Origin of the sequence: Nocardia sp. GP40, from assembly GCF_050434125.1 — a bacterium.
GTDB classification, from domain to species: domain Bacteria; phylum Actinomycetota; class Actinomycetes; order Mycobacteriales; family Mycobacteriaceae; genus Nocardia; species Nocardia albiluteola.
In genome coordinates, this window is record NZ_JBNPVW010000015.1 from 115,343 (window position 1) to 230,685 (window position 115,343).

The 115,343-nt window shown below is 67.9% G+C and carries 105 protein-coding genes and 1 pseudogene (2 of these 106 running past the window's edge); 36 read left to right on the top strand and 70 right to left on the bottom strand.

Features of this window, described 5'->3' with window-relative positions; genetic code table 11:
• The 7 genes from ABH933_RS35545 to ABH933_RS35575 all read right to left on the bottom strand — a co-directional run.
• On the bottom strand, positions 1–184 hold the 5' portion of the coding sequence (locus ABH933_RS35545) for a hypothetical protein (protein ID WP_429424300.1). Its footprint begins 158 nt before the window's first position; 184 of the gene's 342 nt are visible here — the first part of the coding sequence; the start codon lies at positions 182–184; its stop codon lies off the left edge, out of view.
• Positions 181–873, bottom strand: a complete 693-nt coding sequence (locus ABH933_RS35550; protein ID WP_429424298.1) for a hypothetical protein — start codon at positions 871–873, stop codon at positions 181–183. Before ABH933_RS35550 ends, ABH933_RS35545 begins: the two co-directional genes overlap by 4 nt.
• A complete protein-coding gene (locus ABH933_RS35555; RefSeq protein ID WP_429424296.1) occupies positions 870–1,232 on the bottom strand; it encodes a hypothetical protein in 363 nt (120 codons plus the stop codon). Before ABH933_RS35555 ends, ABH933_RS35550 begins: the two co-directional genes overlap by 4 nt.
• Complete coding sequence (locus tag ABH933_RS35560; protein WP_429424294.1) at positions 1,229–2,863, bottom strand: hypothetical protein; 1,635 nt, start codon at positions 2,861–2,863, stop codon at positions 1,229–1,231. The genes ABH933_RS35555 and ABH933_RS35560 overlap by 4 nt, the downstream gene beginning before the upstream one ends.
• A gap of 107 nt (positions 2,864–2,970) precedes the next feature.
• Positions 2,971–4,854: a hypothetical protein gene (locus ABH933_RS35565; RefSeq protein ID WP_429424292.1), complete on the bottom strand. Its 1,884-nt coding sequence runs from the start codon at positions 4,852–4,854 to the stop codon at positions 2,971–2,973.
• A gap of 241 nt (positions 4,855–5,095) precedes the next feature.
• The gene (locus tag ABH933_RS35570) at positions 5,096–6,427 is read right to left on the bottom strand and encodes a hypothetical protein (RefSeq protein WP_429424290.1); all 1,332 of its coding nucleotides are present in this window, start codon (positions 6,425–6,427) and stop codon (positions 5,096–5,098) included.
• A gap of 403 nt (positions 6,428–6,830) precedes the next feature.
• Complete coding sequence (locus ABH933_RS35575) at positions 6,831–7,289, bottom strand: hypothetical protein (protein WP_429455215.1); 459 nt, start codon at positions 7,287–7,289, stop codon at positions 6,831–6,833.
• Positions 7,290–7,845: 556 nt separating this feature from the next.
• Between ABH933_RS35575 and ABH933_RS35580 the strand changes: the two genes are divergently transcribed.
• Positions 7,846–8,745, top strand: coding sequence for a transglycosylase SLT domain-containing protein (locus tag ABH933_RS35580; RefSeq protein WP_429424286.1), 900 nt, complete (start codon positions 7,846–7,848; stop codon positions 8,743–8,745).
• A 236-nt stretch (positions 8,746–8,981) separates the two neighbouring features.
• On the top strand, positions 8,982–10,478 hold the full coding sequence (locus ABH933_RS35585; protein ID WP_429424284.1) for an MFS transporter: 1,497 nt from the start codon (positions 8,982–8,984) through the stop codon (positions 10,476–10,478).
• A gap of 66 nt (positions 10,479–10,544) precedes the next feature.
• On the opposite strand, the gene ABH933_RS35590 is transcribed toward ABH933_RS35585, so the two are convergent.
• The 12 genes from ABH933_RS35590 to ABH933_RS35645 all read right to left on the bottom strand — a co-directional run bounded on the left by ABH933_RS35590 (position 10,545) and on the right by ABH933_RS35645 (position 27,145).
• Positions 10,545–11,585, bottom strand: a complete 1,041-nt coding sequence (locus ABH933_RS35590; RefSeq protein WP_429424282.1) for a C40 family peptidase — start codon at positions 11,583–11,585, stop codon at positions 10,545–10,547.
• 93 nt (positions 11,586–11,678) lie between these two features.
• Complete coding sequence (locus ABH933_RS35595; protein ID WP_429424280.1) at positions 11,679–12,767, bottom strand: C40 family peptidase; 1,089 nt, start codon at positions 12,765–12,767, stop codon at positions 11,679–11,681.
• Between the two features lie 574 nt (positions 12,768–13,341).
• Positions 13,342–14,301, bottom strand: a complete 960-nt coding sequence (locus ABH933_RS35600; protein ID WP_429424278.1) for a hypothetical protein — start codon at positions 14,299–14,301, stop codon at positions 13,342–13,344.
• A gap of 162 nt (positions 14,302–14,463) precedes the next feature.
• Positions 14,464–16,896: a hypothetical protein gene (locus tag ABH933_RS35605; protein WP_429424276.1), complete on the bottom strand. Its 2,433-nt coding sequence runs from the start codon at positions 16,894–16,896 to the stop codon at positions 14,464–14,466.
• Positions 16,897–17,066: 170 nt separating this feature from the next.
• Positions 17,067–19,586 (bottom strand): ATP-binding protein, encoded by a 2,520-nt coding sequence (locus ABH933_RS35610; RefSeq protein WP_429424274.1) that lies wholly within the window; start codon positions 19,584–19,586, stop codon positions 17,067–17,069.
• On the bottom strand, positions 19,586–20,089 hold the full coding sequence (locus ABH933_RS35615; RefSeq protein WP_429424272.1) for a hypothetical protein: 504 nt from the start codon (positions 20,087–20,089) through the stop codon (positions 19,586–19,588). Before ABH933_RS35615 ends, ABH933_RS35610 begins: the two co-directional genes overlap by 1 nt.
• Complete coding sequence (locus ABH933_RS35620) at positions 20,089–20,352, bottom strand: hypothetical protein (protein ID WP_429424270.1); 264 nt, start codon at positions 20,350–20,352, stop codon at positions 20,089–20,091. Before ABH933_RS35620 ends, ABH933_RS35615 begins: the two co-directional genes overlap by 1 nt.
• Before the next feature lie 16 nt (positions 20,353–20,368).
• The gene (locus ABH933_RS35625; RefSeq protein ID WP_429424268.1) at positions 20,369–21,313 is read right to left on the bottom strand and encodes a conjugal transfer protein; all 945 of its coding nucleotides are present in this window, start codon (positions 21,311–21,313) and stop codon (positions 20,369–20,371) included.
• Positions 21,314–21,387: 74 nt separating this feature from the next.
• A complete protein-coding gene (locus ABH933_RS35630; RefSeq protein WP_429424266.1) occupies positions 21,388–22,593 on the bottom strand; it encodes a GAF domain-containing protein in 1,206 nt (401 codons plus the stop codon).
• Between the two features lie 92 nt (positions 22,594–22,685).
• Positions 22,686–23,588 carry an ROK family protein gene (locus ABH933_RS35635; protein ID WP_429424264.1) on the bottom strand — a complete coding sequence of 301 codons (903 nt, stop codon included), beginning with the start codon at positions 23,586–23,588 and terminating at the stop codon, positions 22,686–22,688.
• 45 nt (positions 23,589–23,633) lie between these two features.
• Positions 23,634–24,131 carry a hypothetical protein gene (locus ABH933_RS35640; protein WP_429424262.1) on the bottom strand — a complete coding sequence of 166 codons (498 nt, stop codon included), beginning with the start codon at positions 24,129–24,131 and terminating at the stop codon, positions 23,634–23,636.
• Positions 24,132–24,343: 212 nt separating this feature from the next.
• Positions 24,344–27,145, bottom strand: coding sequence for an AAA family ATPase (locus ABH933_RS35645; protein ID WP_429424260.1), 2,802 nt, complete (start codon positions 27,143–27,145; stop codon positions 24,344–24,346).
• Positions 27,146–27,422: 277 nt separating this feature from the next.
• Between ABH933_RS35645 and ABH933_RS35650 the strand changes: the two genes are divergently transcribed.
• The 3 genes from ABH933_RS35650 to ABH933_RS35660 all read left to right on the top strand — a co-directional run bounded on the left by ABH933_RS35650 (position 27,423) and on the right by ABH933_RS35660 (position 30,616).
• Positions 27,423–27,968, top strand: a complete 546-nt coding sequence (locus ABH933_RS35650) for a TerD family protein (RefSeq protein ID WP_429424258.1) — start codon at positions 27,423–27,425, stop codon at positions 27,966–27,968.
• Between the two features lie 184 nt (positions 27,969–28,152).
• Complete coding sequence (locus tag ABH933_RS35655; RefSeq protein ID WP_429424256.1) at positions 28,153–28,725, top strand: hypothetical protein; 573 nt, start codon at positions 28,153–28,155, stop codon at positions 28,723–28,725.
• A gap of 277 nt (positions 28,726–29,002) precedes the next feature.
• On the top strand, positions 29,003–30,616 hold the full coding sequence (locus tag ABH933_RS35660) for a DUF885 domain-containing protein (protein WP_429424254.1): 1,614 nt from the start codon (positions 29,003–29,005) through the stop codon (positions 30,614–30,616).
• 86 nt (positions 30,617–30,702) lie between these two features.
• Here the strand turns inward: ABH933_RS35660 and ABH933_RS35665 are convergent, their stop codons facing one another.
• A complete protein-coding gene (locus ABH933_RS35665) occupies positions 30,703–31,350 on the bottom strand; it encodes a nitroreductase/quinone reductase family protein (RefSeq protein ID WP_429424252.1) in 648 nt (215 codons plus the stop codon).
• 38 nt (positions 31,351–31,388) lie between these two features.
• Here ABH933_RS35665 and ABH933_RS35670 point away from each other — a divergent pair, with 38 nt between their 5' ends.
• The 3 genes from ABH933_RS35670 to ABH933_RS35680 all read left to right on the top strand — a co-directional run bounded on the left by ABH933_RS35670 (position 31,389) and on the right by ABH933_RS35680 (position 34,616).
• A complete protein-coding gene (locus ABH933_RS35670; protein ID WP_429424250.1) occupies positions 31,389–31,967 on the top strand; it encodes a TetR/AcrR family transcriptional regulator in 579 nt (192 codons plus the stop codon).
• Between the two features lie 244 nt (positions 31,968–32,211).
• On the top strand, positions 32,212–33,477 hold the full coding sequence (locus ABH933_RS35675; protein WP_429424248.1) for a DUF475 domain-containing protein: 1,266 nt from the start codon (positions 32,212–32,214) through the stop codon (positions 33,475–33,477).
• A gap of 56 nt (positions 33,478–33,533) precedes the next feature.
• Positions 33,534–34,616: a DUF1152 domain-containing protein gene (locus ABH933_RS35680; protein WP_429455218.1), complete on the top strand. Its 1,083-nt coding sequence runs from the start codon at positions 33,534–33,536 to the stop codon at positions 34,614–34,616.
• 227 nt (positions 34,617–34,843) lie between these two features.
• Here ABH933_RS35680 and ABH933_RS35685 read toward each other — a convergent pair whose 3' ends face one another.
• From ABH933_RS35685 to ABH933_RS35700, 4 genes and pseudogenes are all read right to left on the bottom strand, one after another.
• Positions 34,844–35,614, bottom strand: a complete 771-nt coding sequence (locus ABH933_RS35685; protein ID WP_429424244.1) for a transposase — start codon at positions 35,612–35,614, stop codon at positions 34,844–34,846.
• A gap of 481 nt (positions 35,615–36,095) precedes the next feature.
• Positions 36,096–36,287, bottom strand: a pseudogene (locus ABH933_RS35690) (transposase); the annotation flags it as partial.
• A 184-nt stretch (positions 36,288–36,471) separates the two neighbouring features.
• Positions 36,472–37,863, bottom strand: coding sequence for a pyridoxal phosphate-dependent decarboxylase family protein (locus ABH933_RS35695; RefSeq protein WP_429424242.1), 1,392 nt, complete (start codon positions 37,861–37,863; stop codon positions 36,472–36,474).
• A 373-nt stretch (positions 37,864–38,236) separates the two neighbouring features.
• Positions 38,237–38,746: a mycothiol transferase gene (locus tag ABH933_RS35700; protein ID WP_429424240.1), complete on the bottom strand. Its 510-nt coding sequence runs from the start codon at positions 38,744–38,746 to the stop codon at positions 38,237–38,239.
• A gap of 361 nt (positions 38,747–39,107) precedes the next feature.
• On the opposite strand from ABH933_RS35700, the gene ABH933_RS35705 reads away from it, so the two are divergent.
• Both ABH933_RS35705 and lipB read left to right on the top strand, forming a co-directional pair.
• Positions 39,108–39,455, top strand: a complete 348-nt coding sequence (locus tag ABH933_RS35705) for a DoxX family protein (protein WP_429424238.1) — start codon at positions 39,108–39,110, stop codon at positions 39,453–39,455.
• A gap of 236 nt (positions 39,456–39,691) precedes the next feature.
• Positions 39,692–40,330: a lipoyl(octanoyl) transferase LipB gene (lipB, locus tag ABH933_RS35710; protein WP_429424236.1), complete on the top strand. Its 639-nt coding sequence runs from the start codon at positions 39,692–39,694 to the stop codon at positions 40,328–40,330.
• Between the two features lies 1 nt (position 40,331).
• Here the strand turns inward: lipB and ABH933_RS35715 are convergent, their stop codons facing one another.
• The 4 genes from ABH933_RS35715 to ABH933_RS35730 all read right to left on the bottom strand — a co-directional run bounded on the left by ABH933_RS35715 (position 40,332) and on the right by ABH933_RS35730 (position 44,417).
• Positions 40,332–41,180: an SAM-dependent methyltransferase gene (locus ABH933_RS35715; protein ID WP_429424234.1), complete on the bottom strand. Its 849-nt coding sequence runs from the start codon at positions 41,178–41,180 to the stop codon at positions 40,332–40,334.
• 315 nt (positions 41,181–41,495) lie between these two features.
• Positions 41,496–41,777, bottom strand: coding sequence for a hypothetical protein (locus ABH933_RS35720; RefSeq protein ID WP_215922846.1), 282 nt, complete (start codon positions 41,775–41,777; stop codon positions 41,496–41,498).
• A 188-nt stretch (positions 41,778–41,965) separates the two neighbouring features.
• Complete coding sequence (locus ABH933_RS35725; RefSeq protein ID WP_429424232.1) at positions 41,966–43,642, bottom strand: hypothetical protein; 1,677 nt, start codon at positions 43,640–43,642, stop codon at positions 41,966–41,968.
• A 166-nt stretch (positions 43,643–43,808) separates the two neighbouring features.
• Positions 43,809–44,417: a TetR/AcrR family transcriptional regulator gene (locus tag ABH933_RS35730; protein WP_215922844.1), complete on the bottom strand. Its 609-nt coding sequence runs from the start codon at positions 44,415–44,417 to the stop codon at positions 43,809–43,811.
• 82 nt (positions 44,418–44,499) lie between these two features.
• On the opposite strand from ABH933_RS35730, the gene ABH933_RS35735 reads away from it, so the two are divergent.
• Entirely contained in the window at positions 44,500–44,835 is a 336-nt protein-coding gene (locus ABH933_RS35735) for a hypothetical protein (RefSeq protein WP_429424230.1), read from the top strand.
• 70 nt (positions 44,836–44,905) lie between these two features.
• Here the strand turns inward: ABH933_RS35735 and ABH933_RS35740 are convergent, their stop codons facing one another.
• From ABH933_RS35740 to ABH933_RS35770, 7 genes are all read right to left on the bottom strand, one after another.
• Positions 44,906–45,727, bottom strand: a complete 822-nt coding sequence (locus ABH933_RS35740; RefSeq protein ID WP_429424228.1) for a YceI family protein — start codon at positions 45,725–45,727, stop codon at positions 44,906–44,908.
• On the bottom strand, positions 45,724–48,312 hold the full coding sequence (locus ABH933_RS35745) for an MFS transporter (RefSeq protein ID WP_429424226.1): 2,589 nt from the start codon (positions 48,310–48,312) through the stop codon (positions 45,724–45,726). Before ABH933_RS35745 ends, ABH933_RS35740 begins: the two co-directional genes overlap by 4 nt.
• Positions 48,313–48,325: 13 nt before the next feature.
• A complete protein-coding gene (locus ABH933_RS35750) occupies positions 48,326–48,826 on the bottom strand; it encodes a MarR family winged helix-turn-helix transcriptional regulator (RefSeq protein ID WP_429424224.1) in 501 nt (166 codons plus the stop codon).
• Positions 48,827–49,182: 356 nt separating this feature from the next.
• Positions 49,183–49,461, bottom strand: a complete 279-nt coding sequence (locus ABH933_RS35755) for a hypothetical protein (protein WP_215922839.1) — start codon at positions 49,459–49,461, stop codon at positions 49,183–49,185.
• A 1-nt stretch (position 49,462) separates the two neighbouring features.
• Complete coding sequence (locus ABH933_RS35760; RefSeq protein ID WP_429424222.1) at positions 49,463–50,986, bottom strand: hypothetical protein; 1,524 nt, start codon at positions 50,984–50,986, stop codon at positions 49,463–49,465.
• Positions 50,987–51,304: 318 nt separating this feature from the next.
• On the bottom strand, positions 51,305–53,176 hold the full coding sequence (gene fadD32 / locus ABH933_RS35765; RefSeq protein ID WP_429424220.1) for a long-chain-fatty-acid--AMP ligase FadD32: 1,872 nt from the start codon (positions 53,174–53,176) through the stop codon (positions 51,305–51,307).
• Between the two features lie 100 nt (positions 53,177–53,276).
• Positions 53,277–54,521 (bottom strand): KasA/KasB family beta-ketoacyl-ACP synthase, encoded by a 1,245-nt coding sequence (locus ABH933_RS35770; RefSeq protein ID WP_429424218.1) that lies wholly within the window; start codon positions 54,519–54,521, stop codon positions 53,277–53,279.
• Between the two features lie 321 nt (positions 54,522–54,842).
• On the opposite strand from ABH933_RS35770, the gene ABH933_RS35775 reads away from it, so the two are divergent.
• Positions 54,843–55,838: an acyl-ACP desaturase gene (locus ABH933_RS35775; RefSeq protein ID WP_429424216.1), complete on the top strand. Its 996-nt coding sequence runs from the start codon at positions 54,843–54,845 to the stop codon at positions 55,836–55,838.
• 9 nt (positions 55,839–55,847) lie between these two features.
• On the opposite strand, the gene ABH933_RS35780 is transcribed toward ABH933_RS35775, so the two are convergent.
• The 5 genes from ABH933_RS35780 to ABH933_RS35800 form a co-directional block, all read right to left on the bottom strand.
• Positions 55,848–56,588 carry a VIT1/CCC1 transporter family protein gene (locus ABH933_RS35780; protein ID WP_429424441.1) on the bottom strand — a complete coding sequence of 247 codons (741 nt, stop codon included), beginning with the start codon at positions 56,586–56,588 and terminating at the stop codon, positions 55,848–55,850.
• A gap of 285 nt (positions 56,589–56,873) precedes the next feature.
• On the bottom strand, positions 56,874–57,503 hold the full coding sequence (locus tag ABH933_RS35785; RefSeq protein ID WP_429424214.1) for a DUF3159 domain-containing protein: 630 nt from the start codon (positions 57,501–57,503) through the stop codon (positions 56,874–56,876).
• Between the two features lie 84 nt (positions 57,504–57,587).
• The gene (locus ABH933_RS35790) at positions 57,588–58,916 is read right to left on the bottom strand and encodes a DUF1254 domain-containing protein (RefSeq protein WP_429424212.1); all 1,329 of its coding nucleotides are present in this window, start codon (positions 58,914–58,916) and stop codon (positions 57,588–57,590) included.
• A gap of 189 nt (positions 58,917–59,105) precedes the next feature.
• Positions 59,106–59,600 carry a methylated-DNA--[protein]-cysteine S-methyltransferase gene (locus ABH933_RS35795; protein WP_429424210.1) on the bottom strand — a complete coding sequence of 165 codons (495 nt, stop codon included), beginning with the start codon at positions 59,598–59,600 and terminating at the stop codon, positions 59,106–59,108.
• Between the two features lie 139 nt (positions 59,601–59,739).
• Positions 59,740–61,200, bottom strand: coding sequence for a flavin-containing monooxygenase (locus tag ABH933_RS35800; RefSeq protein WP_429424439.1), 1,461 nt, complete (start codon positions 61,198–61,200; stop codon positions 59,740–59,742).
• On the opposite strand from ABH933_RS35800, the gene ABH933_RS35805 reads away from it, so the two are divergent.
• Positions 61,192–62,286, top strand: a complete 1,095-nt coding sequence (locus ABH933_RS35805; RefSeq protein ID WP_429424208.1) for an AraC family transcriptional regulator — start codon at positions 61,192–61,194, stop codon at positions 62,284–62,286. The genes ABH933_RS35800 and ABH933_RS35805 overlap by 9 nt on opposite strands.
• Before the next feature lie 19 nt (positions 62,287–62,305).
• Here ABH933_RS35805 and ABH933_RS35810 read toward each other — a convergent pair whose 3' ends face one another.
• Together ABH933_RS35810 and ABH933_RS35815 are read right to left on the bottom strand one after the other, a co-directional pair.
• Positions 62,306–62,779: a nuclear transport factor 2 family protein gene (locus tag ABH933_RS35810; protein WP_429424206.1), complete on the bottom strand. Its 474-nt coding sequence runs from the start codon at positions 62,777–62,779 to the stop codon at positions 62,306–62,308.
• 176 nt (positions 62,780–62,955) lie between these two features.
• Positions 62,956–63,726, bottom strand: a complete 771-nt coding sequence (locus ABH933_RS35815; protein ID WP_429424204.1) for an SDR family NAD(P)-dependent oxidoreductase — start codon at positions 63,724–63,726, stop codon at positions 62,956–62,958.
• A 115-nt stretch (positions 63,727–63,841) separates the two neighbouring features.
• On the opposite strand from ABH933_RS35815, the gene ABH933_RS35820 reads away from it, so the two are divergent.
• From ABH933_RS35820 to ABH933_RS35830, 3 genes are all read left to right on the top strand, one after another.
• The gene (locus ABH933_RS35820) at positions 63,842–64,456 is read left to right on the top strand and encodes a TetR/AcrR family transcriptional regulator (RefSeq protein ID WP_429424202.1); all 615 of its coding nucleotides are present in this window, start codon (positions 63,842–63,844) and stop codon (positions 64,454–64,456) included.
• Between the two features lie 125 nt (positions 64,457–64,581).
• Positions 64,582–66,291, top strand: a complete 1,710-nt coding sequence (ctaD, locus tag ABH933_RS35825; RefSeq protein WP_429424437.1) for an aa3-type cytochrome oxidase subunit I — start codon at positions 64,582–64,584, stop codon at positions 66,289–66,291.
• A gap of 340 nt (positions 66,292–66,631) precedes the next feature.
• On the top strand, positions 66,632–67,153 hold the full coding sequence (locus ABH933_RS35830) for a hypothetical protein (RefSeq protein ID WP_429424200.1): 522 nt from the start codon (positions 66,632–66,634) through the stop codon (positions 67,151–67,153).
• A gap of 38 nt (positions 67,154–67,191) precedes the next feature.
• Here ABH933_RS35830 and yidC read toward each other — a convergent pair whose 3' ends face one another.
• The 3 genes from yidC to ABH933_RS35845 form a co-directional block, all read right to left on the bottom strand.
• On the bottom strand, positions 67,192–68,082 hold the full coding sequence (gene yidC, locus ABH933_RS35835) for a membrane protein insertase YidC (RefSeq protein ID WP_429424198.1): 891 nt from the start codon (positions 68,080–68,082) through the stop codon (positions 67,192–67,194).
• A gap of 125 nt (positions 68,083–68,207) precedes the next feature.
• Complete coding sequence (locus ABH933_RS35840) at positions 68,208–68,546, bottom strand: DUF6247 family protein (RefSeq protein WP_429424197.1); 339 nt, start codon at positions 68,544–68,546, stop codon at positions 68,208–68,210.
• Between the two features lie 58 nt (positions 68,547–68,604).
• Positions 68,605–69,039, bottom strand: coding sequence for a MarR family transcriptional regulator (locus ABH933_RS35845; RefSeq protein ID WP_429424195.1), 435 nt, complete (start codon positions 69,037–69,039; stop codon positions 68,605–68,607).
• A gap of 67 nt (positions 69,040–69,106) precedes the next feature.
• Between ABH933_RS35845 and ABH933_RS35850 the strand changes: the two genes are divergently transcribed.
• The gene (locus ABH933_RS35850) at positions 69,107–69,991 is read left to right on the top strand and encodes an alpha/beta hydrolase family esterase (protein WP_429424193.1); all 885 of its coding nucleotides are present in this window, start codon (positions 69,107–69,109) and stop codon (positions 69,989–69,991) included.
• A gap of 28 nt (positions 69,992–70,019) precedes the next feature.
• Positions 70,020–70,586, top strand: coding sequence for a YbhB/YbcL family Raf kinase inhibitor-like protein (locus ABH933_RS35855; RefSeq protein ID WP_215922829.1), 567 nt, complete (start codon positions 70,020–70,022; stop codon positions 70,584–70,586).
• A gap of 113 nt (positions 70,587–70,699) precedes the next feature.
• Here the strand turns inward: ABH933_RS35855 and ABH933_RS35860 are convergent, their stop codons facing one another.
• Positions 70,700–71,293 carry a TetR/AcrR family transcriptional regulator gene (locus ABH933_RS35860; protein ID WP_429424191.1) on the bottom strand — a complete coding sequence of 198 codons (594 nt, stop codon included), beginning with the start codon at positions 71,291–71,293 and terminating at the stop codon, positions 70,700–70,702.
• A gap of 84 nt (positions 71,294–71,377) precedes the next feature.
• On the opposite strand from ABH933_RS35860, the gene ABH933_RS35865 reads away from it, so the two are divergent.
• Positions 71,378–72,496 carry a Gfo/Idh/MocA family protein gene (locus tag ABH933_RS35865; protein WP_429424189.1) on the top strand — a complete coding sequence of 373 codons (1,119 nt, stop codon included), beginning with the start codon at positions 71,378–71,380 and terminating at the stop codon, positions 72,494–72,496.
• 210 nt (positions 72,497–72,706) lie between these two features.
• Positions 72,707–73,771, top strand: coding sequence for a threonine aldolase family protein (locus ABH933_RS35870; RefSeq protein WP_429424435.1), 1,065 nt, complete (start codon positions 72,707–72,709; stop codon positions 73,769–73,771).
• Positions 73,772–73,906: 135 nt separating this feature from the next.
• On the opposite strand, the gene ABH933_RS35875 is transcribed toward ABH933_RS35870, so the two are convergent.
• Positions 73,907–74,521 carry a class I SAM-dependent methyltransferase gene (locus ABH933_RS35875; protein WP_429424433.1) on the bottom strand — a complete coding sequence of 205 codons (615 nt, stop codon included), beginning with the start codon at positions 74,519–74,521 and terminating at the stop codon, positions 73,907–73,909.
• Between the two features lie 277 nt (positions 74,522–74,798).
• Between ABH933_RS35875 and ABH933_RS35880 the strand changes: the two genes are divergently transcribed.
• A complete protein-coding gene (locus ABH933_RS35880; protein ID WP_429424431.1) occupies positions 74,799–75,470 on the top strand; it encodes a VIT1/CCC1 transporter family protein in 672 nt (223 codons plus the stop codon).
• Positions 75,471–75,512: 42 nt separating this feature from the next.
• Here ABH933_RS35880 and trpS read toward each other — a convergent pair whose 3' ends face one another.
• Positions 75,513–76,490, bottom strand: coding sequence for a tryptophan--tRNA ligase (gene trpS, locus ABH933_RS35885; protein ID WP_429424188.1), 978 nt, complete (start codon positions 76,488–76,490; stop codon positions 75,513–75,515).
• Positions 76,491–76,782: 292 nt separating this feature from the next.
• Here trpS and ABH933_RS35890 point away from each other — a divergent pair, with 292 nt between their 5' ends.
• The gene (locus ABH933_RS35890) at positions 76,783–77,409 is read left to right on the top strand and encodes a YczE/YyaS/YitT family protein (protein ID WP_429424186.1); all 627 of its coding nucleotides are present in this window, start codon (positions 76,783–76,785) and stop codon (positions 77,407–77,409) included.
• 55 nt (positions 77,410–77,464) lie between these two features.
• On the opposite strand, the gene ABH933_RS35895 is transcribed toward ABH933_RS35890, so the two are convergent.
• Together ABH933_RS35895 and ABH933_RS35900 are read right to left on the bottom strand one after the other, a co-directional pair.
• Entirely contained in the window at positions 77,465–78,106 is a 642-nt protein-coding gene (locus ABH933_RS35895; RefSeq protein WP_429424184.1) for a response regulator, read from the bottom strand.
• The gene (locus tag ABH933_RS35900) at positions 78,103–79,254 is read right to left on the bottom strand and encodes a sensor histidine kinase (RefSeq protein ID WP_429424429.1); all 1,152 of its coding nucleotides are present in this window, start codon (positions 79,252–79,254) and stop codon (positions 78,103–78,105) included. Before ABH933_RS35900 ends, ABH933_RS35895 begins: the two co-directional genes overlap by 4 nt.
• Positions 79,255–79,383: 129 nt before the next feature.
• Between ABH933_RS35900 and ABH933_RS35905 the strand changes: the two genes are divergently transcribed.
• Positions 79,384–80,322, top strand: a complete 939-nt coding sequence (locus ABH933_RS35905) for an SDR family NAD(P)-dependent oxidoreductase (protein WP_429424182.1) — start codon at positions 79,384–79,386, stop codon at positions 80,320–80,322.
• A 5-nt stretch (positions 80,323–80,327) separates the two neighbouring features.
• Here ABH933_RS35905 and ABH933_RS35910 read toward each other — a convergent pair whose 3' ends face one another.
• The 4 genes from ABH933_RS35910 to ABH933_RS35925 form a co-directional block, all read right to left on the bottom strand.
• Positions 80,328–80,975 carry a pentapeptide repeat-containing protein gene (locus ABH933_RS35910; RefSeq protein WP_429424180.1) on the bottom strand — a complete coding sequence of 216 codons (648 nt, stop codon included), beginning with the start codon at positions 80,973–80,975 and terminating at the stop codon, positions 80,328–80,330.
• Positions 80,976–81,227: 252 nt separating this feature from the next.
• Complete coding sequence (locus ABH933_RS35915) at positions 81,228–81,911, bottom strand: hypothetical protein (protein WP_429424178.1); 684 nt, start codon at positions 81,909–81,911, stop codon at positions 81,228–81,230.
• 129 nt (positions 81,912–82,040) lie between these two features.
• Complete coding sequence (locus tag ABH933_RS35920; protein ID WP_429424176.1) at positions 82,041–82,430, bottom strand: nitroreductase/quinone reductase family protein; 390 nt, start codon at positions 82,428–82,430, stop codon at positions 82,041–82,043.
• Between the two features lie 40 nt (positions 82,431–82,470).
• Positions 82,471–82,995 carry a hypothetical protein gene (locus ABH933_RS35925; protein WP_245401974.1) on the bottom strand — a complete coding sequence of 175 codons (525 nt, stop codon included), beginning with the start codon at positions 82,993–82,995 and terminating at the stop codon, positions 82,471–82,473.
• On the opposite strand from ABH933_RS35925, the gene ABH933_RS35930 reads away from it, so the two are divergent.
• Complete coding sequence (locus ABH933_RS35930; protein WP_429424173.1) at positions 82,994–83,788, top strand: helix-turn-helix domain-containing protein; 795 nt, start codon at positions 82,994–82,996, stop codon at positions 83,786–83,788. The two genes, ABH933_RS35925 and ABH933_RS35930, sit on opposite strands and share 2 nt — an antisense overlap.
• 20 nt (positions 83,789–83,808) lie before the next feature.
• Here ABH933_RS35930 and ABH933_RS35935 read toward each other — a convergent pair whose 3' ends face one another.
• Positions 83,809–84,726, bottom strand: a complete 918-nt coding sequence (locus ABH933_RS35935) for a LysR family transcriptional regulator (RefSeq protein WP_429424171.1) — start codon at positions 84,724–84,726, stop codon at positions 83,809–83,811.
• Between the two features lie 159 nt (positions 84,727–84,885).
• Between ABH933_RS35935 and ABH933_RS35940 the strand changes: the two genes are divergently transcribed.
• Complete coding sequence (locus ABH933_RS35940; protein ID WP_429424169.1) at positions 84,886–85,539, top strand: PadR family transcriptional regulator; 654 nt, start codon at positions 84,886–84,888, stop codon at positions 85,537–85,539.
• A gap of 191 nt (positions 85,540–85,730) precedes the next feature.
• Positions 85,731–86,936: an FAD-dependent oxidoreductase gene (locus tag ABH933_RS35945; RefSeq protein WP_429424167.1), complete on the top strand. Its 1,206-nt coding sequence runs from the start codon at positions 85,731–85,733 to the stop codon at positions 86,934–86,936.
• A 69-nt stretch (positions 86,937–87,005) separates the two neighbouring features.
• Here ABH933_RS35945 and ABH933_RS35950 read toward each other — a convergent pair whose 3' ends face one another.
• Positions 87,006–89,003: an MDR family MFS transporter gene (locus tag ABH933_RS35950; RefSeq protein ID WP_429424165.1), complete on the bottom strand. Its 1,998-nt coding sequence runs from the start codon at positions 89,001–89,003 to the stop codon at positions 87,006–87,008.
• A 240-nt stretch (positions 89,004–89,243) separates the two neighbouring features.
• Between ABH933_RS35950 and ABH933_RS35955 the strand changes: the two genes are divergently transcribed.
• The 3 genes from ABH933_RS35955 (at position 89,244) to ABH933_RS35965 (ending at position 91,050) form a co-directional block, all read left to right on the top strand.
• Positions 89,244–90,119 (top strand): oxidoreductase, encoded by an 876-nt coding sequence (locus tag ABH933_RS35955; RefSeq protein WP_429424163.1) that lies wholly within the window; start codon positions 89,244–89,246, stop codon positions 90,117–90,119.
• 50 nt (positions 90,120–90,169) lie between these two features.
• On the top strand, positions 90,170–90,598 hold the full coding sequence (locus ABH933_RS35960; protein ID WP_215922816.1) for a transcriptional regulator: 429 nt from the start codon (positions 90,170–90,172) through the stop codon (positions 90,596–90,598).
• A gap of 137 nt (positions 90,599–90,735) precedes the next feature.
• The gene (locus ABH933_RS35965) at positions 90,736–91,050 is read left to right on the top strand and encodes a DUF3817 domain-containing protein (protein ID WP_215922918.1); all 315 of its coding nucleotides are present in this window, start codon (positions 90,736–90,738) and stop codon (positions 91,048–91,050) included.
• 34 nt (positions 91,051–91,084) lie between these two features.
• On the opposite strand, the gene ABH933_RS35970 is transcribed toward ABH933_RS35965, so the two are convergent.
• The 10 genes from ABH933_RS35970 to clpS form a co-directional block, all read right to left on the bottom strand.
• Positions 91,085–91,843, bottom strand: a complete 759-nt coding sequence (locus ABH933_RS35970) for a DUF4184 family protein (RefSeq protein ID WP_429424161.1) — start codon at positions 91,841–91,843, stop codon at positions 91,085–91,087.
• Positions 91,844–92,280: 437 nt separating this feature from the next.
• On the bottom strand, positions 92,281–92,886 hold the full coding sequence (locus tag ABH933_RS35975) for a non-canonical purine NTP pyrophosphatase (protein WP_429424160.1): 606 nt from the start codon (positions 92,884–92,886) through the stop codon (positions 92,281–92,283).
• Positions 92,886–93,650 (bottom strand): ribonuclease PH, encoded by a 765-nt coding sequence (gene rph, locus ABH933_RS35980; RefSeq protein ID WP_429424158.1) that lies wholly within the window; start codon positions 93,648–93,650, stop codon positions 92,886–92,888. Before rph ends, ABH933_RS35975 begins: the two co-directional genes overlap by 1 nt.
• A 192-nt stretch (positions 93,651–93,842) precedes the next feature.
• A complete protein-coding gene (locus tag ABH933_RS35985; RefSeq protein WP_429424156.1) occupies positions 93,843–94,607 on the bottom strand; it encodes a cyclic nucleotide-degrading phosphodiesterase in 765 nt (254 codons plus the stop codon).
• A 71-nt stretch (positions 94,608–94,678) separates the two neighbouring features.
• Complete coding sequence (locus ABH933_RS35990) at positions 94,679–95,374, bottom strand: rhomboid family intramembrane serine protease (protein ID WP_429424154.1); 696 nt, start codon at positions 95,372–95,374, stop codon at positions 94,679–94,681.
• A gap of 100 nt (positions 95,375–95,474) precedes the next feature.
• Complete coding sequence (locus ABH933_RS35995; RefSeq protein ID WP_429424152.1) at positions 95,475–96,437, bottom strand: PLP-dependent cysteine synthase family protein; 963 nt, start codon at positions 96,435–96,437, stop codon at positions 95,475–95,477.
• A gap of 3 nt (positions 96,438–96,440) precedes the next feature.
• Positions 96,441–96,719, bottom strand: a complete 279-nt coding sequence (locus tag ABH933_RS36000) for a MoaD/ThiS family protein (RefSeq protein ID WP_215922810.1) — start codon at positions 96,717–96,719, stop codon at positions 96,441–96,443.
• Positions 96,720–96,749: 30 nt separating this feature from the next.
• Positions 96,750–97,172 (bottom strand): M67 family metallopeptidase, encoded by a 423-nt coding sequence (locus ABH933_RS36005; protein ID WP_308166896.1) that lies wholly within the window; start codon positions 97,170–97,172, stop codon positions 96,750–96,752.
• 208 nt (positions 97,173–97,380) lie between these two features.
• Positions 97,381–97,950: a DUF2017 domain-containing protein gene (locus ABH933_RS36010; protein WP_429424427.1), complete on the bottom strand. Its 570-nt coding sequence runs from the start codon at positions 97,948–97,950 to the stop codon at positions 97,381–97,383.
• 22 nt (positions 97,951–97,972) lie between these two features.
• The gene (gene clpS / locus ABH933_RS36015) at positions 97,973–98,263 is read right to left on the bottom strand and encodes an ATP-dependent Clp protease adapter ClpS (protein ID WP_429424425.1); all 291 of its coding nucleotides are present in this window, start codon (positions 98,261–98,263) and stop codon (positions 97,973–97,975) included.
• A gap of 213 nt (positions 98,264–98,476) precedes the next feature.
• Between clpS and ABH933_RS36020 the strand changes: the two genes are divergently transcribed.
• From ABH933_RS36020 to ABH933_RS36035, 4 genes are all read left to right on the top strand, one after another.
• The gene (locus ABH933_RS36020; RefSeq protein WP_429424150.1) at positions 98,477–99,790 is read left to right on the top strand and encodes a nicotinate phosphoribosyltransferase; all 1,314 of its coding nucleotides are present in this window, start codon (positions 98,477–98,479) and stop codon (positions 99,788–99,790) included.
• 76 nt (positions 99,791–99,866) lie between these two features.
• A complete protein-coding gene (locus tag ABH933_RS36025; RefSeq protein WP_429424148.1) occupies positions 99,867–100,433 on the top strand; it encodes an isochorismatase family protein in 567 nt (188 codons plus the stop codon).
• Between the two features lie 93 nt (positions 100,434–100,526).
• Complete coding sequence (locus tag ABH933_RS36030; protein ID WP_429424146.1) at positions 100,527–102,470, top strand: neutral/alkaline non-lysosomal ceramidase N-terminal domain-containing protein; 1,944 nt, start codon at positions 100,527–100,529, stop codon at positions 102,468–102,470.
• An 80-nt stretch (positions 102,471–102,550) separates the two neighbouring features.
• Positions 102,551–104,611 carry an ATP-dependent DNA helicase gene (locus ABH933_RS36035; RefSeq protein WP_429424144.1) on the top strand — a complete coding sequence of 687 codons (2,061 nt, stop codon included), beginning with the start codon at positions 102,551–102,553 and terminating at the stop codon, positions 104,609–104,611.
• Here the strand turns inward: ABH933_RS36035 and ABH933_RS36040 are convergent.
• Both ABH933_RS36040 and ABH933_RS36045 read right to left on the bottom strand, forming a co-directional pair.
• Entirely contained in the window at positions 104,592–105,125 is a 534-nt protein-coding gene (locus ABH933_RS36040; protein WP_215922804.1) for a DoxX family protein, read from the bottom strand. The two genes, ABH933_RS36035 and ABH933_RS36040, sit on opposite strands and share 20 nt — an antisense overlap.
• A 116-nt stretch (positions 105,126–105,241) precedes the next feature.
• Positions 105,242–106,606, bottom strand: a complete 1,365-nt coding sequence (locus ABH933_RS36045; RefSeq protein WP_429424142.1) for an NCS2 family permease — start codon at positions 106,604–106,606, stop codon at positions 105,242–105,244.
• Positions 106,607–107,337: 731 nt separating this feature from the next.
• On the opposite strand from ABH933_RS36045, the gene ABH933_RS36050 reads away from it, so the two are divergent.
• Complete coding sequence (locus tag ABH933_RS36050) at positions 107,338–109,389, top strand: AMP-binding protein (protein ID WP_429424140.1); 2,052 nt, start codon at positions 107,338–107,340, stop codon at positions 109,387–109,389.
• 84 nt (positions 109,390–109,473) lie between these two features.
• Here the strand turns inward: ABH933_RS36050 and glgP are convergent, their stop codons facing one another.
• Complete coding sequence (gene glgP, locus ABH933_RS36055; protein ID WP_429424138.1) at positions 109,474–112,047, bottom strand: alpha-glucan family phosphorylase; 2,574 nt, start codon at positions 112,045–112,047, stop codon at positions 109,474–109,476.
• Positions 112,048–112,203: 156 nt separating this feature from the next.
• Positions 112,204–112,974, bottom strand: a complete 771-nt coding sequence (locus ABH933_RS36060; protein ID WP_429424136.1) for a dienelactone hydrolase family protein — start codon at positions 112,972–112,974, stop codon at positions 112,204–112,206.
• A gap of 164 nt (positions 112,975–113,138) precedes the next feature.
• Here ABH933_RS36060 and ABH933_RS36065 point away from each other — a divergent pair, with 164 nt between their 5' ends.
• The gene (locus tag ABH933_RS36065; protein WP_429424134.1) at positions 113,139–115,148 is read left to right on the top strand and encodes an alpha-1,4-glucan--maltose-1-phosphate maltosyltransferase; all 2,010 of its coding nucleotides are present in this window, start codon (positions 113,139–113,141) and stop codon (positions 115,146–115,148) included.
• Between the two features lie 142 nt (positions 115,149–115,290).
• Positions 115,291–115,343, top strand: partial view of a 1,4-alpha-glucan branching protein GlgB gene (glgB, locus tag ABH933_RS36070; RefSeq protein ID WP_429424132.1) — the 5' end (the start) only. It continues 2,146 nt past the right edge of the window; only the first 53 of its 2,199 coding nucleotides appear in the window; the start codon lies at positions 115,291–115,293; the stop codon falls past the right edge of the window.

Below are 115,343 nucleotides of genomic sequence, written 5' to 3' on the forward strand. Positions count from 1 at the left end.
CCGCGGCCAGCCAGGTGTCGCCCTCCTCGCGGGCATCGTCGGTGAGGTGCAGCCCGACGATCTCGCCGTCCCGGTTGCAGCCGACGCCCACGGTGCCCTCGGGGTTGAAGACCTCGTAGATCTTGCTCTGCCAGTCCGGCTGCGCCGCTGCGTCTTCGGAATCCGCGTCGTACAGTTGGGTCACAGGTTGTTCTCCGTCTCGGTGGGGGCCGGGGCATCCGGCATGGCCAGGCGGGCGGCGAGTTCCGCCCAGGCGCCGTCGTCGATCTGCATCACCTGCCGCAGGGCCCAGAAGCGCGAGCCCAGATACAGTTCGGCCGAACCGTCGTCGGCGATGTCCAGGTGATCCGGGCGCTCGTCGGAAGCGTTCAGGGTGACGGTGCTGATCGGGGGGTGCTTGTCATCGATGTTCAGAATCGTCGCTCCGGCACCGGGAATGAACCCGTGGCGGCAGCGCGGGCTGTCGGCGATCGCCAGCTCGATGCTGTTGGTGGTGATGGTGATCTCGCTGTTGAGCAGCAGCTGCATCGTCCAGGAGCGGGCCGCGGCCTCCGGGCGCTCACCGTTGATCGTGATCCGATCCGCCACCGCGAGATCCAGCACGAGAACCGCGTCGGCCGTGGTGATTCCGGCGACCAACAGCCGACGCGTGGTGCCGTCGGGGCCTGGCAGATCGTCGGCGGCCACGGTTACCGTATCTGTGCCCTTGCCGGGGCTCGTCGCCGGATGCGCTGTCACGGTGCCGGTTCCGATGTCTACCGCATAGGCCACGACCGGATTCGGCATGCGCGCACCGACCGTGGCCAGGCGTGCCAGGCCCTCGTCGTGCAACCACCGCACCGCGTCGGCGGCAGTGACCTCCGCGGAAGTCATGACACCTCCGCGGGGGTGGTTGTCCCGTCGGCGGATTCGGGCTCCGCGGCCTCCGGTTCGGCCCATGGATCGGCGTCCATGAGGGTGCGATACTGGCGCGCCGCGTCGGCGGTGCTCTCCCGGATGGCGGCCATGATCTCCGCCGTCAGCTCGGCGTTGTCGAAGCGCGCGGCGGTGCCGGGCGCGAGATACAGGGTGGTGAGCCGTCCCATCGCGTCCACCTCCGGCACCACCAGGCCGCTGGGCGAGGGGCGGCGTGCCTTGATCGCGTCCATCCGCTCACGCAGATCGGCAATGCGATTGCGCAAGTCGCGGGCGGCGTCCAGGGCCGCCTGCACGTCGGGATGGATGTCGTTCACGTCGAACCTCCTTGGGGGGGAACCTGATTGACCGGTGTTGCCGGGGTGACCGTGGGGGCGATCTTGGGCTTCTCGCCGATGACCTGCTCGGTGTGGGGAGTGTCGTCGACGTACATGAGCCGGTCGGGATGCCAGGCCACCACCCGGTTACGCTCGCCGCCCGTGCCGCCGGTCTGGTTGCCCATGCCGGGCATCATCGGCATGTACGGCATGCCGCCGGCACCGCCCGCGCCCCCGGACGCGATGCCCTCGGCAGCGGTGATTGCGGAGGTCATCGGCTCGGTGACCGCGGCCGCGGGCAGCGCGAAGGAGTCCATCGCGGACGCCGCGCCGACCATCGGCAGGCCGCCCAGGGCGATGTTCTCCGCCCCGGCGGTGGCGTCACCGATCGAACCCCCGCCACCGCCGAGTGCCGCCGGGTCGCCCAGGTTGCTCAGGTCGGGGATAGTCGGACTGCTCGCGGTCATCGGATCGAAGCCGTCGAGGGAATCTGCGCCGGAGTTCTTTTGTGTCGCTTGCTGTATAGCAGATTGTCCCATGCTCAACAGCGAGGGCAGCATGGTGACCAGCGAGCTCAGCAGGCTCGAGTCGCCCGAGGAGGCCGCGGCGTTCGCGCCCGACCCGGAGGGCGTTCCGGCGCCGGAGGTTGCTCCGGCACCCGATCCGGACCCCGCGGTTGTGCCGCTGCCCGCACCGGAGCCGCCGGATGCGCCTGTCCCGCTGCCACCTCCGGCTCCGCCACTACCCGAACCCGAACCACAGTCGGAGCCGGCCGCGCCGGCCGCGGCCGTGGTAGTGCCGAGTTCCACGCCGACGGCCGCGGCGTAGTTGCCGAGCACGTCGGCGGACAGGGCGTTCTGCTCTTGGAATTTCGCCATCGCCTCGGCGAGCGCGGCTGGATTCTTCGACCGCATCGCGGTGAGCAGTTTCTCGCGCGTCGCTTTGACCTCCTTGGGTGTGGGGTGCGCGGACCTGGCCGTGGTGAAGGCATTTCTGTACGTGTCGATTCCGTCGATCAGCGACTGCAGGCCGCCGCCCAGCTGGTCCAGCGAATCGGCATGTCCGATAAGGGATCTGGCCACCTGCTCGCCCACCGGCTGCCAGCCCTGAACCGTCTGCGCGGCGGCGGTGACGTGGGAGTGCGCGGCGGCGTGCGCGCCGCCGAGGTAGCTGCGAACTTCGTCGGCGACGGTACCGGCCTGGCTGACGCCGGGGCCGGAGTGGAGATGCTCGGCCAGGGTCAAGGGGTCGACCGGTTCGGGATCGGAAGTCGTCGGCGCGGGCGGAACGTGCCGAACGTAACTGCCCTGGACCGTCACGGGATTGGCCACCGTGCCGCCGCCCGAGCCGCCGAGCCTGCTACCACCCTCGGCATCGGTCGTCGAGTAATCCGCCGCCGACGCACCGATATTCGCCGCGGTGCCGTGCACCCCGTGCTGCAGCACGTGTGTGACCTTGTTGGCCAACTCCGCCTTCGCCAGGTTCAGCGCCGGAACGGCCTTGACGGACACCGGATCCGCGCCTCCCGGCGTGACCCAACCGCGAGGTATCGCCGCGGCCGTCCCGGTGGCCGTGTTCGCGAGCCCGGAGGCCACCGAAGCCAGCTCCGCGGGATCGACATTCAGCACCATCGCTTCCTCCTCACCACCGCCCGCTCAGCTCGACGGCACAGCGAGGAGCCCGCCATCTCGATGCCGTGCGGATGCTCGAATCCAGCCGCATGTGTCAAGGCGTCCGCTCAGTCCCGCGCCGGTACGACGCCGGGCGCCGTCACCTGGGGGACCGGTCCGACGGCACCCCGCGGCGGCCCGGCGCTCACCGCCGGAGCTACGACGGCGCCGGTCGCCGGGCGGGCGACCCGCTCCGGCGCGGGCGCGGACACCGCGGCGGGGGCTTCGACGAACTGCGGGTGCTCCGCGATCTGCCCGTGCGCATAGGCAGCGTCGCGCAGGGGCTGCGGGGTGGCGTCCTCGGCTGCGAGCAGCAGCACCAACTCGTTGCAACGGCGCTCGAAAACGATGGCGCGCAACTGTCCTGCCTCGTCGGCGACGCGCAGCGCGCCGAGTTCGACCCGGCTCGGGTCGACGCGGCGGGTTATCAGGGCGGCCGTGAGGAGATCGTCCGCGGCGCGCAACTCGTCCCACTGCACGCGCGGAACCGGAATGCCTGCCCGCACCGCGGCGAGGATTTTCTCGCGCAGGCGGCGCGCCGCGGCCAGCTCGGGTGTGGAGGGGACGGACCGGATCACCCGGGTGTGCGCATCCGCGGCCAGCTCGATGCTGCGCCTACGGACCGACGAATCATCGACCGCAGCAATGCGTTCCAGTGCCGCGGGCGAACCTGCGAGGGCGAGCCGATCGGCGGTGTCGGGAGTGGGCACCCGCAGGTCCGCGTCGTAGGCGGGGCCGACGAGCCCCTGCATCGGCACGTCGTTCATGCGCGCGCGCAGCTCGGGATCGATGGGCCCCGAGGAGACCAGTGCCGAGAGCTGAGCGCCGGCCTTCGGCCCCCAGGCCAGGCCGAATTCGACGAGCACCCGGGCCGGGTCGGAGACACCTTCCCACGACGATCCCGCACCGTCGAGCACGTGGTCCCACAGCCACGGCGTGGAGACCTCGCGCGGCAGGAACAGCCCGGCGGGCAGCCAGCCGCGGCCCTCGTTGGAGGTGATGAACACGCCGGCGCCGGCGGGACCCCGCATCACCGATACCGCCCATGTCGTGCCCTCGACCGAATCCTCCACTACCGCGAGCACCGCGGCCAGCAGCGTTCGAGCGATCATGAGGTCGTTGTCGGCCGCGCCGCTGACCACATTCCCGGTCGCCTCCGCGCGTTCCTTGGCCGCCGCCACCGCGGCGGCGAACGGGGTCGGCATGATCGGCGCGGTCGCGTCCGCGGCACTCGGTCCAGCCGGCGGCGGAGTGGGGCCGCCGCCCGGCGGCGTCAGCCCGCCGCCGCTGTCCGAACCGAACCCGACACCCGCGGGGTTGTACACCGAATCCGGCCCCATGCCGCCGACACCGACGAGGCCCAGCGGATTGGGGCCGTCGTGCTGGGCCGGGGCGAAGGCATCGGGGAGAGCCGTCGGGAGACCGTCAGGGCGCTGTCCGGTCGGCGAACCCGGGCCGCTAGCCAGTTGGGCACCCGGATCCTGGTACTGGGCGGTGTCCCGATGGACCCCCGGTGCGGTGAGGTGATCCGGATTCATATGCGGCAGAACCGGATGCGAGGGGCCCATCGGGCCTATCGGTCCCGTCGGGCCCATCGGGCCCATCGGGCCCATCGGGCCGGTACCAGTATGCCCCGCGCCCAGGTGTCCGAAAGCATCACCGGCCTTGCCGATATGGGAACCGCCCTGCCCGTCCGCCTGGTCGATGGAGTCCGCCGAATCGCGCAGCATCTGCGCCGTCGTGTGGTGCGCATCGCCCAGTGCCTTCCAGGCATTCTCGCGGGCCGCATAGTACTGCCCGAGTTTCGTGTGGACCGAAGACGCAATGATGCCATACGTTTCGATAAATTTGCCGAGCCACGGACTCGGCACCGGGGCGCCCTCGTGTAACAAGGAGCCAGCTTGATCGTGCAGGTCGGCTTGATGCCGTAGCAGGCCCGTTTCGATCTCCATGCCGAATCAAGTCCTTTCCTGCCGCGGCGCTTCCATACATCATTCTGTTTTCTTCCCATCGACGGGAAGACCTGTGGGCGGGCGAGCGGCACCGCGCCACCCCAACGCCAGCTGACTACGGGCGAAGACGGCGTCGCGGAGCACCCCGCGTCCCTCGCTCGAGGTCACGGAGGCGCTCACCCCCACCCTGACAACGCAGCCTGGGAGGCCATCGCGCTGCCCACCACCGCCCGTCGCCCGATCAGCTCGACGGCACAGCCGACGACGGATCCGGAGTCCCCGAGGACGAGTCGGCCCCGACGGGCACGACGCCGCCCCCAGCTGCATTGGGGTCCGAGGAGCCCGACATCTCGATGCCGTGCGGATGCTCGAATCCGGCAAACTCGCCGAAATCGCCCGACTTGTCGGACATCTGGGCACTGAACGGCTGCAGCTTGCCCTCCACGATGACCTCCAGCGTGCCGGTGCCGCCGCCCTGCCCCGGCGGGAAGACCACCACGATCGCATTGTGGTTGTCCCACGTGGCGACGTCGCCCGTCATCAGCTGGGACGGATCGATCGCGTCGCCGATCTTCTTGTCGTCCGACCACTTCGCCGTCGTCTTGGCGTACGCGTCCTTGGCACTGGTGCCGTCCTTGTTCGCCCGCGCGGCGTCGAGCGCCTGCGCGACCACCACCGAAACCTTCTGCGTGCGACCGTCGTCGAAGGTGTAGAGCACGCTGCCGTCCCCACCGGGGGTGCGCCCCTGTGGGGGGAGCTGCGGCTGCGACGAGGACGAGCCGTTCGGTGCGGTCGCGGGCTGCCCGCTGCCCGGCTGGGCCGGAGCCTGGCTGGGCGGGGCCTGCGGGGCCACCTGCTGTGGTGCCTGCGGCTGCATGTTCTGCGGGTTGTTCTGGTTGTTGAGGTCTCGGTTGGGGTTCGAGAGCTGACTCATCATCATCATGGGCAGGATGTTGCCCAGCAGCGAGGACATGTCCATACCGCCGGACCCACCCGCACCGGCACCGGCACCGGCGCCCCCCGACCCGTTACCGGGATAGCCGGTCCCCCCGTACGAACCCGACCCGGAGCCTCCTCCGGAGCCGATGCCCGCCCCCGAGGCGCCCACGTCGCCGGGCCCCGAGGCGCCCACGTCGCCGGGCCCGGAGGCACCCACGCTGATCTGGTACGGACCGGAGGCACCCAGACCGGGGTCGAACGGGCCGGAGGCTGCCGGCGTCCCCGGGGGCGTCCCCGGGGGCGTCCCCGGCGTGACCGGGGGCGGGGTGCTGGCCAGCTTGTCCTGCAGGGCCTTGTAGTTGGAGTTGAGGGTGTCGTAATTCTTCTGCAGCGCGTCGTTCTTCGAGGTGATGGCGTCGAGCTGGGCCTGGAGCTTCTGCATGGCATCGGTCGAGGGGCTCGGATCGGTGCTGGGGCCACCCAGGTCGTTCCCCGCAGTCTTGACCGTTTGCCCAATGTTGCCCAGCGTCGTGGCCAGGTTTTCCTGGATGAATTGGGCCTGACTCTTACTGGGATCCGGAGAAACTGTCGGGGCCGCAGCGTTGAGTACCGCTATTTCACCGTTGATACTCAATTGACACTGCATACTGATATCGCCAGAAGCCTGGATCTTCTTGTATACCTTCGCATCCTCGGCGCGAAGTGCAATGTACGCTTTCGCAAGCGTACCGGCCAGGTAAGAATACGTTTGAAGAGTCGAGGAGTCTGGCGTATCGGCCACAGAAAGGGTCGGCACCTGAGCTATGTCGGCAACACTGGGCGGATCCGTCTTCGCGCCGTTACCACAGGTGTCGAAAATTTTGCGGATCTTCATCGGAAAATCGAGATAAGCCTGCTCGAGCGCCGGTGGAAACTTACACTGCTCCGGATAGCCAGACGCATGCTGATAGGGCATAAACACATCACTCATCTGGACAGCATCAGATGCCATCTATACCCCAATTGACTCGATTATTAACCAAGCAGCCCATATGAAATCATTTTATCAAAGTTGCTTCTACTTTCCCGTTACCGATGTCAATTATCGGAAGAGGGCCGATCTTCTGCGACTCATGATTGGATATGCCCTCAGCGATGACACCACCGACCTTGGCGGCTACCCGCATCGCACCGCGCTCGCCGAGGCCGCCGACTTGTACAGCGAGGGTCCCCAGCCGCTGTCCGACATTGGACGCAACGGCGTCGGCTACCCGACCTACCGCTCTCGCAACCAGCGCGCCGGCCCCTTCGCCCAAGTAGCCTGCAGCAGTGTTTATGCCTGCCGATTCGATCCCCTTCAGCCAATTGCCCGTTGTAGCACCGTCGACGGCACCGCCGACCACTCCGCCTATGACAGGCGCAAGGGCAAGACCCAACCCCCCGGTTGACGCGGCGACAATACCGGTGACCGCCATCGAAGCAATGGTGCCCCACGACATACCGAAAAGCCCGCTCATGAGATCACCTCCCGGATCGAATCATCGAATTCGAAACACGGGCAACGGCCGGAATCCCCGTTCCCGGCGGCAGTGATCCGACCATCGCGCAAGCCTTCCTTTCGACTCGTTTCATTCTCCGAGATCCCCACCAATGGGAAGCGCGCCGGGAGACTGGCCGGTCACGATGGTGAACAACACGCACGCCCCACACACCGCCGACGAGACGCTTCGGTGCAGGTCATCGGACCGGGAGGAAGTACACGATGAGCGTGCACCGCCTGCGATCACACACTGCGCACGCAGTTGTCGCGCGCGCGTTGCCGCCGGGGCATTGATGTCCCCCCCGCGGCAAACTCCGGAACCCGGGCTCCAGGACGTACAGCCCGAGGTCACCATCGCGCCCTCACCCTCGCACGCCCCCCGGAAACAGCCGCGTATCACCCCCCTGCGGACGACATCCAAAATAACTGCCGCACAGGATAATCCACCGGCGATCGAAGTCCGCACCGGAAAGGTCGCTCCAGCGCCGATATCCGCTCCGGCCGCTGTCGGCGGCCTGCCGACCGCGCCGCCGATGGCGACGGCGGCACTGGGTGCGCTGGGCTCCATCGCGGCCAGCTACGGGAGTGGTAACCCGCTACCCTCCGCCGGCCAGTCGTTCATCCCCCCGAATCTCGCTGCCACACAAATGCCTTCCGGACCCATCGTCTGGGACGGGCATATGAATTCGGGATACTCCACCGCGGCCGGCACCGCATCGCGGGCGGCGGATGCGATGGGCGATCTGAATGCCGAACTGGAAGGACTGCTTTCGGAGGCCGCGGGCACCACCGTCCGAGGGCGGGCAGAGCTGGCGGCGATTATCGCCGATGCGGATGCCACCGTGACGGCGCTCGGCAAAGTCCCGGACTCTGCCGCAGGGCATCAGCTGTTGATCGGCGCGTTGGATGCGGCGCTGCAACGAGCGGGAGTCGTTGTGGGACACGGGCGATCGGCCTCGAGACTGACCGCGGCGCGTATTTCCGCATTGGCCGATCGATACCTGCGCGAGTCCCGATATCAGCCCCCGGTCGGCCCTTCCGGATTCGGGTCGGGTCCGCCGTTGGCGCGCCCCAGCGGAACCGAGGCGCAGTGGATCGGCTCGGCGCTGGGGCTGTTGGCACAGAACGGATACGACATCAGCCACATCGATCCCGCCGACATCGCGGCGATCGTGCAGCACGAGTCGGGCGGCAATCCCAACGCGATCAACGGATGGGACAGCAATGCCGCGGCGGGACATCCGTCCAAGGGGCTGATGCAGACCATCGACTCGACCTTCTACGCGCATGCGCTGCCGGGGCACACCAACATCTGGAATCCGGTGGACAACATCGTCGCCGGGGTCCGGTACGCCATCGCCCGGTACGGGTCGCTCGACAATGTTCCGGGCATCATCCGATTGCACGAGGGTCGTTCCTACATCGGGTACTGATCTTCGGGTACCGTTGGCCCCCAGCGACATTCGAGCATACATCGCGGACCCACCCGAGCAGACACGTTCAATGAACCGTTATATAGCGGGACGCCGAATAATGTTAGGCTCCTCACCGAGGGCGTTCGTCACCCGAGGCTCCACAGGGGCGAGCCTCGGGTCTCGGCCGCGTCACACAGTACGTCGAGCCCGGACTCCGGTCGAGACCACTGCACAACACAAAAAGGTGAGTACATATGTCGATTGCCCCACCACAGGTGATCCGAAGTTTGGTCCCGGCACGAATGGACAGGCTCCCCTGGACCAGCTTTCACTGGTTGATCGTCGTCGGCCTCGGGGTCTCGTGGATTCTGGACGGCCTAGAGATCCAAATCGTCAGCAGCATGGGCGGATTGCTGCAGAGCCCGCACACCCTGCACATGACCAGCGGCCAGGTCGGCGCGACGGCATCGTGGTATCTCGCCGGGCAGGTCGTCGGCGCGCTCGTGTTCGGCCGCATCACCGACAAGCTCGGCCGCAAGAAGCTGTTCATCCTGACCCTGGCCATCTATCTGATCGGCAGCGGCCTGGCCGGGCTTTCCTGGGGTGCGTTCTCGCTCTACTTCTTCCGCTTCATCGCCGGCCTCGGCATCGGGGGCGAATACACCGCGATCAACTCGGCGATCGACGAGATCATGCCCTCGCGATACCGCGGCCGGGTGGATATCGCGGTCAACGGAACCTACTGGTGCGGTGCGGCTTTGGGCGCGGCGGCGAGCCTGCTCCTGTTCAACGAGCACTACGTGCCGATCCAATGGGGTTGGCGCATCGGCTTCTTCATCGGCCCGGTGCTCGGTTTCATCATCATCTTCCTGCGCAAGGCCATTCCCGAGAGCCCGCGCTGGCTGCTGACCCACGGCCGCGCGGACGAGGCCGAGCGGACCGTCGACGAGATCGAGGAGCGAGTCCGCCAGGGCGGGGTGGAGCTGCCGCCGGTCGACCCGAGCAAGGCGCTGGACATCGTCGACACCGACCAGTTGTCGTACCTGCAGATGGCACGAATCTTCTTCGGCCGCTATCCCTCTCGGTCGTTCCTCGGCTTCACGATGATGGTCACGCAGGCCTTCCTCTACAACGCAATCTTCTTCACCGAGGGCCTGGTCCTGATCCACTTCTATCACGTGCCGGCCGACCACACCGGGTACTACTTCTTCCCCTTCGCGGTCGGTAACCTGATCGGCCCGCTCCTGCTCGGCCCGCTGTTCGACAGCATCGGCCGCCGGGTAATGATCTGTTCGACCTACGTGATATCCGGTGCGCTGCTGCTGGCTTCGGCGTGGGCTTTCCACGCGGGCATCCTCAACGCCACCACTCAGACGATCTTCTGGTGCGTCATCTTCTTCTTCGCCTCGGCGGGCGCCTCCTCGGCCTATCTCACGGTCAGCGAGATCTTCCCGCTGGAGCTTCGCGGACAGGCGATTTCGTTCTTCTTCGCCATCTCGCAGGGCGCGGGCGGTGTCGTGGCGCCGTGGCTGTTCGGCCACCTGATCGGCGGCTCGGACAACCCGAATCCGGACCGGTTCCCGCTCACCATCGGCTATGTGATCGGAGCGGCCGCGATGATCGCGGGTGGGTTGGTCGCATGGTTCTTCGGTGTCAACGCCGAAGGGCAGTCACTCGAGGACATCGCCGACCCGCTGTCCAAGGCACCGTCCGATGCGGTTGCCGCGGCGCCGGGCAACGCGAATTCCTGACCGGCTCAGCGTCCATTCGATTCGCCGAGAATCGTGGCGGCACGTCCGCCACGATTCTCGGCGAAATCATATGCGGGTGGCTTCGATGTGACCGGTGAGCTGCGAGACCGGGTAAAGTTTGACGACGTCACCCGTGTGCGGCGCCTCCACTACGTTGCCATCCCCGGCATAGATCATCACGTGACCGGGTCCACCGGCGCCGAATTCCGAGAAGACAAGATCACCCGGCTGCAGATTGTTCAGGCTGACGGGATGTTTAATCGTCGCAGCGTACTGCTCCTGCGAGGTGCGCGGCATGCCCTTGATCCCGGCCTGTTCGGCGGAAAACTGCACCAGCCCTGAACAGTCGAAGGCATTCGGGCCCTCGGCGCCCCAGACGTACGGATCACCGATCTTGTGCAAGGCCGCCGAGAGAAAACTCTGCTTCGTCGTGTCGGTTGCACCGCTGACCATGGCCTGCAACGCGGACGGGGACAGCGGCGCGCCGTAGGTCACCGGCCCGTAGCTCGGGACGGACCGGGTGACCGTGCCACCGGCCGGAACCACGGGAAGCGCCTGATTCGCGATAAAATCGGCGGGCCGCTGGATTGCGGAATTCGCATCCTGCAGGTCGGAGTCGACATTGCCGACCGCTGTGAAGCAGGCGTCGATCATCGCCCCCTCCGCCGAATAGTCGTGGCGAGGCGGGGCCGGAAGCTGCGGATTGTCCAGGGCGCTCTGCAATGTCGAGATTCGTCCCTCGATTGTCTGCGATGTGCTCTGGGCGATGGCGGCAACGTCGGAGACCCGTCCGCCGACGTGGTGCTGCCGGTCGACCAATTGCTGGGCGACATCCGCGACATGCGCGACGTTCTTGTTGTACGCGATGGCGAGCGTGGATTTATCGCTCGTATCGGTCAGCGCCTTGTAGTTCTTTCCGCCCTCTGTCGCGCTGATCAATGCGGAGAAGTTCGGAGCATCCTGCGGTCGACCACTCCCCAGTAGCTCCACACAGTAGACGAGGTATTCCCGCACGTCCGCAACCAGACCCTTCAGGCCGTTCGACGCATTCTCCTGCGCGTGGAGATTCCGGGCCGCGGATTCGGCGTCACTGACATAGTCGGTCATGGAGCCTTCCTCCCTCACCTTCCCTGCTATCGATGAATATGAGGTATTCCCGCCCATGGAGACCGTGGCGGCCGGCCCCCGGCGGTACCGTCGCTAGGCCCACCGGCTGGCCGCATAACTGCTGGGCAGCGGGACGACCCTGACGTACGCGCCCGTATGAGGCGCCTCGACGCATTCACCGTTTCCGATGTACATGATCACGTGATCGGGACTGCCACCGTTGAATTCGGCGGCCGGGAAGATCAGGTCGCCCGGCTTGATGTCCGAGGGGTTTACATGCGGGAGGTTCTGGTACTGCTCGGCCGCGGTGCGGGGGATGCCCACGCCCGCCGCCGCGGCCGAGTATTGCGTCAGGCCGGAGCAGTCGAAGGAATCCGGCCCCTCGGCGCCGTAGACGTACGGCTTACCGACCTCGGACAGCGCAGTCGATATTGCCCACTGAACTGCTGCGGATTCACCCGAGGCAGCTCTCGCAGCAGCGGCCATGGCACTGCGCGCGGTGCTCGGTATGACGGGCGCGGGGCCCTGCCCGGAGAGGACTACCAGATATTCGTTCGCGAGCATGTCGACGACCTGAGCGGTGGCCTGAGCGCCGAGACTGGTTTTCCCAGCGAGCTTTTCGGCGTAGGCCACGGCCTGATCGATGACATTGGTGACCTGCTGCTGGCCCGCCGCGCCGATGAGAGCGTTCGGCCCCACCTGGGCCAGAGCGGTATCCAGCGCCGTCATGAGGGCGTCCATCCTGGCCTTGTCGACAGAGTGCGAACCCGCGAAGCGTTGAATCTCGGTGGCGAGAGTGTTGTCCAATGCGCTGAACGCGCTCGCGGCATGGGCCTGATAGATCCGGGTGGCCTCGATCGCGGCGGCGGTTTTCCCTGAGCCGCCACTACTTCCGGAACCGTTGCCGGAGCCTTGCGAACCCGTACTCCCCGATCCGTTGCCGGCGCCCTGCAAACCCGTACTCCCCGATCCGGTGCCGCCGCCGTTGCCCGATCCATACGCATTCCGCAGCGAACCGAGCGCATCGCGCGCCTGCTGGGCCGGACTCGAACCCGAAGCGCCGGAACCACTTCCCGATCCGCCACCGCTCCCCAGGAGGGAAGATGCGAGCAGCGGCAGCATCATCAGCATGGGCGTCGCCGCCGACATCAGTGCCGGCACGGCCTCGGCAAGCTTGCCCATATCCACGTGCGGCCCAGCCGAACCCGCACCGGTAGCCCCCGACCACGGGGAACCTGTCGCGCCCGGCTGCGGCGCGCCCTGGGCAACGGCGGTGGAGGGCGAGAGACTCTGATCGCTGCCCGACGCGGATGTCGATCCGACAGATGGACCGCTTGCACCCGCGGCAGTTCCGGGAGCTACACCGGTGCCCGCCGTTGCCGGGCCGCTCGGCCCGGCCGGGGGCGGGGCCGCCGACGCCGCCCCGCCCGCAGTCGCCGCGCCGACCGAATCCTGCGTGGCGCCATTCGATCCCGCGGCGCTCGGCCCACCCGGCCCCGCGGACCAGGGATTATCCGCGCCATGTGCGGTTCGCTGCCGGCGTTGCTGCGGTACTGCCTGTCCCGACCACGGCGTGGCGGACGCAGACGCCGGATCCCCGTTCGTCCCAGGCGCCTCCGCGTGACCATCGACCGATCCTCCGGCCCCGTCGACCGCGACAGTATCTCCGGGCGGACTCGTCACCGTCCACCGCCGCGCGCGAAAACCTCACGCCGACCGGTCATCCCCCACACCGCCCGTCGTCCACACCCACCACTCACGAGGAACCCGCCAGCACCCGCTTGACCCGCACGTCCCGCCCGTTCGGCATGGCCTGCTCGACCACCCGCCCGCTGGCCGGATCCGAGGTGACGATCTGCGAGGGTGACACCGCGACGCCGACATGGGTGGGCGCGTTGTTGCTGTAGGCCCAGAACACCAGATCGCCGGGCGAGATCGCGGCCGCGGCAACACGCTGGCCGCACAACCCCTGTGAGGCAAGGGTTCCGGGCAGCAGGATGGTGGCGGATCTCGATTTGGGACAGGCACTGGTGACCACGGGCGGCGGCGGCAGGGTGACCACGGGCGGCGCGGGCGGCCCACTCATCGGGTACGCCGCTGCCGGAAGCTGGCATCGTCCGGTCGAATTGATCTGCGACGCTTGATTTATCATCCCCTGGGTCAGCCCGGCTGGGTCCACAGACGGCGTGCCCAGAGCGGCCAGCGCCACCTGACGGATGCAGTCGACATCGATCCCCGATGCAATGGTCTGCAGCGGGGGCAGCTGATAGGGGGCCGACGCCATTGCGTTGGCACAGGCCAGATCCCACGAGGAGGGATTGTCACCGGGCGAGAAAGTGAGCCCGGCATAGGGGTTGGTGGTCGGAATATCCAACGGTGCCAGGGATTCGGATGCGGGAGCGTTTGTTTCGGGCGTGTCCGTCGAGGTCGCCGCAGTATCGGGCCCGATTGCGCTGTCGCACTGGTAGAACCAATCCTGCGCCACCGACGAGGATTGACTGTCCAGCACAAGCACCGTCATCAGGAGCACCACGCCGAGGAGGACCACCACGATGACGACGGCCACGACCAACCACCCGGCCGGACCGATCTCCGGAAGCGCCCGGCCGACCCAGTAGATCACCCGGCGGGCTCGCGCGGCCGTAACAATATGCCTCGATCTGTGGTACCGGGGCTGCTCGTTCTCGGCCTCGCCCTGTCTACCAGGTGTGGTCATGACCTCAGCTCCCGCCGATTCCCGAGCAATGCGGCGCCTTTCAGTTACTCATATCCGGTCGATGTTCCCGAGTTTGCCTTTCGCATCCATCGCTGTGTCGACCTGCAAGGTTGACCGGTACTCGGAGCACCGTCATCAATCGCAATCCAAATACTACGAACATCAACCGATATCGACTGACGCTAGATCGGCGGATCTAGCAAGCTCGCGGCGCACGGACTCCATCACATTATTATAATTTCTCGGCCCACGCGCATTCCCTTCCGATGGCGGAGCCACCTGCAGGCCACTCCCCACCTGGGTTCCGGACGCATTCTGCTCGTTGGTCTGAAGCCTTTCTCCCGCCGACCTCAAAGTTCTCTGATTTCCATAACTCGGATCCAACCAATACCTATGCGCCGCTTCGTCGACAGATTTAGCAAATTCGTTGTTCGACCACTCCACGATTCGCTTAGAACCTAGCCCGGTGAGCGTTCCCCAATCGGCCGCAGTAGCATCGTCAACACCGAAAACACGTGAAATCTCATCAGAATCTACCCAAGTGGCGTCGACACCCCTGGAGGCCAGAGCCTGGAAAGTTTTCATCTTTTCCAGTGTGGGGTTATTGAAATAATTCATGGCAATAGCATGCTCGAAACCGGGCACGGCATCATGGTGGTTAGGATCACCGGTGAGCCGGACCCCACCAGGGTGAATCTCACGATAGTAGCGCACCACAGCCCGCATCGTTGCAATATCGGCTGCTGCTCTCTCGGGAGTCATACTTGCCTCCCCCTTGGCCAACTGACGCGTTGACTTAGTGGCTTGCCTTATTGATGCGGCTACTCTGGCGGCATTCCCCTCGAGCCCAATGTAAGATTCGGCCTGCCTTTCCATAGCTCCCCAAGACTTAACTGCATTGAGCTTTATCGACCCACCCCTACCCCTGTCCTTGAGGCCAAGGGCCGTCAGAGTCCCCCACCCATCCGCGAGGCTGCCGCCACCCTCCAGGATCATACCAGCCAACCCCTCCGCCGCACCTAGGGCAGTATTGACCCCCCCATGTTTCCCGGCTCTTTCCTTGGCTATCTTCGAAAACTGCAGTCGATTCATCATTCCCTGCGCCCCAGCGCCCTTCTTACCCGCAAATTTCGGATCGGCGTTCACCTCGGCACTCAACTTGGTCATCTTCTTGTTCAACCGAGAAAAGGGGCTGATCGGATTCGGCGTTCCGAGCATTGCCCACTCCACCAACGGATTACCATTCAAGGCGCTAATATTCCCGAGTGCGCCCATCGCGGTCATCGAATGAGCCGCGCCCCCCATGCCGAACGCCGTCCCCCCGCCGCCGCCGCCCCCGCCCCCGGCTCCCTGGATCGCCATTCCCAGCCGATTCGTCGTCCATTGCCGCGCCCGCTGCATACTCGCCCCGATGTGCCGCAATTGAGATATCGCGACGACCTCCACGATCGCCCCGATCATGAACACCGCCATCACCTGCCCGCCCGCCGCGTCGAACAAATCACCCATGAACAGCACGTACATCCCGGTGAAGATCACATACAGCGCCATCTCCCCCGCCGCGATGAATCCGTCCACGATATTGCGCACCAGGAAGATCTGCGGTGGCCCATAGATGAATCCGCTCCCGGCGAAGCCGACGATCGCCATGAATCCGCACCAGATGACGCCCACCGTCGACTTGATCACCTTGACGGCCAGATACACACCGAACAGCAGCAGGATTGCCCCGGAGAGTAACAGGATGATTCCCGCGCCGATCTGGCCGATGGTCGGATTGTTGGCAGAGCTGTATGCGGCGTTGTCACCGCATGACTGCAAGGCGGCCTTGACCGTGCCGTCGTTCCCGGTGGCCATTGCGGATGACCACGCGTCCTTACACACCGGGTTGGCATCGATCACGTGCCCGTAATTCCACACCTGCAGCGGATGCCGCACGAAATTATCGGCCAGGTCGGTTTGCAATGTCGATACCAGGCTGGTCGGGTCGGTGGTGTCCGTGCCGTTCAACCCTGCCGCCACCGTAATTCCCAGATCCCTCCCCTGCGCCAGCAGCCCGTCCGACGCCATGACATCGGACAGCGGATGCGCCAGATACAGCGGGCCGATTACCGCGACCAGCAGCATGGTTGCCACCTGCATGGTGGCCTTGGCATGAAATCCGCGCACGACGAAATATGCCACGAAGAAGCTGCCGGTCGTGGCGAACACGACCACGATGATCGTCGTCGTGAGCTGCCCGGACAGCTTATCGGACACCCTGATCAGCACGATGCCGACGACATTGAGCCACCGGAAACTCAATCCGTAACCGATCACCCAGATGCCCGTGATCACGATGACGATCCAGCCCTCGAATACCAGGACCAGCACGAACGTCATCGATGTCCGGATCGGATGGAAGATGCTCTCGCCGGCCCCGACATAGACATAGCTCGAAAGCGGCACCCTGGAGGTATCGATGACCCCCGTCCAGCCCAGCGCGACGTTGATACTCGACACGGAACCGTTCGTGGTGATGGTCGTCTGCGCGGTCGCCGCACCTACCCCCATGGGCAATACCAGCAACAGCAGCACCGCCACCAGCAGCCCCACCGCCCACCGCCGCCGACGCGTGGCGGTGGCCCAGCTTCGGCACCGCCGCACCACCGCACGCGGTCGCCACCGTCCGGAATCGAACAGCTCCCCCTCCCACCGCAGGAAATCGGCATCGGATACCGTCAGCGGTCGCAGGTAATTCAGAATCCATCCGACGACACCGGTTTTCACGGCAGTGCCCGTCGCTCGGTCAATCCGCGAAGCTGTTCCGGCGATGTCGGCGTGCTGCCGATCGCCGCCGCACGATCCTGGCGCGCCGGACCCAGCACCTTGCCGCGCCCGATCCGGTTGAGCGCATCCCGCATGAACATCTCCCCGCGCCTTTCCTCGGGTACCTGACGCCCCTGCCCGACCGGCGGCGAGGTCTCCTCCCGCAGAACTTGCAGCAGGAACGGCGCCTCCTCCAGATCCACACCCAGCCACTCCAGGCTGTTCCGAGCCAGGGTCTCGTCGCGCTGACGGAACACGAATCGGTTCGGAATCAGATTGTGGGCCGCGCCCTGAAAGTCGGTGGCCGGGTCGTGTGACGCCAAACCTATTGCGGCCAAATGTTTTCGGCCGTCGCGACTGAAATCGGAGGTGACCGCCGCACCCACCTGCGTCTGGGTGAAGTGATGAGCCTCGTCGCCGATCAGCAGGCCGAAGCGCCCGTTGTCGGTCAGGAAGGCCTCACGCGCGGTCACCCCCACCAGCTCGTACAGGGCGGTACCCAGACGCTTGGTCAGCGGCAGCCGGTTGTACAGGTGCGGGGTGGTGAGCTCCTCGGCCGTGGGCAGCGACAGGCCGTGGCTGCGGATTACGGTCGCGGCCGCGTCCAGTCGCAACGTGGGCAGATCGGGATCGAACAGCACCGGTACCCGGTCCACGATGGTGCCCAACCTCGCTGCCAGATCCGAGTATTCGTCCCCGGTCCCCTCTTCGCGCAGCCGCAGCACCACCTGAAGCAGATCGAACATCGACCGGATGTTGTGCTGGGAAACGCTTTTCGGCGTCAGCAAATTACCGAACGCCGCGCCCGCACCACTGGTGGGCGACAGATCCAACAGCGGCAGTATGGAATCCATTGCCCGCTCCCCTGCAATGCGAGGATTGAACAGCCGCAAGGGATCCAGCGACACGGTCGGATTGCTCAGATCGATGACGACAGCGTCATCGATCGAATCCGCAAAGTACGCCCACTCCCCCACCTGACTGCGGTCGATGGCGAGAAACTGCCCTCCCATATCGTGCACCAGCACCGCGATCAGCTTCAGCAGATACGACTTGCCGGACCCGAGTTCTCCGGTCACCGCGAACGAGGCCGAGAGATCGTGCAGTGCGGCCTCCATGATGCTGAAATGGATCGGCTCGAAATTGCCCGACATCAGATTGACACCGAGCACGGGGCCACTGTCGTCCCCGATCTGACTGGAGGTGAACGGCACGAAACCGGCCCACATGTCCGAGGGCACGATGTGCGCGAAATCGTCGTACGCGCGCCGCGGCGAGCTGCCCGGAATCAGCATCGACCACAGATCCACCTGCGCGCCCACCGGTGCGGTCATATCCACCTGGAACCGTTTGTATCGGCGCTTCAGCGCGTTGACCGCATCCAGGGTCTCTTCCCGGGTGTGACCGCCTACCGCGATAACCGTGGTGAAGCTAACCTCCGATTCGCCGCTGTTGGCCTCGAAGTGGTTCTGGTATTCCCCCAGCATCTGCGCCTTGGACATCAGCGTGTTCTGGGCGAAGGAGATCTCCTGATCGCGCTGATCCATCTGCTCGCCCAGTCGCCGCAGATTCAGCTCGTTGTCCTTGAGCACCTGCTCGGCCGGTTTGGTGGAAATCCGGATGCCCCAGTCGATCGTCACATCCGACATACCCTCGAGCACTGCGAGGAATTCGCTGCCGCCGGGAAAGCTCATGCCCGAGTATGGAAATGAGCGCGGGGTGAGCATCGTCTGATAGGAGGGCCAGGCGAAGTCCGACTGGACCACCTTCACCACCGGAACGAACGAGGGCCGGATGCGGCGGCCGTTATCGGTCTGCGCTCCCTCGTCCAGGGCTGCGGAACGGAATACCGCCGCCGTGACGTCATCGAGCACTCCCGCCCGGGTCGGCGCGTCGGGATCGCCGATGGCCCCCCGCGACAGATAGTGCTCCCACAGCCATTGGAACAACGCCGCGGGCACAGGAACCGGTTCGAAATCGTCGCCGATGCGCGACAGGATCTCGGTGGCCTTGTCGTCGTACTGCTGCAGATCCGTGGCCGACAACGCAGTCGCGTCGATCGTGGTGGTGCTGCCGCGCCACATCCGCGAGAGCGCCGATGTCGCCTGATTGCCGGACCCGACCGGAATGGACAGCAGGTGCATCCGGGTGTGCGGGGAGATCGCCCGAATACGTTCGTACGAGGCGACCACCTCGAGCGCGTAATCCTCGCACTCGTCCAGATCCACTCCCTCGACCATCTTGCTCAGCACGTCGAGGGTGTTGAGCCTGGCCTGAATGCCCAGCAGCAGAGAGCCGTTCGGAAGATTGGTGACCAGTGAGTGATGCGCGGCCTTGACGTCGTACTTATCGCTCGCCTTGCGCAATCCGTAGCCGAGCGGGTTGACGAAGTAGGTCGCGGTGACCAGCCCACTGTGCGTGAATTGCAAATTCCCGCGAATGGCGGCGGTGGGCTGCAGATCGCGCTCGAATGCCATCAGTATCCCCCTTGCGGAAGCGCGGTGCCGCCCTGAATCGCCGTTTCGACCCACGTCTCGGGCAGCACGATCAGCGGTGTTCTGGCCGGACCGCGTTGCGCGGGACGGACATCCGGGAAAATCACCACGACACTCTCCTCAACGAACACCGCATCCCGGGCCGAATCCCCCGTGATCGGCATTCCCGACGCCGAAATCGGTTTGCGCACCAGGATCAACCGAGCAATCCACAGGATCCGCGAGGTCATCCGAACCCCGGTATAGGGCACCAGCCCGATCGCGAACACCACACCGATGGTCAGCACCAGCCCGCCGATGAATGTGATCGCCGGGTTGACCGGCAGGGACATGGCCAGCACGGAGGTGATCAGGATCATGCCGATCGCGGCGACGACCTGCGGGAGCGTATAGGGACCAAAGGGAAGTTTCTGCCCGTTCTGGGCCTTGCCGATCATGGTCGGCACCCGTTTGATCGGTGTGAAGACCTTGATCGCCTGGGGCATCAGTAACCGCCGATGGGATGATCGGGCAGCACCGTCGCCCCATCGATCCGGGCGTAATTGATCAGTGTCGGCAGAATATAGAAGAGCACCGCCGCGAGCAGCGCCGATCCGACGATTGAGATGGTCTTGCCGGGCGAGAGCTTGTTCTTGGTGCCCTCGCTGATCAGCAGGCCCATGCTGACGATGGAGATGATGATCAATCCGCCCCAGCGCAATGCATAGAGCACACGCTCGAGGAGATTAGCCAGTTCGGTACTGAGCATGAGGCTGCCTTTCCGGTCAGTTCTGTGTCGCCGGCGGGATCTGTGCCGTCGGTGCCGAGGATGTGGTGGTTGCGGCGGTCGTCGGAGCCGTTCCCGGGCCGGAGCCTGGCTGCTGCGCGCCGATCACGGCCACGGGTGTGCGCAATTGCGGCAGCGGATCAATCGTCTGCACCTGCCATTGCCCCGCGGTGAGCACCATGCTCAGCGAATACGCGAGCGTCGGCGCCGCGCCGGCGGCCGATTTGGGATTCACCAGAATCTGCACCCGTGCGGCAGATCCGCCCGTCCCGCAACCACGGTCATCGGATTGCACCGAGACCGTATCCAGCGACGAAAATGGTGCGGGCTGTAATGCCGCAATCCCGGAATTCAGGCTGACATAACGGGTGATATCCCCGGCGCCGGTCAGGAATGCGGTGAGAAATTCGGAGGAGACCTTGGCGAGCGGTGTGTCGGTGGTGCAGGATCCGGTATATCCGAGTGCCAGGTCCGAGCCTTTCGCGGGCGGCTGGACCACTGCGGGCAGCGACAATGCCCGCAGCGAACCCTCGGATTCGGACACCGCGACGCGGTAGTACTGCCGATCGCCCGACGCCGTCGGGGTGGCGGCGCCGACGGTCGCGGCGCCGACGCGCACCGACACCGTCACGGCCCAGATATCCAGGTTCCCAACGGATCTGTCCCGCGCGATATGCACAACCGCGGGATCGGTCACCCGCAGCCCGGCGGACGGGAGCGTGATCTGCTGGCCGGTGCTGACGTACCGATCCAACTGCCCCTGCTGCCCCGACGACGCGCCCACGTAGGCCACCACGAAATCCCGGGCGAACGACCCGGCCAGTTGGGCGTGCCCGATGAGCAGCGTGGTGGAGTCGTCCGACGGCCCCTTCGGCGGCGTGGAGAAAAAGCCGGCGACGGCATTTACCCCACCCAGCACGGCAAGGACCGCGAGCACGGCCATGAGAGCATTATCCCGACGTCGTCGTACAACCATTCGGCGAAGTAATTCATCGCCGGAATCAGTCGTCCGAGTCGTCAGAGTCCGCACTCTATAAATGGTAAGGAGAATGACGTGTCGTCCATTACTCCACTGTTCCCATTATTGGGGAGATCGGCGAGCCGACCGGCGGCGCGACTCAGCCGGCACCGCAGTTGATCGTCGTATCCGACGGGTGCCGACGGCCCGCTCCGGCGCGCTTCCAGCATCGGCTGGCCGTCGGCCACGCGCACCAGTTGCGCAATGGCCAGCTGCCGCGCGGAATATCCGGGATAGGGATACAGCAGCACCGAGGTCGGGGTGTATCCACCGCTGTAATTGAGGACACGAAGCGTCATACCGGCGGTGCCGCCGGTGCGCAGCTGATCGCCGAGCCCGGCAAGAGCACCGCGGTCGTCCGAGTGGAACACGTCGACCGCGCGGAACAGGTAATCCCAGCGGATCCAGGGCGCGGGATCGGTCAGCCAGTGCGAGATGCTGGTGTATTCGAGCTGCAGGACGGCCAGATGGTTGCCGGCCCGGCGATGCGCCTCGCGCAGGCCGACATTCTCCAGCGTCGGCCAGCGCACGGCGGGCCTGCCCGCGGACACGTCCTCGATCAACCACCAGGCGCCCCGGGTGGACCGGTCGTCGCGCGCGCGGATGGTGACCCGCCAGCGTCCGGTGGGCCCCGACCTGGCGGGAACGGTGACATCGAACTGCATCTTGTCGCCGGGCTTCGGCTCGTAGAGCAGATCGAGCACCTCGGCGTGCAGATCGAAGGCACTCATGCGGTGGAAGATCTCCGCAATCGACATGCCCGGAACGTATTCCTGCGGCGACATGCCGGGCAGCGCCGCGGCACCGCTGGGCAGCCGCACGGTCTGCGCGTCCAGATCCCACACCGCGCCCACCGCGACAGGCGGCTCGGGCGCGGACCCAGTGTCGGGCCCCAACCACAGCTGAATCGCATGCACATCACCGGCCGGGCCGAACACCGGTCGCAGCCGCAGCAGGTAGGGCCCCGAGTTGGTGCGAATCCGGCGATCGAGGGCGTGCGCGCGATCGCGCACCGCCCCGATCGCCTCGGCGATCTGCTGGGTGGACATGCCGTCGTATACCGCGGGCATCTTCCCGAGCAGCCGCTGCACCACCCGCTCCCAGGCGGCGAATTCGCGTGGCGCCTCCCCGACCGAGGCGACCGAGAGGGTATTCGGTGCCAGGGTCTCGAGGGTCACCCAGGGGGTCACTGCGCCGCTACGCATCGCACTCTCAGCCGTCCGGTCGGATCCGACGATCCGACGAGATTCACATGACCCATTCAATGTACCGTTAAACAACGGCACATTCAATTCGGTCATTTGCTGACGGCCGACGACCCGGCCAGGGCTAGCACGCCAGCACCCGCGAGCACACCGAGCTCACCCAACGGCGAGGGCACCACCCGCAGCCCGGGAAGATAGCTCAGGCGGGCATGTTCGGCGACAGCTTCACCCAGCGGCTTCCACAGTGCCGGACCGCATTCGGCCACGGCGCCGCCCAGCACAACCAGATCGATGTCCAGCAGCGCGGCCACCGACGCTATGGCTCGCCCCAGCGCGACACCCGCACGGCCGGCCGCAGCGGCCGCGGCCTCCTCGCCGAGGTCCGCGGCCGCGATCAGCTCGGTCAACGTGGTTCCACCCCAACCGTGCGCCCGCGCCCAGCCGAGCATGGCGGACCCGCTCGCGACCGCCTCGAGGCAGCCGTGGCCCCCACACGCGCAGCGTTCATCGAAGCCCGGGACGAGCAGATGGCCTATGTGCCCGCCGTTTCCGGTGCGCCCCACGGCCACGTACCCGCCCATCATGACGCCGCCGGCGATATGTCCCGACACCGAGAGCGACACCGCATCCATCACACCACGTGTCGCACCGAAGGCCCGCTCCGCCTGCGCCACACAGACACCGTCCACCGCCAGGTTCACCTCGGCGCCCGGAAATGCCTTGCGAGCCGCATCGACGATGCCGAATCCCGCACGCCACTGCGCAATTCCGGACGGCGCGACCACTCCCGCGGCCATATCCACCGGCCCCACGGAGCCGATACCCACGGCGGAGACATCGGCGCCCTGGGCAACCTCGTACAGCAGGTCCCGGCATGTCTCCCAAGAGGTTCGGTCCGTTACGGGGACGCGCCGGATGTCGTCGTCGTCGACACCGTCCTCCACCCGGCTCGCCACCAGCCCCGCAGGACCGATCTCCAACGCCAGCACTGTCATCGAATATCCACCGTCACAACAATTTTCGAATTCAACCGACGCGACTCAGACCGCAGCCGCCGTCGGCCGCACGCGCCGCCCGAGCACCAGCCGCCGCCGCGGCACCGCCGGCGCGGACTCCGAGGTCTGCGGGCGCTCCCCATTGCGGATGATCCGCAACGGGCGCTTGTGATCGAGAGCGGCGACGCGGTGCCGATCGAGGTTCTCCACGACCCGGCCGGCGCCGTCGTAGGCCACCCCGGCCCAGATCATCGCGCGCGGGCCCAGACCACGCTCGATCAGGCCCTTCGCCATGTCCTCGCACTGCGCGAACAGGGGGCAGCGCTGGCAGGTCATCACGGCCGTGCGCCACGAGTCGGGGGTGCCCACATCGAGGTCCCAGTCGTTGGGCACCTCGGCGCACGGCGGACGCCGGTGCGCAGAGGTGGGCGTGGCCGAATGATGGGCCGGTACATGCGATCCCGCGATCGATGCGGGGGTGGTGAAGATGTTCATAGCCGTCTCCGGGAATGCCGAGGCCACGCCGAACATGTGCGTGCCCATTGGTCGGACGTCATCAGGGCTGCTCAACAGTCCCCGGAATGCAGCGAATTCGCTGTACTCGAACGCTAGCTCAGGATCCCGTAAGGATCAAGGGGTTGTGCCGCCATGTAACGGCACGTTGATCTAAGAGTCGACATATGAGTCATAAAGTATCGTCCCGTTACCTAACGTTCCATCAACATTGACGCGATGTCAGGCTCATCGCCCGGCCATCACGATCGCTGCGCATAGGCCACCGCCACGTGCACGCGCGAATGCAGGCCCAGTTTCGACAGGATGCTCGATACGTGGGTCTGCACCGTCCGCCGCGACAGGAACATCTGCTCGGCGATCTCGGCATTGCTGCATCCCTCCGCCACCTGAACAGCCACCCGCTGCTCGGTGACGGTCAGCGCCTCCCAGCCGCTCTTGGGCCGCCGACGCGGCCCGCGGCGACCGGGCCGCAGCCCACTGGCGCGCATCCGCGCCTGCGCCCGGGCGACCGACCATTGGGCGCCCACGGCCGCGAAGCGCTCGAGGGCCGCACTCCCGGCCGCCTTCGCCTCGTCCTTGCGGTCGGCACCGATCAGCATGACCGCGAGGCATTCCTGCGCCTCGGCGGCATACGCCGGGCGGCCCGCCGCGGTGAAGGCTTCGACCGACTGCTCCACCAGATCGGCGCAGCCCTCCGCCAGCCCCCGGCACAGCCAGGCTACAGCCTGCCTGCCGGTCGTGGGCTGGATGGCGACCATCTTCTCCGCCCGGGCGGCAATCGTCGCGGCGGCCTGCGCATCGCCGGTCTGCATGGCCAACCGCGCCACGCTGGGATACAGGTCGGACAGCGTCACGGACGTGGGGTCGGCGGCGGCCGTGTCGAGAGCGTCCATCAGCACGCGCAGCGCCTCGTGCAGATCTCCGCGGGACTCGTGTTCGAAGGCGATCGCCCAGGCTCGATACTGCTGATATCCTCGGACTCCCGTCTTCTCGCTAATCTCGTCCGTGACGACATCGGCCGGGGCCGCACCGCGCATGATCGCGATGACGGCGATCAGGCCACGCGCGGACACGTCCAGACCGCGAGAATCCGGGACCTTCAGACATTCCTGAGCGGTATCCAATGCGGCGTCCCAGCGTCCCGCGAGGAAGTGCACGCGAGCCTGCGTCAGCAGACTGATCGCCTGGTACACGCCGTAGCTTCGCCCGGCACGCAGCACGACATTCTCGAACGCCGCGTCGGCCTCGGCCAGCCGATCCGCGTCGACCAGGCTGAAGGCCCGCAGGAGTTGCGCGTCGACGTGCATATCCCACTGCTCCGGAACCGCAAAGCCGCTGTCGGCCGCCTCGATGAGCTGCTCGCTCTCCCGAAGCGCCAGATCGACCTGCCCTTCGGCGTAGTACAGCATGCCCAGCACCAGCTTGCCGCTGCGCACGGTCAGGTAATCCTGTGCTGCCGCACCGAGTTCCATGACGCGCTCGGCCTCTCGGCGGGCATCGTCGTACCGCCCCAGATAGAACAGCGCGGCAGCGGCCAGGCAGCGATACCCGCGCATGACCTCGGGCGGCAACTCGTTGCGCGCCAGGGCCTCTCGGATATCTTCGAGCACCAGGTCCCACCGGCCCCGCACACAGTTGAGCTGGATCGCGAGCGTCTGCAACTCGTCGTCGACCGCGCGACTTCCCGCCTCCGCCTGTGCCGTTGCGAGCATGAGCGCCGCCGCGTCCGATCGCCCGCTTCGCATTAGTGCTCGAATCAGGTGCGGCCGCAGCCGATCTCGATCCGCCATCGCAACGCTGGGCGCGGTGACGGACCGGCCGATCAGGTCCGCCGCCAGGGCGGGCTCGAGAGCGATCAGGGCCGAGGCCGAGGACACGAGCCAGTCGATCATCCACTGACTCGGCGGCCCGAGATCGGCGTACACATACCGCGCGATCCGGACGACCGACGCACTGCGCGCGATGAGCTGGGTCGCCGTGTGGCGCAGCAATGCGGTCCGGACCGAGGACGACACGGTTCTGCCGAACACCCGGCGCACGATGCCGTACCGGAAGGTCAGCTCACCGTCCTGGTGTGTCAGCAGCCCGGCTTGCTGCGCGGCGCGCACCGCGGTCAGCACCTCGGCGGGCGAGGTGCCGAGAACCAGGGCCAGGTCGGCGGTTTCGACCTGCGGAATCAGCGCCGCCGCGACCGCGAGCACGTGCGCGGCCGATTCCGGCAGCCCGTCCAGCCGCTGGGTCACCGTCTCGATCAGGCGCGCCGGCAATTCGGTCGCACCGGCGGCACTGAGCCGCGCCGATGCCGCCCGATCGTCGGCGCGGTCGACGGTGAGCGCGCCGGACGCCAGCAATCCGGTCACCAACTCGATGACGTACAGCGGATTACCACCGGCCTCGGCCGCCACCGCCGCCAGCTCCGCCGGGGGCGGCGCTCCGATCGAGCGCTCGATCAGCAACCCCACCTCGGCATCCGTCAAGCGGTCCAGGACGAATCGCTGCGCGCCCCGGGCCTCGAATTCCTCCAGCAGCCGGGGCAACCCCTCGCGGACCGGGAACGGCCGCACCGTCACCATGACCATGAGCGGCAACGCATCGACGAGTTCCCCGAGGCGGCGCAGGACGGACAGACTCGCGTCGTCGGCCCACTGAATATCGTCCAGCAGCAACACGACCGGTCCATCGGCGCACCATCGGCTCAGCATCTCGACGACGGCGTGGACGGCCGCCGGTTCGGCCTCGGGCGGTTCGGCGCTCCCCGGTGGCGGCTTCCCGAGGCAGGAAGTCATGGCGGCGAAGGGAATTCGTTCCTCGAGCTCCGCGGCCGCCCCCCGGAGCACCCGCATCCCACGCACCGTCGCCATGGTGGCGGCCTGTTCGATCAGCATCGTCTTGCCGATCCCCGGCTCGCCCTCGACGATGATGAATCCCCCTCGGCCCGAGAGGGTTCTGTCGATCTGGGCGGCGATCCGTAGGACCTCCGGCGTGCGCCCCACCAGACTCGGGTTGTCCGTTTGCGCCGACGTCGGGGATATCGAGCTCATCCGCGGCCACCTGTTCACCACTTACTAAGACAGCCGACCCTGGCTGTCCATTACAGGGAAACCTTAGTGGTGGGAACAGCCGCGTACCGCACGGAGTCGTGAATATGTCCGAAATGACACGGCATGTGTCCGCTTCAACACATGCCGCGTCCGGAAATCACAAGTGCCTCGACCGAAAGGCCCAAATACGCGCCGGCCGGGTTTCGCGCCCGGCACCTAGAGTGGGGCAACAACATTGATTCCTCAACCGGGGACTTCCCACGAAAGGGAGCAGACGGTGCCGATACCACTGCCTACCGCGGGCGATGCGCCGCGCGACTATCTGGCCATGGGGCTGGGCTGGGATCCCCCGCGCTGGAGGATGTTCCGCGCGCGCCCGGACGACATCGATCTGAACGCGGCGGCCCTGCTGTTCGCGGACACCGAGCTGATCGAGGTCGCCTACAGCGAGCAGCTCAGCGCCGCCGACGGCGCGGTACGCCTGCACGGGGACAACCTCACCGGCGACGGCAGCAGCGACGACGAGCTGATCACCATCGAGCTGAGCCGATTGCCGGAGCGGGTCACCGCCGTGGTACTGCTCGTAACCTGTTATACGGGACAGACTTTCAACGATGTCCGCAACGGCTTCTGCCGCCTGATCGATGCGCGCACGGGCGCGGAGGTCGCGCGGCACACGCTGCTGCGGGGTCCGCACACCGGACTGATCATGGGTCTGCTCCTGCGCACGAGCTCCGGCTGGCAGTACAGCGAGATCGGCGCCGGCATCGATGCCCGCCACCCCATCGAGGCGCTGCCCCACCTCACGCGCTATCTGACCTGAGCCCCGCCGGGCGCCGCGCCGGATCCGCGCCGGACACGCCGCGCGTTTTCAAACGATCTTGTAACGGTGCGGACACAGTGTGCGCGCATGCCCGAAACGGCTATGAGCTCGTGATTTGCTGTGTCGAGCTCCCTTTCGCAATTCGAATGTGCCGGCCTCGCCGGTCGATGTGGAAGGACTCGACATGTCGATACAGCGACCGTCCAGGCACGCCCGACTCACCGCCGAACTGCTCTGCACCGCAGCACTATCGATATCAGCCCTGACACTCTGCGCCACACCCCCGGCCCGGGCGGATTGCACGGTCCTGTGCGCGGACGAGGTGACGCCGACCGCCGCGACGGGCTCGGCGGCCACCGGATCCGCCAGCGGCTCGGCCAGCGGATCCGCCAGCGGCTCCGCCACCGGATCTGCCCGGCTCGGGCCGAATCTGACCGGCATGGGACTGGGCCTGATCCTGCCGCTCACCAGCATCACGCCCCGGGCGGTGGCCCTGATGATCGTTCCGACCGGCGAGTTCCCCTCGTTCGACCAGGTCATCACACACGAGAGCAGCTGGAACGTGGTGGCGGTCAACCCGAAGACCGGCGCGTACGGCCTCGGCCAGGCCCTGCCGCCGGAGAAGATGGCCGGCTACGGCCTGGACTGGCGGTACAACGCGGCCACTCAGATCCGCTGGGCGTACGACTACATGTGCGAACGCTACGGCAGTCCGGACGGGGCCTGGGCGTTCTGGCAGCTCCACCACTGGTACTGATCCGCCGCAACCCCGACTCCACGTCGTGGTCTGTTCGCACAAGAGTCACGCCGATCGCCGGGCACGTCCTGCGCGCTCCGTCGCGAATCTGTGGGTCCTGCTGGCCGATCACCGTGGAGCCGTGTGGATCCGAGACCCTCGATTCGTCGCCGGGCCGCGCGCCCGGGCACGACGCACTCGTGCCCGCACAGTCGACCCGACTACTGACAGATTCGTCGGGATTTCGTCGGGATCGCATGCCGATGCGGCCGGGAGACGACCGGGTAACGTCGCCCGCATGACCGAGAGCTTTGTGCAGCGGGCCGGGCGGATCATCGATGCGATCCTGTCGTCCGACCCGGTGACCGCGTACTACGTCGGCGACCATCGGGCCGACGACCGGTTGCCGGATCTGTCGGCCGAGGCTGTGCGCGCGCAGGCCGCCATGCTGCGCGAGGCCTCGCATGCGCTGACCGAGATCGACGACGACGAGCTCGACGCGCAGGATCGGGTGGATCACGCGCTGCTGCAGCAGGAGGTCGACGGCAGGCTGTTCGCGATCGAGGAGCTGCGCGAGCACGAGTGGAATCCCCTGGTGCACAACCCCGGACCGCTGCTGTACGGCCTCGTGGAGCGGCCCTTCGCCCCGCCCGCGGACCGGCTGGAGCTCCTCGCCGCCCGGCTGACGACGCTGCCGGATGCGCTGGCCACCGCGCGCACCACACTGGGCGAGTGCCCGCGCGTCCACGTCGAGACCGCGATCGGGCAGTTCGGCGGGGTCGCGGCATTGATCCGCGACCAGGCGCCCGCGCTGGCCGCACAGGTGCCGGGCGCACGGATCGCCCCGGTCGCCGACGCGGCGGTGGCGGCACTGGAGGAGTTCACCGGCTGGCTCGGCGACCGGCTCGACCGCTGCGAGCGCGATCCCCGCCTGGGCCGGCGGCTCTGGGAGGCCAAGCTGTGGCACACCCTCGACACCGAGCTCGGCGCGGCTCAGGTGCTGGATCGCGCACATGCCCACCTGGAGCGGGTTTCGGACGAAATACGCTCGGCCGCAGGTGAGTTCCTCGGCGTCGCCGCGCCGGACGACGACACCGTGCGGGCTGCGCTGAATGCACTCGCCGCCGATCATCCGGACAACCACACCGTCGTCGCCGTCGCGACCGCTGCCTTGCAGGAGGCGAAAGACTATGTGGCCGAGCATGATCTGGCAACCCTGATCGAGGACCCACTGGTCGTGCAGGAGATGCCCGAGTTCGCCCGCGGCGTCGCCGTCGCCTACTGCGATTCCGTCGGACCGCTCGAAACGGCGGATCTACCAACATTTTTCGCCATCGCGCCGACGCCCGCGGACTGGAGCGCCGAGCGGTCGGCCTCGTTCTATCGCGAGTACAACAACCACATGATGCGCAATCTCACCGTGCACGAGGCGATGCCGGGCCATTATCTGCAGCTCGCGCATGCCCGGCGATTCCGCGGCTCCACGCCCGCGCGGGGGCTGTGCGCCAGTGGCACCTTCATCGAGGGCTGGGCCGTCTACGCCGAGGAACTGATGTCCGAGCACGGCTTCGGCGGCCTGCCGGTGCGGCTGCAGCGGCTCAAATCGCATCTGCGCATGACGATCAACGCGATCCTGGATCAGGGCGTGCACTGCGACGGCGTGACGCAGGACCAGGCCATGGATCTGATGCTGCGCCGCGGATTCCAGGAGGAGGGCGAGGCCGCGGGCAAGTGGCGCCGCGCCCAGCTGAGCTCCACCCAGCTATCGACCTATTTCGTCGGCTACAGCGAGGTTTCCGCGGTCGCCGCCGCCCGTCCGGCCGGGATGCCGTTGCGGCAGTGGCACGATGCCATGCTCGCCCACGGCTCCCCGTCCCCGCGCCACTTGGCGGCGCTGCTCGAGGTGGGCTGAGAGCGCTCCCCTCTCGCACCGTGTTCACCGCCGCCGATCCAGCGCGCCGCGGGTCGGCCGACGGAGCGCCCGTCCGGATTGCAGAGCTATTCGGCTGTCCCCCTGCCTGTTTCGGTATCGAGGTCGATGCGGATGACGAGCAGGTCCGTGCCGAGCGTGCGCACCACCATGGCGTTGAGCAGGCGCAGCGGATGTAGGCGGGACAGCTCGCGCTGCCTGCGCAGGGGCGGGTCGTCGGGCAGGACCGTGGCGCGGCCCGTATGCCAGACGAAGCGCACACCGCGCCGGAACTTCACCCGAACCGATGGCTCGGCAACGAGATTGGCCACGTATCCCGCGCGGTAGCCGTGTTCGGCGATGATCCAGAAGGTGTTTCCGGTCAGGCCGTTGCCGACCGGGGTGCGATAGCGGCGGCCGGTGCGCCGGCCGACCGTCTCGATCAACGCATATCCGAAGGGCACGAAGCCGACTCGGAACATCAACCGCACGGCCGGGTTCAGCAACAGACGCTGGAAGGCCGCGACTGCAGCCCGCTTGCGGTCCGGCCACCGCGCCGTCAGCGGGATATTGACGGCCAGCAGCACGGTCACCACTGCGGGCAGCAAAGGTGAATGCGGGGCGGTGGGATCCAGTGTCCACCAGATCCACACGAGTGCGGCCATGACGAGGGAACCGGTGCCGACGGCGCGGGACCGGGATGTCGTGCGGCTTTCCGTATCCGGAAGGGCTTCCATACGACCGTATTGTTCCATACGAGTGTATGGTTGTCGATGTGCGGAAATACGGATCGACGAGTCCGGAGTTGCTGACCGATGCCGTCTTCGATATCGCGGGCAGCCGGGGGCTCGAGGCGGCGAGCATTCGCGAAGTGGCCCAGGCCGCGGGGGTGTCGATCGGTGCGGTGCAGCACCACTTCACGACGAAGGACGAGCTCTACACCTTCGCCTTCGCCCAGCTCGTCGACCGCGTGCGCGGGCGGCTGGCCGGGGTCGACCCCAACGCCCCGCTCGAGGATCGCCTGAGCTGCGCGCTGCGGCAACTACTTCCGCTGGACGACGAGCGCGAACGCGAGGCCCGCGTGATGCTCGCGTTCGCCGCCCGCGCGGCCACGAACGACTCCCTCGCCGAGATTCAGCGCCGCACCCTCGCGGAGATCCGGGCCGAGCTCGGCGCGCAGCTGGCCGCGGGCGGCATCGACTTCCCCGAGGTGCACGCGACAATCCTGCTGGCCTTGGTCGACGGCCTCACCCTGGACGCACTCAGCGCGCGGGGGCAGTACAGCCGCGCGGACCTGGTGCGGGCCTTGACGACTCAGGTGCGGATGGTGCTGGCCGAACAGCGCGGGGAATAGCCGTAGGCCGAGGCGAATCGCCCTCTCCAGCACGGCCGACTCGTGGACGCCGCGGCTCGACACTCCATGACCTTGGTCACTCGCACCCGCTGCACCTGCATCTTTTCGACTTGCACCCCGTAACGATTGTCGTGTGTGCCACGCGGCTGTCAGAATCTACTGGAGGGTTTCGATCACCACGACGGTGCCGTAATCCGTCGGAGAGCACGCCGCGGGCTCAGGCAGGGCTGACGAAAGGCGCGTCATGTTTGTGCGAGTATTTGCTCCGTCGTTCTTCGTTACGGCGGTGGCGCTGGTGGTTGCGCTACTCTACGGTGGCCCGCAGGCCATGGTGCTGGCTGCGGTACTCGGCATACTCGAAGTATCACTGTCTTTCGACAATGCTGTGGTCAATGCCGGTGTGCTGGAACGGATGAGCCGATTCTGGCAGCGCATGTTCCTCTCGGTCGGCGTGCTGATCGCGGTCTTCGGGATGCGGCTGCTGTTCCCGCTGATCGTGGTCGCGATCAGCGCCCATCTGGGGCCGATGCAGGCGCTGAGTCTGGCCCTGCACCCACCGAGCAACGGCGCATTGTCGTTCCCGGACGGGCAGCCCAGCTACGAGGCCCTGCTGAACGACGCGAATCCCAAGATCGCCACGTTCGGCGGCATGTTCCTGCTGCTGCTGTTCCTCAACTTCGTCTGCGCCGAGCGCGAGACCACCTGGCTGGGCTGGATCGAGCGCCCGCTGGCGCGGCTCGGCCGGTTCACCATGTTCCCGGTCGTGGTGTCGCTGATCGTGCTGGTCGTCGTCGCGGGCGCGGTGGCCCCCGACGAGAAGGCCGATGTGGTGATGGTCGCCGGAGCACTGGGCATCGTCACATATCTCCTGGTCGACGGGCTGGGCGCGCATTTCGAGCACGAGCACTCCGCCGGGCCGTCCCGGGTCGCGATGGCCACCGGGCGCGCGGCCTTCTTCGGGTTCCTCTACCTGGAGGTGCTGGATGCCTCCTTCTCGTTCGACGGCGTGATCGGCTCGTTCGCCATCACCGCCGACCCGATCATCATCGCCCTGGGCCTCGGCCTGATCGGTGCCATGTTCGTCCGCTCGATCACCGTCTACCTGGTCCGCAAGGGCACCCTGGCCGACTACATCTATCTCGAGCACGGGGCGCACTGGGCAATCGGCACCCTCGCGGTGCTCCTGCTGTGGTCCACCGGCCACCCCATCAACGAGATCGGCACCGGCCTCGTCGGCGTCGCCATCATCGCGGCCGCCTTCGTCAGCAGCATCGCCTACAACCGGCGCCAGCGCAGGCACAGCGCCCACCCCCAGGACTACCTGAACGACGACCCGACCCCCGACGCGGACATCCCCCAGGACGGCGACGACGCGGCCCTGCAATTGGCCGACCCACCAAGCCCGCTAAACCACGCACCGAACCTCCTACGCGGAGATGCCTACATCCTCCGCGGCACCCCGAACTCGCTGCGCGAGACGGGAAAATCGCTGCGCGAGGCCACAGACTAGCGGCAGCCGCCCCGCTTGCGTGCCTACGTAAGCGAACAGGTGTCAGTGATCCCATGATGCATACCGCGATAGCAATTGCAGCCGGAGGAGGAGGCGACGCTGTTACCGCCTCGATGCTCGCCTCTGCCATGCCGGAATTGGGTGTAGGTGCGGTTATGTCATGGTCTTGGGATCGGTTCATGATCGACCCCACGCCCGGGCCGCGAGAAGGTGCCGACTCCGACGGGTTGATCGATCACGATGGTGTCGCCGAGATCCCGCAGACTGCCGCGCTTCGAATAGGGCAATCCACGCTGCCGCGGTTGGCCGGTTGTATCTCACAGCCGCTGCTCCTGCTGGAGCCCACGGGCGGCGCCACCGGCATGGCCGAACTCATCAGCCGCGCGGCGGCAGCATTCAATGCTGAGGAGCTCGTCGTGGTGGATGCGGGAGGAGACATCCTCGGCGAAGGTCGCGAGGCGAGCCTGCGCACCCCGCTGGCGGATTCGCTCGCTCTGGCTGCCGCCGTGCAGACCGGGATCGCTACTCGCGTGATAGTTGCCGGTATCGGTATGGACGGCGAGCTTTCGGCGGCAGAAGCCGATGGGCGGCTCGAAAAGCTGCGAGCCACGCAGCTCATCGAACTCATGCCACGGCATGCCGCCCCCTTCGAAAGCATCTGGGCGTGGCATCCCAGCGAGGCCAATGCACTCATCGCGGCGGCTGCCAGCGGATGGCGGGGCACGGTGGAATGTCAACGTAACGCAGCCGTCGAACTCACCAGCGGCGCGAGCGCCGTCTACGAGGTAGACGCGCGGCGACTTGTCGATGCGTCGTTGGCTGCATCGCTGATGAGGACAACAAGTTTGGATGCTGCGGAACGTCTGCTTCGTGAACGTCGTGACGGTCGCAGCGAGCTGGACGTCGAGCGGCGCCGGGCGGCCGGCGGCCTGGCCGAGGTTCGCATGCCGAACCAAGAGACGTTGGAAGTCATCGACCGATATGCAACTCATGCGCGGGAACGAGGAGTCGGCGCCCTCACAGTGCGACGCGTGGCCGAGTTGGTATCGGCGATCGCGCCAGCTGCGACGGACGTATTGCGGGAGTTGCTCACCGAGCATCGGCCGACCCATTTCCGGCCGCCGTTGTACGAGGTCTGACCAGATTGCTGCGACACAGTTGAGGGCAGGCCACAGGCCAGCCCTCAACACCTCGCGACAGAACCTAGGTGAGTGGTGTCGAATAATCCGTTGTGTGGGTCCGGCGAGATCGCCGGACCCACACAAGGGTCTTCGGTCGGTGGATGAGCGTAGCGGCTGAGAGTTGTTTCCGGTTGCGTCGGTGACGATTTGGTGGCCCGGTTCCCGTTCGGGGCCGTTGCGGGTCTTCATGTGGTGGCGATGGCCCATGTGCCAGTGGTGTGGGTGAGCCCGAGGACTGCCAGGCGGGCCAGGTTGACCGCGGCGGCGAGCAGGCCGAAGTCGGCGCCGATCTTGTCCCGGCCGCGCATGCGGGCGCGGCGACCGCCGTGGCGGCGGCGCATCAAGTGCCCGATCTTGCGTTCCACTTTGGGGCGGGTGGCTCGATAGTCGGCCTTCCAGACCGGGTCGTGCTGACGCTCGCGGCCGGTGACGAGGTATTTCTCGTGAGCTCCGATGGTGATCGTGCGGCCACCGGCTGCGCTGGTGCACTGTCCGCGCAGCGGGCAGAGGGTGCAGGCGTCAGCGAAGTGGGCGATGCCGGTGTGACGGCCGCTGCGTGCGGCGATGGGTGCCACGACGTCGGCCGGGCAGGTCGCGGTGGCCTGGTCCAGGTCGATGATGAAGCGGTCTTTGGAGAAATGCCCCTTCACCGACGGCGACGGTTGCACCTTGATCTGATTTCGAATCCCGTTGTCGTCCAACATTTTCAACAACTCTCCGGCACCATAGGCGGAATCACCGTAGACCGCCGCGGCTTCGGCTTCGGCTTCGGCGGGCAGGATGTCGGCGAGCAACCGTGCGGCGGGATCGGCGTCGCCGGCATTTCCGGGTGTGACGGTGGTGGCGGTGATGATCTCGCTGTCGGGGTCCAGGGCGATGTGGGCCTTGTAGCCGTCGAACCCGCGCGCGGAGGTCTTGTGCCCGTGGCGGGTCTCGGGATCGACAGTGGAGATCACCCCGGTCAGTGGCGGTGCCACGCACGATCCGGAAGATCCCGTCGTCGTCTCGGGTGATGTCCTGCCCCACGACCGTGGCCAGCAATTGCGCGGCCCTGCTGGTTCGCTCGCCGAGCTCACACCCGTCCAGCACCGCCAGCATCGCCATCGCGTCGCGGGCACGGAAATCGATCAACTCCTCACGAGCGGTCTCGTCGTCCCAATCGATCATCGGTTTGGCCGCGGTGGCGTAGTCGTCACCACTGCTCACCTGCGCCCGCAACGCCACTACCAGCTCCGCATCGGCAACGGCGAGCAAGCCACGGACCGCCGACCGGACCAGGGTGATGGTGTCCATCGTGGCCACCGCGTCATACAACGGAGTCGAGTCCAGCACCCGCCGCCGACCCACCAACCCCGCCTGCCGCGCAACATCCAGCACCGCGTCGAAGACGCGGTGGGGCTGTTCCGAACGTGCCAGCCGGGCCCGCATGTCCACCAAGACCGTGTGCACGAACCCCGGATAATCGAAATCCAGGCCACCGGCCGCATACTTCCAGCGGGCGTCGAAAGCAAAGCGCTCGCTCGCTTCCCGATCCGAGAGCCCCTCGATCCGCTGCAGCACCATCACCACCGCCACAATGGACGGCGGCACTGACCGACGCCCGACATCAGTGAACAGGTCCGCGAACATCTCATCCGGGAACAACCGGCCGCATTCACGGTGCAGCACACCGTAAATCGAGTCCGCGGACACCCTGCCTGCACAAAACTCCACCGTCGACCGCAGCAGATCACCCTGACTCGACACACGCCCCAACGTCACCCCAGCATTCTGCTCGAGACCAGCCCCTCACCGCACGAAAAACACCACTCACCTAGTCGATTTCTTCGACCACCCGGCTGATTGCCGCACTCACCTGCACCACATCTCTCGAGGTGGTGCGCCAATTACTGAAAGCCGCTCGGATGGCCGGGATTCCGTTGTAAACCGTTGGGGTGACGAAGGTTTCGCCGGTATCGGCGATCGCCTGGACGAGGGCGTGCACCCGCTCCGGGGTGGGCCGGTCGGCGAGGGTGAAGCAGGCGACATTGAGTCGGACCGGCGACAGCAGCCGGAACCTGCCGGTCGCGGTCAGCGCCTCGCCTAGCTGTGCGGCGCAGGAGATGTTGCGCTGCACGATATCCCGATATCCTGCCCGGCCGTACGCGGCGAGGGTGAACCAGGCGGCGAGGGCGCGGAGTCGGCGCGAGTTCTCCGGCACCAAGTGGCCGAAATCCGGTGTGTCCGTTGGGGCGGTGAGGTAGGCGGCGGAATTCAGGAAGGCTCGGACCTGTAGGTCCTGGCGGCGGGTAAACTGCACCGCGGCGTCATAGGGGACGTTGAGCCACTTGTGCAGGTCGACGCACACCGAATCGGCCGCGGCGAGACCGTCCACCAGGTGTGCATGCTCGGGCGAGAGCGCCGCGAAGGCACCGAACGCGCCGTCCACGTGCAGCCAGAACGGAAAGCGTTGCCGCAGTGCGGCAATGGCGCGCAGATCGTCGAAATCGACGGTGTTCACGGTGCCCGCGTTGGCGACTACGATGGCCGGCCGTCCGGACAGTGCGCCCAGCGCGTCGGCGAGCCGGTCGACGTCGACCGCCTCCCGATCGGGCTGGGTGGGAACCAATTGCACACTGCCGCGGCCGATTCCGAGCATCGACAGCGACTTGAAGATACTCGAGTGCGGCGTGCCCGACAGCACGGTAACCGGGCCGAGCGCGCCGACACCGTCCTGTGCGACCGATACCCCGAGCTGTTCGCCCAGCCACTCTCGCGCGATCGCCAACCCGACGAAGTTCGACGTGGTGGCCCCGGTGACGAAGGCGCCCCGGTGCTCCGCCAGCCCGAACAGCTCGCCGATCCAGCCGATCGTCTCACGCTCCAGCTCGATGGCCGCGGAATCCTCACCGCTCATCGCGTTCTGGTCGAGCACGCTGGTCATCCAGTCTCCGGCGATGGCCGCGGGTGTCGCACCGCCGGTGACGAATCCGAGATACCGCGGCCCGGCGCTGCCGGAGAACCTCGGTTCCCAGCGCCCCCGAAACTCCGAAAGCGCTTGGTGCAGACCGGATCCTGCCTCCGGCAACGCGGCTGGAGCTTGTGGCTGCTGCACCATCGCCACCGGCCGCTTGTCCAGTCCTAGCAGAACCTCCCCAGCCTCGGCACTGACGGTATTCAGCAGCGTGGGCAAATCGGCGAGGTCTTCGGCAAGTTTCGAGTCCACTGGTCCTCCACATCACGCGTTTCCTGGCTGCGACACTATGAGGCCGCGCAATCGCCTGTCCGTAGCCACTCACCAACTGCTGGACCGCCGCCACGAGTCTCTCGCGAACCGCCCGGCCGCACCTCCGCCGCTCAGGCGGCCGGAGCTGCTGGCCGCGCTCACCTCGATAGCCGAGCGCGAGCATGCGATCAGCCTGTGGCGCCCTCGACGTCGCCCCGATGCGGTCCGACCAGCCCGCGGCACACCGAATCAACTACGCGAACAGGGAAATACGGTCGGCGGACTGACAACCAGCCGCGACGTACGAGTCATCCTGCAACCACACGAATCCGACTAAAGATCCGCTAGCTCAGACGGGCCGCCGAATGCCCCGCTACCTCGTGCGCGCGAGCACCCCTCGCAGGTAGGCGGCCTGGCCGGCGTGCTGGAGGTCGTCGGATATCACGCTGACCAGGCGCACGCCGAGGGTGACCGGCGGGTCCCAGCGGGTGTCGACGACGCGGGACAGATCGGCATCGACCAGGCCTTGGACGTAACGCAGCGTCTGCTCGTGGACCGCGTCGTAGTAGCCGGTGAGTAGTTCGGCGGGTGCCTGGATGCGGGCGACGTCGTCGGCGCTGTCGCCGTATCCGGTGGCGCTCTCGGCGATCGGCAGGGCGAACCTGTCGTACCAGCCCTTCGCGGTCCATACCTGGTCGAGGCCCGCCACCTCGGCCACGTGGTCGTCCTGCACCCGCGTCAGGTGCCAGACCAGCCATGCGATCGAGTTGGCGCCCGGGTCGACGCGGTAGTTCAGCGCCTCGGCATCGAGACCGTCCACCGCTTCGTGCACCACCTCGCGCACCCGCTCGAATCCGTCCGTCAGCACATCGGCAACCGTCATCGCTCAGCGCTCCTTTCTCAATCCGACAACCTGACCTCGACCGTACCCAGCAGGACCGACATGTACCGAGTCCCGTTTACACAGGCGCTGCTCACGTACACGGGTGACCGACGCCGTCGCACGTAGAGCCCGCTCGGGCGCGTGGCCGAACCCGCCGGATCGGTGTCGGGTAGCCCGCACGCAGGGCGATACGTCGAGCCGGCGGTGCAGGTCCGCCGTCACGAGCGCATTCCACCCGCCGACATCGGCACGACACACGCCTGTGTCCTGGAGCACAGCACCACATGTCACGCTCGCGCCCCCTGCGTCGTCAATCCAGCACAAGACCATTCGCACAAAGTTGGACAGGAAACAGATTCCCATGAACATCGCCTACTACATCGTCGGAGCCGTCGCGGCCCTGTGGATCGGTTTCTCGAGCTACTCGCTGTTCGCGAAGAAGGCATTCGTCGTCGACCCATTGAAGGACTACGGCGTCCCGGAGTCGTGGTGGAACTGGCTCGCACTGGCCAAGGGCGCGGGGGCGCTGGGCCTGGTCGTCGGAATGGCCATCCCGGGTCTCGGCGTCGCCGCGGCCATCGGGCTGATCCTGTACTTCCTCGGCGCGGCGGTGACCACCCTGCGCGCCCGCTCTTACAGCACCACCCTGTATCCGGTGTTGTACCTGATCCCCGCCGCAGCCACCCTCGCCCTGCAGCTTGCCCGCTAGGTGCCCCAGAGAGAGACCGCCGCGCCACAGGCGCGGCGGTCCTCGGCTGTGCGTCGAGCCTGCCCCGGGAACGCCGACGAGATTGCCTTCGCGCTACCGGGATCCCATGTGGGCGTGCGCTTCCCGGGATCTGGTCGAGGGTGAACCCCCGGCACGGCGCGGGCCCTTCCGACCGAGTCGGCGCGTTCGGCCCGCACCCGGCGCAGCCCGCACTCGCGCGGACGTACCCTCGACGTATGAAGTCTCGGCCGCTGACCCTGATCCAGGACGATCTCGTCGACTACGACAAGGCCATAGAGCGCATGGCCGAGATGGTCGAAGAGCGGCAGCGGGACGAACGCCCGGACACGCTGTGGTTGCTGAGCCACCCGCAGGTGTACACGATCGGCCGCCGCACCCCGCTCGAGCATCTGCCCGACCCGGCCCGTCACATCCCGGTGGTGGAGACGACCCGGGGCGGGCAGCTCACCTATCACGGTCCCGGGCAGCTCGTGGGGTATCTGATCGTGAAGCTGGCGGCCGGCGAGGGGGTGGTCGACTACATCCGCGAGGTGGAGTTCCGGCTCATCGAGGCGCTGGGGACACTCGGGGTAGCCGCCCAGCGCCGCGATACTCCGCCCGGTTCCGAACTGCTGACCGGCGTGTGGACCACCGCGACGGGCCGCAAGATCGTCTCGATCGGCATGCGGCAGAGCCGCGGGGTCACCAGTCACGGCTTCGCACTCAATGTAGACGGTGATCTGGAACCGTGGCACTGGGCGGTGGCCTGTGGTCTACCGGACGTGGACATGACCTCGGTCCGGCGCGAAATCGGCACGGCGACAATGGATCAGGTTCGCACCGTGGTCGCGACGACCTTCGAGGCGCAGCGCTAGCTCACAGCTTGGCAGCGTAGACACAGCGTTCGATGTCCGAGACCGGCCCTGGCCGCCCGAGCGGTTCCAGGTACCGCTTCGTATGCCCCGCGGCGTCGACCTGTTCGCGCAGCTGCCAACCGTATTCGGCCAGCAGCGGCTCGACCTCGGCCGGGCTCAGCCCGTAGGTCCAGATCGGGTCGCGCCGCTGCACGAACCGCCGGTGCGCCCGGGCGGCGCCGTAGCTTTCGGTGCCGTCGAGGAAATCCCTTGGGACGTAGGTGAATCCCAACCGGCTGCCGGATGCCGCTGTGCTCAGGAACCGCAGCGTGGCGCGCACCGCCGGTTCGGTCAGGTACTGGGTGACGCCCTCCCAGACGAAGAGGGTCCTCGCCTCGGGCCGGTGGCCACGCGCGGCCAGCATGGTGCCCAGATCATCGGTTTCGAAGTCGATGGGCACCTGAACAACGTTGACGGGCACGGGCATTCGCTTCCGCTTCGCGTCGAGATTCACCGCCATGTCCACCTCGTAGACCGGGATACCGCGCGGCGCGGCCATTCGGTAACCGCGCGTGTCGAATCCGGCGCCGAGCAGGACCACCGCCTCTATGCCCTCGTCGGTCGCCTCGGCGAGCCGGTCGTCGAAATAGCGCTTGCGACAGGCGATGCTGTTCCACAGCCCGCTCGCCTCGCGGTCGGTCATGGACATCAGCAGCCGCCGTAACGGCGCCGGGCCGACAATCCACCGCATCGTCCCGGGCAGCATTGCCGCTGCGAGGTTGTCACTGACCAGCCGCCGCCCTTCAGGGAGCCGATACTCCCCGGCCGCGATCACTATCGGGCCGTATGCGGTGCCCGTCTTGTCCACCATGGTCGACCATCCCCGTTCGCTAGATGTCCGACCAGTATTCCCGGCTACTACCAGCGACGAGTCGCAGGCGGCGTCAAGAATTCGCCAGAAGCCGGGGATGCTCGCCGCCCGCCAGGCGTCGGGTGGGCTGTGTGAACAGCGGTACCAATCACCGGGGGGCGCCTTGCACGGCCGCACCGGACACCTCTTCACCGGCCGGTCCGTCCGGGAAGGTCCGTGCGCTCAACGCCCCAGTGGCCGCCCACACGCCCGGCTCCGCGCACCCAGCGGCCCACGCCCGGCAGCCCCACGTGCCGGGCGTCGCGACGACCGAGACTAGAGGCTGCTCCCGGTAGGCGGCAGCACCTGGGGCTGCGGCTGGGGATGGCAACGCGGCCGCCAGTATTCGTGCCAGCGGGTGCAGTGCCAGTAGTACCAGTCGTCGTAGTCGGCCTGCACGATTCCCGGTCCGGCGACGACATGGGTCGCCGCCTGCGGCACGGGCTCGGCCATCGCGGCCGCCGCGGTGAACATCGGTGCGGCGACGAGCGCGGCCGCCAACGCGATCCGACCGACCACTCGCCCCTTCGGCGAGCCGGTGCTCGAGTTCCTTGTCACGACTTTATTCCTCTCGAATCAGCTTGCACGGCAACCGAATACGCGATATTCGCCACAGGGCTCCGCGATCCGTACCTCCATCAAAGCCCGACCCGTGCACGGAATGAAGTCCACAGCGCCCATCTTCAGCCGATCATCAGACGCCCGAGTACCGTCAGATCGTCCGGGAGACGGCGCCCGGCAACTCGTCAGATCGCAATGCGGCCGCGGCGGACCCGATCGCGCAGCTGAGCGGGCACGGCCAAGACGCCCGTGCCCTCGATCCGGGTATGCGGCCCAAGGGTTTCCGGGCTCACCGACAGCCGGGGCGCCGCTCCCTCCACGCCGAACTCCCACTCCAGAATGGCCTCGTCCGATATCGGTACCAACCCGCTGCTCGCTCCGGTCGGTAACGGATCCTGGCCGAAGTGGGTGCGCAGGGCGTTCACCTGCGATGCCAGGTCGGGACGCAGCGGCGGTGGCGGCCGGTGCCCGAGCCCATGGTCGTTGGACTCGAGCCACGCACGCAACCGATCGACCGTCGGCGACTCGCCCAGCGCATCGGCGCGGCCGAAGTCGATCTCGCCCGCATCGCACCGCACGTGGAGCGTGATCCGGCCCTCCACGGCGATGCACCATTCGCTCGAAGTTCCGTGCCCGAAGTCGAATTGCCTGTAATAGTGTGCCATTCCGAACGTGCGGCTCAGATCCTCGAGGCGCAAGTACAGCTCGGCGTCCCATTCTTCTTCGGAGTCAGCAGCGATGCGCAGCGCCCCGTCGTGCACCGCGAGAGTCCATCCGTCCAGCACAGGGCTGATGAACACCTGCGGACCGGGGTAGCTTTGATACCGTTCCTGGAGCTCCGGCGAATACATATGCATGTCCAGATACACGGGCTGCCTCCGCCAAAACCCGAAGCCCATCCGCATGGTCGCAGGAATCGGATCGTGTAGCGCGAGGGCTCGCAGCACCGCGCCCTGGTCGGAGGTCGGCAGCGCGAACCACGAACCCATGCCGATGCTGTCGCGCTCGGGCTCGGGTGCCGCCTCATGGCGCTGCTTGCCTCGGATCAACCGCTCGAGCGCGGTCAGGTCCGCCGGTGACAGACAGTCCCAGCCCAGTTCGGCCAGCGCCCAGAGCGCCGCGCGCCGCGCCCGCGCGCCCGACCTCCGCACCCCCCGCAGCACACCGGCCACGCCGGGGCCGAACTCGACGATCGCCTCGACGGCGGCATCGCGCACCTCCAGAACCGGACTGCCCAGCAGCGCAAGGAGAACCGGCAGATGCGGGCACCGCGCCGCGGCGACGAAATCACCAGAATCCGCGCAGGGGTCTCGCCAGCAGCGGACCGGCGATGCGGCATGCCCGGGCGGTACCGCCGGGAGCGAGGCCGTGGGCAGGCCCAACACGGTCAGCAATGGGCCGCGCAGAGGCTCTATCAATGCCGCATCGCCCACCATCGACTCGAAGAACGCCCACAGCGGGGCCCTCCTGAGCGCTTCGAGGCAGTCGGGCCGGGCATACTCGGAAGCATCGTCGAGCAGCAGTCGCAGAATCACCAGGTAGGGCTGAATCCCCGCGGAGTGGTCGCGGCCGGACAGGACGCCCCACGCCCGCCGCCGAATATCCGCATCCCGGTCCGTCAGTACCGAGTGCACCTGTTCGGCGGTCCACACCCTGACGATCGCGGGCGTCGCCCTGTCCTCGTCCGCCTCGATGACGACCTGATCCAGCACATCCCATGCGCGCCGCCGCACACTCGGGTCCGGATCGGCCATGACCCCCGCCAGCTCCCGCTCGCGACCCCAAGGGACCGTTGCCAGCCTGCGCCCAGCCACGACGCTGACCCCCACCAGCTCCCGCGCCACCGATTCGCTCTCCCTCACGCCCGAAATCTAGCGCAGCCCGCCGACACGAGCCTCCCCCACTTTTGAGGGGGAACGCCAAGCGCCACAGAGCATTCACCGCACCGGCCCGCAGCGAAAACGGGGCCGCATCGCGCAGGGCCGCTACATCCACGACAGCTGCTCCCTGGCACGAGCTCGATATCCCCTATTCGCCCGACACGCCCTGGGCATCTTCATACTCGGCCGCGCCTTCCGGCGCACCGTGCACAACATCGTGAAAAGCACGCCGGAGCAGTGCCGTAATCCGCTCGGGGTCGGCATCGCGCAGCCCGTCGAGCTGGAGCAGATGCCGCCCGATGACGGCCCCCAGAGTGATCGCCCCGATGAGCCCGGCGCGCAGGTCCGCGTCGGTATCGGCCATGTGCGCCGCAGCCTGTCGCTGCACGGCCGTCATGGCGACACGGACGTCGTCGGCGGCCTGCGGATGGGTGAACATGGATCGGATCGCCGCCAACGCATCCATCGGCTGCTCGACGAGCTTGCTTTCCAGGACAGCCAGGAGCTGTTCGGCCGCCTGCTCGGGGGTACCACCCACCTCCCCGTCCCGTTCGAGGCCCGCGACCTGGGCGAACAGGTTGGCCTTCGACCCGAAGTAGCGCATGACGAGTCCGGGATCGGTGTTCGCCTCGGTCGCGATCGCGCGGATGGTGGTCGATTCGTAGCCGGCCTCGGCGAACAGGGCGCGCGCCGCCCGCAGGATTCGCGCCTGAGTGGCGCTGCGCTGCTCGGCACGGGTGGCGGGTCGGGCACTCATCGACTCAGTCTACGTCGTTGACCGAATCGGCCGTCCCTGCTACTTTCAGTCAACACTGTTGACTGAATAAAGGTGGTTCCCCGTGTTGCTTACGGTCCTGCTCTCGGCGCTGGCCGGCCTGATGGGCGCGAATGCGGTCCCGCATTTCGTCAAAGGCATGGTCGGCGAACAATTCCCGAACGTCTGGGGCAACTCCGCCCTGCTCAATGCGATCGCCGGGACCCTGGGTCTCGCGCTGGCGGCCGCGCTCGGATACTGGGCGGACATCCCCTCGCACGCCGCCGCGGGCATCGTCTGCGCATCGGCGGGCGCGCTGGTCATGGCGGTTTTCCACGGACTCGGCGGTGCCTATCGCCTGAACACCGCCCTGCACCGTCCGAACCCGCCGCGGGTCGGCAATTCCGCTGCGGCACAGTAACGTACACCGGACAACACAAAGGCCGCCCCGGTCCCTCACCGAACCGGGGCGGCCTCGTCGTGCGAGGCGGCTACATCTGCGGCAGCGACTCTCCCTGCACGAGCTCGATATCCAGATCGATCTTCACCGCGGTGCCGACCGCGGCAATGCCCGCGCGCACCATGGCGTTGTAGTCGATCGCGAAATCGTTGCGGTGCAATTGGATCTCGGCATGGAAGGCGGCGCGGGTGCCGCCCCACGGGTCGGGGCCGAAGCCGCCATAGGTGACATCCAGCTCGATCGGGCGGACCTGGCCGTGCAGGGTGAGTTCACCCGGCATCACCAGGGTGTCGCCACCGGTGCGGCGGAATCCGCTGCCGCTGAACGAGATCACCGGGTACTTCTCCACGTCCAGGAAGTCCCCCGAGCGCAGGTGGTCGTCGCGCATCCCGATGCCGGTATCGATGCTCGCGGCCTTGATCTCTGCGAAACCCGTTGACTTCTCCAGGGTTTCGGAGATGTCCAGCCGTCCGCTCACCTCGGCGAAGCGCGCCTTGATGCTCGCGATGCCCAGGTGCCGCGCGGTCGCGATCACCGTCGAGTGCACCGGATCGATGGTCCACGGGCCCGGCGGCAGGAGCGGGACGGCGCCCGCCTCCGGCGCCAGGGTGATCTCCCCGAGCCTGCCCGAACCATCGCCGCCGACCCGCGCGACCTGTGCCACCGGCGCGAAGCCCGGCGCGGTGATGATCGCGGTGCACACGCCCGCGGGCAGCGGCTCGGTGGCCGCCACCCCCGTCGCGTCGGCGACCGCCCGGGCCAGCTGGCGCCCGGTCAGGTCGGTCACCGTCAGCACCGCATCCGGCACCGGCCACCCCTCGGTGGTGTGAATACGCGCAGTCAGTCCATTCATGACCGGTTTGCCGCCTCCTCGTATCCGAGCCGCACGTCATGGCTGATCTCGCCACCGGCGACGGTGACCTGGCTGGTCACCGGCGGGTAGCCGCTCGCGACCACCGTGTATTCGCCCTCGGGCAGATCGGACACCACGTAGTGGCCTTCTTCATCGGTGCGCGCGCTCGCGACCGGGGTGCCCGTCGCGTCGAGCACCGTGACCTGGGCGTCGGGCACCACGTGACCGTTGGCCCACGCGGCGCCGGACAGCACCGTCATCGGCGAGAGTTCCACGTCGTGACGCAGCAGCCCACTCTCGGGCACATTCAGCGTAATCGCGTTCGGCCGCATGTGCTCGGCCACCGCAACCAGCGTATATACGCCGGACACCACGCCGTGGCAGACGTACCCGCCGTCGGCGCCGGTGACCGCCGCGCCCACGACCTCGCCCCGCATATCGGTGAGGGTGATGGTCGCCGACGGGATCGGCTCCTGCCGCCCGGCCGCGCGCACCACACCCGAGAGCTCGCCCGAGCCCTGCAGCGAGATGTCCAGCGACTGCGGCCGATCGCCGACGGTGACGTTCACCGCCGCGGGCTGGTGCCCGCCGGCCGAGACGATCAGCACGTAGCTGCCGGACGCCGGGGCGCCGATGCTGTAGCCGCCGTTGGAATCGCCGGTCCCGCGCGAGACCTGGTGGCCGCGGGTGTCGATCAGGGTGAGCGCGGCGCCGGAGACCGGTCGCCCGTCCTCGCGGCGGACGCGGCCGCCGATCGTGCGCGCCCCGCCGTTCGACGAGGTGAACTCGGCCGCCGAACTCATGACCGCCATCTGTGACACCGCCGTTCCATTCGTATGTGCCGCAACGCCGTTGCCGTTGCGCTCGATCGCGGCATGCCTGCCCGCGACCGCACCGGCCAGTACCGGTTCGGGCTCGGAGATCGCCCGCGCGGCGCCCTCCCAGACCTGGCTCTCTTCCCAGTCGTCCGCGTCCACCAGCGCCTCCGCGCCCTCGATCGGGGGCGGGGTGGCCTTCGGATCGGCCAGCGGAATTTCCTTCATGAACAGCAGCACGAGGCAGGCCACCAGCGCCACGCCGGCCGCGGAGTAGAACACCCCGTGCAGCGAGTTGGTGAAGCCGATCAGGATCGGATCCTTGACCACCGACGGCAGCGCCGCGATGCCGCTGGTATTGCTCTGGATGCTGCCGAGCTTGGAGGCGTCGAAGCCGTGCGGCAGATGCCCGCCGAAGGCGTCGATGATCTTGTGCGGCAACAGGTTGAACATGATCGTCAGGAAGACCGCGACGCCCAGGGTGCCGCCCATCTGCCGGAAGAATGTCGCCGACGCGGTCGACACTCCCATGTCCGAGCGCGGGCCCGCGTTCTGCGCGGCGATGATCAGCGTCTGCATACAGCCACCGAGGCCCAGGCCGATGACGCCGCTGAACAGCAGCGGCTGCCAGATCGCGGTGTCGTAGTGGACCTGCGAGTACAGCAGCGCGCCGATCGCGATGATGAAGGTGCCCACCACCGGCAGGTACTTGTAGCGCCCGGTGTACCGGGTGATCTGACCGGAGATCAGCGAGCCGATCATGATGCCCGCGACCAGCGGGAGCATCAGCAGCCCCGCCTTGGTCGGCGAGTAGCCGCGCACGACCTGCCAGTACAGCGGAACCATCGAGATCGCGCCGAACATCGCGACACCGACGATGAAGCCGCCCGCGATGACGATGCTGAACGTCGAGTTCTTGAACAGCCGCAGCGGGATCAGCGCCGCGTCCTTCATCAGATACTCGATGAAGACGAACAGGATCAGCCCGATCGCGCCGATGGCGTAGCAGATGATCGCCTTGTTGGTGCCCCAGCCCCACGCGCGGCCCTGTTCGGCCACGATCAGCAGCGGGACCACGCAGATGGTCAGCGCTATCGCGCCCCAGTAGTCGACCTTGTGGTTCTGTCGTTGGTGCGGCACGTTGAGCACCTTGGTGACCACGCCCAGCGCGATGATGCCGATCGGCACGTTCACCAGGAACACCCAGCGCCAGCCCTCGAGGCCCCACAGGTGGTCGAAGCCGGAGAACCAGCCGCCGAGCACCGGTCCCAGAACCGTGGAGATACCGAAGGTCATCATGAAGTAGCCCTGGTACTTCACGCGCTCGCGGGCCGGGACGATATCGCCGATGATCGTCATGGCCAGCGACATCAGGCCGCCGGCGCCCAGGCCCTGGAAGGCGCGGAATCCGGCCAGCTCGTACATCGAGGTGGCGAAGGTACACGCCGCCGAACCGATGACGAAGATGGTGATGGCGGTGAGGAAGAACGGTTTACGCCCGTAGATGTCGGCGAGCTTGCCGTATAGCGGGGTGCTGATGGTGGCGGTGATCAGATAGGCCGTCGTGGCCCACGCCTGCTGGTCGAACCCGTGCAGGCTGTTGGCGATGCGCACGATCGCCACGCTCACGATGTTCTGATCGAGGGCGGCCAGGAACATGCCCAGCAGCAGACCCGACAAAATTGTCATGATCTGCCGATGCGAGAGCATCGGGGGCGCGTCCACCGCCACCGGCCGTGCTGCCGGCGCCTCGGTAGTCGTAGTCGTCATAGTCTTTCTAGCCTTATTTCGGTTCGGCCGTACATGGAGTAGTCGTCTCGATATCGGCGTTCAGCCGATCGAGCAGGGTTATCAGGGCGGATCGCTCCCCCGCGGGCCAGTCGGCAAGAATGCCGGCGAGCCAGAGATTGCGCTGGCGGCGGTTCTCCTCGAAGACCCGCACTCCCTCCTCGGTGGCTGCGAGGACGCAGGCGCGGCCGTCGACGGGATCGGCCCGGCGTTCGACCATGCCATGTGTGACAAGGGATCTGGTTTGCCTGCTGATGGTGGAAATCTCGGCGTGCAGCTGCTCGGCGAGTTTGCCGGTTCGCTGTGGACCGTCGTGGACCAGGCAGAACAGCACGGCATAGGCGAGCTTGTCGAGCCCGTCGGGTCCGTGCGCCGCCAGCTGCGTCTTCGTTCGGTTCATCGCCCGCATGAACCGGATCAGCTGGGCGCCGAGACGATCGGCGTCGTCCGATACCGCGGTATCGGACGTGGAGGCCACGGGGGCCAGGGTGGTCATGGGGATTCACCTTCTCCCTCATCTACAGACTTTGGTTAGCGCATACAACTAGTTGCCGATGCCAACTATACATTCGGTCAGGCATCGTGGCGCAAATCGTTTTCTGCCCGGCACCACAACCTCTCCCTGACCGGCCCGAACGTCCTCCCCGACCCCCGCGGCTGGGCCCGGACCGGCGGTTCGCACACGTCATGGCCAGCGCGCGAAAAAACCGATAACAGTGGTTCGACGTGGTCGAATGCTTGGATGAACGACCGACCGACACGAAACGGTTGCGATTCTGGTCGGTTGCCCACCAACTGTGAGAACAGCCGAATTCGCCTCTGTAATCCCCCTCACAACTCCACGCGGGGACCTTATCGACCCTGAATTTCCCGCGCGGTCTCGGCGACGAACCGGTGGACGAGTTCGAACGGCAGCGGATGGTCGGTGAACGCGGTGAACATGAATCCGCCCGCGGCGTCGTCCTTGAACACCTCGAGCACGATCCCCCGGCCCGGAGACGGGCCGACATCCTCGAGTTCCCAGCCGAAGCCGTCGCGGTCGTTGACGTCGGTCACCCTCCAGACCAGGTAGACGCGCCCCCGATATTCCCACGGCGGCGACAACGCCTGCGACGTGGCAGCGTCGGACATTTCAGTCCGTCGTCTTCGCGCGGAAGAACATCACCTGATCACCGTACTCCGTGAGCGGATGTGCCTGCCCGGCCTGCCGAATGCCGCTGACGGGCAGGTTCGTCAGCTTGGAAAATGTCGCAGTATTGCCGAAGGCCGCGCGCACCTGGGTTTCCGAGGCGTAATCGGCGCCGTAATCGGACAGGGCGGCGAAGTTCAACGGGGCCAGCGGTTTGTCCAGCGGGAGCTGCCCCGCGGGCCGCCCCAGCGCGGCGTACTGGGCGGCCACCCCGTCGGCGTACCAGCACAATTCGTAGGAGATCTGCTCGATGGTGTTCACCGTGATCACCGGCCAGCGCTGCGAAAGACGCAGTGCCAGCGGATTCTTTCCGCACGGGGTAAGTTCCCAGCGCAGGCTGGCCACCGTGATCCAGCTGCCGCCGCTGCGCTGCACCAGCACCACGTCGTCGCCGAGGCGCTCGGCGGTGTTCATCTCGGGATCGGGGTTGCCCCAGTGCGTTTCGTGCACACCCTGATACTTCGCACTGACGGTGGGCTCGGCGCCGTCCTCGGCGAAGGCGGCGACGACCGCGGCGCGCACCTGGGCCGGTCCGTCTGGACTGGCGCAGCGCACGGCGATCGCGCCGAAGGAGGTGGCGATCTCCACCGGCTTGGACGGCAGGTCCGGAAGCGCCCCCGCGACCAGGGGTTTGAGCCCTATCAGGCCCAGCTTCCAGTTGATCTCCTCGATCGTGGACAGGTCACCCGCGGTCTGATACAGGATCCGCTGCTGGGTCAGATATCCCGCGCGCTCGAGCGTCTGGCAGTGCAGCTTCTCCAGCGCGGTCGCGGTTTTGGCGGTGAAGTCGAGTTCGGAGATGCGGGTCTCGCGCAGCCGCGTGGTCATCTGCGGCGTGGTCCACGCCGAATACCGCTCGCGGTACATCGCCAGGGCCTGCTTGCGCGGGCGGCCGATCATCAGCGTGCGCAGCAGCATGTTCAGGCTGGCCAGGTAGTAGCGGCCCGACTGCTCCGGATCGGCCGCGAACAGCCCCGCCCGGATGCGCACGGCCTCGGCGCTGGCGTCCACGGCCGCATCGGGATCCAGCCGGCACAGCCACACCCCGCACTTGGACAGTCCGTCGGCGCAGACCGCGGCCGCGGCCGGATACTTCTGTGCCACCTGGTGATACGCGTCGCAGGCCTGGCGGATGGTCGAGGTGGCCAGTTCCCGGTGGCCGATGGTGCGCGCGGCCTCCTCGAACAACCGCAGCGCGTCGGTGACCTGGCCGGCGAACTGCGCGGTGACGTGTCCGGCCATGAGCCAGCGCAGCCGGATCAGCACCGCCTCCTGCGCGGGCTCGAGCGCGGCGGGCGACCTGTCGCGGCTCCCCTCGGCAGTCTTGGTGGCGATCAGCGCACGCGCCGCGTCGCACAGGGATTCGGCCAGCCGGAGTTCGGCCTCGGCCGTCCGGTCGTGCGCGGCTGCTCGCCGATCCTCGGCGATCCGGCGCTCGATGGTGCTCAGCTCCATCGCAATCTCCACTCCCGCATATCCTTCCACACATCCGGGGTGGCAAGCCTGGTCGAACTTGCGGAGCCGGTGGGGCGGGTAGATACGGTCGTCGAGCGGCCGCATCGTGCCGTGCCGAGTCTGCCACATATCCGCGCCCCGCATCGACCGGACGGTGACCGCATTCGCGGCGGCCTGCTCGGGGACCACCGGCCGTGCTCGGCGCGGTCCGGGAGCCGAGGCGGGTGCCCGTCGCTACCGCGAGTGCTGGGCCTGGCGGGCGGCGCGGTGTAGCAATCCGCCCGGGGCCCCGGCGAAAGATCCGCAGGAGCCCGCCCGATGTGACGATCGTTACGCCTCGGCGTCCGGGAACTCCTGCTGGCGACGCCCGCCGCGCAGCGTGCCGTCCAGGTACGCCGCCTTGCATGCGCGCCGGGCGATCTTGCCGCTGGAGGTGCGCGGGATCGAGCCCGCGGGCACCAGCAGCAGGTCCCGGACGGTCACGCCGTGCTTGGCGGCGATGGCCGCGCGCACCACCTCGGCGATGGGCTCGGAATCCAATTTCGCTGCGCCCGTGCCCCGTTCGGCGACGATGACCAGCTGCTCCGAACCCGCCGACGCACCGGCGTCGAGCATGGACTGCGGGATCTCGTTGGCCGCCAGGGAGAATGCGGCAACGAACCCGGGACGCAGGGAGTCCGAGGCCTCCTGCGCCGACAGCTCGAGATCCTGCGGGTAGTGATTGCGGCCATCGACGATGACCAGATCCTTGACCCGGCCGGTGATGAACAGCTCGCCCTCGTAGTAGGCCCCGAAATCGCCGGTGCTCATCCAATTCGCCTCCGGTGCAGTGCCTTCGGCGTGGCTGTCCGGCTGCCGGGCGGTGAGCCGGTTGCGGAAGGTGTCCTCGCTCTCCTGCTCCCGGCCCCAGTACCCGATGCCCATGTTGTTGCCGTGCAACCAGATCTCGCCGACCTCGCCGTCCGGGCGCTCGGCCCCGGTCTCGGGGTCCACGATCACCCCCCACTGCGACAGCGCGACGTAACCGCAGGACACCTGCGCCACAGCACTTTCCGCCGTTGGATCGACCGGCACCATGCGCCCGGCGTTGAGCTCGCGCCGGTCGACGTACACGACCTTGGCCTCGTCGTCGCGCTTGGTGGCCGAGACGAACAGCGTCGCCTCCGCCATGCCGTAGCAGGGCTTCATCGCCGTCTTGGGCAGCCCGTACGGGGTGAACGCGTCGTTGAACTTCTGCATCGATGCCACCGACACCGGCTCGCTACCGTTGATCAGCCCGATCACGTTCGACAGGTCCAGGTCCTCGCCCGGCTTCGGCAGGCCGCGCACCGCCGCGTGCTCGTACGCGAAATTCGGTGCGGCAGCGTAGGTCGAGGCGCCGTCGGAGGCCGCGGCGAGCTCCTTGATCCAGCGGTACGGCCGCCGCACGAACGCGCTCGGGGACATGATGGTGATGAACTTGCCGCCGACCGCGGGCAGGATCACGCACAGCAGGCCCATGTCGTGGAACATCGGCAGCCAGGTGACACCGCGCGCGTTCCAGTCGATGCCGATCGAGTCGATCATCTGCAGCAGGTTCGTTCCCACTGCGCGATGGGTGATCTCGACACCGGCTGGAACCCGCGTGGAGCCCGAGGTGTACTGCAGATAGGCCACGCTGTCGATGTCGATATCCGGCATCGTCCAGCTCTCGCCGACGCTGTCCGGGATCGCGTCGACCGCGATGATGCGGGGCCGCCGCGCGGCCGGTAGCTCCCGGAAGATTTCGCGCACCCGGGCCGCGGCCGAGCTCGCGGTCAGGATCGCCGAGGGCCGGCAGTCGCCGAGCACGGCATGCACGCGGCCGGTGTGCCCCAGCTCCTCCGGATCGAACAGCGGCACAGCGATATTCCCCGCATAGACCGCGGCGAACATCGCCACGACGTAGTCGAGTCCCTGGGGGGCCAGGATCGCCACGCGATCGCGCGGCTTGGTCACCTGCTGCAGTCGCGCCGCGACCGCGCGCAATCGGATACCGAACTGGCGCCAGGTGAGCTCGAGGTATTCACCATCGCGCTCGCGCGAGTAGTCGATGTAGCGGTATGCGAGCTCATCTCCGTTCGCCGCGCTGTGCATGTCGACGAAGTCGATCAGGGTCGAGTCGCCCCGGATCTTGATGTTGCCCTGCTCATCGAGATAGTCATCCCAGGTCTTGCCGATCATTCCCCATCCTTTTTCACGCACACCTCTACGAGGTGTGATGACACCGAACACGGATCGACACCGAAGCCCGAAGAGTAGCAGGCGCTCCGGTCGCGGTCGTTCAGTATCGTCCGAAGGCCAGCGACACGTTGTGCCCGCCGAAGCCGAACGAGTTCTTCACCGCGTAGTCGATCCGGCCCGAACGGGCCTGTCCGGACACGACATCGAGGTCGATCTCCGGATCCTTGTTGTCGAGATTGAGCGTCGGCGGCACGATGCCGTCGCGGATGCTGAGCACCGTGAGCACCGATTCCAGCGCACCGACCGCGCCGATCGAGTGCCCCAGCGCGGACTTGGGAGCATAGACCGAGGCGTGGTTGCCGATCGAGGCGTTGATGGCCAGCGCCTCGGACGTGTCGCCGATCGGCGTCGCGGTGGCGTGCGCATTCACATGCGTCACATCGTCTTTCGACAGTCCCGCGGTCTCGATGGCGCGCTTGATCGCCCGCGCGGCGCCCTTGCCCCCCAGGTCGGGGGCCACCAGGTGGAAGCCGTCGGAGGTGACGCCCGCACCCATCAGCCGCGCGTGAATGGTGGCGCCGCGGGCCTTGGCGTGCTCCTCGGTCTCGACCACCATCATCGCGCCCGCCTCACCGAAGACGAATCCGTCGCGATCCTTGTCGAACGGGCGCGACGCGCGCTTGGGTTCGTCGTTGCGGGTGCTCATCGCGCGCATCATGGTGAACGCGGCGATCGGCACGGCCTGGATCGATCCTTCGACGCCGCCGGTGACGACCATGTCGGCATCGCCCATCACGATCATTCGCCAGGCGTTCGCGATCGCCTCCGAACCGGACGAACAGGCCGAAACCAGCGTCGAGACACCGGCTTTCGCGCCGATCTCCAGGCTGATGACCGCGCCGGCGCCGTTGGGCATGATCTGCTGGATGGCCAGCGGCTTGACCTTGCGATACCCGCCGCGCTGCATCTTGTTGGTCATGTCGATGTAGATCTCCGCGCCGCCCATTCCGGTGCCCATCGACACCCCGAGCCGGTCCGGGTCGACCCGCGGGCTGCCCGCGTTGCGCCACACCTCGCGGCCCAGCACCAGCGCCATCTGCTCGACGTAGGACAGGCGCCGGACCTCCGCGGGGGTCAGCGAATCCTCCGGCTTGACCTTCAGATGCCCGCCGATGCGCACCGGGAGCTCGAACTGCTCGATGAAGTCGTCCTCGAGGACGTCGATGCCGCTCTCCCCGTTGAGCAGTCCCTTCCACGTGGAGTCGATGTCCCCGGCGATCGACGTGGTCGCTGCCAGGCTGGTGACGACCACGCTGGGAAAACCCTTACTGCTGACACTCGTCATGCTCGGCTCACTTTCGATGGCAATCCTCTGGCGAATAGTCCCGGTACGGGACTGTCTGCGGCGCCGATCGCGGCGCGAGCGCGGCCGAAACGGCGTGAACCGGACATCGAATACCACTTCAGCAGGAGTTCGGTCCTCTTTAATGCGACGCGCCCTCCTGCCCTCGAGTGCCCGGCAGGGTCGGACTACATTATCGGGGGCGGAACCGACCGGAGTTGCCATGTGACACGCAGCAATCCGATCGCTATTGCACTGTACCGGGTTTCTTCGTGCACCGTCTCATTCACAGATAGCCGATCCGACATGAGGAAGGGCTTGTTCGTGGCCAGGAAGCTGACTCAGCTCGAACTGCTCATGGAGCTGGAACCCATCGCCGAGCAGAATGTTGACCGACATCTGTCGATGGCCAAGGAGTGGCATCCGCACGACTACGTGCCGTGGGACTCCGGTCGCAACTTCGCGGCAATGGGCGGGACGGACTGGGATCCTGAGCAGTCGACGCTCAGCGAGGTCGCCAAGGCCGCGATGATCACCAACCTGCTCACCGAGGACAACCTGCCCTCGTACCACCGCGAGATCGCCGAGAACTTCTCCCAGGACGGCGCCTGGGGCACCTGGGTCGGCCGCTGGACCGCCGAGGAAAACCGCCACGGCATCGTCATCCGCGACTACCTGGTGGTCACCCGCGCGGTGGATCCGGTCGCGCTCGAGCGTGCCCGGATGGTGCACATGACCCAGGGCTACAACCCCATCAAGATGATTCGCGACGCCGGCGCCGAGCTGGAACACGTCACCGATCGCGGATTCCTGCATTCGGTGGCCTACGTGACCTTCCAGGAACTGGCCACCCGGGTGTCGCATCGCAATACCGGCAAGGTGTGCAACGACCCCGTCGCCGACCGCATGCTCGCGCGCATCGCCGCCGACGAGAACCTGCATATGATCTTCTACCGCAACGTCTGTGGCGCGGCGCTGGACCTGTCGCCCGATCAGGCCCTCGCGGCGATCGCCGAGATCGTGTGCCACTTCCAGATGCCCGGTTACGGCATGCCGGACTGGCGCCGCAACGGCGTGCTGATGGCCAAGCACGGGGTCTACGATCTGCGCCAGCACCTCGAGGAGGTGGTGATGCCGGTGTTGCGCAAGTGGAATGTGTTCGAGCGCAACGATTTCGGCGCCGAGGGCGACCGGATCCGGAATCAGCTCGGGGAATACCTGGAGAAGCTACAGAGCGATTGCGTGCGATTCGAGGAGCAGCGCGACCGGGCGCTGGCGCGCGAGGCGCGCAAGCGAGATCTGGCGCCGGCCAAGGCATAACGCCTTCGGCTAGACGACCAGCCCGACCAGGTGGCCGATCCCGAAGGTGACCACCATCGCCAGCGCGCCGCCCACGAGGACTCGCACGGTGGCGCGCAGTACCGGGGCCTGCCCCAGCTTCGCCCCGACCGCGCCGGTGATCGCCAGCGCCACCAGCACGGCGACGATGGTGACCGGAATCCGCAGCGCGACCGGAGTGAGGATCGCCAGCAGCGGCAGCAGCGCGCCGAGGGTGAAGGACAGCGCCGAGGAGAATGCGGCGTGCCGCGGATTGGTCAGCTCGGTCGGGTCGATGCCCAGTTCGGCCTCGGCGTGCGCGGTGAAGGCGTCGTTCTCGGTCAGCTCCTCGGCGACCTTCCACGCCGTCGCCGCGGACAGGCCCTTGCCCTCGTAGATTGCCGCGAGCTCGGCCAGCTCCGCCTCGGGCTGCTCGGCCAGTTCCCGGCGCTCCACCTCGAGAATCGCGCGCTCGCTGTCGCGCTGCGTGCTGACCGATACGTACTCCCCGAGCGCCATCGACACCGCGCCGGCGGCCAGCCCCGCGATACCCGCGGTCAAAATCGTCGACCGCGTCGCCGTGGCAGCCGCCACACCGACGACAATTCCCGCCACGGAAACAATTCCGTCGTTGGCGCCCAGAACTCCGGCCCGCAGCCAATTCAACCGCGACGCCAGACCATTCCCATGCGGCTCCGGATGCACCTGCGGTGCAACCACAACGTCCTTCTCGAGCACTGCCTCATCACTCAGCACACGACTACGCTAACCAATTATCAGGCCGTCTACCAGCAATGGAAGGCTACCCATAACGAGGTAAACCAGTGCACACCAAGGGTTTACATACCTAACTCGGAGCCGCGCAGCAGCCCTGCGGATTTCGGCAGAATAACTTTTCCGGCTGCCTGATTCGCCTGCTCAACCCGCTGTTCCACCGACTGAGCACCGAGCCCCCCGGCAATTTCCGTCGAACTCACGATGCGCCCTATCGTTCTCGCACTCTCGTCGAAGCCGAAATCTTGTGACGCGAGTTACAGGCTACGCCCGCGAGCGCCGGGAGCGCACGATCCACAACCAGGTGACCGCGATCATCGCAACAAGGGCAGGTTTTCCGAAGAACAGGGCGACGGTGCCGAGGACCAGCACCTTGTCGGCGAGATACAGGGGCCCCATCACGACCACGTGCAGTACCCAGAAGGCGAACCAGGCCAGGGTTATCCGGCGGTGCACCCGGACGCGATCGGGAGTCACGTCCCGCGGCTCGAGCCCGACGCGCTGGGACAGCCACAGGCTCAGCGGCCGGCGGCCGACGAGGGTGATCCCGAATCCGACGGTCGCGACGACGCAGAACAGGATCTCGGGCAGATAGAAGCCGCGGCCCTCACCGGTGAAGAGGACGAACAGCGAGAACAGGAAGATCACCGCGACCGAGGTCGCCACCACCCTCGCGGAATCGCCACGAAAAACACGAAATACCCCCAGCCCCAGGGCAATCGCGATCGCCACGAGAATCCCGAGCTTCGGGCCGACGGTGCTGTACCCGATCAGGAAGCCGATCGCGGGCGCCGCGCCGTCGAGCAGATGGCGCGGGCCGTGCATGGTGCGGAACTTCGCCCACATGTCCGCGAGGGAGGCGTTCTGATCGGCGATAGGTTTCTCCAACTGCATTGTCGAAAGGTCCTGTCGTTCGGTCGAATCCGGCGGCGCCGGTCAGGGTGTCGCGATGTCGAGGGCCGGGCGGACGAGACCGCCTCAGGCGCGGCGCTCGATCGGCGCGGGCACGTAGCGGCCGTCCAGGACCTGTGGGTCCGGGATGTACACGCGCAGCAGCGGACGGAACGGACCGGCCGGGCACGGCAGCCAATTCGCCCGCGCCACAGGGTCTTCCGGTTCGGTATGGCCGATCGTGACGGTGAGCGCGCCGTGGGTGTCGAACACGATGCCCGGGGTGCGATCGCCGATCGAATAACGCCCGATCGGATTCTCGACCAGGTAGTAGTCCGGGACGTCGTACATGGTCAGCGACCAGAATCCGGCATTGGGCGGGGTCGGATCCAGGCGCAGCGTGTAGGTGCGCTCGCCGGTCAGCTGCTCGCCCTTGTCGTCGAGGTAGATCGGCGAATATGCCGCCTCGTAGCCGTGGTTGCCCCAGAGCCCGCCCAGCGCGGCGGCCGCGCGGGTGGCGAAGCGCACGGGTCCCTCCGCCATCTTCCACTGCGGCTCGTCGCGAGTGCCGATCTCGAAGAAGTCCAGGTTGTAGTCGAAGATGTGGAAGGACTGCACCCAGCCGTTCACGACGTCAGCGGCGCTGCCGCGGACCAACTGCTCGAGCATCTCCCTGCCCGCCTCGTACCCGGCCCCGAGGGCGGCGCGGACCGGCTCGGCGAGATCGGCGACGGGCACCTCGCCGGTCAGCCCGAGCGCGGCGAACGTCCGCAGCACCGGCAGGTCACGCGCGGCCGGGAGAAACTCCTGCGACCAGGTGCGGAACTTCTCGAAGAAGGTGAGTGCCGCGCTCGCGTCGGCGGCGATCTCAGGCACCCCGACCGGGACGCGCCCGGGCTCGAGCGGCTCGAGGGTCAGCGCGTCCTGGAGTGCCTTTGCGGCGGGCAGGTCCTGCGGGCCGGCGACGGCGTAACGCCCGACGATGGATGCCACGCGGGTGGGGAAGCGCACCGGAGTCATTCCATCGGGCGCGGTCCCCGCCCACCCGGGCGGCACGAGCAGGTACGTCCCCGCGTCGTTGCCGGTGCCACGCGTGCCGATATAGGCGAAGTTGTTGGTCCAGGCGTCGACGAACTGCAGCACGTAGTAGCGGTCCGACGCGGGCACGCGCAGCACGATCGGGCCGACACCGAGATCGATCTGCGCGATCGAGTACAGCGTGTCGTTGTTGACGGTGACGAACGTATCCGAGGGTTCGGCCAGGCCAGGGGTGTGGCCGAAGGTGTTGAAGGGTGCGGGCGGGTTGGCGCCCAATCCGGTTCGCACGAACCTGTCGACCTGCTCCACGTCGAACACCAGCGGAAACCCGTACACGTAGGCCTGGGCGGCCCGCTGAATCAGTTCCTGATCGGTCATCGCTTGTGCCTCCTGCACCCGGTGGGCCGGATCGAGGTGACCCACACGACACGAGGCATGGGCGTGCCACCGATAAAGCCATACGTTTATATTGCATCCAGACTGCATTACAGGCAAGGCGACCTGATTAAAACCTTGCTGAGAAAACTATCGCGCGATGATGGGTCCGGCCCGCAGCCGGACCCCCGTTCACACCGCGACGCGGGCGCCCTCGAGCTCCAGCAGCTCGCGCTTGCGCTCCACTCCGCCGGCGTAGCCGGTCAGCGACCCGTTCGCACCGATGACGCGGTGACAGGGCCGAACGATCAGCAGCGGATTCGCACCGATCGCCGCACCCACCGCCCGCACCGCGGCACGGGACGCACCGATCCGCGCGGCGATCTGCCCGTAGGTGACGGTGTCGCCGTACGGGATCTCGTCCAGCGCATCCCACACGCGCTGCTGGAAATCGCTTCCGGCGCCGTCGTATTCGATCTCGAACCGGTGCAGCTCGCCCCGGAAGTACGCCTGCAGCTGCGCGATGACCTCGGCGAAGGCGCCGGGATGCCGGACCCAGTCCGGCCGCACCGCGGCGCCCCGTCCGCCCGCCATCGACACCACCGTCAACACCACCGAAGCCCCGGACGGTTCGCCCGCGAGCAGCAGCTCCCCGACCGGGCTGTCCATCGTCGTGTACACGGTCATCGCACGTCCCTTCGCAGATCTCGTCGTGTTTCCACTACCAATCTGCCGCAGGAGCGCCACCCACACCGGCGGAAATCAGACATCGCGATCACCGGTAGCCCGAGCGTCGTACCGACGCTGCCATCGGCCTCCGACTACCTCAGACCCGCTGCAGCGCAGCAGATTTCGTTACCGGGCGCAGGGTCTTGTCCAGATCGGCGCGCATGGTGGTGGCCGAGTCGAGGATGTAGTTCTGTCGCACCTTCCACGGGGTGCGGTCGCCCTGACGCGGGAAATCGCCGATCGAGCGCTGGATGTATCCCGAGCTCAGATCCAGCAGGGGGCGCTCGTTCAGCTCACCGCGCGGCTCCGGCACCACCGCGTCGAGCCCGCGGCGGTCCATGTGCGCGAGCACCTTGCAGACCAGGCGCGAGCTCAGATCGGCGCGCAACGTCCACGAGGCGTTGGTGTAGCCGATGCACACCGCGAAGTTCGGCACGCCGGTGAGCATCGCGCCCTGCCAGACGAACTGCTCGGGCAGCGCGACCGGTTCACCGTCGACGGTCAGCGAGATGCCGCCGAACGCAAGCATTTTCAGCCCGGTCGCCGAGACCACGACGTCGGCCTCGAGCACGCGGCCGGACTTCAGCCGAATCCCCTCGGGCACAAAGGAATCGATGTGATCGGTGACCACCTCCGCCTTGCCCTTGCGCATCGCCTTGAAGAAGTCGGCGTCCGGGACCGCGCACAGCCGCTGGTCCCACGGGTTGTAGCTGGGCGTGAAGTGCTCGGCCACCAGGACCTCGTCCTTCAGGATGCGGGCGGCGATGCCGGTCAGCAGCCTGCGCGCCGACTCGGGCCGCCGCCGGCAGTACTGGTAGAAACCGACGTTGAACAGGATGTTCTTGGTGCGGATGACCCGGTGGGCCAGGTTCGGGGGCAGCAGCTCCCGGATCTTGTCGGCGTACTTGTCGCGGCCGGGCACCGCCGAGATCCAGGTCGGCGAGCGCTGCAGCATGGTGACCCGCTCGGCCTGCTCGGCCATGGCGGGCACCAGGGTGACCGCGGTGGCGCCGCTGCCGATGACGACCACCCTCTTGCCCGCGTAGTCCAGATCCTCCGGCCAGAACTGCGGATACACCATCGTCCCGGCGAAGCTCTCCACGCCGGGGAAGTGCGGCGCATGCCCCTGGTCGTAGTCGTAGTAGCCCGCACAGCTGTACAGGAATCCGCAAGTGAGCGTGCGGGTCTCGCCGCCCTGCCGCAGGGTCAGCGTCCACCGGGCATCCGCGGTGGACCATTCCGCGGCGATCACCTTGGTGCCGTAGCGAATCCGGGAATCGATGCCGTACTGCGCCGCGGTCTCCCGGACGTACCGCAGGATCGAAGGCCCGTCGGCGATGGACTTCGCGTCGCGCCACGGCTTGAACGGGTACCCGAGGGTGAACATGTCCGAGTCCGAGCGGATGCCGGGATACCGGAACAGATCCCAGGTGCCGCCCATCGCCTCGCGGGCCTCGAGGATGGCGTAGTTCTTGCCGGGCAGCTCGGTCTGCAACCGATAGGCGGCACCGATACCGGACAGACCGGCACCGACGATGACGACGTCGACATGCTCCATACCCTCAGTGTGCTGGGCCACACGGCCTCCTTCTTGACTCTGCGCGACAAGTATTTGATTCTGGACGACATGTCGGTGATCAGATCCGCCGGGCTGCGGGGGTTCCGCGCCACGGTAGCCGAGCTGGGCGGCAATGCGGAGGACTTCGCGACCCGGGCCGGGCTGCCGGTCGCCGCGCTGGACGCCGACGATCTGCTGGTCCCCGACCACCTGATGGCGATGACCCTGGAGACCGCCGCGGCCGAGCTGAACTGCCCGGACCTGGGCCTGCGCATCGCGACCCGGCAGGACCTGAGCATGCTCGGCCCGCTCGCACTGGCAATCCGCAACTCCCCGACCCTGGCCGACGCGCTGGAGTGCACCTCACGCTACCTGTTCGTGCACGCCCGGGCGCTGAGCCTGACGCTCGAGCCCGACCCGTACGGGGATCGCACCATCACCGCGCTGCACTACGGCGTGGAGCTCGGACGCGCGGTCACGGTCCAGGGCACCGACCTGGGCCTGGCATTCCTGCACCGCACCCTGTTGCTGCTGGTCGACGGGCCCTATGGACTGCGCTCGGTGGAACTGCCCTATCGCCCGCCGGCCCCGCGCGAGACCTACGAGGAATTCTTCGGCGCCCCAGTGCGATTCGATCGCCCGGCCGCGCTACTTCGCGTCCCGAGCAGCCTGGCTGCACGCGCGGTGCCCGGTGGGGACGAACATCTTTCGCGCCTGGCGATCGCCTTTCTCAACGAGCAGTCCGCGGGCGAGGGGGATTCCATCGTGCCGCGCGTGCGCGCCGCGGTTCAGCAGATGCTGGGCACGACTGCGCCCGAAATATCCGCCGTGGCAAGAATTTTGACACTGCATCCGAGAACCCTGCAGCGCCGGCTGGCCGCCGAGCACACCGGCTTCGCGACGATCCTGGACAATGTGCGCCGCGCCGAGGCGCACCGCTACCTGACCACCACCGATCTGCCGATGAGCCAGATCGCCTCGCTGCTGGGCCTGTCGGAGCAGTCCACCTTCACGCGCTGCTGTCAACGCTGGTGGGACGCAATGCCTTCCGCGGTCCGACGCGATCACGCGCTGGCGGTGCCGTGACCGCCGCGGAGCGGGATCCTCAGCGACCGCGGTCGGCCCAGGGATTGACCGACAGCGTGAATTCCGTGGCCTTCAGCGACATTCGCGCCTCGTAGATCCGCTGGTAGCCGGTGTGCGCGATCTTCCACTCGCCGTCCACGATTCGATACCGGTCGTGGTAGTAGGCGGCCCCGCGGATCATGACGTCGAATTCGGGCACGATCACGGTGTCCTCCAGACACCAGGTGCCGCTGGCGGTTTCGCCGTCGACCTCGATGACCGGATGCGTGCAGACGTGGACGGTGATGATGTTCGCCTCGAGCGAGGTGCGCATGTATCCGGCGATGGCGTCGCGGCCGCTGAACTGCAGCGGCCGCCCGCCGGACGGTGAGCCGTAATCGCCGGTGGCGTCCTCGGCGAACGTTTCGGCGAACTCGTCCCAGTTTTTCAGGTCCAGGGCCTGCAGGTACCGGTACTTGAGCGCACGGATCTGCTCGAGCGCAACGAGATCCATCGCGGCTCCCTTCTCGGTTCGAATGCCGAAAACAGTAGAACACGTTCCGCTCTACGTCCTGGCTTTCCCGCACCCGGGAGCCGTCCGGGTCCACCGGCCGCCGCGGCGGCCGGGCGCGGCGATCCCCGGGGACGGTGAGCCGGCGGAGCCTGCGGAGCCCGGCGGGGTGGGTGAATTCAGGCGTGCGTGCCGCCGTCGATGCGGATCTCGGTGCCGGTGATAAAGGCGCCGTCGTCCGAGGCCAGCATCGCGACCACGCCGGCGACGGTGTCGGGCGAGGCGAAGCCCTGGCCGATGGCGGGGACCAGCTTCATGAACAGGCTCATGTCGGCGTCCGCGGGGATGCCGGGGCCGCGGCCGTCGGTCATGTCGCTGGAGATCGAGCCGGGCGCCACGGCCACCGCGCGCAGTCCCTGCTTGGCGTATTCCGCCGCGAGGGCGTGGGTCATCGACATGATGCCGCCCTTGGACGCGGCGTAGGCCGACATGTACGGGTGCGCGAAGAAGGTCGAGGTGGAGGCGAAGTTCACGATGACGCCGTGACCCGACTCGAGCAGCGCGGGCAACGACTCGCGAATCATCAGGAAGGTGCCGGTCAGGTTGGTGGTGATGATGCGGTTCCAGTCGGCAAGCGGCATCTCGTGGGTGTGCGCTGAGCGCAGGATGCCCGCGGCGTTGACCAGGACGTCCAGGCCGCCGAGGGCGGATACGGCCGATCCGACGCCGGCCTGCACCGAGGCCTCGTCGGAGATGTCGATCGTCAGGGTGGTCAGGCGGTCGGCGGCGCCCTTCTCTGCGGCCTGCTTGGCGGTCTCGGCCAGGCCCGCCTCGTTGACGTCGGCGCCCACGACGGCGCCGCCCTCGGACAGGATCCGATGCACGGTGGCGCGGCCTATGCCGGAGCCCGCGCCGGTGATGAGTACACGACGATTCGCGAAACGCTCCATGGTGAAACCCTCCTTTACCAGGTAAAATAGCTGTCAACTGACACATTACGCCGATGTGGCACGCCGTGCCACTATGGCAAACCGGGTACGATAACGCCGGAGAAGGAGGTGCCCGATGATGGCCACACCGGGCGCACACACGCCCCGCCCGACACTCGCGCAGCGGCGCAAGGCACAGACCCGTCTGGAGATCGCCCGCACCGCCGCGCGCCTGTTCGCCGAGCACGGCACCGCCGCGGTCACCGCGGAGCGGATCGCCGGCGAATCCGGGGTCGGCCTGCGCACCTTCTACCGGTACTGCCGCACTAAAGAGGATGCCGTGGAACCGCTGCTTTCGATGGGCGCGTCCCGCTGGCTGGACAGGCTCGCCGCGGGACCGGCTCGGCTGCCGACGACCGCGGAGTTGGAGGCCGCCGCGGCGCGTGCGATGACCCCCGAGGATGACGGCCACGAACTGGAGATTACGCGCGGCCTGCTCCGCGCGATGCGCGAGGATCCGGCCCTGCGCGCGGTCTGGCACAGGGTCAATCTGAACGGCGAGCAGGCCCTGTTGGACGTATTGACCGAGCGTGCACCCGAGGCCGACTCCCTGCGGCGGCGCCTGACCGCGGCGGCGGCGGCCGGGGCGATCCGCGTCGCGCTCGAGGAGTGGGCCGACGACGACACCGCGGGATCCCCCACCCCGCTGGTGGTGCGCAGCATGCGCGAGCTCACCGCCGGCATCTCCTGACGCGCCCGCAGCGGGCCGATCACTGATCGGTTCCGGCCAAACGATCTTCCCGCGGTGCCACACTCGAAGGCGGGTGGGCGCGAGGAGGATCTGTGGCTACAGTACCGGCTCCGGGCGCCGCCGAGATCGACGCCGTGAGGCCGCATCCCAGGCGGGTCGCCCCTAAGGGTTCCTACATCTGGAACATCGTCACCACCACCGACCCGAAGCTGCTCGGGGTCATGTATATCGTCACGTCGGTCTCGTTCTTCCTGATCGGCGGGCTCATGGCGCTGCTGATGCGGGCCGAGCTGGCGCGGCCGGGGCTGCAGTTCCTGTCGCCGGAGCAGTACAACCAGCTGTTCACCATGCACGGCACGATCATGCTGCTGTTCTATGCGACCCCGATCGTCTTCGGGTTCGCCAATTGCGTACTGCCACTGCAGATCGGCGCCCCCGACGTGGCCTTCCCGCGCCTGAACGCGCTGAGCTACTGGCTGTATCTGTTCGGTGCGACGATCGCGACGGCCGGATTCATCAGCCCCGGCGGCGCAGCCGATTTCGGCTGGACGGCCTATGTGCCGCTGAGCGCGGGCACGCACTCCCCCGACGTCGGGGGTGACCTGTGGATCATGGGCGTGGCGCTGTCGGGCGTCGGGACGATTCTCGGCGGGGTCAACATGATCACCACCATCGTCTGCCTGCGCTGCCCGGGCATGACGATGTTCCGGATGCCGATCTTCACCTGGAACATTCTGGTCACGAGCGTGCTTGTGCTACTGGCCTTTCCGATCCTGACCGCGGCGCTGATGGGCCTGGAGGTGGACCGGCACCTGGGCGGCCACATCTACGACCCGGCCAACGGCGGGGCGATCGAATTCCAGCATCTGTTCTGGTTCTTCGGTCATCCCGAGGTGTATATCGTCGCGCTGCCGTTCTTCGGGATCATCACCGAGATCATTCCGGTGTTCAGCCGCAAACCGGTATTCGGTTACACCACACTGGTGTACGCGACGCTGTCGATCGGCGCGCTGTCGGTGGCGGTGTGGGCGCACCACATGTTCGCCACGGGAGCGGTTCTGCTGCCGTACTTCTCGGTGATGACCTTCCTGATCGCGGTGCCGACGGGGGTGAAGTTCTTCAACTGGGTGGGCACCATGTGGAAGGGCCAATTGACGTTCGAGACGCCCATGCTGTGGTCCATCGGATTCCTGACCACATTCCTGTTCGGCGGCCTGTCGGGGGTCATCCTGGCCAGCCCGCCGCTGGACTTCCACGTCTCGGATACGTATTTCGTTGTCGCGCACTTCCATTACGTGCTCTTCGGCACCATCGTGTTCGCCACCTTCGCGGGCATCTACTTCTGGTTCCCGAAGATGACCGGGCGATTCCTGGACGAACGACTCGGCAAGCTGCACTTCTGGTCCACCTTCGTCGGCTTCCACACCACCTTCCTGGTGCAGCACTGGCTGGGCGCGGAGGGCATGCCGCGCCGCTACGCGGACTACCTGCCAACCGACGGATTCACCACGCTCAATACGATTTCCACCATCGGGTCGTTCATCCTGGGCTTCTCGATGATCACGTTCGTGTGGAACGTCTTCCGCAGCTATCGGTACGGCCAGGTCGTCGACATCGACGATCCATGGGGCAGCGGGAACTCCCTCGAGTGGGCCACCTCCTGCCCGCCACCGCGCCACAACTTCTACGAGCTACCCCGAATCCGTTCGGAGCGACCGGCCTTCGAGCTGCACTACCCGCACATGGTCGAACGCATGCGCGCGGAGGCGGAGGCGGGCTGGGGGTCCCACCGGCCCCGGGCACTCGAGCCCGAGATCACCGACGCGGCCGAGTGACCCGATGCGGAGATCACATCACCCGTGATCCCCGTGGGTTGGCCGCGTATCCCGGCGGTCGCAGCGCATCGTCCGCCCTCGGGCACGCATCGCGCGAGTCCGCCGACCGGAATCGTAGGAATTCGAACGCATGTTCGATATACTCTGTCGGCGCAGTTAGCTCGCATCCATGATCGGATGCCGCGATCGCACAGCCCCGATCGCGGAGCTGCGCCGGTGTCCGCATCGCGCAGGTGCGGGCGGCGGCGAAACTTGTCGTACCCCTGCGGCATACTGGGGGCATCGGACGCCGGTCAGGTTGCACCACAAGGTAATCCGCAACCCTAGGAAAGGCGTGTTCATGTCCGAGCTCCGCTCGTCGACGTCCGATGGCAGTTTCGAGTTGACCGCCGAAGCGCAGCGTCACCGGGATCTACTGCGCGGCCCGGTCGAGGAGTACCGGCGGCGGATCGCGCTGCAGGCTCGATATATGCCGATGCAGGGCCAGGCCCTGCTCGAACGAGCCGAGGAACGCATCGCCGATTTGATGATCGACCCATCCCGTCACCACGATCTCGATCTCGAGGTGTACCGGGCCGTGCGCGACGGCTGGCCGACGCGGTTCGACTCCCGCTGGCAGATGTTCGTGGCCACGCGGGGGCGCCGCGAGGTCCTGATCCCGCCGCAGGGTCCCGAACGCCGCTTCGGCATCATCGCCCGGATGGCGGCGAACAGGGTGGAGCTCGAACAGATTCTGCTCGTCGCGATGGTCGTGATCGCCCACCCCGAGGGCCCGGGCGCGGCGGTGGATCTGCCCGTCCGGGCGAACCACGCTGAAGGCGCCTCCGCGGCGTTACCGCAGGCATCGGGCTCCGTGGGGTAGAACGGGAACACCGCCGGGGCGGGGCGGCGCGAATCGCGCTATTGCACAGAGCGTTCCGGCAGCCCGGGCGGCGCGGAGTCCGAGGGTCCGGCATCGGTGGCGGCCGATGCCGGTTCCCCACCGACCGGGCCCAACCGCCTGTGCACCATCAGCTGCTGCAGATATGTCCAGGCGTTGCTGGTGGCGAAGTACACCAGGATGCCGACAGGCATCACCAGGCCCGCGGCGAGCGTGAAGACCGGAAACAGCCACATCGTCATCAGGTTGATCAGCCGGGTCTGCGGGGTGAATTCGGTCTGGCGCGTCACCGAGGCGCGAGCGGTCAGATGCGTGCACACCGCGCCGAGGACCACCAGCGGAATTGCCACCGCGGCAACCGAAACCCACCCGGCGCCCGAGGTCAGCAGGGTCGCCGAGAGGGGTGCGGTGAACAGCTTCCCGTGCACGTACGACTGCACCTGCACGGGCGAGAACAGGTAGTTGGCGGTGGCGGCGTTCTGGGCCGCGCTCATCCGCGCCGGATGCCCCAGCAGCCGCACCACCAGGGATCCGGAACCGGTGCGGTCGAACGAGGCGAGCACATGAAATAGCCCCAGGAACACCACCATCTGCGCGACGATGGGCAGGCAGCCGCTGAACACGCTGAACTCGTGCTGTTTCTGCAGCGCCCGCATCTCGGCGGTGAGCCGCTCGCGATCGTCGGCGTGCCGGGCCTGCAGCTCCTTCATCTTGGGCCGCAGCACGGACATCGTCCGCTGGAAACGGACATACGCCACAAAGGGTTTGAACAGCGCCGCCCGCAGCGTCAGGACGAACAGGACGATCGCCAGCGCCCAGGCGACGCCGCTGGCGGGGCCGAGCGCGGCAGCGAATGCGCTGTGCCACAACCACAGCACGGCTGAGAGGGGGTAGTAAACGATATCGAGCATGGTCAGCCCACCCGGGTAACGTCGACCACCACGACTCGGCGATCCCGATAGACCAGCGCTTCTACGGGCAGACCATCGACCCGGGCGCGCGCATCAGCGGCGATCTCGTAGGTGTACATCAGCCCCTACCGGCCGAGTTTGGCGTTGATCTCCGCCCGATGCGCCGCGGCGCCGATGGTGGGCACGCTGCGTCCCCGTTGTAGATCCTCGGCCTGCGCAAGCATCCGGAGATGCGCCTGCGCACCGTGCCGTTGGGTCGTCTCGGCTATCTCACGAAAGGTCGCCAGGACCGCCGGCACGCCGGTGAGATCCAGCGACTCTGCCGCAATCGCCATGGCCTCGCGGTAACGGCTGGCGAATTCTGCTCGCTCACCGCCGACGAGCGCATCATGGACAGCCCGCGGAGTTGAGGCAGCCACCAGCGCGGAATGCGCCGTAGGTTCGGACAACTCAGGTGATGCCATAGCCACACAATAACCCGACTGCCGACGCTGCTGAGTGTGTTCATTCGCGAAGGACGGTTCAGTCCAGCAGTCGCCTCAGCAAAACCAGCGATCCGGCGATGTGGGCGCGTTCGGCGGTGGTGAAACGCTCGGCGAGGAGGTCGGCAAGGTGTTCGTGGCCCGCTTCGCGGCGTTCGGCCAGGATGCGGTGGCCCTCGGGGGTGAGGTGCAGGAGTTTGCGGCGTAGATCGTGTTCGTCGGGGGACTTGTGGAGCAGACCGCGGTCTACGAGGGTGGCGACCGCGGTGGCCGCGGACTGGTGGCGAATCTTGTCGGCGCGGGCCAGATCGGCGACGGTGGCGGGGCCCTCGCGGTCCAGGCGCTTGAGGATCGAGACCTGGGTCAGCGAGAGCTCGCGAGCCGGCGACGCGGTGCGCATGCGCCGGACCAGGACGCCGACCAACTGCTGCAGATCCTCCGCCAGGCCCACGGGTTCGTTTGTGCGATCGGTCATAACTCCCTAACATACAGTAAGACTGCGCAGTTGAACTGTGCAGTCCAGCTGACGAGAGGGGATACCGATGGCCGAGGACCTGAAGACCGGCGAACTGACCGTGGACGGACGGGCGCGCACGTTCAGCGTGCGGCCGCCGCGGCACAGCGGGGCGCCGTTGATCGTGGCGCTGCACGGCAACATGTCGGGGATGCCGCAGCGGCCGCCGGTGGCCGGACCGCTGATGGACTCCTGGATGCGCTTCAGCGAATTCGCCGACGCCTACGGCGTGGCCGTGGTCTACCCCGACGGCCACGAAGGCTGCTGGGCGGACGGGCGGGGAGTCACCGTCGCCGACGCGGACGGGGTCGACGACATCGCCTTCCTGCGAGCCCTGATCGACTGGTGCGCAGCACAATACGGCACCGAACGAGAGCAGACCGTCGCCGCGGGCATTTCCAACGGCGCATTCATGGCGCACCTGGTGGGGCACGAATTGAGCGAGCTGGTACCGGTTGTCGCGGCGGTGGCCGGTGGCCTGCCGGTGGCGCTGCGCGGGCACGAGCCCACCCATGCGGTCTCGGCGCTGCTCATCAACGGCACGGCCGACGAAGCGGTGCCGATCACCGGCGGCTTCTCGCGGCACCGGGGACCCGACGGCGAATTACGCGGGCAGACACTGGGCTTGGCGGAGACCGCGGCGCACTGGCGCAGCATCGATCGGTGCGCGGGCGAGGGCACGACGATCACCACCGAGGGATCGAGCCGTCACACCGTCGAGGGCGGCGTGGGCGGTGCCCGGGTCGCGGACTGGACCGTGTTCGGCGGCGGGCACACCTGGCCGGGCAAGCCCACTCCGCCCGAATGGGAAGACGGTCCGAACACCCACACCTCCACGGATTTCGATGCCGCGCAGGAGATCCTGCGGTTCGCACAGCCGCTGCTGTCACCTGCCGCCGCACGCAAGCTCTGACCTTTACGACATCAAGGGAGAATCTTTCATGGCCATCATCGGAAAGCTGCTGAAGAACCGCAGGGCCGGTGACCACAACCTCGCCTGGGAGCTGGAAAACCTGCGCGGCGGAGCGAGTTTCGAGCTCACCAGCCCCGACTTCGGGCACGAGACGACCCTGGACCCGCGGCATGCCTCGAAACGGATCGGCGGCCAGGATCTCTCGCCCGCGTTGGCCTGGTCCACCCCGCCGGAGGGCACCGCACAGCTCCTGCTGGTCGTCGAGGATCCGGACGCACCCATGGGCCTGCCGTTCGTACACGCTCTCGCCCTGCTGGACCCCGCCCTCACCGCGCTCCCCCGCGGTGGCCTCACCGCCACGAATCCGGCGCCGGGCGTGGAACTGCTGCGCTCGGGCTGGGGCAGCGGCTACACCGGACCGGCCCCGGTCAAGAGCCACGGCCCGCACCGCTACGCCTTCCAGCTCTTCGCCCTGACCGAGCCACTGACCACGGTGAACGGCAAGTCCCCCGCCGGGGCCAAGCCCCGCGATGTGATGAGCGCGGCGGTCTCGCATGCTCGTGCCCGCACGGACGGGTTCTACGAGCGTCCCTGACCTGGGTTACCTCCCGCCAAGCCCGGCCGCCCGCACGAGTTCTCGAGCAACCGAGCTTTCCCAGGCAGTCCGATGATGACCGGCAGCCGCTCCCCATCTCGGGCCCGGCGGGATCAGCGTGTGCGAAGCCCGTCGAGCACGACCGCGAGGTTGCGTGACCACTGGTCGGGCGCGGCGCGCAAACCGATGGTGTTCGCGTCCGTGGCGGCCCCCGCGAGCAGGAAAGCCACGTCCTGCCAGGCGATGTCGCCGCGCAGCGCGCCCGCGCGCTGCGCGCCCTCGACCAGATGCCGCAGCCGCGTGCGGATTTCGGCGAGTACACCGTCGAGCCCGGGGAATCCCGTGCCGCCCAGGGCATCGTTCACCCCGCAGCTCTCGGCGCGCAATCGGACGTAGGCCGAGGCGAATTCGGTAAAACCGTGCCACGGGTCCACATCGGTGAGGGCGCGGTCGCCCAGGGCGAGGATCTCCTCCAGCACCTCGGCCAGCACCGCCTGCAGCAGCAGCTCGAGGGAGGGCACCCGGCGGTAGAAGGTGCCCTTGCCGACTCCGGCGCGTTCGGCGATCTCCTGCGCGGTGACCTCGACTCCGACCTGCGCCAGGGCCGAGCGCGCGGCGGCGACCAGGCGTTCCAGGTTGCGCCGCGCATCCGCGCGCGGCGCGGCGGAGGATTCGTCGGCGAGCAGCCGATCCACGGCGGTGGGCACGGCAACCATCCTATCAAAGTGGACTCATCAAGTCCGCTTAGGTATAAACGGACTTGCACAGTCCGTTTATGAGAGGAACCGGGCATGGACCCCATCCGAGTGGGCATCATCGGCGCCAGCCCCGACCGCGGCTGGGCGGTACGCGCGCATATTCCTGCGCTGCAGGCACTTCCGGACTTCCGGATCACCGCCGTCGCCACCAGCCGCCCCGAGAGCGCGCGGGAGGCGGCTCGTCTCTTCGGCGCCGAGCACGCCTACACCGACCCGCGGGCGCTGGCCGAGGAACCCGACGTCGATCTGGTGGCCGTCACCATCAAGGCGCCGGCACATGCGGAACCGATCCGCTCGGCGCTGGCGGCGGGCAAGCACATCTACTGCGAGTGGCCGCTCACGGGGCATACCGAGGCGGCGGCGGAACTGGCCGAGTTCGCCGCGGCCACGACGGTGCATCACGCCGTCGGCCTGCAGGCCCGCTATGCGCCCGCGATCGTGCGCGCCAGGCAGCTGATATCGGAAGGCTATGTCGGACAGCTGATTTCAGCGACCGTCTATTCCGCTCGCGGGCTGCGCGCGGGCGGGACGATACCGGCGTGGACGGCCTACACGCTGGATCACCGCAGCGGCGCGGGCATGGTCGACATCGGTGGCGGGCACACGCTGGACGCGGTCGAATACCTCGTCGGCGAGTTCGCCGATGTCTCGGCGCGCCTGGCGATCCGGCATCCGCGCGCGGTCGTGGCGGAGACCGGCGCGGGCATCGAGGTCACCAGCCCGGACCAGCTGCTGCTCAGCGCATTCACGCGCGGCGGCGTCCCGGTGTCGGTCCATCTCCACGACGCCAAGGTCACCGACGGCCGTACCAGGATCGAAATCAGCGGCACCGCCGGTGATCTGGCGATCGTGTCCGGGGAGAACGGCCCGGGCGGGCTGCAGATGAGCGAGTTGCGGCTGCTGGGCGCCCGCGACGGCGGCGTCTGGGCCGAGCTCCCGGACCAGGATCCGCTCGCGCGCACGCCCCTCGACATCGAGGCCGGCAACGTCGCGAGACTCTATGCGGCACTCGCACAGGACATCCGCTCGGGCAGCACCACCGTGCCGGACTTCGCCCACGGCGTGCACGTGCACCGCCTGCTCGACGCCGTCCGCGCCTCGGCCGACATCGGGACCACAGTGCCGCGTCCGACCGCGCAGCCGACCGCCTGAACCACATCCCGATGACGCCGCGGCCGCCCACACCACATCTCGACGTGCCCGGCGGGTGCAGTTTCGACCGGTCATCGCGCGTACCCTCACCGAGGTGATCGCCGACAACACGCCCGATCGTGGGCCGGACTCGCCGGAACGCCCATGGCCGTGCGGGCGGCACCGACCCACGACCGGCGTGGACGAAAGGACCTTCCGTTGACCGATGCGATGCGCAAACACGACCAGGACGTGCGCAATTTCGCCAGCGACAACTGGGCCGGAGTGCACCCCGAGGTGCTCGAGGCGCTGGCCCTGGCCAACGGCGGTCACCAGCCGGCCTACGGCGCGGACGATTACACGACGGGCCTGCAGCACATCGTCGCCCGCCACTTCGGCGAGCGGGCCCGGCTCTATCCGGTCTGCACCGGCACGGGGTCCAATGTCGTTGCGCTGCAGGCGGTGCTGCCCCGGTGGGGCGCGGTGATCACGGCCGAGTCGGCGCACGTCAACGGCGACGAGTGCGGGGCCGCGGAGAAGGTGGGCGGGATCAAGATCTATCCCGTCGCCACGCCGGAGGGCAAACTGACTCCCGAGCTCGTCGACCGGCAGGCGTGGGGGCGCGGCAACGAGCACCGGGCCCAGCCCCTGGCCGTCTCGATCACCCAGAGCACCGAGCTGGGTACCTGCTATTCGGTCGAGGAGATTCGCGCACTGTGCGACCATGCCCACGAGCTGGGCATGCTGGTCCACCTCGACGGCGCCCGATTGTGCAATGCCGCAGCGTATCTGGGCGCCGGGCTGGGCGAGCTGACCACCGATGCGGGCGTGGACATCGTCTCGTTCGGCGGCACCAAGAACGGCCTGATGCTGGCCGAGTCGGTGGTCGTGCCGGACGCGGACCGGATCCGCGACATCGAGTACCTGCGCATGTCCTCCACGCAGCTGGCGTCCAAGATGCGGTTCGTCTCCGCGCAATTCGAGGCGCTCCTCGCGGGCGATCTCTGGCGGCGAAATGCGGTGCACGCCAATGCCATGGCGGCGCGACTGGCCGCGGCAGCCGAGCGGATCGAGGGTGTGCGCATCACCCGGTCCGTCCAGTCCAACGCCGTATTCGCCGTGCTGCCACCGGAAGTCACCGAACGTCTGCGCAAGCGCTTCGCGTTCCACATCTGGGACGAGAGCACCGGCGAGGTCCGCTGGATGTGTGCCTTCGATACCTCCCCGGAGGATGTCGATGCCTTCACCGATGCCCTTGCCCAGGAGATGGATTCGGCGACCGCCCAGGGACGATAGAGCAGCGGGCCACGCGGAGCCGACCACTGGTCGAGTGTCGCTGGACGGCGAGGCGAGGGACTTTGCACAGGTGACGGGTTGGACACCGGAGTGGGGAGTCGTGCAGCGGAGCAGTCCGGTCAGCTCGATCGGAGGTCAGGCCCGGCTGCCAATGAGCAGATGGCCGGGGAGCGGCTTCCTCTCCACGACCCGGTGCTCGACGGTGAGCCCGGCCCCTGCGAGCGCAACGGTCAGTTCGCCGATCGGGCGCAGCCGGAACCCGTGGGCCGTGAACGGCATCTTCGCCATCCCGTCCGGGTCGCCGATGCCGATCACCACCCGCCCCGCGGGCCGCAGCACCCGCGCCAGCTCCGCGCAGGCCCGATCCAGCTCGGGCACGAAATACACTGTGTTGACGGTGATTACCGAGTCCAGGCTCGCATCGGCGAGCGGCAGCTCGGTCAGCGAGCCCTCCAGCACCCGCAACCGTCCCTGTCCGATTTCCCGGGTGAACCGGGACCTGGCCCCCGCCAGCATCTCCCGGGACAGCTCCACCGCGTGCACGGTGCCCTCGGCGCCGACCCGCTCGAGCAGCACCGACAACCCCACGCCGCCACCGAATCCCACATCGGCGGCGGCCGCGCCCGACGCGACCTCGGCAGCATCGATACTCGCCTCGATCAGGAACCGGTTGCCACGATTGAGGACCGTGCCCACCACCCGTCCCAGCGGACCGTGCGGATTCCCGAGCTGACCGGCAACGGTGGACATGACTCGCGTGAGAAGAGGATTCGCCACCCTTCGGATGCTACTGACGAGATCGCCTCCGGCGCCTCAGGGTAATTACCGATCTCTACCGCGCGGTCGATCGGCGCAACAGCCGCACCACACCGCAGCGGTATCCCCACCCGGGTGACACGAACCGCACACCGCACCCCTGGCGGAAACAGTGGGATACCGGACCTCCGCGCAGATCGGGTTTACCCTGCTCATCGTGGACGAGACCTCCGAGAACGGAACGCATCCGCACGAACCCCACGGCGACGGAATGACGTCGCGACTGAACTGGCTGCGGGCCGGGGTGCTCGGCGCGAACGACGGCATCGTCTCGGTCGCGGGCCTGGTCGTCGGCGTCGCGGCCGCGACGACCAGCAGCTCGGCGATCCTGACCGCGGGCATCGCGGGCCTGTCCGCCGGTGCGATCTCGATGGCGGCCGGTGAATACATCTCGGTCAGCGCCCAGCGCGACACCGAGCGGGCCCTGCTGTCCAAGGAGCGCCGTGAACTCGCCGAGGAACCCGGCTTCGAGCTCGCCGAGCTGACCCAGATCTACGAGGGCAAGGGCCTGTCCCCCGAGACCGCCCGCCAGGTCGCGCGGGAGCTCACCGCCCACGACGCGTTCACCGCGCACGCCGAGGCGGAGCTGGGCCTGGACCCCACCGAGCTGACCAGCCCCTGGCAGGCGGCGATCTCCTCCGCGATCTCGTTCACCGTCGGCGCGGTGCTTCCGCTGCTGGCGATCCTGCTGCCCCCGGTGTCGTGGCGGATCCCGGTCACCTTCGGCGCGGTGCTGATCGCCCTGGCGCTGACCGGCTCGATCAGCGCTCGCCTCGGCGGCAGCAACCCGCGCCGCGCGATCATGCGGGTGGTGGTCGGCGGCGCGGTCGCCATGGCCGTCACCTACGGGATCGGCCAGCTGGCGGGCGTTTCCGGGCTCTGAACGGCCGACATCTCGCCTCGAAACAGACAGGGACGCACCGCTTCAAGCCGGAAGCAGCCCGATCGCTCGTTTCGCCTCGTCCACTCTGCCGCGCGCGATCTCCCCCGCACGGATCGCACCGTCCCGTAGGATCTTCCGTACCTGATCGGGATCCTCGCCGAGCGCTGCGTACCGGCGCTGAATCGGTTCGACCACGGCGACAACGGCATCGGCAACGGCCTCCTTCAGCTGCCGGTAGCCGCGGAAGGTCCCGGCGAGGCGGGCCGGATCCTCGCCGGTGCACGCGGCCAGGATGGTCAGCAGATTCGCCAGGCCGGGACGATAGGCGGGGTCGTACTCGACCGTGTCACCGGCATCGGTCACCGCGCGCATCACGGTGTGGCGCAACACCTCCGGCGGGTCCAGCAGCCGCAGCGACCCGGCGGCCGAGACCGATTTGCTCATCTTCGCGGTGGGCCTGGTCAGATCCATGATGCGCGCCGCGACCGGCGGATTGACCATGCGGGGCGGGGTGAACACCGGGCCGTATGCGGCATTGAAGCGCTCGGCGATATCGCGAGCCAGTTCGACGTGCTGGCGCTGGTCCTCGCCCACCGGCACCTCCAGCGCGTCGTAGAGCAGAATGTCCGCGGCCATCAGAACCGGATAGGTCAGCAGCGACACCCGGGTGTGCCGGCGGTTGCGGGATTTCTCCCGGAACTGGATCATCCGCCGCACCTCGCCGTATCCGGTGGCGGATTCGAGCAGGTAGTGCAGTTCGGCGTGCTCGGCGACGTGGGACTGCACGAACAGCACCGTGCGCTCGGGATCGACCCCGGCCGCCAGCAGCATCGTGGCGAATTCCATTGTTCGCCTGCGCACCTGGGCCGAGTCGTGATCGAGCGTCAACGCGTGCAGGTCGGAGACGAAGGTGATGGTTTTCCCCGGAACCTGATGGTCGACAAGGGGTTTGATCGCACCGAAGTAGTTGCCCAGATGCAGCTCCCCCGAGGGGGTGAGTCCGGTGATGCGCCGAGACATGATGGGGATTCCTTTCGAGAGTGTGCCGCTCGGCCGGACGCCATGTGTCGCAGATGCAAAAACGGCCGCCCGACTCGGGCGGCCGCGAGGTGAATGATCACGCGGAAATCGGCGCCGCCCTCAGGGCAGCCACCAGCATGTGATCGGGCGATTCCGCATACGGCCACGGTAGCCGGTCTCCTCCACCCGGTCATCCGAATTAATGACGAGCGGAACTCCTCAGCCAATGAGAGTCCAGTGGTCTCCGATTGGATCTGTTTCAAAGGTCCAGCGATGCCGCATGATTGCCGCTATGCTGTTTCGCCGATTGCTCGCCCTCTACGCCGGACTCTGGCTGTACGGCTTCTCGATGGCCGTGATGATCCGCGCCGGGCTCGGCCTGGATCCGTGGGACGTGTTCCATCAGGGCGTCGCCCGGCATGTGCCGGTCAGCTTCGGCACGGTGACGGCCCTGACCGGAATCACCGTGCTGCTGGCCTGGATTCCGCTGCGGCAGAAGCCCGGACTGGGCACGGTGAGCAATGTGGTGGTGATCGCGGTCGCGGTGGACAACGGCCTGCGCTGGCTACCGCACCCGCACAACCTGGGCCTGCAGATCGGGGCGATGGCCGCGGCGGTGCTCCTCAATGCCGTCGCCACCGTGCTGTACATCGGCGCGGGAATGGGCCCCGGCCCGCGCGATGGACTGATGACTGGCCTCGTCGCCCGCACCGGCTGGTCGGTGTGGCCGATCCGTACCTCGATCGAGGCGACCGTGCTGCTCACCGGCTGGCTACTCGGCGGCAGTGTCGGTGTCGGCACCGTCGTCTACGCATTCGGCATCGGCCCCCTCATCCATCTGCTGATCCCACTGGTCAACCGGTGGCTCCCGGGCTTCGCCACCGTCCGGCCGCGGACCCCCGAGCCCGCTGCCGCCTGATCCGGCCGAATCCGCTAGCGGCCCAACGGATTCGAGCGCGGGAACCGGCGGGAGCTCAGCCGCGCAGGCCCAGGATCGCGAGCCGGACGCGGTTGGTGGCACCGGTCTTCGCCATCAGGCTCGTGACGTGCGTCTTCACGGTGGTCAGTCCGATGTGCAGGCGATCGGCGATCTCGCCGTTGGTCAGCCCGGCCGAGATCAGCTCCAGCACCTCGGATTCCCGCGCGGTCAACCCGGCGGGCGTTGCGGTCGTGCGGGTGTCGCGCTCGGCGTGGGCGACCACCGCCGAATTCACCACTCGCCTCAGTACATCGGGCGAGAACGGCCGCTCCCCGGCGGCGGCCCGGCGGATGCCGTCCAGCAGATCGGCCGGCGAGGCGTCCTTGACCAGGAATCCGACCGCGCCCGCGGCGAGGGCCGGATAGAGATGATCGTCGTCGTCGAATGTGGTCAGCACCAGCACCCGGGCGGTGGGACGGGCCGCGAGAATGCCTGCGGTGGCGCGGGTTCCGTCCATGCCCGGCATCCGCAGATCCATGAGCACCACGTCGGGGCGGACCCGTTCGGCCAGCCGCACGGCCTCCGCGCCGGTGGCCGCCTCGCCGACGATCTCCAGGTCACCGGCCGTCCGGCACAGCATGCGCAGCCCGGCCCGGACCAGCTGCTGATCGTCGACGAGCAGCACCCGGATCGTCACGACGCCCGCCCCGGGAGATGCGCCGCCAGCCGCCAGCCCGCCGGGGTCGGCCCGGCCGCGAGCACGCCGTCGAGCAACTGCACGCGTTCGCGCAGCCCGATCAGCCCCAAACCGGCTCCAGCCGAGGATGTTTCGCCTCCCGGCACGGTATTGAACAGCAGAAAATCCACACCGTCATCGTCGCCGATCTCGATCGCCAGCCGGGCCGTCGCATCGGATCCGCCGTGCCGGGCCACGTTCGCCAGACCCTCCTGGGTCAGGCGCAGCAGCGTCAGCGCGGACATGGCATCGATCGCGCCTAGGTCGCCGACCTCGGTCTCGACGCGCGGCCCCAGCCGCCGGGTTCGCACGACGGCGGCATCGATCGCCGCCGGCAGTTCGGCCGGGGCCAGGAGCGATTCTCCCCCGGCGTCCGGCGCGCGCAGTATAGCGACCAGTTTTCGCAGGTCGGCAAGGGTTTCTTTGCCGCTGAGGTGAATGTCTTCCAGCACCTCGCGCACCGCGGGAGGCGCCTCGGGAAAGGAATGCCGGGCCACCCCGACACGCAGCACGGTCGAGGACACATGGTGGGCGATAAGGTCGTGCAGCTCCCGCGCGATCGCGGTGCGCTCGGCCACCCGCGCCGCGGATACCTCGGCCTCCCGGTGCTCGGCCAGCTCCCGGGCCGAGCGCCGGGCGCGTTCGGCGCTGTCCAGCGCGCCGCGCAGCAGGCCGCCGATCAGCAGCGGCAGGCCGGCCATCACCACCGCCCGGTATCCGGTCGCGCCGGCACCACCGGCGGGATGCAGCAGATATGCCGCCGCCAGCAGCCCCGCGCCCAGCCAGGGCCGCCATCCATCCCGTCGCACGGTGAGCTCGGTGAGCGCCACGGTGGCGGCAACCTTGCCCACGATCGGCCCGGTGTGACCGAATTCGAAACCCAGCGCCAGCATCCCGATGGTCGCCACCGCGGTGGCCAGCGGCCGGCGCGCGCCGCCCGCGGTCGCCAGCACCGCACCGACCCCGAGCACCCAATCGACCGGCGACGGCGAATTCCCCAGCCACAGCAGGCATCCGGTCGCGAGCGTTACCCACACCGTGAGCCGCAGCGGCAGCGACCGTTCGTCGAGTAACCACTCGAGGCCGCGCGCCACACCCGGACCATCCATCACGGTCCCATCATGCCGCCGGGGCCGCTGCGCCGTCTCCTACCGTGGTAGGAGACGTCTCCTTCCAGGAGTTGCGAGACCGGCCGCCGGTCCGATTTCCGGAACGCCGGCCCGAGGCACGGTAAGGGCATGACCTCCGACGACATCTCCCCCGCCCAGCCCAGCCGCCGAAAACTGCTGGGTGCCATGGCCGCAACCGGCGTCGTGGCCGGCGCCGCGGGTCTGGCCTCCGGCGTGGCGCTCGGTTACGACGCCGATCCACCCTCCGCGCGCCCCAGTGGTCTGCGCCGCTTCGCGAAGAAAGTGGTGCTGATCACCGGCGCCACCTCCGGGATCGGCGCTGCCGCGGCGCGACAGTTCGCTGCCGAGGGTGCGCGGGTCGCGTTCTGCGGCAGGAGAGTAGAGCGCGGCGCGCAGGTGGAGCGCGAGATCCGCGCCGCGGGTGGCGAGGCCACCTATATCCACGCCGACGTGCTGATCGAGGACGACGTCCGCAAGTTCGTCGACGCCGCCGTCGCGAAGTACGGCGGGTTGGATGTCGCATTCAACAACGCGGGCATCACCATTCAGAAGAAGCTGCACGAATACAGCGCCGAGGAGTTCGACCGGGTGGTGCACACCAACCTGCGGGGCGCGTTCCTTGCCACCAAGTACGAAGTGCCGCACATGATTCGCGGCGGCGGTGGAACCATCGTGATCACCTCGTCGTCCAATGCGCTGGCCACCGAATCCGGTCGCGCCGCCTACACCGCGAGCAAACGCGGGCTGGTCGGGCTGATGCAGTCGGCCGCGCTGGACTATGCCGCCGACGGCATCCGGATCAATGCCCTGGTCCCCGGCGTCACCGATACCGAGCTGGTCCGGAACGCGGGCCCGATCGGGAACCTGCCGGATGCCGCGTACGAGGCGGCAATGAGCCAGTGGGCGAAGACGAATGTTCCCGGCCTGGGCCGCCTGGCCACTCCGGACGAGATCGCCTCGTTCGCACTGGCTCTGGCCTCGCCGGACTACACCTACCTCACCGGCGCGCAGCTGGTCGTGGACGGCGGCAAGACCGCGCACGCCTAACGGCTTCAGTTGTCGCGCACGATAATTCCCGCCGCGCGGGCGAAGGCCGGCGCGAGGTCCAGCAGCTGCGGGGTGCTGATGGTCGAGCCCTTCAGCGCGTCGATCCCGGCGGTCAGGTCCAGGGTGGTCGCGCCGCGCAGGTCGACATCCTGCAGCTTCGAACCGTGCAGCGTGATGCCGTCCAGGCGGGTTCCCGGGAAGCTGACGCGGCGCAGAGTGGCCTCGGCGAAATCGGTGTCACGCAGCACGCAGTCGGCGAACGTCACGTCCTGCAGGGCCGCGTTGCGTAGGTTCACCGAATCGAATTTGCACCCCTCGAAACGGATTCGGCGCAGCTGCACGCCGACGGCCTCGACGCCGGACAGGGCGCACTCGACGAATTCGGAGTTCAGCCAGCCGGATTGGCCCAGATTGGTCCCGATGAACCGGACGGCGCGCAGCCAGACGTCGTCGAACCGGCCGTATCTCATCGCACCGCCAGCGAAATCGACCGTGGTGAAGGCCGATTCGGTGAACCGGGTGCCGCGGGCGTCCGGCGCCTCGATGGTGAGCCCGTCGAGGTGCGCGCTCTCGTACTCGCAGTCGGGCTCGACCTCGCCCTCGAACGCTTCCAGAAAGCGGGCGTACGACAGGTCGGCGAGGTCGCGGGGCATTCCTGCACCCTACCGAGTCAGCGGCGCGGGGCCTTCGCGGTGACCTTCGGCGAGGCAGACCTGCGCGGAGACCTCGGCGGTGAGGGGTCATCGCAAGAACCTCGGCGGCACCGGCATTCACGTTTACCGCGGCGACGCAGGCAACACGGGAAGATAGGGGGCCACCTGGGATCGGAGGAATCAGCGGCGGAGGTGGCGCCTCAGCGGGCAGCGCGGGACATTCGGCCACCGGCGGCAGGGCGGCCCCTCGGATTACCGCGGCGGCGCGGGCGGCAGCGGGAAGATCGGGGGCAGCTGGATCGGGGGCAGCTGGAATATCGGCGGCGGAGGTGGCGGAGCCTCGGGTGCCGGGGCGGGGGCGGGACGTTCGACCTGGGGCGGCGGGGCGGGGTGCTCAGCCACCGGCGGCGGGGCAGGTCGTTCGGCCACCGGTGGGGGACGGTGCGGCGCCGGCGCCTCGACGGCCTCCGGCTGCTGCACAGGCTGCGGCGGCGCAGCGGCATCCGGCGGCGGAGCCGGGACCGTTGCGCACGCCCAGGCCGGTCCGGCGCCGATCACCCAGTGGGCTACGAGACCATCGTGCGAGCAGTCGTCACCAACCCGGTGGTCGGCGCTGACCAGCCCGGGCGCCGCGCACACCCACTTGTTGTCACGCCGCTGCCATCGCATGGCGACGTGATCGTGCGAGCAGTCGTCGCCCTCGGCGTGGGGCTGGGTCGCACCGGCCGCGGCGACCGGGACGGCGGCATAGGGATTGCGGGTGGTCGCGGCCGCCGGCGTCGAGGAGTCCGCGGGTTGCACATCCTTGTTCGACCGGTTCAACAGCACCCCGACCAGAATCGCGACGCCGACGATGGCGATGGCCACCGTGGCTACGGCTACGTTCCGGGCGGTGTCGCTCTCACCGTCCTGTGGTGCCTCGTTCGGTGATGCCATAGCCGGAACCTTTCGTTCACCAGTTGCACTGCTGGTTCGAAAGCCCATTCACCAGGCACGTTACCAAGATCGTTGCAGGCTGGGAGGTCTGACGCGGATCTTGTTCAGACCGTGATCCGTCCGCACCCGCTAGTCCAGGTCGACCCGCACCGTCAGCAGGTCGGTGCCGACGGCCCGGACCGCCGCGCTGTTGTAGCGCGGCAGGGTGCGCAGCCGCGCCCGCGCATCGTCCTCGGGCAGCAGATGTGCGGTCCCGGAATGCCACTGCCCGCGCAGCCGCAGCCGCACCCGGTTGTCGGCCTGGATATTGCGGATGTACTGGGATCGCTCGCCGAATTCCGAGACGAGCCAGAACGAGTTCCCGACGCGGGCGCCGCCGATCGGGGTCTGCCTGGGCTGCCCGCTGACCCGGCCGGTCGTCTCGAGCAGCGTTTGCGCGGGCGAGCGGCGCAGCATCGGATTACCGATATACCGCTGGAAGGTAGTCACCACGCGATGCTGGAAAGCGCGATTCACCATGCCTCGACGGTACTCGCGCCAGCCGTTCTGCCCGGGCGGGTTACGCCACGAACTGGTGGTCCGTGCGAATGCGGTGGTCGGCGTCGAGGGTGAACACGTCGAAGCCGGAGCCCGCCACCGCACCGTCGGCCCGGGTGCGCATGACCCAGGTGAGTGTCACGGCTCCCCCGGCCTGCGCTGCGGCGGCGCCGTCCAATTCGAAGACGTATTCGCCCGGCTCGACGAACATCTCGAAGGCGCGGGTCACCCGCTCGTCCATCGCGTCGTAGCCGTGGACCTCGAGGGCCGGGGGGACGATCCCGTGGTTGCGGGCGGCATCGCGGATCGGCTCGGGCGGATTGACCACGACTTGGTGCGCGTCGACCGACCAGACCTCGCGGACCAGCGCACGCCGTCGGTCGGGATCGGGCTCGTTCCACATGGCCACATAGCGGTCGGCCAGTTCTTTCACGGTGTTGTCGGTGAGTTCGTCGTTCATGGCGTCGAGTGTGCCGAGGCCGGTGCCGCCGCGCGATTCCCTGCGGGGAATGGCGCGGCTCGCCCGCGGCGTTGACGATGGAACCATGACGACAACCCTGGCCGAGCCCGCCTTCGCCCGCGAATTGCGCCGCTGGCGCGGCATGCGGCGGTTGAGTCAGCTCGATCTCGCCTTGCGCGCCGACACCAGCCAGCGTTATCTGAGCTACCTCGAACAGGGCCGTTCCCAGCCGGGCCGGGCGATGGTGGTGCGGCTGGCCGAATCGCTGGGGCTGTCGCTGCGCGAGCGCAACGCGCTGCTGCTGTCGGCGGGGTACGCGCCGATATTCGGCGAATCCGGCATGGACACACCACAATTGGCGCCGGTCCGCACCGCGCTGCGCGCGATCCTGGAGGGCCACATGCCCTATCCGGCCCTGGTGGTGGACCGGCACAGCATCATGATCGACGCCAATGCGGCCTTCAACCTGTTCACCGAGGGCTGTGCACCCGAACTGCTTCGCGCGCCGATCAATGTGCGCCGCCTGGCGCTACATCCCGACGGCCTCGCCCCGCGCATAGCCAATCTCGCCGAATGGGGCCGCCACGTCACCGAAGCCCTGCGCAACCGGGTCCGGATCAGCCCCGACCCCGAACTCGAGGAGTTCATCGCCGAGCTGGAATCCTATCTGCCGCAATCCGATCCGGGCCCCGGCTATCTCGGATTCGCCGTGCCGCTCCGATTGCGCAGCGAGGCAGGCGAATTGCGCCTGATCACCACCCTGACCTCCTTCGCCACGGCCACCGACATCACCCTCGCCGAACTCCACCTCGAGGCCTTCCTACCGGCCGACGAGGAATCCGCCCGGATCCTGCGCGACCGAGCGGAGCGGGCCGGCTGAATCGAGGCCCGCTGGGGCCCTCACCAGCTGCGTCCGACCGCGAGCAGGGCGTCGTGCACCATGTCCACGTGCGGACGGGCGGGCGCACCGATGCGCCGGGCCAGGAAGACGGTGTTGATCGGCGGGTCGGCAGGTTCCAGCAGCGGCACCACATCGCCCGAATCCAACTGCGCAGCAATGAGATAACGCGGCAGTACGGTGACTCCCGCACCCGCCGCGACGAGCGCGGCCAGCGCGCGCAGATCGGGCGCGATCACGGCCGGCTCGGCGTCGAGGCGGGTGTCGAACACGTGCCGCCAGTAGCGTCGCAGGATCGGCAGATCCGCGGCATAGGTCAGCAGCGGCGCCGCCTCGAGGGCCGCGGGGCCGCCGCGCCGCAGGCGCTCGGTATCGATGCCTTTGGCCACGTCGGGGGCGGCGACCAGCACGAATTCCTCGTCCATCAGGGCCTCGGCGTGCACGGTGCGCCCGCGCGGCCGCACCGTACACACGGCCAGGTCGTACTGCCCGGTGCGCAGCCCGGCCAGCAGATCCTCGGCCAGACCGCTGGTCACCGTCAGCCGCACGCCCTGGGCCACCGGCGCGGCCAGCGCGGGCAGCACCAGCAGGGCCAGCATTTCGGCCGGACCCGCCAGCTGCACCGGCGGTTGCGCCGCGGGCGCCTGCACACCCCCGCCGGCGATCGCCTCGAGCGCGTCCAGCGGTCCCGCCAGTCGCGCGGCCAGCTCGTCGGCCGCGGCGGTGGGGGTCACCCCGCGCGGCAGCCGCTCGAAAAGCTGCCGCCCGAAACGCTTTTCGAGTGTCTGCAGCTGGGTGGTCACCGTGGGCTGGGACAGCCCGATCAGCCGCGCGGCCGCGGTCACCGACCCCGCCCGATAGACCGCCAGGAAGGTGCGCAGCTGGATCAGGTCCAGTCCGCCCTCGGCATTGCGTTCCACCGCCCCACCTCACGCTCGAATCCGGCGCGGTCGCGGCCCGTCCGGCGCCGCGACCACCATCGCCTCCGAGTCTATTGAGCTGCCGTCGTTTCTCCTCATCCGATACTTGCACACGAATACTCGTAGCCGTATATTCGTAAACGAACATTAGGAGGTGACATGGCGAAGAAGCGGAAGGTCGGCAACCTGCTGGCCCTGGCCGTGCTGACGACGCTCACCGAGCGGCCGATGCACCGGTACGAGATCGCGGCCCTGCTGGTCGAGCGCGGTAAGGACCGCGACATGGACATCAAGATGGGGTCGCTGTACACGGTGGTGCAGAATCTCGAGAAGCACGGCCTGCTCGAGATTGTCGGCAGCGAACGCGACGGCGCACGCCCCGAGCGCACCATCTACGCCATCACCGAGGCCGGCCGAGCCGAGGCCGTCGACTGGATCCGCGAGATCGTCTCCACCCCCGAGCTCGAGCATCACCGGTTCTCCGCGGGCCTGTCCGTCGTGGCGATGCTGCCGCCCGACGAGGTCATCGCCCTGCTCGCCACCCGGCTCGAGCGGCTGGAGCGCGATGTCGCCGCCGCCCGCGCGGAGCTCGCGAAATGCCCGCCCGAAGTGCCGCGACTGTTCCTGATCGAGGCCGAATTCAACATCGCGATCCTGGACGCCGAGATCGCCTGGGTGCGCGGCCTGCGCACCGAGCTGGCCGAGGGCACCTTCCCCCACATCGAGATGTGGCGAAACTTTCATGCCACGAACATGGCGATGTCCGAGATCGTCGAGCAGGTCGAAAGGGGGGACTTCACCCGTCCGGCCTGAATTCCTCAGGCACGCAATGAAACCGAGCCCGGCAAGGTGCGGCAACACCCCACCGGGCCCGATCGAATCACCGTCTCGAACCGCATCCGTGCAGGTGAACCCGGCCCAAGTTTGGCAACTACAGGATAACTGGGCTCCCTGTGCGTGGATCGGATCGGGCATCCACACCCATCCACAAGGGAGAAATTCTCATGTCCGCAATTCGCTCCGCACTCATCATCGGCGGCGGCGTCGCCGGTCCGGTCGCCGGCACCGCGCTGCAGATGGCGGGTATCGAGGGCCGCGTCTACGAGGCCTATCCGGGCCCGGCGTACAACATCGGCAGCACCCTCGGATTCGCCGCCAACGGCCTGGCCGCGCTCGATGTCATAGGCGCGGGTGATCCGGTGCGCAAGGTGGCCCTGCCGATGCGCCACACGGCAATGTCGTTCGGGCACAAGACGGTCGAGATGCCCGGCCTGACGGGCATCGAACCGCTGCAGGTGGTCGAACGCGGGGATCTGCACCGGGCGCTGCACGATCACGCCGTCGCCGCGGGTGTCCCCTTCGAGTACGGCAAGCGCCTGGTCGGCGTCGAGGAGCACGCCGACGGCGTCACGGCGCGGTTCGCCGACGGCAGCAGCGCCACCGCGGACATTCTGCTCGGCGCGGACGGCATCAAGTCGCTGGTTCGCACGCTCGTCGATCCGAATGCCCCCGAGGCGAACTACACCGGACTGCTCGGCTTCGGCGCCAACACCGACTGCACGATCGATGTCCCCTCGGAGACAATGATTTTCGCATTCGGCAAGAATGCCTACTACCTGTACTACGCGCTGCCCGACGGCCGGGTGGGGTGGGGTGCGAACCTGCCGAACAAGGAGTACATGACCATGTCGGAGGCCCGCGCGGTGCCCAGCGAGGAGTGGTTGCGCATCCTGCGGGAGACCTACGGCCAGGACACCCCGGGCGGCGAATTCGCCCGCAATACCCGGCCGGAGGATCTGGTCGTCATCGGCGGAATGCACATCATGCCGCCGGTCCCGACCTGGTACCGCGATCGGATGGTACTCGTCGGCGACGCGGTGCACGCCCCGTCCAACAGCACCGGCCAGGGGGCCTCGCAGGCCATCGAATCGGCGATTCAGCTGGCCCGCTGCCTGCGCGACTTCGACGATCCGGCAACGGCTTTCGCCGCCTACGAGCGGATCCGCCGACCTCGGGTGGAGCGGATCGCCGCGCGTGGCGCGAAGATCAACCACAGCAAGACCCTGGGCCCGGTGATGCGCCGGGCGCTGCCGGTGCTGATGCCGATGGCCGCCAAGATGGGGTTCGAGAAGACGATGCGCCGCGAGCAGAGCTACATCATCGACTGGGATGCCCCGGTGAACGAGACGGCCGAGCTCGCCATGGCGTGATCCAATTGGACACAACCGCGTGAGGCATGCGGGCGTCGGAATACCTTTCCGCCGCCCGCGTTCGCGGGTTCAGACCCGGGCCGCGGTCAACATCTCCGGCCGGTCGGATTCGTCCAGGAGTTTGGTGGCGATATTGTCCAGCGCCTGGTCCAGCAGCGCCCGATCGCCGGGGTTCGCGCAATCCCAGTCGTCGATCCGGCTGCACAACCAGGTGCGCCAGGCGGCCTTGATGCGGTCGGACTCCTCGTGGCCGCGCTCGGTGAGATGTATTCGCGGACCGTCGAATTTGATGGTGCCCAGCGCAAGTGCCTTCTCGTACACCGGTTCCAGCACCTCCGGCGGCACCCAGTGCGCCCGGGCGATGGCCGCGAGCGTGGCCTCACCGCGCGCCCGGCGCAGCATCTGGACCTGCCCGATCGCCCACGCCTGGGCGCGCGTCAGCGAGGTGCCCGAGGACGCCAGGATCAGCGGATCGGGGGCCTCGTCCGTGCGCATCCGGCGCATCAGGCCGGCCAGCGATTGTTCCAGCAGCACAACGCGATCGGGCGATTCCGGCATCGAGAATCCGCCGCCCATGTCCGTGGCCTCGCCGCGCATGCTGTCGCGCAGCGGCACCTCCTCGAGGAACCACGCGACCACGAAGCCGACGATGGCCACCGGCACCACCCACCGGAACACGTGATCGATCGAGGCGGCGTAGGCGTCGATGATCGGATTTGCCTGGGCCTCGGGAAGTTTGCGCAGCAGCTGCGGATTCTGCGCGGCCATCGGGGGCACCCCGGGCACCCGCTCGAGCGCGTGGCGCAGGTTGGGCCCGATCTGGTTGTTGTACAGGGTGCCGAAGATCGCGGTGCCGAATGTGCTTCCCAGCGTGCGGAAGAAGGTCACCCCGGAGGTGGCGGTACCCAGGTCCGCATACGGCACCGTGTTCTGCACGACGATGGTGAGCACCTGCATCGACAGCCCGATACCCAGGCCCAGAATCAGCATGTACAGCGATTCGCGCAGGACCCCGGTGCCCCGGCCCATCGTCGACATCAGCCCCAGCCCGACCGCCATCACCGCGGTGCCGACGATCGGAAAGTACTTGTAGCGCCCGGTCTTTCCGACCACCTGACCGGACAGGATCGAGGTGGTGAACAGGCCCACGACCATCGGCAGTGTCCGCACGCCCGACATGGTGGCCGAGACGCCGTCGACGTACTGCAGGTACGCAGGCAGGTAGGTCATCGCGCCCAGCATCCCGAAGCCGACGATGAACGACAGGATCGAGCAGACGGTGAAGACGTTGCTGCGGAACAGGTGCATCGGCAGCATCGGCTCGGCGGCCCGCAGTTCGACCAAGACGAAGGCCGCCAACAGGATCGCCGCGGCGACGAACAGCCCGAGGATCGTCGTGGATCCCCACGGATACTGCTGCCCACCCCATTCCAGCCCGAGGATCAGACAGCTCACCCCGAGCGCGACCAAGGCGATGCCCGCATAGTCGATGATGGGCCGAATCACGGTGCGCACGTGCGGAATCGCCCGCGCCGCGACGGCGATCATGACGATCGCGAGCGGGACGTTGACGTAGAAGCACCACCGCCAGCTCAGGTGATCGGTGAACAACCCGCCGAGCGTCGGCCCGACGACGGTGGTGATGCCGAAGACCGCGCCGAGCGCGCCCTGGTACTTGCCGCGGTCGCGCAGCGGGATGACATCGGCGATCAGCGCCATGGCGGTCACCATCAGCCCGCCCGCGCCCACCCCCTGGATCGCGCGCGCGACGATCAGCAGCAGCATGCCGTTCGACAGGCCGGCGATCATCGACCCGACGATGAAGATCAGGGCGCTGAGCTGGAAGACGAGTTTGCGTCCGAACAGGTCGCCGAACTTGCCCGCCAGCGCCGTGGCCACCGCCTCGGCCAGCAGATAGGAGGTGACCACCCAGGCCATATGCCCGGAGCCACCGAGATCGGCGACGATTGTCGGCAGCGCGGTGGCCACGATGGTCTGATCGAGCGCAGCCATCAGCAGGCCGAGGGCGACGGTGATGAAGACGACGTTGGCCCGGGCACTGGTCACGGGCGCAGGAGAATCGGCGACTGCCGGGGCACCTGTCATTAGCTCAGTATGTGCCGATCGTTGCTATTCCGTCGGTAAGATACGTAAAATACGGCGTTCGCTCCAAGATCAGCTATCCAACAGCATCCGGCGCGTGATCTCCTCCAGCTCAGCGCTTCCGCCGGAACTTACCGTTAAGTAAGATAGTATCGCGAGGCAGTGCACCGCTGCCCGGACGACTCCAGCAAAGGTCCCGAAGCAATGGCGTGGAAGCCCACCGAAATCCCCGATCAGACCGGGCGCACGTTCGTGATCACCGGCGCCAACGGCGGCATCGGCAAGCAAACCACCAAGGTGCTGGCGGGCAAGGGTGCGACGGTGATCATGGCCTGCCGCAACACCACCACCGCCCAGCAGGTCGCCGACGAGATCGGCGGCGACATCTCGGTTTCGGCGCTGGATCTCTCCGATCTGTCCTCGGTCCGGGAATTCGCCGAGCGCACCGGCGAATTCGACGTGCTGATCAATAACGCCGGGCTGATGAACATTCCGTTCTCGCGCACCCGCGACGGATTCGAAACCCAATGGGGCGTCAATCATCTGGGGCATTTCGCGCTCACCGGCCTGCTGCTGGACCGCATCGGTGATCGCGTCGTCACCCTGGCCAGCATCGCGCACCGCCAGACGCCGAAGCTGTGGATCGACGATCTGAACTACGAAAACCGCCGCTACCAGCGCAATCTCGCCTACGCACAGGCCAAGCTCTCGAATCTGATGTTCGCCCGCGAACTGCAGCGGCGCCTGACCGAGTCCGGATCGTCCAAGCGCTCCTACGCCGTGCACCCGGGTGTCTCGGCGACGGACCTGTTCACCCGCACCGAGACCCTGGTCGACCGGATCGCCAAGCCCGCGGTCGCGCTGATCGGCCACTCCCCCGCGCGTGCCGCGCACTCGAGTCTGTTCGCCGCCACCATGCCCGACGCCGACCCGAACACCTACTGGGGTCCGACCCGGCTGTTCGGCAGTCAGGGCCCGGTGCAGGCCTCGCCGTCCAGCAAGCTGTCGCAGAACCGCGACCTGTGGCGGCGGCTGTGGGAGGAGTCCGAGCAGCGCACGGGTGTGACCTACAAGTTCTGACCCCCGACCTGTTCCTACGGACCGTGTAGTAGACGAGTACCGTAGATGCCGTGTCCGCTCCACACCGCCGCCCGGCCCTGATCATCCTGGTGATCGTCGCCGCGCTGACCTGCCTCGCGCTGGGCTGGTGGCAGTGGACGCGGTTCGAATCCGGGACCGGGACCGGGCAGAACCTCGGCTACGCGCTGCAGTGGCCGTTGTTCGCCGGGTTCGTGGTGTTCGCCTACGTGCGGTTCGTGCGGCTCGAGCGCGAGTCCGACGTCCCCGAGGACGAGCGTCCCGCACCGGTGAAGCCGGCCAAGCAGCGCGAGATACCCGAGGGCATCCTGCCCGAACGCGCGGCGCACACGCGCCGCGAGGACGATCCGGTGCTCGCCGAATACAACCACTACCTGGCCGAACTGAACGCGCAGGACCTGCGCGAACAGGTGCGCGCCGCCGGGCTCGAGGCCCGCGAGACCGAGAGGAGCGCCGGTTGAGCGCCAGCGACAACACCGACACCGCCGCAACCGAAGTGCGGGACGCCGAGCCCGCCGCCCAGGTGCAGCCGGCAGCCGCCCCCACCCCGGCGTCGGCCGTCGTTCCACCGACACCGCCCGCCGCCCCCCGCCCAGCGATCAGCGCGAAGAAGGTGCGTCCCGCCTTCCTGCGCTACCGCACCCTCGCCTGGGCCACCGGCACCTGGCTGCTGCTGCTCTGCGCGGAGATGATCGCGAAGTACGGCTTCGGCGTCCACACCCCGAACTGGATCGCGGTTGTCCACGGCTGGGTCTACTTCGTCTACCTGATCGTCACCGCCGACCTCGCGATCAAGGTCCGCTGGCCCCTCGGCCGCACCATCGGCACCCTCCTGGCAGGCACTATCCCTCTGCTGTCGTTCTTCGTCGAACACGTCAACGCCAAGCAGGTCAAGCAGACCTACGGCCTCTGAGGTCGTTGCACGATCAGCTGCAGGGCCGACCTCCCTATCCGACAGTGACGGCTGCGCGGCGGTAGGTCGCCACCGCACCGGCCAGGAGGGACAGGGCGGCTACGTAGAGCAGTCGGACGCCGAGGACAAAGGGCTGGAACGGCAAGGGCATGAGGGGAAGCAGGGCCAGCAGCAACGCCGCCGTCAGGCCTGTCGACAGCCAGAAGAGTTTCGGTGCACGGGGGAACTTTCGGGGCTCACCGTGCCAGATTCGCAGCAGTCCGCGGCGGCCGATGTAGTAGAACAGCGCGACCGCGAGCACCGCACCGAGGCAGGTGGATGTCTGTTGGAGCAGATACCACCAGGGCCTGCCCAGCAGGCTCGGGTGCAGCAGCGCGGGGAATCGGGCTACTCCCCAGCCGTGACCACCGGCTGGGTCGTGGGTGAACCCGTCCCAGAAGATGTGGGTGAGTGCGCCGATCAGGATCGAATAGACGGTGACGTACCAGCGGTATCGGACGTCACCGATTACGCCGTAGGCGGGAAGGTCGAACCCGCCCAGGCGCGGTAGGTGCGCGGCGATCTGCGGGGCGGACCGGCGAATCACTGTCGTCGCCACGATGCCGAAGGGCAGACACCACCACAGCAATGCCACCGGGGTGTGCGTCTCGGGCATGGAGAAGAATCCGGCGACAGGGTAGGACGCATCGGGAACCGCCGAACCGACCACCAGCGCAACGCCATCCAGTCGATGCGGCCATCGAATCTTCAGGGGGAGCACGGGTAGCGCATGGGATGGAAAGGTGAGCGGCACGCGCGGAGTGTATCCATGCCCTTCGCACCATGTTCGTCGTCATCGGGGCCACCGGGGTGGTCGGTCGGGAAGTCGTTGCACAGCTGGGAACGGCGGGCGTGAAGGTCACCGCCGTGACCCGCAACCCGGCGCTGGCCAATTTGTCACCGGGAACCGTTAGCACACCGTCGCCGACCTACTCGGCCGCCCCGCCCTCGATTTCGCCGCCTGGGCTACCGAGCGCGCGACCGCGTTCACCCGCTGAAAGGCCGATCGTGTCGGAGATGGAAGCCACGCCGATGCCCGGGATCGCCTCTGTCACAACCGAATCGGTCCGATTTCGGTGGCGATCCCGGCCGGCGCGTAGCGGGCCGCGACCGCACCCAGCGGATGCACGCACGGACCGCTCGCGACCAAGGACAGCAGTTCGGGCACGGCTCACCGAGTACGCGGCTGGGCTACTGCGCGAGGGCGGCCAGCGCCGGGAGGAGTGCGCGCAGCGCGCGGCCGCGGTGCGAGGCCGCGTCCTTCTCGGCGGGGGTGAGTTCGGCGCTGGACTGGGTGCCGCCGTCCGGGACGAACAGGGGGTCGTAGCCGAAACCGCCCTCGCCCGCGGGCTTGCGGGCGATGCGGCCGGGCCATTCGCCCAGGGTGACGACCTCGCGGCCGTCCGCGACCAGGGCACACGCGGAGACGAAGCGGGCGCCGCGGCGCTCGTCGGGGACATCCGAGAGCTGGCCCAGCAGGAGGTCGTTGTTGGCGGTGTCGTCGCCGTGGCGGCCGGACCAGCGCGCCGAGAGCACGCCGGGCATGCCGTTCAAGGCGTCCACCGACAGGCCCGAATCGTCTGCGACGCAGGCCAATCCGGTGGCCGCGGCGCCGTCACGGGCCTTGGCGAGCGCGTTCTCCTCGAAGGTCGCGGCGGTCTCGGGGGCCTCGGGGAACGGCGGCACCTCGTCCAGGCCGACAACCTCGAGGCCCTCGATGCCCGCCTCGGCGAGGATGCGCCGCAGCTCGCCGAGCTTCTTCGCGTTGCGGCTGGCGACCAACACCCGTCGCGGCATTACTTGCGCTTCTCCGGCTCGGGCAGCACGCCCGGATACGGCTGCGCGAGAGCGGCTTTCTGCACCGCGAACAGCTGCTCACACCCGGCCAGCGCGGAGTCCAGCAGCTTGTCCAGGGTGGAGCGCGGGAAGGTGGCACCCTCGCCGGTGCCCTGGATCTCGACCAGGGTGCCGGTATCGGTCGCGACGACATTCATGTCGACCTCGGCGCGCGAATCCTCCTCGTACGGCAGGTCCAGCCGGACCCGGCCGTCGACCACGCCGACGCTCACCGCGGCGATCATGCACGAGATCGGCTGCGGGTCGGCCAGCCGACCGGCCGCCGCGAGGTAGGTGACCGCATCGGACAGCGCCACGTACGCGCCGGTGATGGCGGCGGTGCGGGTGCCGCCGTCCGCCTGCAGCACGTCGCAGTCGATGGCAATGGTGTTCTCGCCGATCGCGGCCAGGTCGATGCAGGCCCGCAGCGAGCGGCCGACGAGCCGGCTGATCTCCTGGGTGCGCCCGCCCACCTTGCCCTTGACGGACTCGCGGCCGCTGCGGGTGTGCGTGGCCGCGGGCAGCATCGCGTATTCGGCTGTCAGCCAGCCCAATCCGGAATCCCGGCGCCACGGCGGCACCCCGTCGGTGACGCTCGCGGTGCACATCACCCGCGTCTGCCCGAACTCCACCAGCACCGACCCCGCGGGGTGCGTAGTGAATCCCCGGGTGATGCGGACCTCGCGGAGTTGATCGTCCGCCCGACCATCGGCTCGTCTCGACACAAGTCAGCAGCCTAGTGGAGCCGCTCGACCCGCAACGCCCCAGGCTCCCCCGCCACTTCAGTGTGCCGCTGCTTGCACCGAGACATGCTCGTCGGGCCGGCGGATGACAGCCCGCTCCGGTTGGGCCCGTCCCGGTGAGTTGCCCATGTGCTTTGCGGGCGCCGAAGTCGCGGGGAAGCGGATCGGCAACCCCTAGATGTCGAAGACCTCGCCCGGCGATACCGCGTGCACGGGACCGCTGAACTGCTCCTTCGCCTCCGCGATCACGTCCTCGCGCGAGATCCACGGCGGAATGTGGGTGAGCAGCAGTTCCCCCACCTCGGCCTTCGCGGCGACCATTCCGGCCTCGGTGCCCGACAGGTGGATGCCCGGTGGACGATTGGCCGGATCGTGTGTCCACGACGCCTCGGCCAGCAGAACGTCCGCACCCTGCGCGAGCTCGAATACCTCGGGGCACAGGGCGGTATCGCCGGTGTAGACCAGGGTGCGCCCGGCCGCGGTGGTGATCCGCAGGCCGTAGGACTCCGGCGGGTGGAACATCCGGCGCGCGGTCACCGTGTGGCCGGGGCCGAATTCCACGGGCTCACCCTCGACCCAGGCGCGCATGTCGATCACGTCGGACCAGTCGTCGCATTCGCCGCCCACCTCCGCGGAGGCGTTGCCGATGCGCAGCGCGCTGTCCGAGGGGCCCCGCACGACAGCCCGACCGCTCGGCGGATTCGGGTGGTACCGGCGCCACACCAGCAAACCCGGCAGATCCAGGCAGTGGTCCGCATGCAGATGTGTCAGGAAGATGTCGACCGCACCGGGATCCTGGTGCCGCTGCAGCGCGCCCAACACGCCCGGACCGAAGTCGATCACCGTCGGAGTCATCTCCGGACCTGTCAGCAGATACCCCGACGCGGGGGAATCCGGGCCGGACACACTGCCCGAGCACCCGATGACGGTAAGGCGCATACCCCCATGCTCCCACGAGGAACTACTAGTCAAGAGGGAATCCCCCACTACTCGTCGGCCGGGTGCGGACGTCATCCCGACGAGGCGAGGCGGCCGAGGTTACCCCCGCGACGATGACGTTCATCCCCGGAGAGTACCCAACCGGCTACCAGTCCACCCAACGCGCCGAAAAGGTGGTCCTGCCACGAGATTCCGGGCTGACCTGGCAGTACTCCCAGCAGAATCCCGCCGTACAGCAACCCGACGATCACGCCGACCACGATCTGCCGGAGGTTTCGGGCGAACACCCCGCGCGAGATCAGGTACAGCAGCCAGCCGAAGACCAGGCCCGATGCCCCGATCGTCACCGATCGGCTGTCGCCGATGAGCCACGGCCCCAATCCACTGATCACCCAGATGATCGCGGTCGCGCCCAGCCCCCGGCCGATGCCGGTCAGCAACGTCAGCAGCCCCAACACGATCACCGGCAGCGTATTGCCGAGCAGATGCGCCCAGCTACCGTGCAGCAGCGGCGCGAAGGCGATGCCCTCGAGCCCGTCCAGGCTGCGCGGCCGGATGCCTCCGGCGTTGTCGAGCGAATTGCTGGTCGCGGAGTTGATGGCCTCGAGGACGTAGAGCAGCGCCACGAAGCCGAGGGTGATCGCGATCGCCCGCACCCACAGCTGCTTCACCGCGGCGGAGTTGCTCGCTCCCGACGCACGATCCAGCTGCTTGCGCAGTGCCCCGATCCGCTCGGGATCGAAGGACGACCCCATCCCAGCGGCCATCGCAGTCACCTCCTCGCGGGGCCCGCGCACCATCACGCCGGGTGGTCCAGGAATCGGACCTCGCTCCTACGAGCGTACTGCGCCCGGGTGACAGGACCGGCTACGCCCAGAGTTGGCCTTCGAGTTTGTCTTCCGCTTCCTCGAGGGTCCCGTCGTACGCACCCGTCGACAGGTATTTCCAGCCACCGTCCGCGACGATGAACGCGATATCGGCGCGACGACCGGCCTTCAACGCCTTGCCCGCGATCCCGAGCGCGGCGTGCAGGACCGCGCCGGTCGAGATACCCGCGAAAATGCCCTCCTGGAGCACCAATTCACGGGTGCGGCGCACCGCGTCGTAGGGGCCCACCGAAAAGCGGGACGTCAGCACGGATTCGTCGTACAGCTCGGGTACGAATCCCTCCTCGAGATTCCGCAGCCCGTACACAAGTTCGCCATAGCGCGGTTCCGCGGCGACGATATCGATATCGGCCACCTGTTCGCGCAGGTATCGGCCCGTGCCCATCAATGTGCCGGTCGTGCCCAGCCCGGCCACGAAATGGGTGATCTCGGGAAGATCGGCGAGAATCTCCGGACCGGTGCCGTGATAATGCGCGAGCGCATTCGCGGGATTGCCGTACTGATACAGCATCACCCATTCGGGATTCTCCGCGGCGATCTTCTTCGCCTGCGCCACAGCCTCGTTCGAGCCGCCCGCGGCCGGGGAATCGATGATCTCCGCACCGAACATGGTCAGCAGCTGACGGCGCTCGACCGAGGTGTTCTCCGGCATCACGCACACCAGCCGGTAGCCCTTGAGCTTGGCCGCCATCGCCAGCGAGATACCGGTGTTGCCGCTGGTGGGCTCGAGGATCGTGCACCCGGGTCGCAGCCGACCGTCGGCCTCGGCCTGCTCGATCATCCGCAGCGCGGGCCGGTCCTTGATGGATCCGGTGGGGTTGCGGTCCTCGAGTTTGGCCCACAGCCGCACGTGATTCTCGCCGTCCCACTGCGGGGACAGGGTGCGCAACCCCACGAGCGGCGTGTTGCCCAGGGTTTCGATCAGCGATTCGTAGCGCGCCACGAGCTAGACCGCTCCTCCGGCGACGGCGGGCAGGATCGTCACGGTGCCGCCCTCGGGCACCTCGGCCTCGAGCCCGCCGGTGAATCGCACATCCTCATCGTCGACGTAGATGTTGACGTAGCGGTTCAGCTTGCCGTCCTTGAGCAGCCGCTCGCGCAGGCCCGCGTGATTGGTCTCGAGGTCGTCGATCACGGCGGCGAGGGTGGCGCCGCTCGCCTGCACGCGCTTCTCGCCGCCGGTGAGGGGACGCATGATGGTCGGGATGGACACGGTTACCGACATGGGTGCTCCTAAAATTTCGGTCTGAAGTATTTACGCACTCGCGTACGCGGGCACGATTCGCACGGGTTCCTCGGTGACCACGCCCTCGACGATCCGGTAGCTGCGCAGCTCGTGCTGCTCCGGGTCGCGCGTGGAGACCAGTACGTAGTGGGCATTGGGTTCGGACGCATAGGAGATGTCGGTGCGGCTCGGATACGCCTCGGTCGCGGTGTGGGAGTGATAGACCACCACCGGCTCCTCGTCGCGGTCGTCCATCTCGCGCCACACCCGCAACTGTTCGCCGGAATCAAAGCGGTAGAAGGTCGGGGAGCGCTCGGCGTTGTCCATCGGCACGAAACGCTCGGGGCGGTCGGTGCCCTCGGGCCCGGCGATGACGCCGCATGCCTCGTCCGGATGGTCGGCGCGGGCGTGCGCCACCATTGCCTCCACGAGGTCCGCCCTGATCTCCAGCACAGTTCGCATCCTTCCGTTCCGTCAGACGGATCCGCACCTCGGCGCGGAACGCTGTCGTCAACGGTCCAGAATATTCGACTATTCCCAGGTCGCCGGGCTCAGGTCCCCCATTTCCCGCACCCCGCCGGGAAACTTCCTCGTCGCAATACCTGTCAATAGTTTCGCGCAGTGAGATTTATATTCCGGCACACCCGTGCCCCGGTGCGAACTACGGCGCGAGGGCCTGCAGCAGGGAATCCTGCATCCAGGTGAGCCAGTGATAGACGTCCAGATGCGGGGCGCGCGGATCGTCGGGATGCAGATGATCGGGTGTGTCGGCCTCGACGCCGATCGCGGTGCCCAGCGCCAGCCGTACGTCGTTCAGCGCGGCGAGCCAGGCGTCGGCCTGCTCGGGGGTGATCACGATCTTGCCGCCCTGTGCGGGCAGGGTGTCCAGCAGCACCGACCCGGCCGCGACCTTGTTCTCGATGATGTCGGGCTCGTGCAGGCTGCGCAGGGCGCTGTTGAGCTCGGCGCGGTCGGCGTCGGGCGAACCGGGTTCGGGGCGGTGGAAATCGGGCAGCAGCCGCGCCAGCCGCGGATCGTCGGGGGGCTCGGCATTGCCGGTACGGAGCCCGGTCAGCGCGGCCAGAGCGTCCTGCGGGGCGGAATCGGCCCGGTCGGTGAGCAGCCCGGTGACCGCACCGACCAGGGAGCGCAACACCTCCGCCTCCCGCGCATCCATCTCCGACCGCAGCTTGAGCCCGCTCAGCGAGTTCTTCCTGCTCCATTTGCGCACGAGGTAACGGTAGTCGCCCTGTTCAGTCGTCACGTTGCATGGTCGCCCAGAGGCCGGCGGCGTGCAGGCGCTGCACATCGTGTTCCATCCTGTCCCGCGAGCCCGACGACACCACCGCCTTTCCTTCGTTGTGGACCTTGAGCATGAGCTCGGTTGCCTTGCCCTTGCTGTAGCCGAACAGCTTTTGGAAGATGTATGCGACGTAATGCATCAAATTGACCGGGTCGTCCCAGACAACGGTCACCCACGGCCGATCCTCGGCCTCGAGAATTTCGGTGTATTCGACGGCCTCGGGGACCGCCTGTCCCGCCATCACCACCCTGGGGCCCGTCGCGCGCCCCGCGGTCCCGCTCCCCCCGCCCGGACCGACCCCGGCCCGGACGGTGTCATCCGAGGCGGCATCGTTCATGCACAGACCCATAACCCTCAGCCTACGACTCGGCTGCGGATACACAACACCCACCGCGCCCGTTTTGCACCCGCTCGTACCGAATATCCGGGCGAATCGGTGTCTACAGTGACGAACGTGGACACCACAGCTACCGCCCCCAGTACCGCACTGCTGACCGACCAGTACGAGTTGACCATGCTCGCGGCCGCGCTGGCCGACGGTTCGGCGCACCGACAGTGCACCTTCGAGGTCTTCGCGCGGCGCCTGCCCAACGGCCGCCGCTACGGTGTGGCTGCGGGCGCCGGGCGAATGCTCGACGCGCTGGCCGAGTTTCGTTTCGGTGAGCCCGAATTGGCAACTGCCGCAGGCTTCCTGGACGCCCCGGTGCTGGAGTGGTTGCGCGAGTACGAGTTCCGCGGCGATATCGACGGCTATCGGGAGGGCGAGCTGTATTTTCCCGGCTCCCCGATCCTTTCGGTGCGCGGCACCTTCGCCGAATGCGTGGTGCTCGAGACGCTGATCCTGTCGATCCTCAACCACGACAGCGCGATCGCCTCGGCCGCGGCCCGGATGGTCAGTGCCGCGGGCGGGCGGCGGATGATCGAGATGGGCTCGCGGCGCACGCACGAGCTGGCCGCACCCGCCAGCGCCCGTGCGGCCTACCTCGCCGGATTCGATGCCACCTCGAATCTGGAGGCGGTGCGCCGCTATGGAGTTCCCGGCGCGGGTACCAGCGCACACGCGTTCACGCTGCTGCACAGCGGCCCGGACGGCGCCCACGAGGCGGCGGCGTTCCGCAGTCAGGTCCAGGCGCTGGGTATCGGCACCACCCTGCTGGTGGATACCTTCGACATCACCCAGGGGGTGGCCACCGCCATCGAGGTCGCCGGGCCCGAATTGGGCGGGGTGCGTATCGATTCCGGCGATCTGGGCGTGCTGGCGCGGCAGGTGCGCGACCAGCTCGACGCGCTCGGGGCCACCCGCACCCGCATCGTGGTGTCGGGAGATCTGGACGAATACGCGATCGCCTCGCTGCGCGCGGAGCCGGTCGACGTCTACGGCGTGGGCACCGCGCTGGTGATCGGGTCCGGCGCCCCGACCGCCGGCATGGTCTACAAGCTGGTCGAGGTGGAGGGGGTGCCGGTGGCCAAGCGCAGCAGCCACAAGGAATCCCGCGGCGGCACCAAGCAGGCGGTGCGGCTGTCCCGGCCGACCGGGACGATCGTGGAGGAGATCGTGTATCGCGCTGCCGGGCCCGCACCCGCGGCCAACGGCTTCTCCGCCCGCGAGCTGCTGACACCGATGGTCCGCGGCGGCAAGATCGCACCGGACCGCCCCACCCTGGCCCAGTCGCGCGAGCTGGTGGCGAAGGGCCTGGTGAGCCTCCCCTGGGAGGGCTTGAAACTCTCGCCCGGAGACCCCGCGATTCCCACCACCTTCCTACAATGAATTCGCACCGCGGGCACGCTCGTCCGACCGGGCAGGGTCGCGCCCGCATACCGGCATCGAGATGCGAGATGACCACATGACCAGAGCACTCATCGTCGTGGACGTGCAGAACGATTTCTGCGAGGGCGGCGCGCTGGCCGTCGCGGGCGGTGCCGCGGTCGCCGCGCGCATCACCGAATACCTCGGCGTCTCCGATTACGCCGCGGTCGTGGCCACTCGGGACTTTCACATCGATCCCGGCGGGCACTTCTCCTCGGAGCCGGACTTCATCGACACCTGGCCGCCGCACTGCCGGGTGGGCACGCCCGGCGCGGAATTCCACCCGAATCTGGCCACCGGCCCCATCGAAGCGGTGTTCTCCAAAGGCGCCTACAGCGCCGCCTATTCGGGTTTCGAGGGCACCGCCGAATCCGGCGAGAGTCTCGCGGACTGGTTGCGCAACAAGGGAATCGACACCGTGGACGTGTGCGGTATCGCCACCGACCACTGCGTGCGGGCCACCGCACTGGACGCGCGCGCCGCGGGCCTGCACACCCGGGTCCTGCTGGGCCTGACCGCGGGGGTGGCCCCCGCGACCACCGCATCGGCCCTGGACCGGATGCGCACCGCCGGAATCGAACTCGCCGGAGCGCTGGAGTCCTGAGCGGAGCGACCCACAGGCTAGGCCACGCCCCGAAGGCGCACCAAAGGGGGGATTCATCCTGCGGGCGCAGACGCACCCGGCTAGTTTGTCCGTGTGAATTACTCGACCGACCGCCATCGGGTCGGACGCGCCATCGCCGATATCACCGGGGAACCCGCCGGAGCCGGGCTACCCGGTACCGGAGCACTCGATTCGATATCTGCCGGGGTTCGTATCCGGCTGCGCTCGCGCGCCTTCGTCTTCGCGGATCCGATCACCGACCGGCGCGTGCTGCTGATCGTCAACGACCTGTCCCTGACCGGGTCGGGCCTGTCCCGGGAGGTGCTGCGCCGCCTGGCCACCCGCTTCGACGGCGCCTACACCGAGGCGAACGTACTGATCACCGCGACCCATACCCATTGCGGGCCGGGCGGTGCGGCGCGACACCGCTCGACCGACGGGATCACACCGAGCACGTTCGCCGCGATCGTCGACGGCATCGTCGAGGCGGTCGAGCAGGCGCACGAGGACGTGGCGCCGGCCACCCTGCGCCTGTCGCGCGGCGAACTGCGCACGGCCACCGTCAACCGCTCGCGGGCCGCCTTCGACCGGAATCCGCAGGAGGACAGGGACTTCTTCCCCGAGGCGATCGACCCGCAGACGACGCTGCTGCGCATCGATCGCGGGGAGCAGCCGGTCGGTGCGATCAACTGGTTCGCCGCGCATCCCGCGCAGGCGGCCGGCCCGAGCACGCTGATCGGCTCCGGGGCCAACGGATATGCGGCCTATCACTGGGAGCGGGTCGTGGAGGGCGTGGACTACCTCGCTGATCCCGATCCCGATTTCGTCGCGGCCTTCGCCCAGACCAATGCCGCTGACATGTACCCCGTTTCGGACACTCCCGCCGACGAGTTCGACGCCGCACGCGTCCAAGGGGCCCGGAAGTACGAGGCCGCCGCCGCGCTGGCCGATGCGTACATGCCGCGCATGGCCGGTGACATCGACTTCCGCCACGTGTATATCGACCTGTCCGCGGCGACCGCGGCCGCGGAGTTCACCGGGGACGGTCACGAACATCCCACGGGTCCACCGGCATTGGGCGCGGCCGCGTTCACGGGCGGGTCGTTCCGCGGCGCGATGGGCTGGGCTTCTTTTCAGGAGGACCGGAATCCCTTCTGGGAGTGGATCTCCCGGAACGTGCGGTACCGCTTCTCGCAGAAGCTCGGGGATGCGCATGCGCCGAAGACGATCGCGGCGGCGGGTAAAATGTTCGCCCGGTACGCGCCGTTCGTGCCCAATGTCGTTCCGGTGCAGCTGATCCGGATCGGCGAGCTGTATCTGCTCGGCATCCCGGGCGAGGTGACCATCACCGCCGGACTGCGGTTGCGGCGCACGGTAGCGGCCGTCGTCGGCGCCGAGGTGGGCAACGTGCTGGTCGTCGGTTACGCCAACGGGCACGCGCAATACTTCACCACCCCCGAGGAATACGACGCCCAACGGCTGGAGGGGGCGAGCACGGTGTTCGGGCGCTGGCAACTGCCCGTCGTGGCGCAGGCCGCGGCGCAGCTGGCCACGGCGATGCACAAGGGCGAGTCCGTGCCGCCCGGCGCCGCCGCGCCGGCCGCCCCGGCCGACCCGCCGGAGCAACCGACGACCGCGAAAACCACGCCGCCGCCGGACTTTCCGCCCGCGGGCCACCAATTCGGCGATGTGATCACCCAGCCCGCCGCCGCGTACCGCCCGGGTGAGCCGGTGCTGGTCGAATTCGCGGGCGCGCATCCGAACAACGATTCGCATCGCGGCGGCACGTACCTGATGGTGCAACGCCAGGACGCGGGCCGCTGGCGGATCGTGGCCGACGACGGCGACTGGGCGACCACCTTCGCCTGGTCGCGCGGTGCGGCCTCGAGTTCCACGGTCACCATCCGCTGGGACCCCTCGTCCGACGCCGAGCCCGGCACGTATCGCATCCGGTATTTCGGCACGTCCAGGAGCCACCTCGGCAAGCCCACGTCGTTCGCCGGCACCTCGGCCGAATTCCGGATCCAGGGCAAATAGGCGTACCTCCGCATCCTCGGCGGCCACGGCTCTCCCGACCGATCCGCGTGCCTGTCGGACGGTGGAAGTAGTCTTCGTGGGTGCCCGAACTTCCGCCCGTCCCAACCCTGTTGACCACCGCCGTGGAGGCGCTCGGCGGTAAGGCGCGCAAGGGCCAGCAGACCATGGCGGCCGCGGTCGCGCACTCGATCGATACCAAGGAGCACCTGGCCGTGCAGGCCGGCACGGGCACCGGCAAGTCGCTGGCCTACCTGGTGCCGAGCCTGCGGCACGCGGTGGAGTCCGGGCGCACGGTCGTGGTGTCGACCGCGACGATCGCGCTGCAGCGCCAGCTGGTCGACCGGGATCTGCCGCGCCTGGCCGAGGCGCTGGCGGGCCCCCTGGGCCGCCGCGCGAAGTTCGCGATCCTCAAGGGCCGCGGAAATTATCTGTGCCTGAACAAGATCAACAGCGTGATCCCGGACGAGGAGCCCGAGGCCGAACTGTTCGACGCGTTCGCGATCTCCCGGCTGGGCCGCGAGGTACAGCGCCTGAACGAATGGGCCTCGGACACCGAGACCGGCGACCGGGACGAGCTCTCCCCCGGCGTCACCGACCGCGCGTGGCGGCAGGTGAGCGTGTCCGCCCGCGAATGCCTGGGCAAGTCGCGCTGCCCGTTCGGCACCGACTGCTTCGCCGAGCGGGCCCGCGCCGAATCCGGCCAGGCCGATGTCGTGGTGACCAATCACGCCCTGCTGGCCATAGACGCCATCAGCGGCATCCAGGTGCTGCCCGAGCACGACGTGGTCGTCATCGACGAGGCGCACGAGCTGGTGGACAGGGTCACCGGGGTGGCCACCGCGGAGCTGTCCACCGCCGCGATCAGCGCGGCCGCCAAGCGCTGCGCCAAGCTCATCGACGAGCAGGAGGTGGATCGGCTCGAGGGTGCGGCCGAGGCCTGGCACGAACTGCTCGAGGAGCTGCCGCCCGGGCGCTGGGATCAGCTGCCCGGCGGCGCCGGCCCGGTGCTGGCGCTGATCCGCGACGCGGCCTGGAACGCGCGCACGGCGCTGTCCCCTGGCGGTGCGGCCGCGCCGCAGGGCGATCCGGAGGCCGCCGCGTCCCGCAATATCGCACTCTCGGCCGTGGAGGACGTGCACGACGCCGCGGTCCGCGCGCTGACCACCTTCGACGAGCAGGACCCCGCCGCGCGCCGCGATGTGATCTGGCTGGCCGCCGACGAGGTGCGCGGCATCGCCCGCCGCACCCTGCACATGGCCCCGCTCTCGGTCGGCGGGCTGCTGCGCAGCCGCCTGTTCGGCACCTCGACGGTCGTGCTCACCTCGGCGACGCTGCAGGTCGGCGGCTCGTTCGACGGGCTGGCGATCACCTGGGGCCTGCCCGCCCAATCGCCCAACAAGGTCGACCCCGCCCTGGCCAACGGCGGCGAGGCGCCGTCGGATTCCGATGTGGTGCGCTGGAATTCACTGGATGTCGGTTCCCCGTTCGACCACGCCAAGTCCGGCATCCTGTATGTCGCCAAACATCTGCCCGCGCCGGGCCGCGACGGCCTGTCCCCGGCCTACCTGGACGAGATCCAGCGGCTGATCACCGCCGCGGGCGGCCGCACCCTGGGCCTGTTCTCCTCGATGCGCGCGGCCAAGGCCGCCACCGAGGCGCTGCGCGAGCGCCTGGACACCCCGGTGCTGTGCCAGGGCGACGACGCCACGGGCGCGCTGGTGCGCAAGTTCGCCGACGATCCGGAGACCTCGCTGTTCGGCACGCTGTCGCTGTGGCAGGGCGTGGATGTGCCCGGGCCGTCGCTGAGCCTGGTGATCCTGGACCGCATCCCGTTTCCCCGCCCGGACGATCCGCTCCTGGTCGCCCGGCAGAAGGCGGTGGAATCGCGCGGCGGCAACGGCTTCATGGCGATCGCGGCCAATCATGCGGCGCTGCTGCTCGCCCAGGGCACCGGGCGGCTGCTGCGCAGCGTCGACGACCGCGGCGTGGTGGCGATCCTGGATTCGCGCCTGGCCACGGCCCGCTACGGGTCGTATCTGCGGGCCTCGCTGCCGCCCTACTGGGAGACCGCCGATCCGGAGGTGGTGCTCAAGGCGCTCGAGCGCCTCACCGCCGGGGCCGCTACTTCACGGCGAGGGTGATGAGCGCCGCCACGGTGCCGAGCACGATCGCCCCCAGTCCCCACCCGATGCCCTGACGCTGCCACAGCCGCCCGTGGTCCAGCGAGATCCGGCCCGGGCCGGAGAATCCCAGCGTGGCCGCCGCGACGATCAGCAGGATCCCCGCGTACGAGGCGATCAGGCCGTGCGGCCAGGTCACGTGCACCGCGTTGATCATGCTTCCGATGACGATCGCCGCCGCCAGCGGGGTCAGCAAGCCGAGGATGAGCAGGGTTCCACCGGTGAATTCGCACAGTCCGGCCAGGGTGCCGAACAGCTTGCCCGGGTGATATCCCATCTTTTCGAAGCCCCCGGCCGTGCCCGCCCACCCGGCGCCGTGGAACCAGCCGAACAGCTTCCCGCTGCCGGAGACGAACAGCAGACCTCCGGCGCCCAGGCGCAAGACGAGCAGACCGATATCGATGCCCGCGGACTCGGCGCCGAGTCCCTCGGGCGCTGTGTGTGCGGTGCCGGGGGTGACTGTCTGTGGCCTCATGGCGGTGGGTCCTCACGATCGTACGAACGGATGCTCCCGGGCGGGAGCGACGATGTGGATCGCGATCTGAGGGTGAATACGATACAGCCCGCCCGGCGGTTCGACCGGGCGAGAAATTACCTGTTGGCCAGGAAGAAGAAGTAGCCCAGGAAGATCACCGCCAGCACCCACACCACCGGATGCACCTCCCGGCCGCGCCGGCGGGCCACCATTGCCACCGGATAGAACAGCAGCCCCAGCGCGATGCCGTTCGCGATGGAGTAGGTCAGCGGCATCATGATCACGGTGATGAACGCCGGTATGGCGTATTCCAGCTTGCCCCAGTCGATCTGGCCCAGCGAGCGGGCCATCAGCACGCCGACCACGATCAGCGCCGGCGCGGTCACCGACGGCGCGTCCGCGACGACGGCGAAGACCGGGAAGAAGAACATCGCGATCAGGAACCAGCCCGCCGTCGACACCGCCGTCAGGCCGGTGCGGCCTCCGGCGCTGACGCCCGCGGTCGATTCCACGTAGGCGGTCGTGGTGGAGGTGCCGATGATCGCCCCGGCGGCGGTGCCGATGGAATCGGACGCGAACGCCTGGGCCGCGCGCGGCAGCCTGCCCTCGGGAGTGAGCAGCCCGGCCTGGTTGGCGATGCCGATCAGGGTGCCCGAGGCGTCGAAGAAGTCGACGAACAGCATGGTGAGCACGACGATCGCCATCTGCCCGGTGAACGCGTGCGGCAGGTTGACGATCGCCTGCCCGAAGGTCTGCTCGAGCCCGTGCGGCAGGGCCACCAGGGAGTTCGGCAGCGGCACCAGCCCGCTGACGATGCCCACGACCGCGGTGACGACGATGCCGTACAGCACCGCGCCGTGCCAGCCGATCACCAGGAAGATCACCGTCGCCAGCAGCCCGAACAGGGCCAGCAGCGTGGTGCCCCTGGTGAAGTCGCCCAGGTGCACGAAGGTGTCCTTGTTCGCCACGACGATGCCGGCGTTCTTCAGTCCGAGGAACGCCACGAACATGCCGATTCCGGACCCGACGGCCAGCTTCATCTGCATGGGAATGGCGTCGACGATCTTCTCGCGGATCTTGGTGACCGCGAGCACGAAGAAGATCACGCCCGACAGCAGCGTGCCCGACAACGCGACCTGCCAGTGGATGCCCATGCCCAGCACCACGGAGTAGGCGAAGAAGGCATTGAGCCCCATCCCCGGCGCCAGCGCGATCGGGTACCGCGCCCACAGGCCCATCACCAGCGTGCCGACGACCGCGGCCACCGCGGTCGCGGTGAACACCGCCTGCATCGGAATGCCCTTGGCGCCGAGGGCGCCGTGATCGCCGAGCACCGACGGATTCACGGCCAGTACATACGACATCGCGAGGAAGGTCACGGTCCCGGCCATGATCTCGCGCTTCTTGGTCGACCCGAGCCTGCTGATTCCGAAGTAGGCGTCGATACGCCCCTTCCATCCCGACTGGACGTCGATACTCATCTGCTGTTCTCCACCTCGGCCGGAAGGACGTGCCCTGAGCACCGTATATGTCCCGGTTGGGGGCAGCCGCACCCGGTCCCGCGAATGGCAGGCAATCAAGATCAGCACGGCCGACCCCCGCGACCACCGGGGCTTGCAACCCTCGGGCAATCCGGGGCGGGCCCATCCGTCACCTCGCTGACCACCCGGAGGAATACCGAGCCGAATTCTCCCGGCTCGCGAACACCGGGCCTCCCCACAGCCGAAGTGAAACATATTCGCTCCGGACTGCGAGGGGATCGCGCTCCCAGTTGTCAACACCACTCGACAATCGCGCGGGATTCCTCGCCGCATCATTCCCGAGCGGCCAGCTACCCGACCCAATGGAGGACCGCGCGCCCGCCTACCGATGGGGTAGCCGAATAACTTTCGACAGCCCATCCACATCATCCCGAAGGCTTTGCAGCGCATCGCTTTACGGTGCACCCCCGGCATTCGCGCCGATACGGCACGGCCCGGACGCGCGGCCGAGCGCCGGGAACCACACGAACGACCCACGCCAACGGCCGCTAACATACGAACCGCGGCGGCGAAGTACGAACGAGCACAGCGGATTCGATGCGCAACCCTCGAGCAATTTAAAGAAGAACTTGCCTCATATTTGCGAGTTCTTGACCGATCTTGTTAGGCCCGTTACAAATACGTTATCCGCCGAACCGAGCTCTCGAACCGGCCGAGCGAGAAGTGCAAGTGTGGTTACCGAAATCGTCGATGCGAGTGCCGATCTCGCGATCGCTCCCCGAGATTTGTGGGATCGTCTGTCCGATCCCCAGACCTATGCCCGGATCCTGCCCGGCATCGGCGCCTGCGATCTACTCGACACCCTCGACGGAACGCCGATGTGGCGCATGCGCATCGGCGGCGAGGACACCGAGATCCGCGTCCTGGACATCCAGGTGATCGTGCGCCCCGAGGCCGACACGATCGAACTGCGGTGCGCGCAGACGCGCAGTTTCGCAGGGATCCGGGTGCACGGCGGGACCGACCACACGCGCGTCGCCATCACCTGCGTGGCCCCGGACCGGGTGCATCCGCTCGTGCCCGATCTCTCGAACTCCATGGTGACCGACTGGATCCACGCCGGGCTGCACCGCCTGGTCGACCTCGCGCACGGTGCGGAAACGTCGGTGGTGACCAATGGCGAGGAGTCGTCGGTACGCACGCAGGCCGACGTCGCACGGCGCATCATGTCCACCGGCGTGCTGCGCAGCCTGCGGCCGGATCGTATGGTCAAGCAGGTCGGCGGCCTGATCACCTTCGGATTCACCCTCGCGGGCGGATACGCCGCCGGGAACGGACACTCCCCGCGTCGCCCGGCCATCATCGACAGCCGGGGCTCGAGCACGTACGGCGAGGTCCATTCCCGCACCCAGGCGCTGGCCAGCGCCCTGGCCGAGCTCGGTATCGGCGAAGGCGACACGGTCGGCGTACTGGCTCGCAACCACACCGAGATGATCGAGATAACTACCGCCGCAGGAAAGCTCGGTGCCGACTGCATCCTGCTCACCACCGGCCTGTCCGCCGAGCGGATCACGCGCATCGCCGAGATGCACCGCATGGCAGCGGTATTCGCCGATCCGGAGCTGCAGGGCCGGATCGCGCACCTCCCGCCCGAGGTGCACCGCTTCACCACCGTCGAGAATCGCGACCGCCGGGACGAAACCAGTGTGGAGGACCTGATCGCCTCGGCGAGCGGCAGATTCGACAAGCCGGAGCACCCCGGACGACTCATCGTCCTCACCTCGGGCACCACCGGCCCGTCGAAGGTCACCGTGCGCCCGCATCCCACTGGATTCTCGGCGATCGCGGCGCTGCTCTCGCGCCTGCCGTTCGAGATGCAGGAGACCATGCTGATCCCGGCGCCGCTGTCGCATTCCTGGGGCCTGGGGGCACTGCACCTGAGCCTGTCGACCCGATCGACGGTGGTGCTGCTCGAACGCTTCGACGCACAGGAGTGCCTGCGGCTGATCGCCGAGCACCGGGTCCGCACGCTGATCGCCCTGCCGATCATGCTGCAGCGCATCCTCGACCTGCCCGACTCGGTGCGCGAGCGTTATGACACCTCGAGCATGGAGGCGGTGATCTGCGGCGGCGCCACCCTGCCGTCCGCGACGGTGCTGCATTTCACCGAGATCTTCGGCGAAATCCTCTACAACCTCTACGGATCCACCGAGGCCTCGTGGATCACCATCGCCGAACCGTCCGATCTGCGCATTTCGCCGGCCACCGTCGGGCGGCCGCCGCTGGGCGCGAAAATAGCCGTGCTGGGCGATGATGCACGTCCCGTGCCCGTCGGGGCGACCGGCCGGATCTTTGTCGGTCACAACATGTTGTTCGACGGCTATACCGATGACCCGCCGCCCGACGAAGTGGACGGCATGATGGACACCGGCGATCTGGGGTACCTCGACGCCGCCGGGCGGCTGTTCATCGCGGGCCGCAGCCAGGAACGGGTCGTCTCCGACGGCGAGACCGTCTTCCCGCGCCCCGTCGAGGAGGCGCTGGCCGCGCTGCCACAGGTCGGCGAGGTCGCGGTGGTCGGCGTCCCGGACCGCGACCTCGGCCAGCGGCTGGCCGCATTCCTGGTGACACACGAGGGATTCGGCATGGACCCCGACATGATCCGCGTCTACATCCGCCAGCGGCTGGGCCGTCTGGCCGTCCCCCGCGACATCATCTTCCTCGACGCCCTGCCCCGCAATGCGGCGGGCAACGTGCTCAAGCGAGCCCTGGTGCGGGCGTAGGGGATCCCGTCGTTCCGGCACGCCTTCAGCCGGGATCTCCTGCGTCCCTGGAGTTCTGGCCGACGGCGTGCCGCAGGGGGCCGGTCAGGGGCTGGGCGTGGCAACCAGGCCGAGTTCGGCATCACACGACAACAGGGGGTGATGCGGGAGGACACGGACCGTGTAGCCGACCGCGCCCGACAGCGGAACCGGGGTGTGCACGGTGTACAGCTCACTGCCCGAATCGTTTCCGGCGTGGGACATCTCGATGGTGGTGACCTCGCTCAGGTCGTCGTCCGGGGAGACGCGGCCCAGCACGGCCTGCACCACCACGTCGCCCGTGGCCAGGCCGCCCAGGTCGATGCGGGCGCGCAGGGTCAGCTCGTTCCCGATGACGGGGGTACCGGCCAGCCCGGCGCTGTCCACCTGAATGACCTTCACCTGCGGCCATGACGATTCGATGCGGCGGCGGTACTCCGCCAGCTCCCGTGCACCCGCGAAATCGTCCTGTGCCACAGCGGAATACGCCGCGGAGGCCGGCATGTAGTAGTCGACCGTGTAGTCGCGGACCATCCGGGAGGCCAGGACCTTCGGACCGAGGGTCTGCAGCGTGTGGCGGACCATTTCCATCCAGCGCACCGGCATGTCGTCGTGATCGCGCTCGTAGAAGCGCGGCAGCACGGCGCGTTCGAGCGTCTCGTACAGGGCCGCGGCCTCCAGATCGTCGCGGCGGTGTTCGTCGCGCACGCCGTCGGCGGTGGGTATCGCCCAGCCATTCTCGCCGTCGTACATCTCGTCCCACCAGCCGTCGCGGATGGACAGGTTGAGCCCGCCGTTCAGCGCGGCCTTCATCCCGGAGGTGCCGCACGCCTCCAGCGGGCGCAGCGGATTGTTCAGCCACACATCGCATCCCCAATACAGGTAGCGCGCCATCGACATGTCGTAGTCCGGCAGGAAGACGATGCGATGCCGCACGCCGGCCTCGTCGGCGAAGCGCACCACCTGCTGGATCAGGCCTTTGCCGCCGTCGTCGGCCGGATGGCTCTTGCCCGCCACAACCAGCTGTAGCGGTCGCTCGGGATCGGTCAGCAGGGCCCGCAGCCGATCCGGATCGCGCAGGATGAGGGTGAGCCGCTTGTAGGTCGGCACCCGGCGCGCGAAACCGATGGTCAGCACGTGCGGATCGAAGGCCTCGTCCACCCAGCCCAACTCGGCAGGCGCCGCACCGCGCTCGAGCCACGACGCGCGCAGCCGCCGCCGCACCTCCTCGACGAGAATGCCGCGCAACGCATTCCGGGTGGACCACAACTCGCGCAGGTCGACATCGCGCAGCCGCTCCCAGCCGCGTGCCTCCTCCACCAGCTCGGGCCCGACGAATTCGCGGGCCTTGTCGATCCATTCGCGCGCGGCCCAGCTCGGCGCGTGCACGCCGTTGGTGACCGAGCCGATCGGCACCTCGGCGGCGTCGAATCCGGGCCACAGCGGGGCGAACATGGCCCGGCTGACCTCGCCGTGCAGCTGCGATACGCCGTTGGCGCGCTGGGCCAGGCGCATGCCGAGGTGGGCCATGTTGAACACCGACGGATCGGCCTCGCGGCCCAGCGCCACGATCCGGTCCACCGAAACGCCCGGCAGCAGCGGGGATTCGCGCTCGCCGTGGGCGCCACCGAAGTACCGGCGCACCAGCGCCCCGGCGAACCGGTCGATCCCGGCGGGCACGGGCGTGTGCGTGGTGAACACCGTCCCGGCCCGCACCGCGGCCAGCGCGGCATCGAAATCCATTCCGGCGGCCATGAATTCGCGGATCCGCTCGATACCGAGGAATCCGGCGTGCCCCTCGTTCATGTGGAACACTTCCGGATCGGGCAGACCGTGTGCCCGGGTGAAGGCGCGCACCGCACGCACCCCGCCGATCCCGGCCAGGATCTCCTGCTTGATCCGATGGTCCTGATCGCCGCCGTACAGCCGGTCGGTGACCAACCGCAGCTCCGGATCGTTGTCGGCGATATCGGAATCCAGCAGCAGCAGCGGAATCCGGCCCACCTGGGCGATCCACACCCGCGCCCGCAGCACCCGGCCCTCGGGCATCGGCACGTGCACCAGCACGGGGTCCGTGTCGCCCGCACTGGTGAGCAGTCGCAGCGGCAGCCCCTGCGGATCGAGGTCCGGGTAGTGCTCGCGCTGCCAGCCGTCGGCGGTCAGGGACTGCCGGAAATAGCCTGAGCGGTACAGTAATCCCACGCCGATGAGCGGAAGCCCCATGTCGGAGGCCGACTTCAGGTGGTCACCGGCCAGAATCCCCAGTCCGCCCGAATAATTCGGCAGCACCTCGGTGACACCGAACTCCATCGAGAAGTAGGCGATGCAGCGCGGGCCGCCCTCCTGCCTGCCGAACCACCGCGGCCGGGTGAGATAGTCGCGCAGATCGGCGGCGGCCGCCTCGACCGCCCGCAGGTACGCCTCGTCGGCCGCGAGCTCGTCCAGCCGCGCCGCGGGCACCTCCCCCAGCATCCGCACCGGGTCGCGCCCCAGCTCCACCCACAGCCGCCGGTCCAGTTCGGCGAACAGATCCTGTGTCGGCGCATGCCAGGACCAGCGCAGGTTCGTGGCGAGCTCGCCGAGGGCGGCCAGCGGCCCGGGCAGATGGGCACGGACGGTGAAACGACGCAATGCCTTCATCGGCAGAACCTTACACGGAACAGGTGTCGGGCACGGGTGCATGCCCGTCACCCTGATAGGGCACCTGACCAGCGGAATCCCGCCGGGAGCCGACCGAAACAGCGGTCGGGAGGCGAATCGGTCGTCGCGCACGCCGCGGCGACCGATTCGCGGCGGTCAGCCCTTCGGCTGCCCGATGGTGCGGTCGAGCAGAGCGAACAGCTCGCGGTAGTGCCGCTCCGCGGCCTCCTCGTGGTAGACCGAGGTGTCGATCTGTGTGTAGCCGTGGGCGGCGCCCTCGTAGACCTCGGTCTTGTGACGAATACCGGCGGCGGCCAGGGCCTTGTCGAACTCCTCGATGTGCTCGGGGGTCATTCCTTGGTCGTTGTCGGCGAACGCGAAATACAGCTCCGCGGTGACGGATTCGAGCGCCCGATGCGGGCTGTCCGGCCCGTCGAGGACCAGGTGTCCGGTGTGGAAGCCGGCCCCGGCCCCGATCCGATCGGGATGCGCGGCGGCGGTCTGCACCACCAGGCGCCCGCCCATGCAGTACCCCGTCGCGCCGACCGGCCCCGCGGTGATCTTGTCCGAGGCCGCCATCCAGTCCAGATACGCACCCGAGTCGGACTTCACCACGTCCGGGGTGAGCGACATGATCAGGGGCATCAGCTGCCCGAAGACCTCCGGCCGGGCCTCCAAGTCGATAAATTCCGGCAGGTCCAGGACCGGGGCGCGGCCCGCCCGGTAGAACAGGTTCGGAATCAGCACGCTGTAACCGTGCGCGGCGATGCGGTCGCCGAGGTCGCGCAGGGCGGGCCGCAGGCCGAAGGCGTCCTGGAACACCAGCACGCCCGGATGCGCGGCGCCGTCGTCGGGGTAGGCCAGGTAGGCGTCGGCGACCCCATCGGGTGTCGGAATATCAACCGTCGTGCCGTGCACTGCTGTCATAGTGGATCCTCTCCGGTCGTCGTCACAGTCGGTCGTCCCCCCAGCGAAGTAGAGGCGACCGTTCCGCTTCGGTCTTACCGCCCCGCGCCGATTCCTGCCACCCGGCAGCGATCAATCAACGCCGTCGTCATGATCATCGCCGAAATACCGGTACGGTTGGTGCCGTGACGGGTCGCATCGCCATCGACGACACCGCCCCTGCCATCGGACTCGGGCGCTACCCCGCCAAAGCCGTGGTCGGTGAGGTCTTCCCGGTCCGGACCGTGGTGTGGCGCGAAGGGCACGACGCCGTCGCCGCGACCCTCGCGGTGCGCGCCCCGGGCAGCTCGCGCACGCAGCCGATCCGGATGTCGCCGGAGTACGAGCCGGACGTGTTCAACGCCGTCTTCACCCCCTCTTCTCCCGGCCTGTGGACCTACCGCGTCGAGGGCTGGAGCGATCCGATCGCGAGCTGGCGCGCGGCGGTCGAGGCGAAGCTGGCGGTGGGCCAGAGCGCCGCCGACCTGGCCAACGATCTCGAGCTCGGCGCGCAGCTGTTCGACCGTGCGGCACAGGCGGTGCCGAAGGCCCAGTGGGAGCGGCTGCGCGCGGCGGCGGCCGCGCTGCGCGACACCGAGGCGCAGCTGCCCGCCCGGGTAGCGCCCGCGTTCGGCGCCGAGGTCGGCGAGATCCTGCGCGAGACCCCGCTGCGCGAACTGCTCACCCGCGGACCGCAATTCAGCGTGCTCGTCGAGCGTCACCGGGCCCTGTGCGGCTCCTGGTACGAGTTCTTTCCTCGCTCGACCGGCGGCTGGGATGCCGAGGGCGTGCCGGTGCACGGCACCTTCGCCACCGCCGCCAAGGAGCTGCAGCGCATCGCCGCGATGGGGTTCGACGTGGTGTACCTGCCGCCTATCCATCCGATCGGGCGGATAAATCGCAAGGGCCGCAACAACTCCCTGACCGCCGAGGCCGACGACGTGGGTTCCCCGTGGGCCATCGGCTCGGCCGACGGCGGCCACGACGCGGTCCACCAGCAGCTCGGCACCCTCGACGACTTCGCCGAATTCGTCAGCACCGCACGGCGACTCGGCCTCGAGGTGGCCCTGGATCTGGCGCTGCAATGCGCACCGGACCACCCGTGGGTGAGCGAACATCCCGAATGGTTCACCACGCTGCCCGACGGCACCATCGCCTTCGCCGAGAATCCGCCGAAGAAGTACCAGGACATCTACCCGGTCAACTTCGACAACGATCCCGACGGGCTCTATGCCGAGGTGCTGCGGGTGGTCCGGCACTGGATCGCGCTGGGAGTCACCATCTTCCGCGTCGACAATCCGCACACCAAGCCCGCCGATTTCTGGGAGTGGCTGATCGCGCAGGTGCGCCGCACCGATCCCGAGGTGATCTTCCTGTCCGAGGCCTTCACCCGCCCGGCCCGGATGTACGGGCTGGCCCGGCGCGGCTTCACCCAGTCCTACACGTATTTCACCTGGCGCACGGGCAGATACGAGCTCGAGCAGTTCGCGCTGGAGCTGGCCGCAAAGGCGGACGAGGCGCGCCCGAATCTGTTCGTGAACACCCCCGACATCCTGCACGAGAGCCTGCAGCACGGCGGCCCGGGCATGTTCGCGATCCGCGCCACGCTGGCCGCGACGATGGGGCCGAGCTGGGGCGTGTACTCGGGCTTCGAGTTGTTCGAGCACCGGGCGGCCAGGGCGGGCAGCGAGGAGTACCTGGACTCGGAGAAGTACGAGCTGCGCCCGCGACGCTTCAGCGAGGCCGCCGCGCGCGGAGAATCGCTCGAGCCCTGGCTGACCCGGCTCAACGAGATCCGCCGCGCCCATCCGGCGCTGCAGCAACTGCGCTGCCTGGCAGTGCATCACGTCGACAACGATGCCCTGCTGGCCTATTCGAAGGTGGACCCCGCGACCGGCGATGCGGTGCTGATCGTGGTGAACCTCAACCCGTTCGGGCCCGAGGACGGGATGATCTCGCTCGACATGCCGGCGATCGGGCGCGAATGGCACGATCATCCGGTGGTGTACGACGAGGTCAGCGGCGAGGAATACCACTGGGGCCAAACCAATTACGTGCGCCTGGATCCCGTGCACGCGGTCGCCCATATCCTGAGCCTCCCTCCAGTGTCCGCCGCCGCGCGCACAGAACTCGCCTACCGCAGGACATTCCGGTGAGCCGCCCGCAGGACACTCCCCCGTTCCGGTGCGTACCTCTGGCATTCCGACAGGCTTTCGGGCCGAGTCGTGCGGTGAAATCCTGGCGAGTGATGAACCCTCCGTCGTCCAGTCGCGCCATCGACGACGTAGGCCTCGACTCATGAACCGGCGGGATCTCATGCTCTTGGCGGCCGGCACCCACCCCGACCCCCA

Excerpts from the sequence above, each read along its gene's own strand:
- ABH933_RS35550 (WP_429424298.1), bottom strand. The coding sequence starts at position 873 with ATGACTTCCGCGGAGGTCACTGCCGCCGACGCGGTGCGGTGGTTGCAC.
- ABH933_RS35560 (WP_429424294.1), bottom strand. The coding sequence starts at position 2,863 with ATGGTGCTGAATGTCGATCCCGCGGAGCTGGCTTCGGTGGCCTCCGGG.
- ABH933_RS35565 (WP_429424292.1), bottom strand. The coding sequence starts at position 4,854 with ATGGAGATCGAAACGGGCCTGCTACGGCATCAAGCCGACCTGCACGAT.
- ABH933_RS35575 (WP_429455215.1), bottom strand. The coding sequence starts at position 7,289 with ATGAGCGGGCTTTTCGGTATGTCGTGGGGCACCATTGCTTCGATGGCG.
- ABH933_RS35580 (WP_429424286.1), top strand. The coding sequence starts at position 7,846 with ATGGCGACGGCGGCACTGGGTGCGCTGGGCTCCATCGCGGCCAGCTAC.
- ABH933_RS35585 (WP_429424284.1), top strand. The coding sequence starts at position 8,982 with ATGTCGATTGCCCCACCACAGGTGATCCGAAGTTTGGTCCCGGCACGA.
- ABH933_RS35590 (WP_429424282.1), bottom strand. The coding sequence starts at position 11,585 with ATGACCGACTATGTCAGTGACGCCGAATCCGCGGCCCGGAATCTCCAC.
- ABH933_RS35595 (WP_429424280.1), bottom strand. The coding sequence starts at position 12,767 with ATGGGCAAGCTTGCCGAGGCCGTGCCGGCACTGATGTCGGCGGCGACG.
- ABH933_RS35600 (WP_429424278.1), bottom strand. The coding sequence starts at position 14,301 with ATGACCACACCTGGTAGACAGGGCGAGGCCGAGAACGAGCAGCCCCGG.
- ABH933_RS35610 (WP_429424274.1), bottom strand. The coding sequence starts at position 19,586 with ATGGCATTCGAGCGCGATCTGCAGCCCACCGCCGCCATTCGCGGGAAT.
- ABH933_RS35615 (WP_429424272.1), bottom strand. The coding sequence starts at position 20,089 with ATGCCCCAGGCGATCAAGGTCTTCACACCGATCAAACGGGTGCCGACC.
- ABH933_RS35620 (WP_429424270.1), bottom strand. The coding sequence starts at position 20,352 with ATGCTCAGTACCGAACTGGCTAATCTCCTCGAGCGTGTGCTCTATGCA.
- ABH933_RS35625 (WP_429424268.1), bottom strand. The coding sequence starts at position 21,313 with ATGGCCGTGCTCGCGGTCCTTGCCGTGCTGGGTGGGGTAAATGCCGTC.
- ABH933_RS35630 (WP_429424266.1), bottom strand. The coding sequence starts at position 22,593 with ATGCGTAGCGGCGCAGTGACCCCCTGGGTGACCCTCGAGACCCTGGCA.
- ABH933_RS35635 (WP_429424264.1), bottom strand. The coding sequence starts at position 23,588 with ATGACAGTGCTGGCGTTGGAGATCGGTCCTGCGGGGCTGGTGGCGAGC.
- ABH933_RS35640 (WP_429424262.1), bottom strand. The coding sequence starts at position 24,131 with ATGGGCACGCACATGTTCGGCGTGGCCTCGGCATTCCCGGAGACGGCT.
- ABH933_RS35645 (WP_429424260.1), bottom strand. The coding sequence starts at position 27,145 with ATGAGCTCGATATCCCCGACGTCGGCGCAAACGGACAACCCGAGTCTG.
- ABH933_RS35655 (WP_429424256.1), top strand. The coding sequence starts at position 28,153 with ATGTCGATACAGCGACCGTCCAGGCACGCCCGACTCACCGCCGAACTG.
- ABH933_RS35660 (WP_429424254.1), top strand. The coding sequence starts at position 29,003 with ATGACCGAGAGCTTTGTGCAGCGGGCCGGGCGGATCATCGATGCGATC.
- ABH933_RS35665 (WP_429424252.1), bottom strand. The coding sequence starts at position 31,350 with ATGGAAGCCCTTCCGGATACGGAAAGCCGCACGACATCCCGGTCCCGC.
- ABH933_RS35675 (WP_429424248.1), top strand. The coding sequence starts at position 32,212 with ATGTTTGTGCGAGTATTTGCTCCGTCGTTCTTCGTTACGGCGGTGGCG.
- ABH933_RS35680 (WP_429455218.1), top strand. The coding sequence starts at position 33,534 with ATGCATACCGCGATAGCAATTGCAGCCGGAGGAGGAGGCGACGCTGTT.
- ABH933_RS35700 (WP_429424240.1), bottom strand. The coding sequence starts at position 38,746 with ATGACGGTTGCCGATGTGCTGACGGACGGATTCGAGCGGGTGCGCGAG.
- ABH933_RS35705 (WP_429424238.1), top strand. The coding sequence starts at position 39,108 with ATGAACATCGCCTACTACATCGTCGGAGCCGTCGCGGCCCTGTGGATC.
- lipB (WP_429424236.1), top strand. The coding sequence starts at position 39,692 with ATGAAGTCTCGGCCGCTGACCCTGATCCAGGACGATCTCGTCGACTAC.
- ABH933_RS35715 (WP_429424234.1), bottom strand. The coding sequence starts at position 41,180 with ATGGTGGACAAGACGGGCACCGCATACGGCCCGATAGTGATCGCGGCC.
- ABH933_RS35730 (WP_215922844.1), bottom strand. The coding sequence starts at position 44,417 with ATGAGTGCCCGACCCGCCACCCGTGCCGAGCAGCGCAGCGCCACTCAG.
- ABH933_RS35740 (WP_429424228.1), bottom strand. The coding sequence starts at position 45,727 with ATGAATGGACTGACTGCGCGTATTCACACCACCGAGGGGTGGCCGGTG.
- ABH933_RS35745 (WP_429424226.1), bottom strand. The coding sequence starts at position 48,312 with ATGACGACTACGACTACCGAGGCGCCGGCAGCACGGCCGGTGGCGGTG.
- ABH933_RS35750 (WP_429424224.1), bottom strand. The coding sequence starts at position 48,826 with ATGACCACCCTGGCCCCCGTGGCCTCCACGTCCGATACCGCGGTATCG.
- ABH933_RS35755 (WP_215922839.1), bottom strand. The coding sequence starts at position 49,461 with ATGTCCGACGCTGCCACGTCGCAGGCGTTGTCGCCGCCGTGGGAATAT.
- fadD32 (WP_429424220.1), bottom strand. The coding sequence starts at position 53,176 with ATGATCGGCAAGACCTGGGATGACTATCTCGATGAGCAGGGCAACATC.
- ABH933_RS35770 (WP_429424218.1), bottom strand. The coding sequence starts at position 54,521 with ATGACGAGTGTCAGCAGTAAGGGTTTTCCCAGCGTGGTCGTCACCAGC.
- ABH933_RS35785 (WP_429424214.1), bottom strand. The coding sequence starts at position 57,503 with ATGCAGTTGGAGAAACCTATCGCCGATCAGAACGCCTCCCTCGCGGAC.
- ABH933_RS35790 (WP_429424212.1), bottom strand. The coding sequence starts at position 58,916 with ATGACCGATCAGGAACTGATTCAGCGGGCCGCCCAGGCCTACGTGTAC.
- ABH933_RS35795 (WP_429424210.1), bottom strand. The coding sequence starts at position 59,600 with ATGACCGTGTACACGACGATGGACAGCCCGGTCGGGGAGCTGCTGCTC.
- ABH933_RS35805 (WP_429424208.1), top strand. The coding sequence starts at position 61,192 with ATGCTCCATACCCTCAGTGTGCTGGGCCACACGGCCTCCTTCTTGACT.
- ABH933_RS35800 (WP_429424439.1), bottom strand. The coding sequence starts at position 61,200 with ATGGAGCATGTCGACGTCGTCATCGTCGGTGCCGGTCTGTCCGGTATC.
- ABH933_RS35810 (WP_429424206.1), bottom strand. The coding sequence starts at position 62,779 with ATGGATCTCGTTGCGCTCGAGCAGATCCGTGCGCTCAAGTACCGGTAC.
- ABH933_RS35815 (WP_429424204.1), bottom strand. The coding sequence starts at position 63,726 with ATGGAGCGTTTCGCGAATCGTCGTGTACTCATCACCGGCGCGGGCTCC.
- ABH933_RS35820 (WP_429424202.1), top strand. The coding sequence starts at position 63,842 with ATGATGGCCACACCGGGCGCACACACGCCCCGCCCGACACTCGCGCAG.
- ABH933_RS35830 (WP_429424200.1), top strand. The coding sequence starts at position 66,632 with ATGTCCGAGCTCCGCTCGTCGACGTCCGATGGCAGTTTCGAGTTGACC.
- yidC (WP_429424198.1), bottom strand. The coding sequence starts at position 68,082 with ATGCTCGATATCGTTTACTACCCCCTCTCAGCCGTGCTGTGGTTGTGG.
- ABH933_RS35840 (WP_429424197.1), bottom strand. The coding sequence starts at position 68,546 with ATGGCATCACCTGAGTTGTCCGAACCTACGGCGCATTCCGCGCTGGTG.
- ABH933_RS35845 (WP_429424195.1), bottom strand. The coding sequence starts at position 69,039 with ATGACCGATCGCACAAACGAACCCGTGGGCCTGGCGGAGGATCTGCAG.
- ABH933_RS35850 (WP_429424193.1), top strand. The coding sequence starts at position 69,107 with ATGGCCGAGGACCTGAAGACCGGCGAACTGACCGTGGACGGACGGGCG.
- ABH933_RS35855 (WP_215922829.1), top strand. The coding sequence starts at position 70,020 with ATGGCCATCATCGGAAAGCTGCTGAAGAACCGCAGGGCCGGTGACCAC.
- ABH933_RS35865 (WP_429424189.1), top strand. The coding sequence starts at position 71,378 with ATGGACCCCATCCGAGTGGGCATCATCGGCGCCAGCCCCGACCGCGGC.
- ABH933_RS35870 (WP_429424435.1), top strand. The coding sequence starts at position 72,707 with ATGCGCAAACACGACCAGGACGTGCGCAATTTCGCCAGCGACAACTGG.
- ABH933_RS35875 (WP_429424433.1), bottom strand. The coding sequence starts at position 74,521 with ATGTCCACCGTTGCCGGTCAGCTCGGGAATCCGCACGGTCCGCTGGGA.
- ABH933_RS35880 (WP_429424431.1), top strand. The coding sequence starts at position 74,799 with ATGACGTCGCGACTGAACTGGCTGCGGGCCGGGGTGCTCGGCGCGAAC.
- trpS (WP_429424188.1), bottom strand. The coding sequence starts at position 76,490 with ATGTCTCGGCGCATCACCGGACTCACCCCCTCGGGGGAGCTGCATCTG.
- ABH933_RS35890 (WP_429424186.1), top strand. The coding sequence starts at position 76,783 with ATGCTGTTTCGCCGATTGCTCGCCCTCTACGCCGGACTCTGGCTGTAC.
- ABH933_RS35900 (WP_429424429.1), bottom strand. The coding sequence starts at position 79,254 with ATGGATGGTCCGGGTGTGGCGCGCGGCCTCGAGTGGTTACTCGACGAA.
- ABH933_RS35905 (WP_429424182.1), top strand. The coding sequence starts at position 79,384 with ATGACCTCCGACGACATCTCCCCCGCCCAGCCCAGCCGCCGAAAACTG.
- ABH933_RS35910 (WP_429424180.1), bottom strand. The coding sequence starts at position 80,975 with ATGCCCCGCGACCTCGCCGACCTGTCGTACGCCCGCTTTCTGGAAGCG.
- ABH933_RS35915 (WP_429424178.1), bottom strand. The coding sequence starts at position 81,911 with ATGGCATCACCGAACGAGGCACCACAGGACGGTGAGAGCGACACCGCC.
- ABH933_RS35920 (WP_429424176.1), bottom strand. The coding sequence starts at position 82,430 with ATGGTGAATCGCGCTTTCCAGCATCGCGTGGTGACTACCTTCCAGCGG.
- ABH933_RS35930 (WP_429424173.1), top strand. The coding sequence starts at position 82,994 with ATGACGACAACCCTGGCCGAGCCCGCCTTCGCCCGCGAATTGCGCCGC.
- ABH933_RS35925 (WP_245401974.1), bottom strand. The coding sequence starts at position 82,995 with ATGGTTCCATCGTCAACGCCGCGGGCGAGCCGCGCCATTCCCCGCAGG.
- ABH933_RS35940 (WP_429424169.1), top strand. The coding sequence starts at position 84,886 with ATGGCGAAGAAGCGGAAGGTCGGCAACCTGCTGGCCCTGGCCGTGCTG.
- ABH933_RS35945 (WP_429424167.1), top strand. The coding sequence starts at position 85,731 with ATGTCCGCAATTCGCTCCGCACTCATCATCGGCGGCGGCGTCGCCGGT.
- ABH933_RS35955 (WP_429424163.1), top strand. The coding sequence starts at position 89,244 with ATGGCGTGGAAGCCCACCGAAATCCCCGATCAGACCGGGCGCACGTTC.
- ABH933_RS35975 (WP_429424160.1), bottom strand. The coding sequence starts at position 92,886 with ATGCCGCGACGGGTGTTGGTCGCCAGCCGCAACGCGAAGAAGCTCGGC.
- ABH933_RS35985 (WP_429424156.1), bottom strand. The coding sequence starts at position 94,607 with ATGCGCCTTACCGTCATCGGGTGCTCGGGCAGTGTGTCCGGCCCGGAT.
- ABH933_RS35990 (WP_429424154.1), bottom strand. The coding sequence starts at position 95,374 with ATGGCCGCTGGGATGGGGTCGTCCTTCGATCCCGAGCGGATCGGGGCA.
- ABH933_RS36000 (WP_215922810.1), bottom strand. The coding sequence starts at position 96,719 with ATGTCGGTAACCGTGTCCATCCCGACCATCATGCGTCCCCTCACCGGC.
- clpS (WP_429424425.1), bottom strand. The coding sequence starts at position 98,263 with ATGGCGGGACAGGCGGTCCCCGAGGCCGTCGAATACACCGAAATTCTC.
- ABH933_RS36025 (WP_429424148.1), top strand. The coding sequence starts at position 99,867 with ATGACCAGAGCACTCATCGTCGTGGACGTGCAGAACGATTTCTGCGAG.
- ABH933_RS36040 (WP_215922804.1), bottom strand. The coding sequence starts at position 105,125 with ATGAGGCCACAGACAGTCACCCCCGGCACCGCACACACAGCGCCCGAG.
- ABH933_RS36045 (WP_429424142.1), bottom strand. The coding sequence starts at position 106,606 with ATGAGTATCGACGTCCAGTCGGGATGGAAGGGGCGTATCGACGCCTAC.
- glgP (WP_429424138.1), bottom strand. The coding sequence starts at position 112,047 with ATGAAGGCATTGCGTCGTTTCACCGTCCGTGCCCATCTGCCCGGGCCG.
- ABH933_RS36060 (WP_429424136.1), bottom strand. The coding sequence starts at position 112,974 with ATGACAGCAGTGCACGGCACGACGGTTGATATTCCGACACCCGATGGG.